This is a genomic window from Leclercia sp. 1548, assembly GCF_050435045.1.
Taxonomy (GTDB): domain Bacteria; phylum Pseudomonadota; class Gammaproteobacteria; order Enterobacterales; family Enterobacteriaceae; genus Enterobacter; species Enterobacter adecarboxylatus.
In genome coordinates, this window is sequence record NZ_JBNDJP010000004.1 from 228,191 (window position 1) to 343,533 (window position 115,343).

Annotated in this window: 99 protein-coding genes and 4 tRNA genes (1 of these 103 cut by a window edge); 37 read left to right on the forward strand and 66 right to left on the reverse strand. The window is 55.8% G+C overall.

Features of this window, described 5'->3' with window-relative positions; translation table 11 throughout:
- The first annotated feature begins 237 nt into the window (after positions 1-237).
- Positions 238-603 (forward strand): 6-carboxytetrahydropterin synthase QueD, encoded by a 366-nt coding sequence (gene queD, locus ABIE02_RS13735; protein ID WP_164530011.1) that lies wholly within the window; start codon positions 238-240, stop codon positions 601-603.
- 29 nt (positions 604-632) lie between these two features.
- On the opposite strand, the gene queE is transcribed toward queD, so the two are convergent.
- Complete coding sequence (queE, locus tag ABIE02_RS13740) at positions 633-1,304, reverse strand: 7-carboxy-7-deazaguanine synthase QueE (RefSeq protein WP_032613676.1); 672 nt, start codon at positions 1,302-1,304, stop codon at positions 633-635.
- 253 nt (positions 1,305-1,557) lie between these two features.
- Between queE and ABIE02_RS13745 the strand changes: the two genes are divergently transcribed.
- Positions 1,558-2,772, forward strand: coding sequence for a glycosyltransferase (locus ABIE02_RS13745; protein ID WP_336995075.1), 1,215 nt, complete (start codon positions 1,558-1,560; stop codon positions 2,770-2,772).
- A gap of 52 nt (positions 2,773-2,824) precedes the next feature.
- Here the strand turns inward: ABIE02_RS13745 and eno are convergent, their stop codons facing one another.
- From eno to rlmD, 5 genes are all read right to left on the reverse strand, one after another.
- Complete coding sequence (eno, locus tag ABIE02_RS13750; RefSeq protein ID WP_032613680.1) at positions 2,825-4,120, reverse strand: phosphopyruvate hydratase; 1,296 nt, start codon at positions 4,118-4,120, stop codon at positions 2,825-2,827.
- Between the two features lie 82 nt (positions 4,121-4,202).
- Complete coding sequence (gene pyrG / locus ABIE02_RS13755) at positions 4,203-5,840, reverse strand: glutamine hydrolyzing CTP synthase (RefSeq protein ID WP_032613682.1); 1,638 nt, start codon at positions 5,838-5,840, stop codon at positions 4,203-4,205.
- 224 nt (positions 5,841-6,064) lie between these two features.
- A complete protein-coding gene (mazG, locus tag ABIE02_RS13760; RefSeq protein WP_077227391.1) occupies positions 6,065-6,856 on the reverse strand; it encodes a nucleoside triphosphate pyrophosphohydrolase in 792 nt (263 codons plus the stop codon).
- A 69-nt stretch (positions 6,857-6,925) separates the two neighbouring features.
- Positions 6,926-9,163 (reverse strand): GTP diphosphokinase, encoded by a 2,238-nt coding sequence (gene relA, locus ABIE02_RS13765; protein WP_032613687.1) that lies wholly within the window; start codon positions 9,161-9,163, stop codon positions 6,926-6,928.
- Positions 9,164-9,215: 52 nt separating this feature from the next.
- Positions 9,216-10,514 (reverse strand): 23S rRNA (uracil(1939)-C(5))-methyltransferase RlmD, encoded by a 1,299-nt coding sequence (gene rlmD / locus ABIE02_RS13770; protein WP_059307285.1) that lies wholly within the window; start codon positions 10,512-10,514, stop codon positions 9,216-9,218.
- 57 nt (positions 10,515-10,571) lie between these two features.
- Here rlmD and barA point away from each other — a divergent pair, with 57 nt between their 5' ends.
- Positions 10,572-13,331, forward strand: a complete 2,760-nt coding sequence (gene barA, locus ABIE02_RS13775; RefSeq protein ID WP_032613690.1) for a two-component sensor histidine kinase BarA — start codon at positions 10,572-10,574, stop codon at positions 13,329-13,331.
- Between the two features lie 71 nt (positions 13,332-13,402).
- Here the strand turns inward: barA and ABIE02_RS13780 are convergent, their stop codons facing one another.
- From ABIE02_RS13780 to syd, 8 genes are all read right to left on the reverse strand, one after another.
- Complete coding sequence (locus tag ABIE02_RS13780; protein WP_336995076.1) at positions 13,403-14,542, reverse strand: glycerate kinase; 1,140 nt, start codon at positions 14,540-14,542, stop codon at positions 13,403-13,405.
- Between the two features lie 87 nt (positions 14,543-14,629).
- Complete coding sequence (gene gudD, locus ABIE02_RS13785; protein WP_032613694.1) at positions 14,630-15,970, reverse strand: glucarate dehydratase; 1,341 nt, start codon at positions 15,968-15,970, stop codon at positions 14,630-14,632.
- A gap of 12 nt (positions 15,971-15,982) precedes the next feature.
- Positions 15,983-17,323, reverse strand: a complete 1,341-nt coding sequence (locus ABIE02_RS13790) for an enolase C-terminal domain-like protein (RefSeq protein WP_032613771.1) — start codon at positions 17,321-17,323, stop codon at positions 15,983-15,985.
- A complete protein-coding gene (gene gudP, locus ABIE02_RS13795) occupies positions 17,323-18,678 on the reverse strand; it encodes a galactarate/glucarate/glycerate transporter GudP (RefSeq protein WP_032613696.1) in 1,356 nt (451 codons plus the stop codon). The genes ABIE02_RS13790 and gudP overlap by 1 nt, the downstream gene beginning before the upstream one ends.
- 487 nt (positions 18,679-19,165) lie before the next feature.
- Complete coding sequence (locus tag ABIE02_RS13800) at positions 19,166-19,615, reverse strand: flavodoxin (protein WP_336995077.1); 450 nt, start codon at positions 19,613-19,615, stop codon at positions 19,166-19,168.
- Between the two features lie 24 nt (positions 19,616-19,639).
- Complete coding sequence (truC, locus tag ABIE02_RS13805; protein ID WP_336995078.1) at positions 19,640-20,413, reverse strand: tRNA pseudouridine(65) synthase TruC; 774 nt, start codon at positions 20,411-20,413, stop codon at positions 19,640-19,642.
- Positions 20,410-20,736: a YqcC family protein gene (locus ABIE02_RS13810; protein WP_148569536.1), complete on the reverse strand. Its 327-nt coding sequence runs from the start codon at positions 20,734-20,736 to the stop codon at positions 20,410-20,412. Before ABIE02_RS13810 ends, truC begins: the two co-directional genes overlap by 4 nt.
- A gap of 632 nt (positions 20,737-21,368) precedes the next feature.
- Positions 21,369-21,914 carry a SecY-interacting protein gene (gene syd / locus ABIE02_RS13815; RefSeq protein WP_059307281.1) on the reverse strand — a complete coding sequence of 182 codons (546 nt, stop codon included), beginning with the start codon at positions 21,912-21,914 and terminating at the stop codon, positions 21,369-21,371.
- 69 nt (positions 21,915-21,983) lie between these two features.
- Between syd and queF the strand changes: the two genes are divergently transcribed.
- The 5 genes from queF (at position 21,984) to xni (ending at position 28,441) form a co-directional block, all read left to right on the forward strand.
- Complete coding sequence (queF, locus tag ABIE02_RS13820) at positions 21,984-22,826, forward strand: NADPH-dependent 7-cyano-7-deazaguanine reductase QueF (protein ID WP_130588265.1); 843 nt, start codon at positions 21,984-21,986, stop codon at positions 22,824-22,826.
- 116 nt (positions 22,827-22,942) lie between these two features.
- Positions 22,943-24,307 (forward strand): nucleotide 5'-monophosphate nucleosidase PpnN, encoded by a 1,365-nt coding sequence (gene ppnN / locus ABIE02_RS13825; protein WP_032613708.1) that lies wholly within the window; start codon positions 22,943-22,945, stop codon positions 24,305-24,307.
- A 542-nt stretch (positions 24,308-24,849) separates the two neighbouring features.
- The gene (locus tag ABIE02_RS13830) at positions 24,850-26,139 is read left to right on the forward strand and encodes an HAAAP family serine/threonine permease (protein WP_032613710.1); all 1,290 of its coding nucleotides are present in this window, start codon (positions 24,850-24,852) and stop codon (positions 26,137-26,139) included.
- 63 nt (positions 26,140-26,202) lie between these two features.
- Complete coding sequence (locus tag ABIE02_RS13835; RefSeq protein WP_032613712.1) at positions 26,203-27,570, forward strand: L-serine ammonia-lyase; 1,368 nt, start codon at positions 26,203-26,205, stop codon at positions 27,568-27,570.
- Between the two features lie 112 nt (positions 27,571-27,682).
- Complete coding sequence (gene xni, locus ABIE02_RS13840; protein WP_059307279.1) at positions 27,683-28,441, forward strand: flap endonuclease Xni; 759 nt, start codon at positions 27,683-27,685, stop codon at positions 28,439-28,441.
- An 87-nt stretch (positions 28,442-28,528) separates the two neighbouring features.
- Here the strand turns inward: xni and rlmM are convergent, their stop codons facing one another.
- The 4 genes from rlmM to ABIE02_RS13860 form a co-directional block, all read right to left on the reverse strand.
- The gene (gene rlmM, locus ABIE02_RS13845; RefSeq protein WP_032613716.1) at positions 28,529-29,629 is read right to left on the reverse strand and encodes a 23S rRNA (cytidine(2498)-2'-O)-methyltransferase RlmM; all 1,101 of its coding nucleotides are present in this window, start codon (positions 29,627-29,629) and stop codon (positions 28,529-28,531) included.
- Positions 29,622-30,017 (reverse strand): DUF423 domain-containing protein, encoded by a 396-nt coding sequence (locus tag ABIE02_RS13850; protein WP_032613718.1) that lies wholly within the window; start codon positions 30,015-30,017, stop codon positions 29,622-29,624. Before ABIE02_RS13850 ends, rlmM begins: the two co-directional genes overlap by 8 nt.
- 45 nt (positions 30,018-30,062) lie before the next feature.
- Entirely contained in the window at positions 30,063-30,977 is a 915-nt protein-coding gene (gene gcvA / locus ABIE02_RS13855) for a glycine cleavage system transcriptional regulator GcvA (protein WP_032613720.1), read from the reverse strand.
- A gap of 349 nt (positions 30,978-31,326) precedes the next feature.
- Positions 31,327-31,554 carry a YgdI/YgdR family lipoprotein gene (locus ABIE02_RS13860; RefSeq protein ID WP_032613722.1) on the reverse strand — a complete coding sequence of 76 codons (228 nt, stop codon included), beginning with the start codon at positions 31,552-31,554 and terminating at the stop codon, positions 31,327-31,329.
- Between the two features lie 192 nt (positions 31,555-31,746).
- Here ABIE02_RS13860 and csdA point away from each other — a divergent pair, with 192 nt between their 5' ends.
- Both csdA and csdE read left to right on the forward strand, forming a co-directional pair.
- Positions 31,747-32,955: a cysteine desulfurase CsdA gene (gene csdA / locus ABIE02_RS13865; RefSeq protein WP_059307278.1), complete on the forward strand. Its 1,209-nt coding sequence runs from the start codon at positions 31,747-31,749 to the stop codon at positions 32,953-32,955.
- Positions 32,952-33,392, forward strand: a complete 441-nt coding sequence (csdE, locus tag ABIE02_RS13870) for a cysteine desulfurase sulfur acceptor subunit CsdE (protein ID WP_059307277.1) — start codon at positions 32,952-32,954, stop codon at positions 33,390-33,392. Before csdA ends, csdE begins: the two co-directional genes overlap by 4 nt.
- Here the strand turns inward: csdE and tcdA are convergent.
- Complete coding sequence (tcdA, locus tag ABIE02_RS13875; RefSeq protein ID WP_059307276.1) at positions 33,383-34,189, reverse strand: tRNA cyclic N6-threonylcarbamoyladenosine(37) synthase TcdA; 807 nt, start codon at positions 34,187-34,189, stop codon at positions 33,383-33,385. The genes csdE and tcdA overlap by 10 nt on opposite strands.
- Before the next feature lie 70 nt (positions 34,190-34,259).
- Positions 34,260-35,357 (reverse strand): murein transglycosylase A, encoded by a 1,098-nt coding sequence (gene mltA / locus ABIE02_RS13880; protein WP_032613730.1) that lies wholly within the window; start codon positions 35,355-35,357, stop codon positions 34,260-34,262.
- Positions 35,358-35,564: 207 nt separating this feature from the next.
- Here mltA and ABIE02_RS13885 point away from each other — a divergent pair.
- The 3 genes from ABIE02_RS13885 (at position 35,565) to ABIE02_RS13895 (ending at position 36,009) form a co-directional block, all read left to right on the forward strand.
- Positions 35,565-35,641 (forward strand) — tRNA-Met (locus tag ABIE02_RS13885).
- 171 nt (positions 35,642-35,812) lie between these two features.
- Positions 35,813-35,889 (forward strand) — tRNA-Met (locus ABIE02_RS13890).
- Positions 35,890-35,932: 43 nt separating this feature from the next.
- Positions 35,933-36,009, forward strand: a tRNA-Met gene (locus ABIE02_RS13895).
- Positions 36,010-36,097: 88 nt separating this feature from the next.
- Here the strand turns inward: ABIE02_RS13895 and amiC are convergent.
- Complete coding sequence (gene amiC, locus ABIE02_RS13900) at positions 36,098-37,351, reverse strand: N-acetylmuramoyl-L-alanine amidase AmiC (RefSeq protein WP_032613732.1); 1,254 nt, start codon at positions 37,349-37,351, stop codon at positions 36,098-36,100.
- A 229-nt stretch (positions 37,352-37,580) separates the two neighbouring features.
- Between amiC and argA the strand changes: the two genes are divergently transcribed.
- The gene (gene argA, locus ABIE02_RS13905; RefSeq protein WP_059307275.1) at positions 37,581-38,912 is read left to right on the forward strand and encodes an amino-acid N-acetyltransferase; all 1,332 of its coding nucleotides are present in this window, start codon (positions 37,581-37,583) and stop codon (positions 38,910-38,912) included.
- Positions 38,913-38,965: 53 nt separating this feature from the next.
- Here argA and recD read toward each other — a convergent pair whose 3' ends face one another.
- The 12 genes from recD to rppH all read right to left on the reverse strand — a co-directional run bounded on the left by recD (position 38,966) and on the right by rppH (position 57,301).
- On the reverse strand, positions 38,966-40,786 hold the full coding sequence (recD, locus tag ABIE02_RS13910; protein WP_336995079.1) for an exodeoxyribonuclease V subunit alpha: 1,821 nt from the start codon (positions 40,784-40,786) through the stop codon (positions 38,966-38,968).
- Positions 40,783-44,328, reverse strand: a complete 3,546-nt coding sequence (recB, locus tag ABIE02_RS13915; protein WP_336995080.1) for an exodeoxyribonuclease V subunit beta — start codon at positions 44,326-44,328, stop codon at positions 40,783-40,785. The genes recD and recB overlap by 4 nt, the downstream gene beginning before the upstream one ends.
- On the reverse strand, positions 44,325-47,207 hold the full coding sequence (gene ptrA / locus ABIE02_RS13920; protein ID WP_032613742.1) for a pitrilysin: 2,883 nt from the start codon (positions 47,205-47,207) through the stop codon (positions 44,325-44,327). Before ptrA ends, recB begins: the two co-directional genes overlap by 4 nt.
- A 139-nt stretch (positions 47,208-47,346) precedes the next feature.
- Positions 47,347-50,721 (reverse strand): exodeoxyribonuclease V subunit gamma, encoded by a 3,375-nt coding sequence (gene recC, locus ABIE02_RS13925; RefSeq protein ID WP_336995081.1) that lies wholly within the window; start codon positions 50,719-50,721, stop codon positions 47,347-47,349.
- 12 nt (positions 50,722-50,733) lie between these two features.
- Positions 50,734-51,057 carry a prepilin-type N-terminal cleavage/methylation domain-containing protein gene (locus tag ABIE02_RS13930; RefSeq protein ID WP_117386695.1) on the reverse strand — a complete coding sequence of 108 codons (324 nt, stop codon included), beginning with the start codon at positions 51,055-51,057 and terminating at the stop codon, positions 50,734-50,736.
- Positions 51,042-51,446, reverse strand: coding sequence for a DUF2509 family protein (locus tag ABIE02_RS13935; RefSeq protein WP_059307270.1), 405 nt, complete (start codon positions 51,444-51,446; stop codon positions 51,042-51,044). Before ABIE02_RS13935 ends, ABIE02_RS13930 begins: the two co-directional genes overlap by 16 nt.
- Positions 51,443-52,006, reverse strand: coding sequence for a prepilin peptidase-dependent protein (locus tag ABIE02_RS13940; protein WP_336995082.1), 564 nt, complete (start codon positions 52,004-52,006; stop codon positions 51,443-51,445). The genes ABIE02_RS13935 and ABIE02_RS13940 overlap by 4 nt, the downstream gene beginning before the upstream one ends.
- Positions 51,997-52,461 (reverse strand): prepilin peptidase-dependent protein, encoded by a 465-nt coding sequence (locus ABIE02_RS13945; protein ID WP_336995083.1) that lies wholly within the window; start codon positions 52,459-52,461, stop codon positions 51,997-51,999. The genes ABIE02_RS13940 and ABIE02_RS13945 overlap by 10 nt, the downstream gene beginning before the upstream one ends.
- A 183-nt stretch (positions 52,462-52,644) precedes the next feature.
- A complete protein-coding gene (gene thyA, locus ABIE02_RS13950) occupies positions 52,645-53,439 on the reverse strand; it encodes a thymidylate synthase (protein WP_336995084.1) in 795 nt (264 codons plus the stop codon).
- Between the two features lie 6 nt (positions 53,440-53,445).
- The gene (gene lgt, locus ABIE02_RS13955) at positions 53,446-54,318 is read right to left on the reverse strand and encodes a prolipoprotein diacylglyceryl transferase (protein WP_032613758.1); all 873 of its coding nucleotides are present in this window, start codon (positions 54,316-54,318) and stop codon (positions 53,446-53,448) included.
- 193 nt (positions 54,319-54,511) lie between these two features.
- Complete coding sequence (gene ptsP / locus ABIE02_RS13960; protein ID WP_032613760.1) at positions 54,512-56,758, reverse strand: phosphoenolpyruvate--protein phosphotransferase; 2,247 nt, start codon at positions 56,756-56,758, stop codon at positions 54,512-54,514.
- A 12-nt stretch (positions 56,759-56,770) separates the two neighbouring features.
- The gene (gene rppH / locus ABIE02_RS13965; protein WP_032613763.1) at positions 56,771-57,301 is read right to left on the reverse strand and encodes an RNA pyrophosphohydrolase; all 531 of its coding nucleotides are present in this window, start codon (positions 57,299-57,301) and stop codon (positions 56,771-56,773) included.
- A 684-nt stretch (positions 57,302-57,985) separates the two neighbouring features.
- On the opposite strand from rppH, the gene mutH reads away from it, so the two are divergent.
- The 3 genes from mutH to ABIE02_RS13980 all read left to right on the forward strand — a co-directional run bounded on the left by mutH (position 57,986) and on the right by ABIE02_RS13980 (position 60,323).
- Positions 57,986-58,678 carry a DNA mismatch repair endonuclease MutH gene (gene mutH, locus ABIE02_RS13970; protein WP_032613765.1) on the forward strand — a complete coding sequence of 231 codons (693 nt, stop codon included), beginning with the start codon at positions 57,986-57,988 and terminating at the stop codon, positions 58,676-58,678.
- Positions 58,679-58,807: 129 nt separating this feature from the next.
- A complete protein-coding gene (gene ygdR / locus ABIE02_RS13975) occupies positions 58,808-59,026 on the forward strand; it encodes a lipoprotein YgdR (RefSeq protein ID WP_032613767.1) in 219 nt (72 codons plus the stop codon).
- Between the two features lie 256 nt (positions 59,027-59,282).
- A complete protein-coding gene (locus tag ABIE02_RS13980; protein ID WP_032613769.1) occupies positions 59,283-60,323 on the forward strand; it encodes an NADP(H)-dependent aldo-keto reductase in 1,041 nt (346 codons plus the stop codon).
- Between the two features lie 726 nt (positions 60,324-61,049).
- Here ABIE02_RS13980 and lplT read toward each other — a convergent pair.
- A complete protein-coding gene (lplT, locus tag ABIE02_RS13985; protein ID WP_040287807.1) occupies positions 61,050-62,243 on the reverse strand; it encodes a lysophospholipid transporter LplT in 1,194 nt (397 codons plus the stop codon).
- The gene (gene aas, locus ABIE02_RS13990) at positions 62,236-64,395 is read right to left on the reverse strand and encodes a bifunctional acyl-ACP--phospholipid O-acyltransferase/long-chain-fatty-acid--ACP ligase (RefSeq protein ID WP_336995085.1); all 2,160 of its coding nucleotides are present in this window, start codon (positions 64,393-64,395) and stop codon (positions 62,236-62,238) included. The genes lplT and aas overlap by 8 nt, the downstream gene beginning before the upstream one ends.
- Positions 64,396-65,016: 621 nt before the next feature.
- Here aas and galR point away from each other — a divergent pair.
- A complete protein-coding gene (gene galR / locus ABIE02_RS13995) occupies positions 65,017-66,033 on the forward strand; it encodes an HTH-type transcriptional regulator GalR (protein ID WP_032613777.1) in 1,017 nt (338 codons plus the stop codon).
- Here galR and ABIE02_RS14000 read toward each other — a convergent pair.
- From ABIE02_RS14000 to ABIE02_RS14015, 4 genes are all read right to left on the reverse strand, one after another.
- Entirely contained in the window at positions 65,994-66,470 is a 477-nt protein-coding gene (locus ABIE02_RS14000) for a GNAT family N-acetyltransferase (RefSeq protein ID WP_032613780.1), read from the reverse strand. The two genes, galR and ABIE02_RS14000, sit on opposite strands and share 40 nt — an antisense overlap.
- Positions 66,467-67,240, reverse strand: coding sequence for a GntR family transcriptional regulator (locus ABIE02_RS14005; protein ID WP_204231389.1), 774 nt, complete (start codon positions 67,238-67,240; stop codon positions 66,467-66,469). Before ABIE02_RS14005 ends, ABIE02_RS14000 begins: the two co-directional genes overlap by 4 nt.
- Before the next feature lie 90 nt (positions 67,241-67,330).
- The gene (locus tag ABIE02_RS14010; RefSeq protein ID WP_336995086.1) at positions 67,331-68,758 is read right to left on the reverse strand and encodes a glycoside hydrolase family 1 protein; all 1,428 of its coding nucleotides are present in this window, start codon (positions 68,756-68,758) and stop codon (positions 67,331-67,333) included.
- A complete protein-coding gene (locus ABIE02_RS14015; protein WP_336995087.1) occupies positions 68,755-70,092 on the reverse strand; it encodes a PTS sugar transporter subunit IIC in 1,338 nt (445 codons plus the stop codon). The genes ABIE02_RS14010 and ABIE02_RS14015 overlap by 4 nt, the downstream gene beginning before the upstream one ends.
- 291 nt (positions 70,093-70,383) lie before the next feature.
- On the opposite strand from ABIE02_RS14015, the gene ABIE02_RS14020 reads away from it, so the two are divergent.
- The gene (locus ABIE02_RS14020; protein ID WP_336995088.1) at positions 70,384-71,421 is read left to right on the forward strand and encodes a LacI family DNA-binding transcriptional regulator; all 1,038 of its coding nucleotides are present in this window, start codon (positions 70,384-70,386) and stop codon (positions 71,419-71,421) included.
- On the opposite strand, the gene lysA is transcribed toward ABIE02_RS14020, so the two are convergent.
- Positions 71,391-72,653 carry a diaminopimelate decarboxylase gene (lysA, locus tag ABIE02_RS14025; protein WP_336995089.1) on the reverse strand — a complete coding sequence of 421 codons (1,263 nt, stop codon included), beginning with the start codon at positions 72,651-72,653 and terminating at the stop codon, positions 71,391-71,393. The two genes, ABIE02_RS14020 and lysA, sit on opposite strands and share 31 nt — an antisense overlap.
- Before the next feature lie 121 nt (positions 72,654-72,774).
- Here lysA and ABIE02_RS14030 point away from each other — a divergent pair, with 121 nt between their 5' ends.
- Positions 72,775-73,713, forward strand: a complete 939-nt coding sequence (locus tag ABIE02_RS14030) for a LysR family transcriptional regulator (protein ID WP_032613792.1) — start codon at positions 72,775-72,777, stop codon at positions 73,711-73,713.
- Here the strand turns inward: ABIE02_RS14030 and ABIE02_RS14035 are convergent.
- On the reverse strand, positions 73,700-74,392 hold the full coding sequence (locus ABIE02_RS14035; protein WP_032613794.1) for an aspartate/glutamate racemase: 693 nt from the start codon (positions 74,390-74,392) through the stop codon (positions 73,700-73,702). The genes ABIE02_RS14030 and ABIE02_RS14035 overlap by 14 nt on opposite strands.
- Positions 74,393-74,529: 137 nt before the next feature.
- Here ABIE02_RS14035 and ABIE02_RS14040 point away from each other — a divergent pair, with 137 nt between their 5' ends.
- The 6 genes from ABIE02_RS14040 to ABIE02_RS14065 all read left to right on the forward strand — a co-directional run bounded on the left by ABIE02_RS14040 (position 74,530) and on the right by ABIE02_RS14065 (position 80,688).
- Positions 74,530-74,853, forward strand: a complete 324-nt coding sequence (locus tag ABIE02_RS14040) for a cupin domain-containing protein (protein ID WP_032613796.1) — start codon at positions 74,530-74,532, stop codon at positions 74,851-74,853.
- 412 nt (positions 74,854-75,265) lie between these two features.
- The gene (locus ABIE02_RS14045) at positions 75,266-76,156 is read left to right on the forward strand and encodes a carbohydrate ABC transporter permease (RefSeq protein ID WP_032613798.1); all 891 of its coding nucleotides are present in this window, start codon (positions 75,266-75,268) and stop codon (positions 76,154-76,156) included.
- Entirely contained in the window at positions 76,149-77,051 is a 903-nt protein-coding gene (locus tag ABIE02_RS14050; RefSeq protein WP_032613800.1) for a carbohydrate ABC transporter permease, read from the forward strand. The genes ABIE02_RS14045 and ABIE02_RS14050 overlap by 8 nt, the downstream gene beginning before the upstream one ends.
- 12 nt (positions 77,052-77,063) lie before the next feature.
- A complete protein-coding gene (locus ABIE02_RS14055; protein WP_032613802.1) occupies positions 77,064-78,191 on the forward strand; it encodes an ABC transporter ATP-binding protein in 1,128 nt (375 codons plus the stop codon).
- 13 nt (positions 78,192-78,204) lie between these two features.
- The gene (locus tag ABIE02_RS14060; RefSeq protein WP_032613804.1) at positions 78,205-79,494 is read left to right on the forward strand and encodes an ABC transporter substrate-binding protein; all 1,290 of its coding nucleotides are present in this window, start codon (positions 78,205-78,207) and stop codon (positions 79,492-79,494) included.
- A 66-nt stretch (positions 79,495-79,560) separates the two neighbouring features.
- Positions 79,561-80,688, forward strand: coding sequence for an oligogalacturonate lyase family protein (locus tag ABIE02_RS14065; protein WP_200142746.1), 1,128 nt, complete (start codon positions 79,561-79,563; stop codon positions 80,686-80,688).
- Positions 80,689-80,781: 93 nt separating this feature from the next.
- Here the strand turns inward: ABIE02_RS14065 and araE are convergent, their stop codons facing one another.
- The 3 genes from araE to kduI form a co-directional block, all read right to left on the reverse strand.
- Complete coding sequence (gene araE, locus ABIE02_RS14070; RefSeq protein ID WP_223263958.1) at positions 80,782-82,215, reverse strand: arabinose-proton symporter AraE; 1,434 nt, start codon at positions 82,213-82,215, stop codon at positions 80,782-80,784.
- A gap of 296 nt (positions 82,216-82,511) precedes the next feature.
- Positions 82,512-83,273: a 2-dehydro-3-deoxy-D-gluconate 5-dehydrogenase KduD gene (gene kduD / locus ABIE02_RS14075; protein WP_103792592.1), complete on the reverse strand. Its 762-nt coding sequence runs from the start codon at positions 83,271-83,273 to the stop codon at positions 82,512-82,514.
- 62 nt (positions 83,274-83,335) lie between these two features.
- Complete coding sequence (gene kduI / locus ABIE02_RS14080) at positions 83,336-84,172, reverse strand: 5-dehydro-4-deoxy-D-glucuronate isomerase (RefSeq protein ID WP_077227196.1); 837 nt, start codon at positions 84,170-84,172, stop codon at positions 83,336-83,338.
- A gap of 453 nt (positions 84,173-84,625) precedes the next feature.
- Between kduI and ABIE02_RS14085 the strand changes: the two genes are divergently transcribed.
- Complete coding sequence (locus tag ABIE02_RS14085) at positions 84,626-85,801, forward strand: oligogalacturonate lyase family protein (RefSeq protein ID WP_429211300.1); 1,176 nt, start codon at positions 84,626-84,628, stop codon at positions 85,799-85,801.
- 144 nt (positions 85,802-85,945) lie between these two features.
- On the opposite strand, the gene ABIE02_RS14090 is transcribed toward ABIE02_RS14085, so the two are convergent.
- Both ABIE02_RS14090 and ABIE02_RS14095 read right to left on the reverse strand, forming a co-directional pair.
- Positions 85,946-86,629 carry a porin gene (locus ABIE02_RS14090; protein ID WP_032613817.1) on the reverse strand — a complete coding sequence of 228 codons (684 nt, stop codon included), beginning with the start codon at positions 86,627-86,629 and terminating at the stop codon, positions 85,946-85,948.
- Positions 86,630-86,957: 328 nt separating this feature from the next.
- Complete coding sequence (locus ABIE02_RS14095; protein WP_032613822.1) at positions 86,958-88,136, reverse strand: acetyl-CoA C-acetyltransferase; 1,179 nt, start codon at positions 88,134-88,136, stop codon at positions 86,958-86,960.
- Positions 88,137-88,372: 236 nt separating this feature from the next.
- Here ABIE02_RS14095 and ABIE02_RS14100 point away from each other — a divergent pair, with 236 nt between their 5' ends.
- On the forward strand, positions 88,373-89,551 hold the full coding sequence (locus ABIE02_RS14100) for a M20 aminoacylase family protein (protein WP_032613824.1): 1,179 nt from the start codon (positions 88,373-88,375) through the stop codon (positions 89,549-89,551).
- Positions 89,552-89,565: 14 nt separating this feature from the next.
- Positions 89,566-90,342 carry an ABC transporter substrate-binding protein gene (locus ABIE02_RS14105; RefSeq protein ID WP_032613826.1) on the forward strand — a complete coding sequence of 259 codons (777 nt, stop codon included), beginning with the start codon at positions 89,566-89,568 and terminating at the stop codon, positions 90,340-90,342.
- Between the two features lie 14 nt (positions 90,343-90,356).
- Here ABIE02_RS14105 and ABIE02_RS14110 read toward each other — a convergent pair whose 3' ends face one another.
- Complete coding sequence (locus ABIE02_RS14110; RefSeq protein WP_112300308.1) at positions 90,357-90,884, reverse strand: cupin domain-containing protein; 528 nt, start codon at positions 90,882-90,884, stop codon at positions 90,357-90,359.
- Between the two features lie 81 nt (positions 90,885-90,965).
- The gene (locus ABIE02_RS14115) at positions 90,966-91,841 is read right to left on the reverse strand and encodes a LysR family transcriptional regulator (RefSeq protein WP_032613829.1); all 876 of its coding nucleotides are present in this window, start codon (positions 91,839-91,841) and stop codon (positions 90,966-90,968) included.
- Between the two features lie 106 nt (positions 91,842-91,947).
- Here ABIE02_RS14115 and ABIE02_RS14120 point away from each other — a divergent pair, with 106 nt between their 5' ends.
- Together ABIE02_RS14120 and ABIE02_RS14125 are read left to right on the forward strand one after the other, a co-directional pair.
- Positions 91,948-92,409, forward strand: a complete 462-nt coding sequence (locus tag ABIE02_RS14120; RefSeq protein WP_059307252.1) for a multidrug/biocide efflux PACE transporter — start codon at positions 91,948-91,950, stop codon at positions 92,407-92,409.
- 118 nt (positions 92,410-92,527) lie between these two features.
- Entirely contained in the window at positions 92,528-93,757 is a 1,230-nt protein-coding gene (locus ABIE02_RS14125) for an amino acid permease (RefSeq protein ID WP_130588244.1), read from the forward strand.
- Between the two features lie 43 nt (positions 93,758-93,800).
- Here ABIE02_RS14125 and ABIE02_RS14130 read toward each other — a convergent pair whose 3' ends face one another.
- Complete coding sequence (locus ABIE02_RS14130; protein ID WP_059307250.1) at positions 93,801-94,073, reverse strand: GNAT family N-acetyltransferase; 273 nt, start codon at positions 94,071-94,073, stop codon at positions 93,801-93,803.
- Between the two features lie 10 nt (positions 94,074-94,083).
- Positions 94,084-94,314: a 4Fe-4S mono-cluster protein YjdI gene (gene yjdI / locus ABIE02_RS14135; protein WP_032613838.1), complete on the reverse strand. Its 231-nt coding sequence runs from the start codon at positions 94,312-94,314 to the stop codon at positions 94,084-94,086.
- 210 nt (positions 94,315-94,524) lie between these two features.
- Here yjdI and ABIE02_RS14140 point away from each other — a divergent pair, with 210 nt between their 5' ends.
- Positions 94,525-94,752, forward strand: coding sequence for a hypothetical protein (locus tag ABIE02_RS14140; RefSeq protein ID WP_150872338.1), 228 nt, complete (start codon positions 94,525-94,527; stop codon positions 94,750-94,752).
- A gap of 35 nt (positions 94,753-94,787) precedes the next feature.
- Here the strand turns inward: ABIE02_RS14140 and ABIE02_RS14145 are convergent.
- Both ABIE02_RS14145 and actS read right to left on the reverse strand, forming a co-directional pair.
- Positions 94,788-94,861, reverse strand: a tRNA-Gly gene (locus tag ABIE02_RS14145).
- Positions 94,862-94,941: 80 nt separating this feature from the next.
- A complete protein-coding gene (actS, locus tag ABIE02_RS14150; RefSeq protein ID WP_373407781.1) occupies positions 94,942-95,703 on the reverse strand; it encodes an amidase activator ActS in 762 nt (253 codons plus the stop codon).
- Positions 95,704-95,864: 161 nt separating this feature from the next.
- Here actS and idi point away from each other — a divergent pair, with 161 nt between their 5' ends.
- Complete coding sequence (gene idi / locus ABIE02_RS14155) at positions 95,865-96,416, forward strand: isopentenyl-diphosphate Delta-isomerase (protein WP_200142750.1); 552 nt, start codon at positions 95,865-95,867, stop codon at positions 96,414-96,416.
- Between the two features lie 46 nt (positions 96,417-96,462).
- Here idi and lysS read toward each other — a convergent pair whose 3' ends face one another.
- The 5 genes from lysS to xerD all read right to left on the reverse strand — a co-directional run bounded on the left by lysS (position 96,463) and on the right by xerD (position 102,554).
- Positions 96,463-97,980: a lysine--tRNA ligase gene (gene lysS / locus ABIE02_RS14160; RefSeq protein WP_032613846.1), complete on the reverse strand. Its 1,518-nt coding sequence runs from the start codon at positions 97,978-97,980 to the stop codon at positions 96,463-96,465.
- Between the two features lie 9 nt (positions 97,981-97,989).
- Positions 97,990-99,088, reverse strand: a protein-coding gene (prfB, locus tag ABIE02_RS14165; RefSeq protein ID WP_103792602.1) for a peptide chain release factor 2 whose coding sequence is annotated in 2 segments (ribosomal slippage) — positions 97,990-99,012 and positions 99,014-99,088 — 1,098 coding nt in all. Because the reading frame shifts where the segments join, the coding sequence is not laid out codon by codon here.
- Positions 99,089-99,179: 91 nt separating this feature from the next.
- A complete protein-coding gene (recJ, locus tag ABIE02_RS14170) occupies positions 99,180-100,913 on the reverse strand; it encodes a single-stranded-DNA-specific exonuclease RecJ (RefSeq protein WP_130588241.1) in 1,734 nt (577 codons plus the stop codon).
- 5 nt (positions 100,914-100,918) lie between these two features.
- Positions 100,919-101,632 (reverse strand): bifunctional protein-disulfide isomerase/oxidoreductase DsbC, encoded by a 714-nt coding sequence (gene dsbC, locus ABIE02_RS14175; RefSeq protein ID WP_032613852.1) that lies wholly within the window; start codon positions 101,630-101,632, stop codon positions 100,919-100,921.
- A gap of 25 nt (positions 101,633-101,657) precedes the next feature.
- A complete protein-coding gene (gene xerD, locus ABIE02_RS14180) occupies positions 101,658-102,554 on the reverse strand; it encodes a site-specific tyrosine recombinase XerD (RefSeq protein ID WP_032613854.1) in 897 nt (298 codons plus the stop codon).
- A gap of 101 nt (positions 102,555-102,655) precedes the next feature.
- On the opposite strand from xerD, the gene fldB reads away from it, so the two are divergent.
- Entirely contained in the window at positions 102,656-103,177 is a 522-nt protein-coding gene (gene fldB, locus ABIE02_RS14185) for a flavodoxin FldB (RefSeq protein WP_164541027.1), read from the forward strand.
- Positions 103,178-103,181: 4 nt separating this feature from the next.
- On the opposite strand, the gene ABIE02_RS14190 is transcribed toward fldB, so the two are convergent.
- Both ABIE02_RS14190 and sdhE read right to left on the reverse strand, forming a co-directional pair.
- Complete coding sequence (locus tag ABIE02_RS14190; protein ID WP_032613858.1) at positions 103,182-103,595, reverse strand: protein YgfX; 414 nt, start codon at positions 103,593-103,595, stop codon at positions 103,182-103,184.
- The gene (sdhE, locus tag ABIE02_RS14195) at positions 103,576-103,842 is read right to left on the reverse strand and encodes an FAD assembly factor SdhE (RefSeq protein ID WP_032613860.1); all 267 of its coding nucleotides are present in this window, start codon (positions 103,840-103,842) and stop codon (positions 103,576-103,578) included. The genes ABIE02_RS14190 and sdhE overlap by 20 nt, the downstream gene beginning before the upstream one ends.
- Before the next feature lie 304 nt (positions 103,843-104,146).
- Between sdhE and ygfZ the strand changes: the two genes are divergently transcribed.
- On the forward strand, positions 104,147-105,127 hold the full coding sequence (gene ygfZ, locus ABIE02_RS14200; protein WP_032613862.1) for a tRNA-modifying protein YgfZ: 981 nt from the start codon (positions 104,147-104,149) through the stop codon (positions 105,125-105,127).
- Between the two features lie 129 nt (positions 105,128-105,256).
- Here the strand turns inward: ygfZ and trhA are convergent, their stop codons facing one another.
- Both trhA and yqfB read right to left on the reverse strand, forming a co-directional pair.
- The gene (trhA, locus tag ABIE02_RS14205) at positions 105,257-105,916 is read right to left on the reverse strand and encodes a PAQR family membrane homeostasis protein TrhA (protein WP_032613865.1); all 660 of its coding nucleotides are present in this window, start codon (positions 105,914-105,916) and stop codon (positions 105,257-105,259) included.
- 165 nt (positions 105,917-106,081) lie between these two features.
- Positions 106,082-106,393, reverse strand: coding sequence for a N(4)-acetylcytidine aminohydrolase (gene yqfB, locus ABIE02_RS14210; protein WP_032613867.1), 312 nt, complete (start codon positions 106,391-106,393; stop codon positions 106,082-106,084).
- Positions 106,394-106,445: 52 nt separating this feature from the next.
- Between yqfB and ABIE02_RS14215 the strand changes: the two genes are divergently transcribed.
- Positions 106,446-107,177, forward strand: coding sequence for a MurR/RpiR family transcriptional regulator (locus ABIE02_RS14215; RefSeq protein WP_032613869.1), 732 nt, complete (start codon positions 106,446-106,448; stop codon positions 107,175-107,177).
- Positions 107,178-107,289: 112 nt separating this feature from the next.
- Positions 107,290-108,723, forward strand: coding sequence for a 6-phospho-beta-glucosidase (locus ABIE02_RS14220; RefSeq protein ID WP_059307240.1), 1,434 nt, complete (start codon positions 107,290-107,292; stop codon positions 108,721-108,723).
- Positions 108,724-108,792: 69 nt separating this feature from the next.
- On the opposite strand, the gene ABIE02_RS14225 is transcribed toward ABIE02_RS14220, so the two are convergent.
- From ABIE02_RS14225 to ubiI, 5 genes are all read right to left on the reverse strand, one after another.
- The gene (locus ABIE02_RS14225) at positions 108,793-109,536 is read right to left on the reverse strand and encodes an SDR family oxidoreductase (protein WP_032613873.1); all 744 of its coding nucleotides are present in this window, start codon (positions 109,534-109,536) and stop codon (positions 108,793-108,795) included.
- A gap of 82 nt (positions 109,537-109,618) precedes the next feature.
- Complete coding sequence (gcvP, locus tag ABIE02_RS14230) at positions 109,619-112,492, reverse strand: aminomethyl-transferring glycine dehydrogenase (protein WP_077227206.1); 2,874 nt, start codon at positions 112,490-112,492, stop codon at positions 109,619-109,621.
- A gap of 125 nt (positions 112,493-112,617) precedes the next feature.
- Entirely contained in the window at positions 112,618-113,007 is a 390-nt protein-coding gene (gene gcvH, locus ABIE02_RS14235; RefSeq protein ID WP_032613877.1) for a glycine cleavage system protein GcvH, read from the reverse strand.
- A 23-nt stretch (positions 113,008-113,030) separates the two neighbouring features.
- A complete protein-coding gene (gcvT, locus tag ABIE02_RS14240; protein WP_032613879.1) occupies positions 113,031-114,125 on the reverse strand; it encodes a glycine cleavage system aminomethyltransferase GcvT in 1,095 nt (364 codons plus the stop codon).
- A 606-nt stretch (positions 114,126-114,731) separates the two neighbouring features.
- Positions 114,732-115,343, reverse strand: partial view of an FAD-dependent 2-octaprenylphenol hydroxylase gene (ubiI, locus tag ABIE02_RS14245; RefSeq protein ID WP_059307237.1) — the 3' portion only. It continues 591 nt past the right edge of the window; 612 of the gene's 1,203 nt are visible here — the last part of the coding sequence; its start codon lies off the right edge, out of view; it ends in the stop codon at positions 114,732-114,734.

The following is a 115,343-nucleotide window of genomic DNA, read 5'->3' on the forward strand; positions in this document are numbered from 1 at the left end:
GGCGCGGATCATAACAATTAAAGACAGGATGGAAATAATAAATAACCAAATGGACTAACCTGTTTTTGCTATCGTTCTTAACGATAAAAACGATTAATTAACCGTATGAAAATAAAAGATAAAAATGGGTTTGATAACCACGAAAAGCCAGCCGGGGGTGAATGGCCGTTTTAGGTAATGATAAAAAAGGTGCTTTCCGGTATTATGCGGCGGTTTTTTACGCATTTTTGAGAGTTCATGATGTCCACCACACTGTTTAAAGATTTCATCTTCGAAGCCGCCCACCATCTCCCTCACGTCCCGGAAGGCCATAAATGTGGTCGCCTGCACGGGCACTCCTTTATGGTGCGCCTGGAGATCACGGGTGAAGTCGATCCCCATACCGGTTGGATCATGGATTTTGCTGAGTTGAAGGCCGCGTTTAAACCGACCTATGACCGCCTCGATCACTACTATCTGAATGATATTCCGGGGCTTGAGAATCCAACCAGCGAAGTGCTGGCGAAGTGGATCTGGGATGAGATTAAGCCACTGGTGCCCCTGCTGAGCGCAGTGATGATCAAAGAGACTTGTACGGCTGGCTGCGTTTATCGCGGCGAGTAAAAAAAAGCCCGGTTTAACCGGGCTTTTTTTTAAGCAATATTCAGGTATTTATGCGTCTGCATCGACAGACGCCAGTTACGGGCAATACAGGTCTCAATGCACAGACGGGTGGCATCTTCTTTCTGGCTGATGGGTTGCAGCGCAATCACCCGCTGTTTGTCATCAGTCAGCGTTACCAGCAGTTCATCCAGCGCTTCGATATCACGCACACGGCCTACCGGGTGTTTAATCTCATCGGCACGCTCCAGCGCCTGAGAGAGCACGTCGTAACCGCCGCGCATATTCACTTTTGGCGATACCGTCACCCAGGTGGTGTGGGAGCAGCGTACTTCGTGCGTACCGCTGGTCTCAATCTGGCAGCTAAAGCCGTTGCTCTCCAGCAGGGTGGTTAGCGGCATGAGATCGTGAATGCAGGGTTCCCCGCCGGTGATCACCACGTGGCGCGCCGTCCAGCCCTGACGACCAATAATCGCCAGCAGATCGTCCGGGTTTGCTGCGCCCCATTTATCGCTCTCTTTCGTTTTGGCCAGAATGCTGAACAGTGACACTTCCCGATCCGCCAGCGTTTCCCAGGTATGTTTGGTATCACACCAGGCACAACCCACCGGGCATCCCTGCAGACGAATGAAGATAGCGGGAACGCCGGTGAAGTAACCCTCGCCTTGCAGGGTCTGGAACATTTCATTAATCGGGTACTGCATAGTTATCTCTGGTCAGATTTATGGGTGGGCATTATTGCAGATCGCACATAATCAGGCAAAACAACCCCGGCCACGATTTTATTCCTGTCAGTTCAAGGATAGCCAGGCTAACAGCCTTAAGGTAGAAGCCGTTGTCAGAAGGGAATGTTAAAAACATTAAAATTTACGCTACGCTTTTAAGATATCGCCCATCCGGCACGCGTCGACGTTAACCCCCTTGACTGAGTAGCCATCAGAATACTGGACAAGCAGAATGAGCCATTTTGCGGTAATAACGCTACCGTTATACAGCCATATGCACGCTATGGAAGCACTGGCAAAACACCTTATCGTGCGTGGCCATCGGGTCACTTTTTTTCAGCAGGAAGAGGCCCGCACCTTGCTCACGGAACCGCAGGCGCACTTTATCGCTGTGGGTGACCCGACGCCGTTTGCGATGCAAGAGCCGGGTTTTTTTCACCTGATATCAGGTATGGCAAGCGTTACCGATATGCTGTGCCGTGAACTGCCCCTCGCCTTCCGACAGCACAATATTGACGCCGTGATTGTCGATCAGATGGAGCCGGCAGGAGGGCTGGTTGCACAAGCGCTCAACCTGCCCTTTATCTCCGTCTGCTGCGCCCTGCCGGTAAACCGGGATAACACCATCCCCCTGCCAGTAATGCCTTTTCGCTATGGCACAAGCGAGCGCTACCGGAAATTATATGCCTCCAGCGCGGATGTTTATGACTGGCTGATGTCGAGACAAGGCCGGGTAATTGCCCGTCATGCCCGGGCGTTTGGTCTGCCTCCGCGCAGCAGACCAGATCAATGCCTGTCGCCGTTGGCGCAAATCAGCCAGACCATTCCAGGCTTTGATTTCCCACGTACCTTGCCCGCCTGCTTCCATGCGGTAGGCCCGCTACGCTACGAGCCACCAACGATTTCATCCGGCAAAAAGAAGCCGTTTGTTTTTGCGTCATTAGGCACGATCCAGGGCTACCGCTATGGACTGTTCCGCAAGATTGCCCGCGCCTGTCGACAGGCTGGTGTGCCCTTGCTTATTGCCCACTGCGACGGACTAAATGCAAGTCAAACCGCCCGGCTGGCGCGTGCGGGAACGCAAATTGTAGGATTTGCCGATCAGCTGGCGGTATTACGTGATGCCAGCGCCGTCATTACCCACGCAGGACTGAATACGGTTATGGATGCCATCGCCACCGCCACGCCTATCCTCGCCGTGCCGCTGGCATTTGATCAGCCAGGCGTCGCAGCCCGAGTGGTCTTCAGCGGCATTGGCCTTAAGGCCTGCCGTTTTTCGCCGAGCCGCACGCTCAGCCAGCATCTTCTCGACCTGCTGGAAAATAAGCAGTACACGCAGCGCATCACCGCCCTCCAGACTCAGCTGATAAACGCCGGAGGGGCACCACGGGCTGCAGAAATTATTGAACAGGCGGTATGCACAAGTCGTAGCGTACCGACGGTGTGATGATAAAAAAAAACCCGCCGAAGCGGGTTTTTCTAAAGATTAGGGTTCAGGATTACTGACCTTTGATCTCTTTACGGCCGTTGTATGGTGCTTTTTCGCCCAGCGCTTCTTCGATACGAATCAGCTGGTTGTATTTAGCAACACGGTCAGAACGGCTCATAGAACCGGTTTTGATCTGGCCAGCAGCGGTACCAACAGCCAGGTCAGCGATGGTAGCGTCTTCAGTTTCGCCTGAACGGTGAGAGATAACGGCAGTGTAGCCAGCGTCTTTCGCCATTTTGATCGCAGCCAGAGTTTCGGTCAGAGAACCGATCTGGTTGAATTTGATCAGGATGGAGTTAACGATGCCTTTCTCGATACCTTCTTTCAGGATCTTGGTGTTGGTTACGAACAGATCGTCACCAACCAGCTGGATTTTGTCGCCCAGTACTTTGGTCTGGTATGCGAAACCATCCCAGTCAGATTCGTCCAGACCGTCTTCGATAGAGACGATTGGGTACTGTTTGGTCAGGTCTTCCAGGAAGTGAGTGAATTCTTCGGAGGTGAACGCTTTGTTGCCTTCGCCAGCCAGAACGTATTTACCGTCTTTGTAGAATTCAGAAGCTGCACAGTCCATCGCCAGAGTGATGTCGGTGCCCAGTTCGTAGCCTGCTGCTTTAACCGCTTCAGCGATTACAGCCAGTGCTTCGGCGTTGGAACCCAGGTTAGGTGCATAACCACCTTCGTCACCAACTGCAGTGTTCATACCTTTAGCTTTCAGAACTTTAGCCAGGTTGTGGAACACTTCAGAACCCATACGTACCGCTTCTTTCAGGGTTTTCGCGCCAACTGGCTGAATCATGAATTCCTGAATATCAACGTTGTTGTCTGCGTGCTCACCGCCGTTGATGATGTTCATCATCGGAACTGGCATAGAGTATTTGCCTGGAGTGCCGTTCAGTTCAGCGATGTGTTCGAACAGTGGCTGACCTTTAGAAGCAGCTGCTGCTTTGGCGTTCGCCAGGGAAACAGCCAGGATTGCGTTCGCACCGAAGTTAGATTTGTTTTCAGTACCGTCCAGATCGATCATGATTTTATCGATGCCAGCCTGGTCTTTGGCGTCTTTGCCAAGGATTGCCTGTGCAATTGGACCGTTAACCGCACCAACAGCTTTGGTTACGCCTTTGCCCAGGAAACGGGATTTGTCGCCATCGCGCAGTTCCAGCGCTTCGCGGGAACCAGTAGAAGCACCTGACGGCGCAGCTGCCATACCGACGAAACCACCTTCCAGGTGTACTTCGGCTTCAACAGTCGGGTTACCACGGGAGTCGATGATTTCACGACCGATGACTTTAACGATTTTGGACATTAGATTTTCCTCAGTACAAGTTAAACTAAAACTCCAGACAAACAACGCGTACCTTTGGTACGCGTTGCCGTTCTAACTTTTCTTACTTCGCCTGACGCTTCTGGAACTCATTAGCGGCTTTCACAAAGCCAGCAAACAGCGGATGTCCATCACGCGGCGTAGAAGTAAATTCCGGGTGGAACTGACATGCGACGAACCATGGGTGGTTCGGCACTTCGATGATCTCGACCAACTGATCATCCCCGGAGCGGCCCGCAATACGCAGACCCGCAGCTTCAATTTGTTTCAACAGCAGGTTGTTGACTTCATAACGGTGACGGTGGCGCTCAGTAATTGTCGGCGCGCCGTACATCTGACGTACCAGGCTATCGTCGGAAAGCTGACAGGCCTGAGAACCCAGACGCATCGTGCCACCCAGATCGCTCTTCTCGGTACGGACTTCAACGTTACCTTCTTCGTCGCGCCATTCGGTGATAAGCGCCACAACAGGGTACTTACAGTCTGGCACAAATTCCGTAGAGTTCGCGTTTTCCATCCCCACCACGTTGCGAGCAAATTCAATCAGCGCAACCTGCATACCCAGGCAAATGCCGAGGTAAGGAATATTGTTTTCACGCGCATAGCGTGCGGTAGCGATCTTGCCTTCAACGCCACGGTAGCCGAAGCCGCCAGGGATCAGAATAGCATCCAGATCTTTCAGAATTTCGACACCGCGGGTTTCAACATCCTGCGAATCAATCAGCTTGATGTTGACGGTTACGCGGTTCTTCAGGCCACCGTGTTTCAGCGCTTCGATAACTGACTTATAGGCGTCCGGCAGTTCAATGTACTTGCCGACCATACCGATAGTCACTTCGCCTGCCGGGTTCGCTTCTTCATAAATAACCTGTTCCCATTCTGACAGGTTAGCTTCCGGACAGTTCAAGCTGAATCGTTTACAAATATAATCGTCCAGACCCTGTGATTTCAACAGGCCCGGGATTTTATAAATGGAATCGACATCTTTCATTGAAATAACGGCTTTTTCTGGCACGTTACAGAACAATGCAATTTTCGCACGTTCGTTGGCCGGTACCGCACGATCGGAGCGGCAAACCAGGATATCAGGCTGAATACCGATGGAGAGCAGCTCTTTAACGGAGTGCTGAGTCGGTTTAGTTTTCACTTCACCTGCGGCAGCCATATATGGCACCAGGGTCAGGTGCATGAACAGCGCGTGTTCACGACCGATATCCACCGCCAGCTGACGAATGGCTTCAAGGAACGGCAGGGATTCGATATCACCGACAGTACCGCCGATCTCAACCAGCACCACGTCGTGACCTTCACCACCGGCAATGATGCGCTCTTTGATGGCGTTGGTGATGTGCGGGATAACCTGTACGGTGGCGCCCAGATAGTCGCCACGGCGCTCTTTGCGCAGAACGTCGGAGTAGATACGGCCAGTCGTGAAGTTGTTACGACGGGTCATTTTGGTGCGAATGAAGCGCTCGTAGTGACCCAGGTCCAGATCGGTTTCGGCGCCGTCTTCAGTAACGAACACTTCCCCGTGCTGGATCGGGCTCATGGTACCTGGATCGACGTTGATGTACGGATCCAGCTTCATCATGGTCACATTGAGGCCACGGGCTTCAAGAATGGCTGCGAGGGAGGCTGCGGCAATGCCTTTACCCAGAGAGGATACAACCCCGCCGGTCACAAAAATATAGTTCGTTGTCATGCTGAACCTGAGAAGTTAGGGTGAAACGATGGAATAACCAGGACGGGAAAGTAGTATACCCGAACACGGCGAGCGCCACAAACTTTCATTCTCCGTCTCCTGTCTCAGGCTTTGACTCATATTGGGAGTGAGAAAATAGCCCCTTTTGGGTAAATGTTTTTGACGCAAATCAAGCGCTTGTCATTTAAAAAATCACACAAATTGCGCTTGATCGCAAAAACCCGTTAGAGATCAGATTCCTGGCGTTTTACTTCCTGCCACACTTCTTCCATCGCCTCGAGGTCCACACCGGTCATTTCCAGGCCACGGGCGGCGATAATGCGTTCCACTTCCCGGAAGCGACGTTCGAATTTGAGGTTAGCTTTTTGCAGCGCCACTTCGGCTTTGACCCCTAAATGACGTGAAAGATTGACGGTGGCAAACAGCAGATCGCCCATCTCCTCTTCCAGCTTATCCTGATCCACGACCGCCTGTTGCGCTTCGTGCATCACCTCGTCGATCTCTTCATGCACTTTGTCGAGCACCGGGCCTAAAGAAGTCCAGTCAAACCCGACCGTCGAGCAGCGTTTCTGGATCTTATGGGCACGCATAAGCGCAGGCAGGCTTAAAGGGATATCGTCCAGCGCCGAATGCTGAGATTTTTCAGCGCGTTCGGCGCTTTTGATCTGCTCCCAGCGGGCCAGCACTTCGGTGCTGTTTTCAGCGCTGGCATCGCCAAAGATGTGCGGGTGGCGGCGTTCCAGCTTATCGCTGATGGCGGCACAGATATCGTTGAAATCAAAGCGCCCTTCTTCCTGGGCCATTTGCGCGTAAAACACCACCTGGAACAGCAGGTCACCCAGTTCGCCGCGCAGATCGTCAAAATCTTCCCGGGAGATGGCGTCCAGCACTTCGTAGGTCTCTTCCAGGGTGTAGGGGGCGATGGTGGCAAAAGTCTGCTCTTTGTCCCACGGACAGCCGGTTTCCGGGTCGCGCAGGCGTTGCATAATGCCGAGCAGGCGGTCAATTTGATTCATAATTCGGTCCTGATAAAAAAAATGCCGGGTGGCGGCTGCGCCTTACCCGGCCTACAAAAGAAGGTGTGACTATCCGCCGTGCAGACGACGGGCGTCGATGACATCGGGTACCTGGTTCAGCTTGCCGAGCACCCGGCCCAGCACCTGCAGGTTATAGATTTCGATAGTCATATCGATGGTGGCGAGCTGCTGGCGGGTGTCGCTGCGGCTGGCAACACCCAGCACGTTGACCTTTTCGTTCGCCAGAATGGTGGTGATATCCCGCAGCAGGCCGCTGCGATCGTTGGCAGAAACCCGCACCACCAGCGAATAGCCCGCGGAGTAACTCTCGCCCCACACCGCATCGACGATACGTTCCGGCGCGTGGGACTGTAAATCATCCAGCTGATCGCAATCCGCGCGGTGGATAGAGATCCCGCGCCCCTGGGTGATAAAGCCGACGATCTCGTCACCCGGAATTGGCTGGCAGCAGCGGGCAATGTGGTGCATCAGGTTACCGACGCCTTCCACCACCACCCGACCGTTGTCTTTTTCTTTACTGCGGTGCTGCGGGGTGTAGCTCTTCTGCTGAAGCTGCTTCAGCGCCGCCGCATCCTGCTCAGCCGCGCTCGGTTTGTTGAACTGCGCCTGCAGGAAATTCACCATCTGGTTAAGACGAATATCCCCGCCGCCGATGGCGGCCAACAGCTCATCCAGCTCGTTGAAGTTGTAGCGCGGCAGCAGCTGCTTTTCTGCCTCTTTCAGGTGGATGCCCAGATGTTCCAGCTCGTCGTCGAGGATCTGACGGCCAGCCAGAATGTTTTTGTCACGATCCTGTTTGCGGAACCAGGCGTGAATTTTAGAGCGCCCGCGGCTGGTGGTGACGTAGCCCAGGTTCGGGTTAAGCCAGTCGCGGCTTGGGTTTGGCTGCTTCTGGGTGATGATTTCAATCTGGTCGCCCATCTGCAACTGGTAGGTAAAGGGCACAATACGACCGCCGATTTTAGCGCCGATGCAGCGATGCCCCACGTCACTGTGGATGTGGTACGCGAAGTCGAGCGGCGTTGAGCCTGCCGGCAGGTCAACCACATCGCCTTTCGGCGTAAAGACATAGACCCGGTCATCAAAGACCTGGCTGCGTACTTCATCAAGCATCTCGCCGGAGTCGGCCATCTCTTCCTGCCACGCAATCAGCTTTCGCAGCCAGGCGATGCGATCTTCGTGGCCGGAACGCGCCCCGCCTGAGGTGCCTTCTTTGTACTTCCAGTGGGCGGCAACCCCAAGCTCGGACTCTTCGTGCATCTGTTTGGTGCGGATCTGGATTTCGACCGGTTTACCGCCCGGCCCCAGAACCACGGTATGGATCGACTGATAGCCGTTCGGCTTCGGATTGGCGACGTAATCGTCAAACTCATCCGGCATGTGACGGTAATGGGTGTGAACAATCCCCAGTGCGGCGTAGCAGTCCTGCAAACGCTCGGCAACGATACGCACGGCGCGCACATCGAACAGCTCATCAAAGGCGAGATGCTTTTTCTGCATTTTGCGCCAGATGCTGTAGATATGCTTCGGACGACCATAAACTTCGGCCTTCACGCCCTCTTCTTTCATTGACTTACGTAAGCCGCCGACAAACTCCTCGATGTAGTGTTCCCGGTCGATACGGCGTTCGTGCAGCAGTTTAGCAATGCGTTTGTATTCTGCCGGGTGCAGGTAGCGGAAGCAGTAATCTTCCAGCTCCCATTTCAGCTGCCCGATACCCAGACGGTTTGCCAGAGGGGCATAGATATTGGTGCACTCTTTCGCCGCCAGCACGCGCTCGTCTTCCGGCGCGTCCTTCACTTCCCGCAGATGGGCAACACGTTCGGCAAGCTTTATGACCACGCAGCGGAAGTCATCCACCATGGCCAGCAGCATACGGCGAACGTTATCGACCTGTTCGGACGAGACGGAATCCGTGTGGGTAGCTTTAAGCTGGCGGATGGCCGCCATGTCGCGCACGCCGTGGATCAGCGACACGATCGAGTTACCGACGCTTTCGCGCAGCACCTCTTCGGAAACCACTTCAGCGTCGGCCAGCGGGAACAGCATGGCGGCAAGCAGAGTGTCGATATCCATGCTCAGCATGGAGAGGATTTCCACCATCTCCACGCCGCGCCACAGCAGCAGCTCGGCATCAGGATGCCCCGTGGTGGTGCGCAGACAATAAGCCCAGGTTTCGGTTAAGCGTTCACACGACTGCTGGCTGGCAATCCCCAGACTTGCGATCCATTTTTGTGGGTCAAACTCACCAGCTTTATTGAGATGTGCACTTCTTACCGCAACCATTGTCCTCTCCTTTAGGGACCCTTGCCTGTCGAATTCGACAAGCCGAAACTCATCAGTTGTGTTCAAACAACGCCATTGATTCCAGATGCCCAGTGTGCGGGAACATATCAAGCATTGCCAGACGCTGAATCTGGTAACCCGCCGCTAATAATGCTTCGCTGTCCCGGGCAAGCGTCGCCGGGTTACAGGAAACATAGACCACGCGTTTAGGGGCCAGTTTAATAATATGCTGCATTACGCCTGGCGCACCTGCACGTGCCGGATCCAGCAGAATTTTGTCGAAGCCGTGCGCGGCCCAGGGTTGCCGGGTGACATCTTCTTCCAGATTCTCGTGAAAAAATGTCACGTTTTGCAGCCCATTATTAACGGCATTGTCACGCCCTTTCTCCACCAGCGCCGCCACGCCTTCAACACCCACCACGCTGTGCGCCCGTTTTGCCAGCGGCAGGGTAAAGTTACCCATTCCGCAGAACAGATCGAGCACCCGGTCCTCAGGCTTAATATCCAGCCAGGCCAGTGCGGTGGCTACCATCTGCTGGTTAACACCATCATTGACCTGAATGAAATCGCGCGGGCTGAACGTTAAGCGTAGCCCGTCTGAATCGTACCAGGGCGTTTCACCGCTCAGTTGCTCAAGTATCTCGCTTTGCGGGGCGAGATAAAGGTCAAGCTCATGGGAATGCGAAAAGCGTTCCAGTTTTTCGCGATCTTTTGCCGAAAGCGGTGCAGTATGACGCAGGACCATCAGCGGGCCGCTGTTGGCCAGCACCAGTTCGACATGGCCCAGGTGGCGAACGCCCTGCAGCTCAGAGAGGCATTTGCGCACTTCTGGCAGCAATGCCTCAAGTTGGGGCACCAGAATGGGGCACTGTTTGACATCAACGATGTCGCTGGAATTAGCCTTGCGAAAGCCCATTTCCAGACGCGCAGTTTTGGGCTGATAGTTCAGGCTCAGGCGCGCCCGGCGGCGGTAGCCCCAGGGTTTATCGGCGATCACTTCGTTGACGTCGTGCTTCAGCAACCGCGCCAGAGCATTGCTTTTGCTGCGCTCCTGTAACGCGACGCTGGCATGCTGCTGCTGGCAGCCGCCGCAGACGCCAAAGTGCGGGCAGCGCGGCGTCTCGCGCTGGGGGCTGTCATTAAGGCGGCGTTTTACCTGCCCGCGCGCATACTGACGTTTCTCTTCCGTCAGGGTGATCTCTGCGCGCTCGTCGGGCAGCAGACCCGGAATAAAAAGGGCTTTACCATCATGGCGCGCCACCCCCTGACCGAAGGGATCGAGGTCTGTCACATCAACAGTTATGATCTGACGCGTCGTCACGCGCCGCTTTGCAGAGTAGAATTGCGCCATTACCAGGTATTTTCTCAAATGAATATATTGACTCTAATTGTCCCATAACGGAACTCCATGACCAACTACAGCCTGCGTGCGCGCATGATGATTTTGATCCTCGCCCCTACCGTACTCATTGGTTTGCTGCTGAGTACCTTCTTTGTGGTGCACCGTTATAACGATCTGCAGCGCCAGCTCGAAGATGCCGGAGCCAGTATTATTGAGCCTCTGGCGGTCTCCAGCGAATACGGCATGGCCCTGCAAAATCGCGAGTCTATCGGCCAGCTCATCAGCATCCTGCACCGCCGCCATTCGGATATTGTGCGGGTGATCTCTGTGTATGACCAACATAATCGCCTGTTTGTGACCTCTAATATCCAGCAGGACCCCGGCGTACTGAAGCTCCCGAGCGGCACGGCGTTCCCGAAGCGGTTGAGCGTGATCCGCCAGGACGAGAAGCTGATCCTGCGCACGCCGATCCTCTCGGAAAGCTATTCACAGGATGAATCTGCCGAATCGGATGCCAAGACCAATAACAACATGCTGGGATATGTGGCGCTGGAGCTGGATCTCAAGTCCGTGCGGTTGCAGCAGTACCGGGAAATTTTTATCTCCACGGTGATGATGCTGTTTTGTATCGGTATTGCGCTGATTTTCGGCTGGCGCCTGATGCGCGATGTGACCAGCCCGATCCGCAACATGGTTAATACCGTTGACCGTATCCGCCGGGGCCAGCTCGACAGCCGCGTCGAAGGCTTTATGCTCGGCGAACTGGATATGCTGAAAAACGGCATCAACTCGATGGCCATGTCGCTGGCGGCCTACCATGAAGAGATGCAGCATAACGTCGATCAGGCCACGTCAGACCTGCGTGAAACCCTGGAGCAGATGGAGATCCAGAACGTCGAGTTGGATCTGGCCAAAAAGCGCGCCCAGGAGGCGGCCCGTATTAAGTCGGAGTTCCTGGCGAACATGTCCCATGAGCTACGTACCCCCCTCAACGGCGTCATTGGCTTTACCCGCCTGACCCTGAAGACAGAGCTAAACCCGACCCAGCGCGACCATCTGCATACCATTGAACGTTCGGCCAACAACCTGCTGGCGATCATCAATGACGTGCTGGACTTCTCCAAGCTCGAGGCAGGCAAGCTGATCCTTGAGAGCATTCCGTTCCCGCTGCGCAACACGCTGGATGAAGTCGTCACCCTGCTGGCGCACTCCTCCCACGACAAAGGGCTGGAGTTGACGCTGAACATTAAAAATGATGTGCCGGATAACGTGATTGGCGATCCGCTGCGCCTGCAGCAAGTGATCACCAACCTGGTAGGGAACGCCATCAAGTTTACCGAGCGCGGTAACATTGATGTGCTGGTGGAAAAGCGCGCCATCAGCAATACCAAAGTGCAGATTGAAGTGCAGATCCGCGATACCGGGATTGGTATTCCTGAGCGCGATCAGTCCCGGCTGTTCCAGGCCTTCCGTCAGGCCGACGCCAGTATCTCACGGCGTCATGGCGGCACCGGCCTGGGGCTGGTGATCACCCAGAAACTGGTCAACGAGATGGGGGGGGATATCTCTTTCCACAGCCAGCCTAACCGCGGCTCGACCTTCTGGTTCCATATCAATCTCGACCTGAACCCGAATGTCCTGAGCGACCGACCGGTGATGGATTGTCTGCAGGGTAAACGGCTGGCGTATGTAGAGCCTAATACCGCCGCCGCGCAAAGTACCCTGGATGTCTTAAGTACCACCCCGCTGGAGGTGGTTTACAGCCCGGGATTCTCCTCGCTGCCGGTTGAGCATTACGACATTCTGCTGATGGGGATCCCGGTGACCTTTACCGGCGAGCTGACCATGCAGCAGGAGCGGCTGGCGAAAGCCGCTTCGATGACCGACTATTTGCTGTTGGCCCTGCCGTGCCATGCGCAGATCAACGCCGAAGAGCTTAAACATGACGGCGCGGCCGCCTGTCTGCTGAAGCCGCTCACCGCCACGCGCCTGCTGCCGACCCTGACTGAATATTGCCGCCTGAACTATCACGCCGCACCGATCGTCGCCGATGAGAGTAAGCTGCCGATGACCGTGATGGCGGTGGATGACAACCCGGCCAACCTGAAGCTGATCGGCGCCCTGCTGGAGGATCAGGTTCAGCACGTCGAACTGTGCGAGAGCGGCTTGCAGGCTGTTGAGCTGGCGAAGCAGATGCAGTTTGACCTGATCATGATGGACATTCAGATGCCCGGCATGGACGGGATCCGCGCCTGCGAGTTGATACGCCAGCTCCCCCACCAGCAGCAAACGCCGGTGGTCGCCGTAACCGCGCACGCGATGGCGGGCCAGAAAGAGAAGCTCTTAAGCGCCGGGATGAACGACTATCTGGCAAAACCCATCGAAGAAGAGAAGTTGCACACCCTGCTGCTGCGCTACAAGCCTGGTCCAGCCGCGGGCAACTGGGTCGCCCCTGCGGAAGCCGCCGAAATCACGGTCAATGAAAATGCCACCCTCGACTGGCAGCTGGCGCTGCGCCAGGCGGCGGGCAAAAACGACCTTGCTCGGGAGATGCTGCAGATGCTGGTGGCCTTCCTGCCGGAGATCCGCAATAAGGTGGAGGAACAGTTGGTGGGTGAGAACCCGGAAGACCTCGTCGACGCGATCCATAAGCTACACGGCAGCTGTGGGTACAGTGGTGTGCCGCGCCTGAAGAATCTTTGTCATTTGCTGGAACAACAGCTGCGTTCCGGGACGCCGGAAAGCGAACTGGAGCCGGAGTTCCTGGAGCTGCTTGATGAGATGGATAACGTCACGCGGGAAGCGATGAAGGTGCTGGGATCCTGAGTTCCCCCTTTACCCTCGACTCCCTCAAGATAAAGGGAGCCGGGGGTATAAATTTTCAGAAGATAATAACGCTACACGCCCATTCCGACCTTCAGCACTGCCGCAATATTCCTCGCCGCCATCCGCACGTTTTCTTCGGCATCTTCCAGCGCCTCCTCCAGCGTGCAGATGGTGTAGATCACGCTGAACACCGCGTCGATGCCATGATCGTGCACCACGCCGACATCCGCCGTCAGGCTGCCCGCCAGGCCGATCACCGGTTTATTGTGGCGTTTCGCGATCTTCGCTACCCCCACCGGCACTTTGCCATGAATGGTCTGGCTGTCGATCCGCCCTTCCCCGGTGATCACCAGATCGGCATCGGCCACCAGGCTGTCGAGGTTGAGCGCATCGGTCACAATCTCAATGCCCTGGCGTAGCTGCGCACCGCAAAAAGCGTATAGCGCCGCCCCCATGCCGCCTGCGGCACCGCCGCCAGCAAGGCCCAGCACATCAACATCGAGGTCGCGGGCGATTATCCGGGCATACTGTGTCAGCGCGCCATCGAGGCGCGTAATCATCTCCGGCGTTGCCCCTTTCTGTGGGCCAAACACGGCCGTTGCGCCGTTTTCACCGGTCAGGGGGTTGGTGACATCGCAGGCGACTTCAATCCGGCACGCCGCCAGCCGTTTATCCAGACCGCTGATGTCGATGCGCGCCAGCTTCTCCAGCTCGCCGCCGCCAGCACCTATGGCGTTCCCCTGCTCGTCTAACAGCTTTGCGCCCAGCGCCTGCACCATCCCTGCTCCGCCATCGTTGGTGGCGCTGCCGCCAATGCCAATGATGATATGTTTCACACCCGCATCCAGCGCGTGGCGGATCAGTTCGCCGGTTCCCCAGGAGGTGGTTTTTAGCGGATTACGCTGGGCCGCGGGGACCAGCTCCAGACCGCTGGCCGCCGCCATCTCGATAAACGCACTTTTGCCGTCACCGGAACGGCCATAAAAACCGTCAACATGCTCACCGAGCGGGCCTGTTACCCGCACCTGAATAATGTCTCCCTGAGTGGCGGCAACCATCGCTTCCACAGTGCCTTCACCGCCATCGGCGACCGGCAGTTTGACATACTCTGCCGTAGGAAAAATCTCGCAAAATCCCTGCTCTATCGCCGTCGCCACAGCCAGGGCACTCAGGCTCTCTTTATAAGAGTCCGGCGCGATAACTATTTTCATAAGCCGTCCTTACGCATGTTGACTACCATAAGCATATACCTGTCACGCAAGAGAAAATGCCGGCTCCCGCAGGAATCGGCACCGGACTTAACGCACCATGCAAGGGCGTTTGTTGTTGAAGGTCCACTCCGGGATCAGGTATTGCATCGCCATTGCGTCGTCGCGCGCGCCCAGACCGTGCTGCAGGTACAGTTCATGCGCCTTCATTACCTGATCCATATCCAGCTCAACGCCCAGACCTGGGGTGGTCGGCACCTGCACCATACCGCCTTTGATTTCGAACGGCTGTTTGGTCAGGCGCTGGTTGCCCTCTTGCCAGATCCAATGGGTGTCGATAGCGGTGATATCGCCCGGCGCGGCCGCGGCCACATGGGTGAACATCGCCAGTGAAATATCGAAGTGGTTGTTGGAGTGTGAACCCCAGGTGAGGCCGAACTCGTGACACATCTGGGCGACACGTACTGAGCCTTGCATGGTCCAGAAGTGCGGATCCGCCAGCGGAATATCGACGGACTGCAGAGAGAGGGTATGACCCATCTGACGCCAGTCGGTAGCGATCATGTTAGTAGCGGTTGGCAGACCGGTGGCGCGGCGGAACTCGGCCATCACTTCGCGCCCCGAGAACCCTTGCTCAGCGCCACACGGATCTTCCGCATACGCCAGCACGCCTTTCAGGCGTTTACCGATACGAATCGCCTCTTCGAGTGACCAGGCCCCGTTTGGATCGAGGGTAACGCGCGCCTCCGGGAAGCGTTTCGCCAGCGCGATAATAGATTCGGCTTCCTCTTCCCCGGCCAGCACGCCGCCTTTCAGTTTGAAATCGTTAAAGCCGTATTTCTCATAGGCCGCTTCCGCCAGACGGACAACCGCATCCGGAGTCATCGCCTCTTCATGACGCAGACGATACCAGTCGCACTGCTCATCCGGCTGGCTCTGGTACGGCAGTGGGGTAAGCTTACGGTTGCCGACGAAGAACAGGTAACCCAGCATCTCGACTTCGCTGCGTTGCTGCCCGTCGCCCAGCAGGGAGGCCACGTTGACGCCCAAGTGCTGGCCCAGCAGGTCGAGCATTGCCGCTTCAATACCGGTCACCACGTGAATGGTGGTGCGCAGGTCAAAGGTTTGCAGCCCGCGGCCGCTCGCATCACGGTCGGCAAACTCATTACGTACCGCATTCAGGATATTTTTGTACGCGCCCAGGGTTTTACCGACCACCAGCGGGATCGCGTCTTCCAGGGTTTTGCGGATCTTCTCGCCACCGGGGATCTCGCCCACGCCGGTATGGCCGGAGTTATCTTTGATAATTACGATATTACGGGTGAAGAACGGGGCATGGGCGCCGCTCAGGTTCATCAACATGCTGTCATGACCGGCAACCGGGATGATCTGCATGGAAGTGACAACAGGCGTAGTAAATGTGCTCATAATTCAATCCTTTAATCAGTGGCGACCAAACGCCGGGCGTTTACGGTCAAATGTCCAGCCGGGAATAAGGTACTGCATCGGGCCTGCGTCATTACGCGCGCCGCCGGGCAGTTTCTTATAGGCTTCGTGGGCTTTGTGGATCTGATCCCAGTCAAGCTCCACGCCAAGTCCCGGTGCATCCGGTACGGCAATTTTGCCGTGTTTAATTTCGAGTGGATTTTTGGTCAGGCGCGCTTCGCCTTCCTGCCAGATCCAGTGGGTGTCGATAGCTGTTGGCGTGCCGGGTGCAGCGGCACCAACATGGGTGAACATCGCCAGCGAGATATCGAAGTGATTGTTAGAGTGGCAACCCCAGGTTAAGCCCCAGTCGTCGCACAGTTGCGCCACGCGTACCGCCCCGGAGAGTGTCCAGAAGTGCGGATCGGCCAGCGGGATGTCCACTGAGTTCAGCATGACGGCATGACCCATCTCGCGCCAGTTGGTGGCAATCATGTTGGTCGCTACCGGCAGGCCGGTGGCGCGGCGGAACTCTGCCATCACCTCACGGCCAGAGAAGCCCTGTTCGGCACCGCACGGATCTTCGGCGTAGGTCAGGACATCGCCCAGGCCTTTGCACAGTGCGATGGCCTCGTCCAGCAACCAGGCGCCGTTGGGATCAACGGTAATGCGCGCATCCGGGAAACGTTTTTTCAGGGCGCGGGCGCTGTCAATCTCCTGTTCGCCCGGCAGAACGCCGCCTTTCAGTTTGAAATCTTTAAAGCCGTAGCGATCCTGCGCCGCCTCTGCCAGACGAACCACCGCCTCGCTGGAGAGCGCCTCCTGATGGCGCAGGTGATACCAGTCGTGGCTGCCTGGCGAACGTTCCAGATAAGGCAGATCGGTTTTGGTGCGATCGCCCAGGTAGAAGAGATAACCCAGCACGGTGACCGCATCACGCTGCTTGCCCGGCCCGAGCAGTTCGCACACCGGTACGTTCAGCGCTTTGCCCAGCAGATCCAGCAGTGCCGCTTCCAGCGCCGCCACGGCATTGACCCGCAGTTCAAATGTCCAGGCCCCTTTGCCGAAGGTATCGAAATCGGCAGACTGGTTGCCCTTGTGGACGCGCTGTACCACTTTGTTCAGCCGCGCCACCTCCTGACCCACCACCTGCGGAATGGCATCCACCAGGGTCTGATAGATCACCTCGCCGCCGGGGGCCTCCCCGACGCCGGTGTTCCCGGCGCTGTCGGTGAGCACCACGATATTGCGGGTAAACCAGGCGTTATGTGCGCCGCCGATATTCAGCAGCATGCTGTCCTGACCGGCAACCGGAATCACCTTCATTTCGGTGACAATTGGGCTTGATTGCGTACTCATCATGAACGCTCCGCGACAGGTTTCAGTTCGATACGTTTGATATCACCCACCAGCACCAGGTAGCTCAGTACCGCCACCAGAGCGTGAATTCCGACGTAGATCAGCGCTCCGTTAAACGAACCCGTCGTGCCGACGATATAACCGATAGCGATTGGCGTGACGATCCCGGAGATGTTACCGAACATATTGAACAGACCGCCGCTCAGGCCGCTGATCTCTTTCGGCGCGGTATCTGCCATCACCGCCCAGCCCAGGGCTCCGATACCTTTACCGAAGAAGGCCATCGCCATAAAGCCGATAATCATCCACTCGGCATCAACGTAGTTACAGACCACCATCGACATGGAGAGCAACATGCCCAGCACGATTGGCGTTTTACGGGCGATATTCAGTGAACCGGTACGACGCATCAGCCAGTCGGAAATTACTCCGCCCAGTACGCCGCCAACAAAGCCGCAGATTGCCGGAACCGAGGCCACAAACCCGGCTTTCAGAATCGACATGCCGCGTGCCTGTACCAGATAGACCGGGAACCAGGTGATAAAGAAGTAGGTTAAGGCGTTGATGCAGTACTGACCAAGGTAGATCCCCACCATCATGCGGGAGCCAACCAGCTGTTTGATCTGACCCCACTTGTGGCTGAACGGCACTTTCTCTTTGCTTTTCGCCTGATCCATGTTGATCAGCGCGCCGCCTGCGGCGATGTAATCCAGCTCTTTCTGGTTTACGCCCGGATGCTGGTTCGGCTCGTGGATCACTTTCAGCCAGACAAAGCTGATGACAATACCCAGACCGCCCATAAAGAAGAACACGTGTGACCAGCCCACCTCGTGGGTCAGCCAGCCCATGATAGGGGCGAAGATCACGGTAGCGAAGTATTGTGCGGAGTTAAAAATGGACACCGCCGTACCCCTCTCCTGTGCCGGGAACCAGGCTGCCACTATACGGCTGTTACCCGGGAAGGATGGCGCTTCTGCCAGCCCGACGAGGAAGCGCAGGGTGAAGAGCGCGACAATAATGCCAAAGCCGTTAAAGATATCGACAAAGCCCTGTAACAGGGTAAACATGGACCAGATAAAGATGGACCAGAAATAAACGCGTTTTGAGCCGAAGCGGTCAAGCAGCCAACCGCCAGGAATTTGGCCGATAACATAGGCCCATGAAAATGCGGAGAAAACATAACCCATTCCGACCGGATCCAGACCGATATCTTTTGCCATTTCGGAACCGGCAATCGACAGGGTGGCACGGTCGCCATAGTTAAAGGATGTGACGATAAACAGCATCACCACTATCCAATAGCGCGCGTTGGTGCGCTTTTCAGCGCTGCTCGCCGCCTGGCTTAATGAACTCATTCTTGCACTCCTGAATCATAGCTTTTATCGCTACGTTCATTCTGAACAGCACAACCGGTAGGGTAATCAGAATGACGTGTATGTGTTTTTGCAGTTTTGAACGTTGAGGTCTTATGCCTTACTGACTGCATTTTTATTAACTGGCGGAAAAAGTATAAGTAAGGATCCAGGCCCCCCTCACCGTGCAACAACACAACATTGGTACAGCCCTGTGCGGTTGTTTGTGGCAAAAGCCCAGGCTAATGGAAGAGACTTCACGGAAATGAAAACTGCTTACCGGTAAACGGCGAGCTGAAGAGAGGGATTGACGGGAGTGTGAAACAGGTCGCTTGACGCAGTGAAAATGCCTGCTAATAGCCGCACTTTACGCAGGGCCTTACAGGCAATTGCCCAGGGCTTAATCGATTCAATGGCCTTAAACTGGCTGTAAGGTCGCTTTGTTAACTGGCAACGAGTTTTTGCCCTCCGCTACAGGGAGGGCAGAAACTTATTTTAACAATGTGCCCCACTGTTCAACCCAGGGGTTAGATTCGCTTTCCGGCTCGGGGTGTTCAGAGGCATCGATCATCAGCATCTCACCCACGCGCTGAGCGCTTTGCTCCTGTAACAGGGCGTCGAACAGCTTGCCGCCACCGCAAAAATTGGCGTAGGTACTGTCCCCAAGCGCAATAATGCCGTAGCGCATCTCCGGCTGGTAACCCAGCTTATCTTTAATGCCCTGGAACAGCGGTACGATACTGTCCGGCAGATCGCCTTGCCCGGTTGTCGAGGTGACCACCAGCGCATACTGGCTCTGGTATTTTTCCCAGTCGGCCAGCTCGGGATCTTCATAGACCGTGGCTTTATGGCCCATTCCCGAGAGGATTGCTTCAGCTTCTTCGGCCACCAACAGCGAATTGCCGTACATCGTACCGACAAAAATTCCGACCACAGCCATGGTTTACTCCCTCAATGAATGCAATTAACGTTCATCCTGAACGTTGGCGGGATCAAACTCAACCCTTTCATTTTCGTGGAGTTGCCCGCGCCAGCCAAAGTGTGACAGCGCCTGCATCCACACTGGATCAAGCCCAGCCCGAATGGTCAGCGGCTCGCCGGTAAAAGGATGAACCAGGTCCAACTGGCTGGCGTGCAGCATCAGACGGTTACAGCCGAAGTGCTCGTCGGCGCTGCGGTTCTGGCGCAGATCGCCGTGCTTACTGTCACCGATGATGGGATGGCGCAGATGCGAAAGATGGCGTCGTAGCTGGTGCTTACGCCCGGTTTTCGGCTCCAGCTCGACCAGGCTGTAGCGCGTGGTGGGGAACTTGCTGGTGGCAACAGGCATTTCGGTGGTCGCCAGGCCGCGATAATCCGTTATCGCAGGCTGCGGCTCTTTGTCATCGCGGGCATATTTGTCGGCGATTTTATCCAGCTCTTCGATCAGCGGATAATCGAGCGTCGCGGCCTCGGTCAGCCAGCCCCGGACAATCGCATGATAACGTTTCTGGATCTGATGCTGCTCAAACTGCTGCGACAGACGTCGTCCGGCTTCGCTGGATAATCCCATCAGCAGTACGCCGGAAGTGGGCCTGTCGAGACGGTGAGCGGTAAAGACATGCTGACCAATCTGGTCGCGCACCGTCTGCATCACCACCACTTTTTCATCGCGATCCAGCCAACTGCGGTGTACCAGCCAGCCGGAGGGTTTATTGACCGCAACCAGCCACTCATCCTGATAAAGGATCTCAATCATGCTTCGTCGCCAAAGAGCGTATCCAGCGCCAGCAATGCCGCCAGCACCGCCTCACGGGAGGGATGGGCCGCATCCAGCGCCATTTCATAGTAGGGCGCGACGGCAAAGCTTTGTGGCAGCGGATGCCCGCCCTCAATCAGGGCATGCATGCGGGGGATGAGCACCCATTGCAGCCATTCAAACGGCTCCAGGGTATCCATGAAGAAAGGTTGCGTACTCTCAAACGCCTCAGGCTGCGGCGCCGTCTCCTGCCACAGTTGATGATCGCGCAATAAAGCTTCGATAGCGTGCAGCTGCGCACGCACGTGGTCATGTTGCGTCATGAAAACCTCAAGGGAAAATCTGAACGGCGGGCAGCATAGCAAAGACCACGCAGAAATAAAAAAAGGGAGCACTGTAAAAACAGTGCTCCCGGTTCGTTTCGCAGCAATCCAGCTACTTTTAGTGCTCCCTGCTCATCCATGACAACTTTTCCTCTGACCCGAAGGTCTGGTCTTCCTTTGACCGCTGCATCCTGCGCACATCATCCTGATGTGACTGTTTCATCCTGAAACGTCCGGGTCTCCCTGCCCCACCGGACATCCGTACCGGCTCTCATTCTCCTTCCTGGAGGTGTCCTTCAACGCATCCTGCGTTATCCTCTTGCTTCGTCCTGAAGCCTTCCTTGTAACGCCTTCCTGACGTGTCCTGAGTAAGAAACGCCATCATCCTAATGTTCGTTTCTCGTGTCGGCGTCCTGTCGACGGACATAGAATCCTCTATTCCGCTTCGTCTTACAAGGTACTCCGTAAAGCAAATTAAACAGATGTTTCATCTTATTTCTGGCTTATAAGCAGTCAACACACTGATAAACAATGGCTTCTTTGCCAGCATAATATATTGGGTTAAGCAGTAATAACGCCGATCTCTTACAAGCTTTGTAAGAGATCTCTCACACGCGCAGTGGTATTCAGGATTACACGACGGGATGTAGTAGGTTGAGAAAATCCGTAAGAGAGTCAGAGAGGACCTGGCGTTTCTGGGTACCCAGCGTCTCTTTTACCACGTTCCCTGTCAGGTTGCAGACAGAGAGGATGTCCATTTCGCTGTCGAGCGTGGCGATAAAGAGCGTTGGCGATAACTTCAGGCGCTTCTGGGTCACGAGGTGCCCAATCAGGTTCTCCTGCACGCGCAGCAAATCATCTTCACTCCAGGTCTGCAGCAGGGTCAGCATCTCGTTATTAAAGCGAGCGTACATATCCCCGGCGAACTGTGTGGTGTAGAACGCGTGGATCGCAGGTTGTACCACAATGTCCATTGCGCGTTCAATCGCCTTTACACTCTGCTCCGCGGTAAAAGGCTGGGGTTGCCAGAGTACCGTATCCCCGGAAGAGGTGATAATACAAGGTGATGGGATGCCATACAGCGCCTCGCTTTGAGGCCATGTGCCTTTCTGTTCATGCCAGGCGTCACAGTATCGCGCCGTAAACGCGGTTAAGGCAGCAGCAGTCTCTTTATCCACCGGTTTCTCTCTTCATATAAGTCAGGATACACTCAGCGCCATAGTTTACCTTTAAAGTGACAACGAAACATGTCTTACGAAAATCATGATGCCTTATCGGGTTTAACCCTGGGCAAAAGCACCGCCTACCGCGACACCTACGATGCCAGTCTGTTACAGGGCGTGCCGCGTAGTCTCAACCGCGATCCGCTGAGCCTGAAAGCAGACGCCCTGCCCTTTCATGGCGGCGATATCTGGACGCTGTACGAGCTTTCCTGGCTTAACGCTCGCGGTTTACCGCAGGTGGCGGTGGGTCACGTTGAACTGGATTACACCAGCGTGAATCTGGTGGAGTCTAAAAGCTTCAAGCTCTATCTCAACAGCTTCAACCAGACCCGCTTTGACAGCTGGGAAGCGGTGCAACGCACGCTGGAACGCGACTTAAGCGCCTGTGCGCAGGGAAAAGTGACCGTTGCCCTCTACCGCATTGACGAGCTGGAAGGTCAGCCCATCGCCCACTTCCACGGCACCTGCATTGATGAGCAGGACATAGAAATCGACAACTATCAGTTTGATACCGCCTGGCTGGAAAATGCCGCCAGCGGCAAAGTGGTAGAGGAAACGCTGGTCAGCCACCTGCTGAAATCCAACTGCCTCATCACCCACCAGCCTGACTGGGGTTCGGTACAGATCCAGTATCGCGGCGCTAAAATCGATCGTGAAAAGCTGCTGCGCTATCTGGTCTCCTTCCGTAACCACAATGAGTTTCATGAACAGTGCGTGGAGCGCATCTTTAACGACATTCTGCAGTTCTGCCAGCCAGAGACGCTGAGCGTCTACGCCCGCTATACCCGCCGCGGTGGGCTGGATATTAATCCGTGGCGCAGCAACAGCGATTTTGTCCCGGCGATCGGTCGTTTAGTCCGCCAGTAAGAGAAATAAATTCACAATATGCGCGGTTCGTTCCGCGCTTTGGGTTGTTAAAGGTCATAAGCCAGGGCTATTGTAATCAACAGGGAAAGACGATAAACGTCCCGTAAGGAGCTCACTTGATTACACATATAAGCCCGCTTGGCTCAATGGACATGTTATCGCAGCTGGAAGTGGACATGCTCAAGAGCACGGCCAGCAGCGATCTTTATCAACTGTTTCGCAACTGTTCACTTGCCGTTCTGAACTCCGGTAGTCTCACTGACAACAGCAAAGAGTTGCTGTCCCGCTTTGAAAGCTTTGATATTAACGTCTTGCGCCGTGAACGTGGCGTGAAGCTGGAGCTGATTAACCCGCCGGAAGATGCCTTTGTTGACGGGCGCATTATTCGTGCGTTGCAGGCCAACCTGTTTGCCGTGCTGCGCGACATTCTGTTTGTGAATGGCCAGATCAGTAACGCCGGTCGTTTCCAGCATCTGAACCTGGAAAGCTCGGCCCATATTACCAACCTGGTCTTCTCCATTCTGCGTAACGCCCGCGCCCTGCACGTAGGCGAAGCTCCAAGCATGGTCGTGTGCTGGGGTGGTCACTCCATTAATGAAACCGAATACCTCTATGCCCGTCGCGTGGGTACCCAGCTGGGTCTGCGCGAGCTAAACATCTGCACCGGCTGCGGTCCAGGCGCGATGGAAGCGCCGATGAAGGGCGCAGCGGTGGGTCATGCCCAACAGCGCTACAAAGATGGCCGCTTCATCGGGATGACCGAGCCGTCGATCATTGCCGCTGAGCCGCCGAACCCGCTGGTCAACGAACTGATCATTATGCCGGACATCGAGAAGCGTCTTGAGGCGTTTGTCCGTATCGCGCACGGGATTATCATCTTCCCGGGCGGCGTAGGGACGGCTGAAGAGCTGCTCTATCTGCTGGGTATACTGATGCATCCGGCCAACCAGGATCAGGTGCTACCGCTGATCCTGACCGGCCCGAAAGAGAGCGCAGATTACTTCCGCGTACTGGATGAATTCATCGTGCATACTCTGGGCGAGGCGGCGCGCCGACACTATCGCATCATTATTGATGATGCTGCAGAAGTCGCCCGCCTGATGAAAAAGGCCATGCCGCTGGTGAAAGAGAACCGCCGCGATACCGGGGATGCCTACAGCTTTAACTGGTCGATCCGCATTTCACCGGACCTGCAGATCCCGTTTGAGCCGTCGCACGAAAACATGGCCAACCTGAAACTCTATCCCGATCAGCCAGTGGAAGTACTGGCTGCCGATCTGCGTCGCGCCTTCTCAGGCATCGTTGCGGGTAACGTGAAAGAGGTGGGTATACAGGCCATTGAAGAGTTTGGCCCGTATAAAATTCATGGTGACCGCGACATGATGCGCCGCATGGACGATCTGCTGCAGGGCTTTGTCGCCCAGCACCGTATGAAGCTTCCAGGCTCTGCCTATATCCCCTGTTACGAGATTTCTGCGTAACCCCCTGCCCGGCACCTATGCCGGGTGCCTGCTCCAGCCGGGAATGGCCCTTTGCCTCCCGGCTTTTTTATTGCCTTCAGTCACATGGCCTCGCTTTTGATATCACCACAACTTATCTTTTGACGATTACCCGCCTTAACGCAAACGATTACTCAGTTTTCTAAAGCGCGATTTATCAGCCCTAACAGCCCTAAAGCATGAAAAAATTCTCTAAACCACCGCTTTTACAGCGTATGCCTCCTATCTTTCAATGGGATCTATCTCGCTCCATATCGTTAATGGTAGCCTTCGCGCCCAGAAATTCGTCATGACGTTTTCTTAGCAGATAAATGGTCTAAAGATACCCACTTCATAAGTAGATTATCGCATTTGAGATCGGGATCACTGATAGATCCATTACTAAAATGTATCTTTCCGCCCGCCGATAGTTACGGAGAAAAATTATATAAAAACCGTCGCTGAGCGAATTTCATATTACGATTAGCCCTTTTTGCACCAAATTTGACCAGAAACCTGACATTAGCTACTTCCTGGAGACACAGATGGAAACCACTCAAACCAGCACCGTTGCTTCGATTGAAACCCGAAGTGGATGGCGTAAAACAGATACCATGTGGATGCTTGGCCTGTACGGCACAGCAATCGGCGCTGGTGTTCTTTTCCTTCCTATTAACGCAGGTGTGGGCGGCTTAATTCCGCTGATCATCATGGCAATCATCGCCTTCCCGATGACCTACTTTGCACACCGCGGCCTGACCCGTTTTGTGCTCTCTGGTAAGAATCCGGGCGAAGACATCACCGAAGTTGTTGAAGAACATTTCGGTGTGGGTGCCGGTAAACTGATTACCCTGCTCTACTTCTTTGCTATCTACCCAATCCTGTTGGTTTATAGCGTGGCGATTACCAACACCGTTGACAGCTTCATGACTCACCAGCTGGGCATGACCCCGCCACCACGCGCCATTCTGTCGCTGATCCTGATCGTCGGCATGATGACCATCGTGCGCTTCGGTGAGCAGATGATTGTGAAGGCGATGAGCGTGCTGGTGTTCCCGTTCGTTATCGCTCTGATGGTGCTGGCCTGCTACCTGATCCCACAGTGGAACGGCGCAGCGCTGGAAACCCTGTCCCTGAGCAGCGCATCTGCTAGCGGCAACGGCCTGTGGATGACCCTGTGGCTGGCTATTCCGGTGATGGTGTTCTCCTTCAACCACTCCCCGATCATCTCCTCCTTCGCCGTGGCGAAGCGTGAAGAGTACGGTCAGGGCGCCGAGAAGAAGTGTTCCAGCATCCTGGCTCGCGCTCACGTGATGATGGTTATCACCGTAATGTTCTTCGTTTTCAGCTGCGTACTGAGCCTCTCCCCGGCGGATCTGGTAGAAGCCAAAGCACAGAACATCTCGATTCTCTCTTACCTGGCAAACCACTTTAATGCACCGGTTATTGCCTGGATGGCACCTATCATCGCCATTATCGCGATTACTAAATCCTTCCTCGGCCACTACCTGGGCGCACGTGAAGGCTTTAACGGCATGGTGATTAAATCTCTGCGCGGTAAAGGCAAGAGCATTGAAATCAACAAACTGAACAAAATCACTGCGCTGTTCATGCTGCTGACCACCTGGGCGGTTGCGACCATGAACCCGAGCATTCTCGGCATGATCGAAACCCTGGGCGGCCCGGTTATCGCGATGATCCTGTTCCTGATGCCGATGTACGCGATTCAGAAAGTGCCAGCAATGCGTAAATACAGCGGCCAGATCAGCAACGTCTTCGTTGTGGTTATGGGTCTGATTGCTATTTCCGCTATCTTCTTCTCGCTGTTCGCTTAATTCCTCCCGCGCCGTCTTCGGACGGCGCACTCTTCTCCCAATACGTAAAACAACGGACGCATCATGATTAGCGTTTTCGATATTTTCAAAATTGGTATTGGCCCTTCCAGCTCGCACACCGTCGGGCCAATGAAAGCTGGTAAACAGTTTACGGACGATCTTATTGCGCGCGGTATGCTGCACGACACGACCCGTGTGGTGGTGGATGTTTACGGCTCCCTGTCGCTGACCGGCAAAGGTCACCACACCGATATCGCCATTATTATGGGTCTGGCGGGTAACCTGCCGGATAGCGTCGATATTGACGCCATTCCTGGGTTTATCCAGGACGTTAATACCCATAGCCGGTTGATGCTGGCGAAAGGTGAACACGAAGTTGAGTTCCCGGTTGATCGCTGCATGAATTTCCATGCCGACAACCTGTCGCTGCACGAAAACGGCATGCGCATCACCGCGCTGGCAGGCGATAAGGTAATTTACAGCCAAACCTATTACTCCATCGGCGGCGGTTTTATCGTCGACGAAGATCATTTTGGACAGAGCGACGACGCGCCTGTGGCAGTGCCTTATCCATATAAATCGGCGGCCGATCTCCAGCGCCATTGCCAGGAAAGCGGTCTGTCACTCTCCGGCCTGATGATGCAAAACGAACTGGCGTTGCACAGCAAAGAAGAGCTGGAACAGCACTTTGCCAGCGTCTGGGAGGTCATGCGCGGCGGTATTGAACGCGGTATCACCACCGAGGGCGTTCTGCCAGGCAAACTGCGCGTTCCACGTCGTGCTGCAGCCCTGCGCCGTATGCTGGTCAGCAGTGATAAAACCACCAGCGATCCGATGGCGGTCGTGGACTGGATCAACATGTTCGCGCTGGCAGTGAACGAAGAGAACGCCGCGGGTGGCCGCGTGGTCACTGCGCCGACTAACGGTGCCTGCGGTATCGTTCCGGCGGTGCTGGCCTATTACGACAAGTTCATCCGTGAAGTGAATGCTAACTCACTGGCTCGCTATCTGCTGGTGACCAGCGCCATTGGCTCGCTGTACAAGATGAATGCCTCCATCTCCGGCGCGGAAGTGGGCTGCCAGGGTGAAGTGGGCGTAGCCTGCTCTATGGCGGCTGCGGGTCTTGCCGAGTTGCTGGGCGGAAGCCCGGCGCAGGTCTGCATTGCAGCAGAGATCGGGATGGAGCATAACCTCGGTCTGACCTGCGATCCGGTGGCCGGCCAGGTGCAGGTGCCGTGTATCGAGCGTAACGCGATTGCCTCTGTGAAGGCGGTCAACGCCGCACGTATGGCGCTGCGCCGTACCAGTGAACCGCGTGTCTGCCTCGATAAAGTGATCGAAACCATGTATGAAACCGGGAAAGACATGAACGCCAAATACCGCGAAACCTCCCGCGGTGGTCTGGCGATGAAGATTGTCACCTGCGATTAAGCCTAAAAAGGAGCCTTGTTTTGCGAGGCTCCTTCCCGAATGCCCCGCCACACGTAGTTTCCCCCTGCCGACAGTGTTACCCTTATTTGACTGAACAGAAGGGAGAAAATCTGTGGCCGTTCATTTGCTTATTGTCGACGCGCTGAATCTTATCCGGCGCATCCACGCGGTTCAGGGTACGCCCTGCAAGGATACCTGCCTGCATGCGCTGGAGCAGCTTATTCGCCACAGTCAGCCCAGCCACGTGGTCGCCGTATTTGACGATGAAGCGCGTAACAGCGGCTGGCGACATCAGCGTCTGCCGGATTACAAAGCCGGACGCGCACCTATGCCGGACGATCTGCACGCCGAAATGCCCACCATCCGCGCCGCCTTTGAGCAGCGCGGGGTTCCCTGCTGGGGTGCCCAGGGCAACGAAGCCGACGATCTGGCCGCCACGCTGGCGGTAAAAGTGGCCAGCGCCGGGCATCAGGCCACCATTGTCTCGACGGACAAGGGTTACTGTCAGTTGCTTTCCCCTACCATTCGCATCCGCGATTATTTCCAGAAACGCTGGCTCGATGCCCCTTTCATTGCCGGTGAGTTTGGCGTCTCACCGCAGCAGCTACCGGACTACTGGGGGCTGGCGGGGATCAGTAGCTCAAAGGTGCCGGGTGTGGCAGGCATTGGCCCGAAAAGCGCGGCCCAGCTACTCACCGACTTTCAGGATCTGGAAGGAATTTACGCCCACCTGAATGAGGTGCCGGAGAAGTGGCGCAAAAAGCTGGAAGTGCATAAAGAGATGGCATTTATCTGCCGGGATGTGGCGCGGTTGCAGACGGATTTACAGCTGGACGGGAATTTGCAGCAGCTCAGGTTAGATCGCGTTTGAGTTCATGCCCGGTGGCGCTACGCTTACCGGGCATGGAGTCACGATCCCCTCTCCAGATGGGAGAGGTGTGGTGTAAGGGAACCTGTATTACCTCTCGTCGCGACGCCCACCGACGGCAGCCCACCAGCGGCGGATATGCACGGTGACTTCTTCGCGATCGTGGTACAGCTGGCGCGCCTGAATAACCACGTTAATACCGTGCTCATCCATCTGCTCCTGAATGTAGGCCAGATTCTGCGAAACTTCCTCATAGCGCTTTTTCATTGGCAGCTTGAGGTTAAAAATGGTCTCACGACACCAGCCGTTCACCAGCCAGGAGGCCATCAGGGCCGCCACTTTGGCCGGTTTCTCTACCATATCGCACACCATCCACGAGATGTTGTTGCGGGTTGGACGATAGCGGAAACCATCTTCACGCAGCCAGGTGACCTGCCCGGTATCCATCAGGCTTTGCGCCATCGGGCCGTTATCGACGGAGGAAACCCACATGTTGCGTTTCACCAGTTGATAGGTCCAGCCGCCCGGACAGGCACCGAGATCGACCGCATACATACCGTTTGCCAGGCGTTCGTCCCACTCATCAGCAGGAATAAAGACGTGAAACGCCTCTTCAAGTTTCAGCGTTGAACGGCTGGGTGCATCCGCCGGGAATCGCAGACGTGGAATGCCCATAAAGAACGGTGAGTTATTGGTCGTGTACGAATAACCGGTATAACAGCAGCCAGGGGCGATAAAGAAGATATGCACCACCGGACGTTTTGGTGTCTCGTAGTTGGTCAATACGCCCGCGTCACGTAATGCCGCGCGCAGCGGCACGGTGAACTTACGGCAAAACTTCATCAGCTCTTTGCTTTCGTTGGTATCTGCAACTTCAACGCGCAGATCGCCACCCTTCTCCACCACGCCCTGCAACATGCCAACAATTGGCGTAATGCGATCTTCAGGTGGAAGGTCTTTCAGAAGCTCACCCGCGACAAACATCTGGCGGGCAAAAATCAGCGAGGTGAACGGCAAGTCGCGAACCAGTTTTTCTGCATCATCTGCCTGGTAGCATTCAAAAACGACATAGCCCGAATTCTCTTTCACACGGGCAAAACCAAACACTTCGCGCTTCGCGGCTTTATCAGTGATCTCCGCGGCACACTCTTTTTCAAAGCCCGGGCGACAATATAAGACAACTTTATTCATGAACAACGCCCTTGCGTTTCAGACGGAACGAACCGATTAACATTAAAACCCACCCGACCAGGAAGCTGACGCCGCCGACCGGGGTAACAAACGCCCACAGGCGTAAATGCGACAGCGCAAGGCAGTACAGGCTACCGCTGAAAAGCACGGTACCCAGCGCCATAAATACGCTGCTCCAGTAAAACCAGATACTGATACGACGCTGCATCGCCACGGCTAACCCGAAGATCGCCAGAGTATGAAACGCCTGATATTCCAGACCGGTGTGGATCCAGTCCATCTCCACCACACCCAATGATTTGCGTAAGACATGTGCGCCAAAAGCGCCCAGGGCAACAAAAATAAAGCCACTCACCGCGGCAAAAATCAGCATAAAACGGCTGGTCATGTTTCTGTCCTGAAGTTATGCGCGTCCTGCGCGCAAAAGAAAGTGTTACTCGTACCGAAAGCGGAATTTTTCTTGCTCATTGGCCGCCTTTGCCAGGATCCACTGGCGAAACGCGGCTATTTTACCCAGTTCTGCCTGACTGTCATGACAAACCAGATAAAAAGCGTTCTTGCTGACCAGAACATCATTAAAGGGGCAGACCAGGCGGCCGGCCTCAATTTCGGACTGCGCCATGACGTTGTTTGCCAACGCTACGCCCTGTCCGTGAATGGCAGCCTGTAACACCATTGCACTGTGGCTAAAGATGGGGCCTTGCTGCACGTTTATATGGTTTAGACCGAGCTGGCGGGTATAAGTTTGCCAGTCGCGGCGAGAAGCATCATGTAAAAGCGTGTGCTGCGCCAGGTTGGCGGGTGCTTTTAACGCTTTTTCGCCTGTTAAGAGTAGAGGCGAGCAGACCGGCAGCAAATATTCTGCGTACAATTTTTCGACACGCAGGCCTGGCCAGTTGCCGCGACCATAGAAAATCGCCACGTCAACGTCGTCTGCCAACTTGTCTTCCTGACGGTCGACGGCCTGGATTCGGACGTCGATTCCCGGATAAGCTGAGTTAAAGCTTGAGAGCCTCGGCACCAGCCACTGAATGGCAAAACTGGGCAATAAACTTACTGTTAGTGCGCCTTTAGCACTGCGCGCCTGCAACTTACGGGTAGCCTCCGTCAGTTGGGAAAAGATCTCTTTAATATCCTGAAAATAGCTCTGCCCCTCTTCGGTCAAAAGCAGGGAACGATTGCGGCGGCGGAACAGCTTGAGGCCCAGAAAATCCTCAAGAGACTTGATTTGATGACTTACTGCGGCTTGCGTCACAAAAAGCTCATCGGCCGCGCGCGTGAAACTTAAATGGCGGGCGGCTGCATCAAATACACGTAATGCATTCAGTGGTGGTAATCGCTTGGACATGGTTATCTGGCTTAGATGTTAACGGCTTTTAACAAACAGGAAACAACGTTTAACCTATTAGTTTTTTTTATCTGAGCCATTATAAATTGTCCGTTGAGGAACTACCAGCAAATACCTATAGTGGCGGCACTTCCTGAGCCGGAACGAAAAGCTTTTTTTGGAATGCGTGTTCTGAAGGGCTTTTGGCTTACGGTTGTGATGTTGTGTTGTTGTGTTTGCAATTGGTCTGCGATTCAGACCTCGGTAGCTACGCTACCAATTTTTCACTTCCTGTACATTTACCCTGTCTGTCCATAGTGATTAATGTAGCACCGCCCAATTGCGGTGCTTTTTTTTGTCTGCAATTCTGTTAGTGATCCAGCTCAACCATCTCTTTCACATCACTACGGTTGATTTGCTGTTTGTTCCCGTTTGCGTCCTTATACGAGATCATGCCGGTATCATTATCGGTTTGTGGCTTACCTTCCGACACGATTGAACGGCCATCATTGGTATGCATCACGTAGTTGTTACCGGAACAGGCGCTCAGGGCAAAAGTAAGCATACAAGCAGAGGCAATTGCGATAGTCTTTTTCATCTTTATCTCCTTTAGCAATTAATGCTATTAAAAGCATGTTTCATAACAGGCTAAAACATTCTCCTGACTCTATTTCAGCATAACCTGCTTCGTCTGTTACGCCAGGATAAACAGACAAATCCGATAGAGATCAACCTTCTTGCCCTTCCACTGAATTTGCGCGACGATCTATTCACGATGAAGAGGAATTCAATGAACGCATTCAGCCCTGCCCATTTCCGCGCACAGTTCCCGGCGCTGGCCGATGCCGGTGTCTATCTTGATAGCGCTGCGACAGCCCTCAAGCCACAAGCGGTGATCGATGCCACGCACCAATTTTACAGCCTGAGCGCAGGCAATGTGCATCGCAGCCAGTTTGCCGAGGCGCAACGCTTAACCGCGCGCTATGAAGCGGCCCGCGATCAGGTCGCACAACTTCTTAATGCCGAAAGCGGTAAAAACATTGTCTGGACGCGGGGCACCACCGAAGCCATCAACATGGTAGCGCAGTGTTATGCCCGACCACGCCTGCAACCGGGCGATGAGATTATCGTCAGCGAGGCAGAACATCATGCCAATCTGGTGCCATGGTTGATGGTGGCTGAACAGACCGGTGCGCGGGTGGTGAAGTTACCCCTCGGCGCAGATTTCTTAGCCGATGTTACCCGCCTCCCCGAATTGATCACCCCGCGCAGCCGCATTCTTGCCCTGGGGCAGATGTCCAACGTCACCGGCGGCTGCCCGGATCTGGCCCGCGCCATCCAGCTTGCCCATGCCAGCGGCATGGTGGTGATGGTCGATGGCGCACAGGGCGTCGTGCACTTCCCGGCAGACGTGCAGCAGCTGGACATCGATTTCTATGCCTTCTCCGGGCATAAACTGTATGGCCCAACCGGCATCGGCGCGCTGTACGGCAAAGCGGAGTTGCTGGAGCAAATGACGCCGTGGCTAGGCGGCGGCAAGATGATCACCGAAGTGACCTTCGACGGCTTTAAAACCCAGGCGGTACCGTATCGCCTGGAAGCCGGGACGCCAAACGTCGCCGGGGTGATTGGCCTGAGCGCAGCGCTGGAGTGGCTGGCGGATATCGATCTGCAGCAGGCCGAGAGCTGGAGCCGCGGGCTGGCGACGCTGGCGGAAGAAGCGCTGAAAAAGCGCCCCGGTTTTCGCTCTTTCCGCGTCCAGGACTCGAGCCTGCTGGCATTCGATTTTGCCGGGGTGCATCACAGCGACATGGTGACCCTGCTGGCGGGTTATGGCATTGCCCTGCGCGCCGGACAGCACTGCGCCCAGCCGCTGCTGGCGGCGCTTGGTGTCAACGGTACGCTGCGCGTCTCGTTTGCTCCCTATAACACCCAAAGCGATGTCGAGGCATTGGTTGCCGCCGTCGATCGCGCCCTTGCTTTACTGGTGGATGAATGACAAGCCCAATCCTCGCCGGACACCCGTTCGGCACCGTTATCACGAAAGAGACGTTAAAACAGACCTTCGCCCCGCTGAGCCAGTGGGAAGACAAATATCGCCAGCTGATCCTGCTGGGCAAACAGCTGCCTGCGCTGTCCGATGAGCTAAAAGCACAGGCAAAAGAGATCCCCGGCTGTGAGAACCGCGTCTGGCTTGGGGTAACGCCCGTTGGGGAGAAGCTGCACTTTTATGGCGACAGTGAAGGCCGCATAGTGCGTGGCTTACTGGCCGTGCTGCTGACGGCAATAGAGGGAAAAAGCGCTGCGCAGATCCTTGGCGAAAGCCCGTTGGCGCTGTTTGATGAACTGGGTTTACGCGGACAACTGAGCGCCTCGCGCAGCCAGGGACTGAATGCGCTGAGCGAGGCGGTGCTGGAGGCGGCGCGTCAGGCCTGACGGTCCGCCTTCGCCATCATTTTTTTCAGGACGTGAGACACGGCGATAAAACCAAAGGTCGCGGTCACCATGGTGGCCGCGCCAAACCCGGAGGCACAGTCCATTCGTTTTGGCCCTTCGGCGGTGCTCTTCATGGCACACACCGAACCGTCTGCCTGCGGATAGACCAGGGCTTCCGTTGAGAAGACGCAGTCTATGCCCAGCTTCCCTTTGCTGTTCTTCACTACCCCAAAATCGCTTTTCAGACGTTCGCGCAACTTGGCCGCCAGAGGATCCTGGATAGTTTTCGCCAGATCGGTGACCTGAATCTGTGTCGGGTCGATCTGCCCGCCCGCTCCGCCGGTAGTGACCAGCGGCACTTTATTACGACGACACCAGGCGATCAGCGCCGCTTTCGGGCGCACGCTGTCGATGGCGTCAATGACGTAGCTGTAACCCGCCCCCATGTACTGAGCGACGTTATCGGCCGTCACAAAATCATCAATCACCGTGACGCGGCACTCCGGGTTTATCTGGCGAATGCGATCCGCCATCACCTCGGATTTTGCCAGCCCGACGCTGTCGCGCAGGGCGTGGATCTGCCGGTTGGTGTTGGTAACGCAGACATCATCCATGTCGATAAGCGTAATGGCGCCGATCCCGGTTCGTGCCAGCGCTTCCGCCGCCCATGAGCCAACGCCGCCAATCCCGACCACGCAGACGTGCGCATCGGCAAACAGTTGCAGGGCTTTTTCACCATATAAACGCGCGGTGCCACCAAAACGCTGGCGCCAGGCTTCGCTCATTACCACAGACATAAGACCTCAGATGTAAAAAGGGTGAGAGTTACCCCTCACCCCGGAAAACATGGCGTCAATATTACCACACTCAGCCGCTAAACACGTTGCCCGCGCCTGCTGCGCTTTTCAGAACCCATACGCGCCCGTAGTGGTTATACCAGCCTGCGCGGTGACCGGCATCAGGTCCAATCCCCTGATAGATGTCGAAGTGCTGGCCTTTGATGGCCCCACCCACATCCAGCGCGACCATCAGACGCAGTTCATACTGGCCGGAGAATTTACCGTTGTTATCCAGCGTCGGCACTTCTGCTAACAGCGTCGTACCCGGCGGGATCACTGTCTTGTCAGAGGCCACCGATGCACGGCCAATCAGCGGGACCGCGCTCGCCCCTTTCACCGGAGCAAAGTTTTGCGGTTTAAAGAATACAAATGAAGGGTTTTGCTCAAGCAGTTCACGCACTTCGTATTCGCTGTGCTTCTCGCCCCACTCGCGGATCGCCTGCATCGACATATCTTCGCGTTTCACTTCCCCACGATCGATCAGCACCTTGCCGATGCTGCGGTAAGCATGGCCGTTCTTGCCGGAGTAGCTGAAGAAGTTAAGCGGGCTGCCGTCGCCAAAATCAATGTAGCCGCTGCCCTGCACATCCATGATGAAGTTATCCATCAGCGAGTTGCTGTAGGCCAGGATGTAGTTGTCGCTTAACGCCCCGGAATAGATCTCGGCGCGGGACGGCAGGCGGCCACGTTTTGGCGGCATGCGGTAAATCGGGTATTTGAACTCACCCTGGGCGGTATGGCGCGCCTGCACTACCGGGGTGTAGTAGCCAGTAAACTGGACGTTACCGTAGTTATCGGTGCCTTCCATCTGCCAGGCATCGATACCGTACTGACGCATGGTGCGCGTATCGCCCCCGGCGCGTAGCCAATCCTGTACGGCGTTATACACGGCATTCTGGGAACCATACAGCCGCGGCGATGCGGTACGGATTTGGCTTACCTGTTCTGCGAAGTCACCGCCGTTGATGGGCGCGCCCACGGCATCCGGCTGATTCACTAAAGAGAAAGGCTGGGTCAGTTTCCCGTCTTTATATTGCTGACCGCGGTCGGTCGGTTTGGAGGAGCAGGCAGCCAGAATGGCTACCATCGCGCCCGTCATCAGATACTTCGCCCAACGTCCTTTCATTATATCCCGTCTTTAAGTTGCCCGATTCTGCGTAATGAAGATAACAAACCGGCAGGGGTAATGAAATGCGATTACCGCCCCTTACGCAAATTTTGCATAAAAAACAGTCAAATTGTCGCCAGAGCGTACAATCAACACCTAATTTGGTGATTTTTACGAAAAAGGGTTGCAACAAAAAGTCAGCAGAGTATAGTGCGCTTCCACGGACGCGGGGTGGAGCAGCCTGGTAGCTCGTCGGGCTCATAACCCGAAGGTCGTCGGTTCAAATCCGGCCCCCGCAACCAATTAAAATTTGATGAAGTACCTTCTACGACAGTAGAAATTTTTGCGAAGTAGTTCGAAACGCAGCAAGGCGGCGACGCAGTGAATCCTTAGAAACTTAATCAAGTAAGTGACTGAGGTGAACGAGGAAAGCCAACGCAGATGTGGTTTGAAATACGAAGCGAAAAGACGGACGCGGGGTGGAGCAGCCTGGTAGCTCGTCGGGCTCATAACCCGAAGGTCGTCGGTTCAAATCCGGCCCCCGCAACCAATCAAATTTAAAGAAGTAAGATTCTACAGAGTAGAATGACGGACGCGGGGTGGAGCAGCCTGGTAGCTCGTCGGGCTCATAACCCGAAGGTCGTCGGTTCAAATCCGGCCCCCGCAACCAACACTTCTAAAAACAATAAACACCCTTCCGGGTGTTTTTTTGTATCTGAAGTTTGTCATTTTGCCGGGCGTCAACCCGGCCTGGCTGATTAGCCTCGTCTGGCGAGTGTCGCCCCATCTGAGAAATAAGCTTTAATCCCTGCCAGTATCGACTCCGCCACTTCCTGCTGGAAGGCGGCCGTCTTGAGCTTGCGCTCCTCTTCCACGTTACTGATAAAGGCGGTTTCGACCAGTATCGACGGGATATCCGGCGCTTTTAGTACCGCAAACCCGGCCTGCTCGACACTGTTTTTGTGCAGTTTATTAACCCTACCCAGTCTACCCAGCACGGCTTTACCAAACTTCAGGCTATCGGTGATGGTCAGCGACTGCACCATATCAAACAGCGTGTGGTCGACATAGCGATCGCCGCTCTTGCTGACGCCACCGATAAGGTCAGAGGCGTTTTGCGAATCTGCCAGCAGTTTTGCCGCCGTACTGGTTGCCCCTTTGGTTGATAGCGCAAACACCGATGACCCGCTGGGCTGGCGGCTGGTAAAAGCATCCGCATGAATAGAGATGAACAGATCCGCGCGCTGCTTTTGCGCTTTCGCCACGCGCACTTTTAGCGGAATAAAGACATCTTCGTTGCGCGTCATATAGGCGCGCATGTTGCCTTCTCTGTCGATCAACGCCTTCAGGCGACGGGCGATCTGTAGCACTACGTCTTTTTCCCGGGTGCGGTATTTGCCCACCGCGCCGGAGTCTTCCCCGCCATGACCCGGATCGAGCATGATCACAATCGGACGATCCCGTCCGGCTTTGCCCGGTTGCGGACCACTTTGCGCAGGCGGAACCTGCTTTTCAAGATCGCCTTTGTTGTAATCTTCCAACAGCGCCAGCAAAGGATCCTGAATATCCGTCGCGTTGGCAGGATAGAGATCCATTACCAGACGCTCTTTAAAACCCGCCACGGGCGCCAGGGCAAACAGCTGCGGCTTAACGTTCTGCTTCAGTTCAAAGACCATGCGCACGGTGTTCGGATCAAACTGCCCGACCCGCGCTGACTTGATGTAGGGATCGTCGCCCCGGATCTGGGCGCTCATCCCTTTGAGGACAGAATTGAGGTTCACTCCTTCGATATCCACCACCACCCTCTCCGGGTTACTCAGGGCGAATTGCTTATATTTCAATATCCGGTTGGACTCTACCGTCACGCGTGTATAGGTTGAAGACGGCCAGACACGCACCGCGACGACCTGACTGACGGCGGCAAGCCCTACCTGACTTACGCTAAGCAACCACATTGCCCCGGCCCCTTGTAGCAGGCGGCGACGACTTAATGCTTTACTGGATCCCGACATGCTTCTCCCGAGCAAAGATATCGAATAACTTCTCATAACGTCCAAATTGACCGAAAACTTTAACGAATGATGCATAAACTGTCATCCCTAAAAGGGTAAACAATCATGCGTTAACGATTACTTCACTGAGGATTTTATTTGCCTCGCAGAAAAGTTTGGCTTGCACGCAGGTGCATATTCGAATAAAAATACAAAAATTACGAATAAACATTCATTGAGGGGTTGTGCCGTGGTGAAGGAACGTAGAATCGAACTGGTCCAGGGATTCCGCCATTCTGTTCCCTATATCAACACCCACAGGGGGAAGACGTTCGTCATTATGCTGGGTGGCGAAGCCATTGAGCATGAGAACTTCTCCAGCATTGTCAATGACATCGGCCTGCTGCACAGCCTTGGAATTCGCCTTGTCGTCGTTTATGGCGCTCGCCCGCAGATCGAAGCCAATCTGGCCGCACATCACCATGAGCCGATTTACCATAAACACACCCGCGTCACCGACGCCAAAACGCTGGAACTGGTTAAGCAGGCTGCCGGCCAGCTGCAGCTGGACATTACCGCGCGGCTGTCGATGAGTCTCAACAATACCCCGCTGCAAGGGGCACACATTAACGTGGTGAGCGGCAATTTCATTATCGCTCAGCCGCTGGGGGTGGACGACGGGGTGGATTATTGCCACAGCGGTCGAATCCGTCGTATCGATGAAGAGGCGATCCACCGCCAGCTCGACGGCGGCGCGATTGTGCTGACCGGCCCGGTTGCCGTCTCGGTGACCGGCGAAAGCTTCAACCTCACCTCGGAAGAGATTGCCACTCAGCTGGCGATTAAGCTGAAAGCAGAAAAAATGATCGGCTTCTGCTCCTCGCAGGGTGTCACTAACGAGCTGGGGAATATCGTCTCCGAGCTGTTCCCGAACGAAGCCCAGGCGCGCGTCGAGGCGCTTGAGGAGCAAGGCGACTACTACTCTGGTACCGTGCGTTTCCTGCGCGGCGCCATCAAAGCCTGCCGCAGCGGCGTGCGCCGCAGCCACCTGATCAGCTATCAGGAAGATGGCGCCCTTCTGCAGGAGTTGTTCTCCCGCGACGGGATCGGAACGCAGATCGTGATGGAAAGCGCCGAACAGATCCGCCGCGCCACGATCAACGACATCGGCGGCATTCTGGAACTGATTCGCCCGCTGGAGCAGCAGGGGATCCTGGTGCGTCGCTCCCGCGAACAGCTGGAGATGGAGATCGACAAGTTCACCATTATTCAGCGCGACAACCTCACCATCGCCTGTGCGGCACTCTACCCCTTCCCGGAAGAGAAGATTGGCGAGATGGCTTGCGTGGCGGTACACCCTGACTACCGCAGTTCGTCGCGCGGCGAAGTGTTGCTGGAGCGTATCGCGCTCCAGGCGCGGCAGCTAGGGTTGAGTAAGCTGTTTGTGCTGACTACCCGCAGCATTCACTGGTTCCAGGAGCGCGGCTTCACGCCGGTGGACATTGATTCCCTGCCGGAAACCAAGAAAGAGATGTACAACTATCAGCGTCGTTCGAAGGTGTTGATGGCGGATCTGGGATAAGGGTCAGGATGCCAGGCCGGGCGAGCACAAGCGCTGCCCGGCTTTTCACAGGCTTATAAGGCTTCGAAAATCGCACTCAGGCCGCTGCGTCGCTCCGTTCGGGTGGTAACCGCCTGTACCAGCACACCGTCATCCGCATACAGTGATAGCCGCCGCCGTGCGCGGGTAATGGCGGTATAGACCAGCTCGCGGGTGACCACCGGGGACATCTGAGTAGGCAAAATCAGCGCCGCATGATCGAACTCAGAACCCTGGGATTTATGCACCGTCATCGCCCATGCGGTTTCATGCTCCGGCAGGCGGCTCGGCTGCACGGACTTCAGGCTGCCATCCGGCATCTGGAACCAGACGCGCAGCCCCTGCCCCCGATCCAGCGCAATGCCGATATCACCGTTAAACAACCCCAGCGCACTGTCGTTACGCGAGATCATCACCGGGCGTCCTTCATACCAGCGTGAATGTGGCTGACGGCTGATGCGGCGTTTTTGCACCAGCACGTGCTCCAGCCTTTCGTTGAGTCCGGCCACGCCAAAAGGCCCGTCACGTAAGGCGCACAGCAGCTGGTAGCTGCCAAATGCCGCCAGAATTTCTTCTTCGGAGGCCTGATGTTGCACCCGGTCAAGGAAATGGTGATAACCCTGCAGGGCATCCTCCAGCATCACCAGATACTCTTCCCCGCTCTGGAGCTGCTTTTTCTCGATATCACTGAACGTGCCGTCAAATACTGAGCGAATAGCGTGACGATCGCCGCGGTTGACCGCGGCCGCAAGCTGCCCGATGCCGGAGTCGCTGCCGAATCGGTAGCTTTTTTGCAGCAGGCAAAGGCTGTCGCGCAGCGCACCCGCGACCGGACTGATGTTGCCTTCCATCTGGCATCCTGTCATCCCGGCCAGCTCCTGGGCACGCTGCACGGTAAAACCGGCGCTGGCCCAGGTACAAATATCGCCCAGCACCGCACCCGCTTCGACAGAGGCCAGCTGATCGCGATCGCCGAGGAAGATGACCCTGGCATGAGGCGGCAAGGCGTCAATCAGACGAGACATCATGGTCAGGTCGATCATCGAGGCCTCATCCACCACCAGCACATCCAGATGTAACGGATTCCCGGCATGGTAGCGCAGACGCTGGCTGCCCGGCTGAGCGCCAAGCAAACGGTGCAGGGTACTCGCTTCGGTCGGGAAACGCTGACGCTGGAGATCGGACAGCGGGAGCTGTTGCAGCGCACCACCCAGAGACTCGGTGAGGCGCGCGGCGGCTTTACCGGTTGGGGCGGCCAGCCGGATACGGCACTTCTCCTCTCCCGCCATCTGGATCAGCGCCGCCAGCAGGCGGGCGACGGTGGTGGTTTTACCGGTGCCCGGTCCGCCGGAAATCACCGAAATGCGCCGCGTTAACGCCACGGCCGCCGCCACCTTTTGCCAGTTAACGGCTTCGTCAGAGGTGAACAGCGCGTTCAGGGTACGCTGAACGTCAGCACTGTCATGAGGCAACGGCTGGTTGGCTTCGCTAAAGAAACTGGCCACAGCCCGCTCATAGCGCCACATGCGGTTGAGGTAGAGCCGGTCCCCTGTCAGCACCAGCGGCGTTGGCTCGTCCCCTGCGCTCACAGCCCGGGAACGCATCAGCGTTGTGGGCCAGTCCAGCGTTTCATCATGCAGGGCAAAACAGGCCTGCAGGGCGGCGGTTTTCGCCTCCGCCTGCAGGCGTGACAGCGGCAGGCAGACATGCCCCTCGCCGGTATCCCGGCTCAAGATGGCTGTCGCCAGCATCACGGAGGGTTCATCATTCCCCGCCACCATCATCGCAAACTGCACATCCAGACGACGCAACACGCGCTGTTCTACGGCCTCCAGCAATAATTCCTGCATCGTCATGACACAAGCTCCTCTCGGCTTGCAGAAAACAAGCTATCCATTTGATTTATTAACATTTCATCCGGGCGGGTGGTAAAGCAACCGGCCCCCGGCGAGCTGCCGTCCATCCCGCGTAAAAACAGGTAGATCACCCCGCCGAAATGCCGCTGATAGTCATAATCAGCGATACGGTGGCGCAGATAACGGTGTAGCGCCAGCGTGTAGAGCTGATATTGCAGATCGTAGCGGTGGGACTGCATCGCGCGCGCCATCGCCTCCGGGGTATAGGCCTCGCCATTTTCTCCCAGCCAGTTGGACTTATAGTCCAGCAGGTAGTAGCGGCCATTATGGCGAAACACCAGGTCGATAAAGCCTTTCAGCATACCGCGCACCTGGCGGAAATCGAGCGGCGGGCAGTCGCGTGACAGCGGATCGTACTCGCGGATCAATGCATCCAGCGCATCGGCGGTAAGCGGCCCGGCAACCGGCAGGTAAAACTCCATCTCAACCTGTTTATCGGTGGCTGATAGCTGGCTCAGCGAGACCCCCTCCTCATTGAGCGGTGTCTGCAGAACCTGGGTGATCCACTGGGTTAACACCGGCTGCCAGCGGGCGTCATAGCCGCCTTTCTGCAACATCTCCAGTACCCACTCCGGCGAGACGGGTTGGGTAAAATCGAGCGCTTCAAACAGACTGTGTAAAAAGGTGCCCGGCGAGGCGCCGCGCGGGAACTGATGTGGCGTCAGCTCCGGCTCTTGTACGACCTCGCCAGTGCCTGCGGCATCGATGTCGAGGCGCGGCATCAAATCCTGGGCGATACTGTGCCCGCGCTGTTGCAGCCCGGAATAACTGGTCACCCGCCAGTCATCGAACAGTACGCGAGCCACCTGCCGCGCCTGCAGATCCGGCATTGTTGACTCCGGCATGTTCCAGCGGGCGTTATCGGCCACCCCGGCAATCTGCAGCGCAAGAGGGCCAGTGCACAGGGTTTCCAGACACTGACGCAGCCCGACGGCATCTTTCGGCTCACCGCGCTGGATCAGGCGACCCAGCGCACTGAGGTGGAAATCGCTGTCACCAGACTTGTCGCCACGACGACGAAACAGCGGCGCGACGCCCAGACTGCAATGCCAGACCGAGCGGGTTAATGCCACATACAGCAGGCGCAAATCTTCCGCCAGCCGCTCGGCTTCGGCCAGCTCAACGCTGTCCTCCGCCTTGCTGAGATCGAGCACGGCTTCAAAGGTTTTGCGATCGTGGTAAAAGGCCTGATCCTGCACCCGATAGTTGGCAATGAAGGGCAGCCAGACCAGCGGGTACTCCAGACCTTTCGATTTGTGAATGGTGACAATTTTTACCAGATGTTTATCGCTTTCGAGGCGCATCTGCTGGCTGGAGGCATTGCTGTTAGGTTCGGCGATATGCTGCGCCAGCCAACGCACCAGTGCGTGCTCGCTTTCCAGCTGCGTTCCCGCTTCCTGAAGCAACTCGCTGATGTGCAAAATATCAGTCAGACGGCGTTCGCCGCCGGCGGTGGCCAGCATATTTTCCGCAATATTGCGCTGCGTCATGATGTCGCGCAGCATCGCCATCACGCCCCGCTTCTGCCAGCGTTCGCGGTAGTGGGTAAACTCTTCTACCGCCTCATCCCAGAGGGTTTCACTGTTATTCAGCATGTCGATGTCGCGAGCGGTAAGCCCGAGCATGGAACTTGCCAGCGCGCTGCGCAGGATGCTTTCACGCTCGGGTGCCAGCACCGCCTGCAGCAGCCAGAGCATCTCCTGGGCTTCGAGCGTTTCAAACACGCTGTCGCGGTTGGAGAGGTAGACCGAAGGGATGGTCAGCAGCGTCAGCGCATCGCGAACCAGCGCCGCTTCCTGACGACTGCGCACCAGCACCGTGATGTCCGAGGCTCTTACCGGCCGGGCCTCGTCACCCCGATGCAGGATGGCTTCACCGCGAACACCCGCACTCAGCCAGTCGCGGATTTGTGCCGCGCAGTGCTGGGCCATAAAGGCCTGATAATCTCCGACGCCACATCCCTCGCCCTCCATCAGCCAGACGTTCATCGCTGGCTGAAAATCACCCCGCAGCTCAAAGCGCAGCCCGGCATTTTTCGGGGCCGATTTGACCGGCAGGAACGGGATTTCACGGAACATGAAGGCGTCGTTCATTTGTGAAAAGAGGGTATTCACGCTTTCTACCATTCCGGGCGCTGAGCGCCAGTTGGTATCCAGCGTATAGTGCGCAGCGACTTCTCCACGCGCTTTCATATAGGTAAAGATATCTGCCCCACGGAACGCATAGATCGCCTGTTTCGGGTCACCAATCAGTAGCAGGGCAGTGTCTGGCTGCTGACGCCAGATCCGGCGGAAAATCCGGTACTGCTGGGGGTCGGTATCCTGAAATTCATCGATCATCGCCACCGGGAAACGGCCACGAATAGCCGCAGCCAGCGCATCACCATTATCACTGTTCAGGGCCTCATCGAGACGACTGAGCATATCGTCAAAGCCCAGCTCGCCACGGCGGCGCTTTTCCCGCGCCACTGCGGCGCGGATCTCTGCCAGCGCGCGGGTGATCATCAGATCGTTCAGGGTCAGCGGCTCAGCCAACAGAATGTCGATGGCGGCAAACAGAGGGTGCTGCGGCACTTCGCCGCCCGCTTTTGTCCGCTCCGCAAGAAACGTTTGCGAGAACTTTTCCAGCGCGTCAGGCAGTTGATAGCTGTGCTTCTCCTCCTGAGCCCAGGCCGTCACACGCTCGATGTATTTTGCCTGGTTGCCGCGGTTGAACTTACGCCGGTCGATACCGGAACGTTCAATAACCGCGTCGATTTCCGCCACGCTGCTGCACCACTGCTGCTTCATGGTGGCAATTAAGCCGACAATCTTCTCATGGCGGGAGGCCAGCGTTTCGTCCGCAGGCGGTGGGGATTTAATGACCGGGGCTTCGCCCTGCAGATAACGATCGATGGAGCGGAGTAACTCTTCCGGCCCTTTCCATAAACCATGAACCGCTTCGGCAATATCACGTGGCAAGGGGTAGCAGTGACGACGCCAGAAATCGGCGCACGCCTGGTAGCGCAACAGGGATTCATCTTCGATCAGTTGTTGCTCAAAGAGCATGCCGGATTCAAAGGCGTTCAGGCTGAGCATCCGCTGACAGAAGCCGTGGATGGTGAACACGGCGGCCTCGTCCATCTGGCGTTCCGCCAGTAGCAGCCACTGCGCCGCCTGCTGGGTATCTTCGATCTCGTCCAGCAGGCTGGCATATAGCGGGTTATCTGTGCTCTGTCTGAGGCAGGCAATCCGCAATTCGTGAATGTTAGCGCGGATACGGCCGCGTAGCTCTTCCGTTGCGGCTTCGGTGAAGGTCACCACCAAAAGCTCTTCTACGCTGAGCGGGCGGCTGAAGGCTGCGCTGCCGCCCAGTCCGAGCAGCAGACGCAGATAGAGTGCCGCAATGGTGAAGGTTTTTCCGGTTCCCGCTGAGGCCTCTATCAGTCGCTCCCCCTGTAACGGTAAACGTAGGGGATCAAGGGACTCGGCGGTATCGGTCATTCGTTCTTACTCCTGGGCAAAGATTGCTGCAATGCGCTCACGCTCTTCCAGACTGTCCAGCCTGCAGGCGGGGTGACGTCGGCTTTTTTACTCTGACTACCCGAGACCTGGGACAGGATCGCCATCCCCTGCGGGGCAACCACCGCCTGGTGGAAGAAGTCAGCCACTTTCTGCGGCGTGAGCTGTTTTATCTGGGCCACTACTTTATCATGCGAATCGAAGCGCATATTACCCCGATCGAAATCTTTGCTGATCTTTGATGCCTCTTCGGCCAGGGTTTGCGGCGGCTGCGTAATCTGGGCGATCACCGCCTGCTGGATCTGAGCAAACTCTTCTGGCTTCATGGCCCGCAACTTCGCTTCTGCCTGCGGGAAGAATGCCTGGAAACGCTGCCAGAGATAATCTGGCTGTTTATCACTGCTTTGCAGCAGGAAGCCCATTCCCCACTGGCGGCCCACGTTCATCGAGAAGGCAAACACGGCATAGCCCAGCTGCTCTTCGGTACGTAACTGGGTATAGAACCACGGCTGCACGATCTGTCCGAGCACGGCGCTGTAGGCCGAGCTGGCATATTCGTCATAGCCGGTCGGGACAAAGACCGCCGCCAGCGCAGAGTCTGTGCTGCTGCCGGGTTTCTCGAATATCACGTTCTGCTGTTTATCCACCAGCACATCCTGGTTGCGGCACCATTCAGTGCCCTTAGCCCCCAGCTGGGTGCGGACGTCCTGCGCCAGCGTTTTCGCCTGATCTTCGCTCATATTGCCCACCACAAGGAACTCTGGTCTGGCGTTGGTTTTCAGCGCCGCGCGGTAGGCCATCACCTCGTCCAGCGTAATTGACGGCAGCAGCGCCCGCCGATCTTCGCGCTGGAAGTAAGGCACCTGGGACAGCATTTGCACTGGCATAATGGCCTGATCGAACGCTTTGCCCTTCTCAGCGGAGTCCATCATTTGTGCATACCAGGATTTGGCCTGCGCCAGTTGCTCCTCGGTGGCGGTGTAGCTGAAATAGCCTTCCAGCAATGCCTTAAACAGCTGTGGCAGACGCTGGGTATAACCGTTGGCGTTGAGCATCAGGCCGTTGTTGGCGTTGGTCGAGAAACCGATCCCGCCCACGGCAGCCTGATTGCTGAGCTGATCCAGGGCGATACCGGCCAGATAATCATTCAGGGCAAACATTACCTGGTTTTTAGCGCTGTCCATCGCCGCAGGATTACGCAGCACCATGCTGACATTGGCTTTTGGCTCGCTGGCGAAATAGCGGCTCGGGGTATAGACCACACGCAGGTCAGACTCATCCACAATCAGCTGCGGTTTAGGGTACGCTTTAGCGGGCTTGATCAGCGTGAAGTCGTCCGGGATATAGGGGTTTACTTCCGGCAACTTGAGCGCGATGGCGGCAGATTTCTTCTGCCAGTCAGCAAAAGTTTGCTCGCTGATTTTATCCACCTGGTACTCAGCATTCACAAAATAGGCCGTTTTGTTATGCGGTTCGTCCGGGCTGATATACCAGATACGGGCGTTCTGCGGTGTCATCATCGCCAGACGGGCTTTGACGGCATCCGCATCATACTTATCCGCGATATTGACGGCATCCAGCGTATGCTCAACCGGCACACGGATCATGGTGTCCGCCAGCCACTCAACGTAGTCCATATCGCGGGTGATGGAGGGATAACGGAAGTCGAGATCCAGCACGTGCGCCAATTCATCGAAATAGCGTTTATCGACACCTTTATCACGCAGCAGCGACAGGTAGCTGAAAATCGCGGCGACCACCTCATCACGATGGGCCAGCCCTTTATCGGTTAAGGTCGCGGAGATAGCCAGCACACCACTGTTGCCGTTAACGATGGGATCAGAATCTGCGCGAATACCTTCCACCAGCCCCTGCTTTTGCAGCCAGTCGGACAGGGTATCCGGGCTGCGGTTGCCTATCAGATAGTTAACCAGTTCATCGGTTTTGCTGCGAAACTGCGCCGTGTTGTTATCAATGCGGAATTCAACGCGCAACACCTTTCGCGGCATCGCGGGAACATAGTGAATGATCAAGCCTTTCTGCGCATCGGTGACTACCGGTACGGTGGTTTCAGGGCGGGTAATGTCTTTATTCGGTACGCGGCCGTAAGTCTCGGCGGCGAGTTTCGCCAGCTCCGGCAGAGGTTTGTTGCTGTACACCACCGCTTTCATCAGATTGGCGGAGTAGTATTTGTCGCGGAACGCGTGCAGCGCATCGAGCACCGGGCTGCCTGGCTTATCGCTCAGGGTTTCAAGATTACCGCCGGAGAAACGGGAGCCAGGGTGCGCGGGGTTGATGGTTTCGGCGCTGACCTGCGCCATACGCATACCGTCCCGGGTACGGGCCAGCGTCAGCTCGGCATTAACGGCGTTGCGTTCGCGATCGGCATATTTTTTATCCAGCAATGGGGCGGCAATGGCATCCGCAAGGCGATCGACCGCGCCGTCCAGCGCATCGTTTTCGACTTCCAGATAAAAGGCCGTACGGTAGGGCGCGGTGCTGGCGTTATGGCTGCCACCGTGCATTTTTAAAAATTCGGCCAGGCTGTCAGGCTGCGGGTACTTTTTTGAACCCATCAGGGTCATATGTTCAAGATAGTGCGCAAGCCCAGGATGGGATTCAGGATCTTCCAGCGAGCCAACAGGCACCACCAGCGCCGACAATGACTTGACGGCCTGGGGATCGGAAACCAGCAATACGACCATCCCGTTATCAAGGCGGATCGCCTGATATTCGCGGGTATCTTTATCGCTTTTGCGGATCGTTTCCTGAATAGGTTGCCAACCGGTATTTGCTTGACTGAGGGGTGCCCAAAGAGCGACGAACAAAACTAAGGTTTTCAACAAGGTGCTGCCTGGCATTCACTACCTCTTCATCACGGACATCATCATTAACACGCTTCGTGCCGGACAGGCCAGCATCTCTTTGTGGTGTACATCAGTCCATGACAAGATGGGCATCATAAATGAATGCCCAAACCTGCGCAATTTTTATACAAGGTCAGGACTGATTAAATTTATACAGCGGCAACAGGTAGCGACGGGCCTCGTCTGTAATGGTCTGGAAGTACTCTGGCTCAAGGGTTCGCCACAGGCGTTGATACCAGACGTCGTCCCCTTCCCCACGCACGATCATGTTGCCTTCGTAGGCCTGCAAAAATTTGCTGCGCGCTTTTTGCAGGGTCGCGTCATCCGTTAACATCGCATCATTTGTGGCGTCATAACAGGTTTTAATCCACGCCCCCCCACTTTCTGGCAGCAACAGCAGCGGTGTATTCATCCCCTGCCGGTAACCCTCAACCAGCTGCGACAGATACTCCATTGCCTGTGCAGCAGGCAGCGCCGGGAAGCGCCATTCACCGTCTTTGCGCACAAACAACCGGCTCTCGCCTTCGCCACCGCTTGCACAATAGACAAGGTGTTCCAGCCAAAGTTGCAAACCTTGCGAAACGCTGAGCATCGACGGACGCCAGCGCAGCAAGCCATCTGGCTGCACATGTTGCAGCCACCCCGTCAGATTCACGCCGTTACAGTTGAGATCGATCTCCATGCTTGTACCGGGCTGGCGGCACTCTATCACCCGGTCTGCAAGCACCTGCATCTCCTCACACTGGGCATCCCAGGTGATTTCCCCGAAGGCGCCATATGGCAGCTGGCCCGCCGCGCGATAGCGGCGGAACAGCTTCTGCGCATCCTCCTGTTCCACCAGCGCGTTAAGCAACTGTTGGTTTAACTGGTAGCGGCTTAACCCATCCAGGGTAAACGGCTCCGCATCCGGGATCTCGCTCTCTTCGGAACGGAAATGAACCTGCAACCGCAACTGGAAAAAGGCCCGCACCGGGTGCGCCCAAAAGCGCTGGAGCTGTTCAAACGCCACCGTATCCAGCGGCAACGGATCCAGCGTCTGGATAAAGTCACCATGGGCCACCCCTTCCCGCTTCGCCGCGGGCAGCCATTCCCGGGCGTAGCTCTGCTGTTCGTTGTTCTCATAGTTGACGGCATCGAACGGCATACGGCTGTGACAGCAGGTAATATGCGCTTTCACGCGCTGTTCGCTTTCATCACAATTAAGTTGCTCATCGCCCGGCAGGTAATGGCTTTGCCCGATGTAGTCCACCAGCTCCTGAACCAGCACCGACGGGAACCGTTCACTGTTGTCCTGGATGGAGCGGCCGATGTAGCTGATATAGAGCTGCTGCTGCGCGGAGATCAGCGCCTCAAGGAACAGATAGCGGTCATCGTCGCGGCGGCTACGGTCGCCACGCTGGGACTGTTGGCTCATTAAATCAAACCCCAGCGGCGCCAGCGCGCGCGGGTAGACGCCGTCGTTCATGCCCAGCAGACAGACCACCTTAAACGGAATGGAGCGCATCGGCATCAGGGTGCAGATGTTCACCGGCCCGGCGAGGAAGCGCTGGCTGATACGCTCCTGGTCGAGACGCAGTGTTAATTCATCGCGTAACAGTGACAGCGGGATAGCTTCGCCATAGTGCGAAGAGATGCCCTCATCAATAATGGCCTGCCACTGTTGCTCGATTAACGCCATCGCCGCTTCTGTTTCCTGATCCGGCAGGAAGAAATCATTGAGCATTTCCCGGCATACCGGCATCCACTCCTCGAGCGAACGTGCTTTCACCAGCTCCCGCCGCCAGCGGTTAAGCTGCATCAGCAGCGAAGCCAGATGGCCGACCAGTTCGGCGATTAAGCCGCTGGATTCGTCATACGGCAGAACGGCATTCCACTCCCCCTGGCTGCTCTCCATGGCATAGCCGAGCAGCATGCGCGTCAGGCCAAACTGCCAGGTATGCTGGCCGGTGACCGGCAGTTCAAACTCCTGCACGTTGTCATCATCCATTCCCCAGCGTACGCCCGACTCGTTGACCCACTGGCGCAGATAACGCAGCGCGTCCTCGTCGATATCAAAACGGGCCGCCAGTACCGGAACATCGAGCAAGGCCAGTACATCTTCAGGTACGAAGCGGCTGTCCGGCAGGGAAAGCAGGCTGACAAACGCCTGCAGGGCCGGGTGGGACTGGCGCGCACGGCGGTCCGATATCGCAAACGGCACATAGCGATCGCCCGTCGCGCTGCCAAACACCGCCTGAATATAGGGACTGTAGGTGTCGATATCGGCCACCATGACCACGATATCGCGCGGCGTTAGCTGTGGATCGTCCTCCAGCATCGCCAACAGTTTGTCATGCAGCACCTCGACTTCTCGCTGCGGGCTATGGCACAGGTGGATAGATACGCTGCGATCGTCGGGATCGAGCCGACGCTTGTTAGCGCTACTGGCAAACTCGGCGGCGGTAACACCGGCCACCGCGCGGTTTTCCAGATCCAGAATATCCCGCTGCACGTTATGCAGCAGGCTGTCCGGGGTGATATCCGCAAAGGCATCGACATCCCCTTCGCCGGAAGCGGTCAGCTCCGAGAGCATATAGATATAGTCGCGTCCCAGTTTTCCCCAGGAGGCCAACAGCGGATTCGGTAAGTCCTGGATACCTTGTTCATCAAAGAGCTGCGCCGCCGTCTCGCTGTCTTTAAAGAGCGGCACCGCGTGTTCGTCGAACAGGCGACGACGCTGGCGCGTAACGAGGCGGGCCAGCCAACGGGCATCCTGAATATCCCCCCAGTAATGCCGACACGGGTTGGTAAACAGGATATGAATATCGATGTGTTTACCCAGCGCATTAAGCGCTTTCAGGTAAACCGGTGGTAAGGCGGAGATCCCGCAGATAAAGACCCGGGACGGCAGTCCGGCTGGTGGCACAGAGGCCGAATCCAGCATCGAGATAAAACGTTCATAAAGGTTGGCACGGTGCCACTGCGGCTGGCCCAGCTTTTCAGTATGTTCTACCAGCGCTTTCCACAGCGGTGCCTGCCAGGCTTGCGCCTGGTCGAGACCGTCAATCAGCTCGCCCGCTTCCCAGCGCGTTAACCATTCCGGGCGGTAGACCAGATACTGGTCATAGAGATCCGCAGTACGCGACGCCAGCTGAAACAGTTTTCGTTTGTCGGTATCGTCGTTCAGGTAGTGGCGCAGCATGGCGAATTCGTCATGCGTCAGCATCTCTGGCAGGAGCGCCATTAACTTCCAGCTCATGCTCTGTTTGTTGAACGCGCTCTGTTTTGGGATGTCCGGCAGCACGCGAACAAACATATCCCAGATAAAGCTGGCGGGCAGCGGGAAATCAATATTGGCGGCAATGCCAAACTTTTGTGACAGGGACATTTGCAGCCACTGGGCCATACCGGTGCTTTGAACCAGGATCATCTCCGGTTCAAAGGGATCGTCGAGCCGCTGCTGCTCGACGATAAATTCCATCAGTGCTTCCAGCACATCAAGACGGTTTGAGTGGTAGACCCTTAACATTGCTGCTCCCAACTACTGGCTAACCGGGCAGTGCAGGCGCGTTATTTGACCCTGCCGACCCAATGGAGAAATAAGTGAGACCGAGATGCTGACACATCCGGCCGGTGTTGTCTGCACCCTGTTTACCTGCCAGCCCGAAGGCATCTCCCCGGCGGCCAGCTGTGACTGCGACCAGACATGACGCCAGAGCTGGCGATACTGCTCAAGGGCGACAAAGCGGCTGGCTAAAACACGATGGTAACCTGCCAGCCCGGTAACGACCATGACCATCAGCATCATGGCCAGCAAGACCTCGACGATGCTGAACCCTTTCTGTTTCGCTACGGTTGCTGACATAACGCCGTCTCCTTCAGGGGACAAAAATCGCTCCAGCCCTGCGGCGAGAAAGAGACTCCGTCATTCTTTACTTCGCCCAACCGCCACATCGTCACGCTGCCGCTGCTGGCAATAAGTAACGCGCGCCCTTCAAGGATGCGTAAGCAGACGCGCCACGGTTGCTGCGGATGCTGTCGGCATGTGGGCTCAGTCTGAGTTGGCCAGGAGAGCATTCTGCCCCACTCCAGCGCTGACTGGGCTATCGCCTGATGCTGTATCGCCTGATGTTCCGTACTGACGATTCGCGTCAGCGCAGCAAGCTGCTGGTTAAGCCCGGCCAGCATCAGGCTGCCGAGAATCAACAGCAGGAGCACCAGCGCCAGCGACGACATTCCCTGCTGACGGTTCACAGATTAAACCCGGTCACGGTGTGGCGCGCCTCGAACTGGCGCTGATGCTCTCCGTCGAGAGAAGCCGCCAGCGTCAGGCTCAGCTCCGGCGCAAAGCCCGCACGTGAAATCCGCTGCACCTGAAAACGCTGAACCCTGATCCTGTCAGGGTCGGTTATTCTCTCCCAACCCTTACCGCCGCACTGCGTCGCACCTCGCAAAGTTTCCAGTGCGCCGTCGCTCAGGCGAAAACCAGTCTGCTCTGCGGCGGCTGATGGCAAGGTTTCCCAGCGGCCATTACTGTTTTCGTCCCACTGAACAATGACGCATTCGCCCCGCTGACCAATCGTCAACGGCTGTCCCTCGCACTTGCCCGCGCAATATCCCGCCCGTTGCAGGTGTTTACCTATGCCGTTTATGCGCAGCCATAGCTCCTCTTCCAGCTCCTGCTGCTTCGTGAGCAGCACTACTGACCGCTGTAGCGCGGGCAAGAATCGCGCCGCACTCATCAGCAGTACGCTGCTTATCGCCATCGCGACCAGCACTTCGGTCAGTGAAAATCCCTGCTGCTTTAGCGGCATGCGAACTCTCCCTTTCCGTTGCACATACGGATACGCCCCCACGAGGATACGAGAATTAGCCACTCCCCGGCCTGGCTTTGCAGGCGTATGCGGCCAGCCCAGGCGGTATCCCGTAAACCGTAAAATCCCAGCCCAGGCGTTAACTCGGTGAGCTGAATGCCAGGCCACTGTGGCGTAATCACAAACGCATTGTCTGCCTGACAGGCCGGAATGCCAGTTTTTAACAGACACCACCGTTTGCCGTCCTGTTTCAGGGTCACGGTATTGTCCAGGTTATTTCGCCAGGCATCATTTCGCAGCACCACCAGATAATCACGCACCTGGCGCGCCGTCTGCCACAGCTGCTGTTGCTGCTGCCAGCGCCGCCAGCCATAGAGACCTGCCGCACTGAGCGTCAGGATCAGCGAGATGGCGATCAGCATTTCCATGAGGGTAAAGCCCTTTTCCTTTTTCATGGCAGCAGTGTGCCCGGAGGAAAAAAACGGTTCGAGCGGCAGAAAGGCAGATTACGAGGCGGTTTCAGCACTTTTAGCGGAATTGCAGCGCGTTGCAATCCTCACGGATGCAGCCTCGCAAAACCATCACGCGGGCATAAAAAAACCGGCGCGAAGAGCGCCGGTTATGTCACGATTGTGGCATCAGATTGCCACAGGCGCTTTGATACCCGGATGCGGGTCGTAACCTTCAATTTCGAAATCTTCGAAGCGATAGTCGAAAATGGAGTCCGGTTTACGTTTGATAACCAGCTTCGGCAGCGCACGCGGCTCACGGGTCAGCTGCAGGTGGGTCTGCTCCATATGGTTGCTGTACAGGTGGGTATCTCCACCGGTCCAGACAAAATCACCCACTTCCAGGTCACACTGCTGCGCCATCATATGCACCAGCAGTGCATAGCTGGCGATGTTGAACGGCAGTCCGAGGAACACATCGCAGGAGCGTTGGTAGAGCTGGCAAGAGAGCTTGCCATCCGCTACGTAGAACTGGAAAAACGCGTGGCACGGGGCCAGCGCCATCTTATCCAGCTCGCCCACGTTCCAGGCAGACACGATGATACGGCGCGAGTCTGGATCGTTTTTCAGCTGATTCATCACGGTGGTGATCTGGTCGATATGGCGGCCATCCGGCGTTGGCCAGGCGCGCCATTGCTTGCCATAGACCGGGCCAAGATCGCCGTTTTCATCCGCCCATTCGTCCCAGATGGAGACATTGTTCTCACGCAGATAGGCAATGTTGGTATCGCCCTGCAGGAACCAGAGCAGTTCATGAATGATGGAGCGTAAATGGCAGCGCTTGGTCGTGACCAGCGGAAAGCCTTCCTGCAGATTGAAGCGCATCTGGTGGCCAAAAATGGAGACCGTCCCGGTGCCGGTGCGATCGTTCTTTGGCTTGCCCTCATCGAGCACTTTTTGCATCAGTTCAAGATACTGTTTCATGATTCCTCAGGAGACCTGTTGCTGTGGACGACGGAACGCCCAGACCATCATTGCAATGCCCGCGATAATCATCGGAATGGAGAGGATCTGCCCCATGCTGATGTACTGAACCCACGTCCCGGTAAACTGCGCATCCGGCTGACGGAAGAACTCAACGATGATGCGGAACGCGCCATAACCGATCAGGAACAGGCCCGATACGGAGCCGGTCGGACGCGGCTTGCGAATAAACAGGTTCAGAATGATAAACAGCACCACACCTTCCAGCGCCATTTCATACAGCTGGGACATATGGCGCGGCAGAACGCCGTAGGTATCGAAAATGGACTGCCACTCCGGGTGCGATGGCAGCAGCGCCATATCTTCGGCACGCGACTGCGGGAAGAGCATGGTAAACGACACGCTCGGATCGACGCGGCCCCACAGTTCACCGTTGATGAAGTTACCGAGACGACCCGCACCCAGACCAAACGGGATTAATGGCGCAATAAAATCAGCCACCTGGAAGAAGCTGCGTTTGGTGCGTTTAGCGAAGATGACCATCACCAGGATGACACCAATCAGGCCACCGTGGAAGGACATGCCGCCATCCCAGACGCGGAACAGGTAGAGCGGATCGGCCAGGAAGACCGGGAAGTTATAGAACAGCACATAGCCGATACGTCCACCGAGGAAAACGCCGAGGAAACCGGCATACAGCAGGTTTTCCACTTCGTCTTTGGTCCAGCCACTGCCAGGGCGTTTGGCGCGACGGCCAGCCAGCCACATGGCAAAGACGAAACCGACCAGATACATCAGGCCGTACCAGTGAAGCGCGACGGGTCCAATTGAGAAAATGACCGGATCAAACTCCGGAAAATGCAGATAGCCACTGTTCATCTGTCACCACAAGATGTTGTTATTCCGCTGAAAGTGGACAGCGGTAGAGATGCGCGCAAAGGCGTACCCTGCGCTCCAAAGGTGCGAATCATAGCACAAGCGAGCGAGGAGGTTGCGCCCGAGATGTAAAAGATGTGTATAGAGACTTCGCGTAGTTTGTGTCCCTCCCCCGGGGAGGAGGGATACCCGGCGTTTAACGTCCGCCGCGGATCAGGCCACCCATACCGCGACGCTCCATAAAGGCCGCCACCTGATGACGTACTTCCGTCGCCAGCTGCGCTTCAAGGCTGCGTTTTGCCAGCAGCTGCGCCTCTTCAAAATCGATATGCCGCAGCAGATATTTCACACGGGCGACAGAGCGTCCGTTCATGGATAAGTGACGGAAACCGAGGCCGATCAGGATCGCGACACACATCGAGTCACCGGCCATCTCGCCGCACAAACGCAGATCGATGCCCTGCTCTTGTGCCTCGCGGGCGATCATCGCCAGCGCACGGAGCATCGCCGGATGCAGGCTATCGTAAATACTCGCCACCCGGGTGTTGTTACGATCCACCGCCAGCATGTACTGGGTCAGGTCGTTAGTGCCCACCGAGATGAAATCGACGCGGCTCGCCAGCTGCGGCAGCATAAAGACCATCGAGGGGACTTCGAGCATCACCCCAATCCGCGGTTTCGGAATTTCGTAGCCGATCATCTCTTCGACTTCGCGCCCGGCACGTTCAATAAGACGGCGGGCTTCGTCGATCTCGTCGATGCTGGTCACCATCGGCAACAAAATGCTGAGGTTACCGGTCGCGGCATTGGCGCGCAGCATGGCGCGCACCTGGATCAAGAAGATCTCCGGCTGATCGAGGGTAATGCGGATCCCGCGCCAGCCCAGGCAGGGGTTCTCTTCGCTGATCGGCATGTACGGCAGTTGCTTATCCGCACCGACATCCAGGGTGCGTAGCGTCACCGGTTTGTCGTTGAACATCTGCAACATGCCCTGATACTGCGCCACCTGCTCCTCTTCGGAGGGGAAGCCGCTTTGCAGCATAAACGGAATTTCTGTGCGGTAGAGGCCGATGCCATCAATACGGCTGCCGAGCTTCTCTTCATGCTCGGGGCTTAACCCGGCATTGAGCATGACTTTGATCCGCTCGCCGCTTTTCAGCGCGGCAGGCTGATTAACGTCATCTTCGGCAAGACGGCTCAGCTCGTTCTCTTCGCTGATGAGCTTTTGATATTCTTGCAACAACACCGGTTCAGGATCGACCAGCAGCTCGCCGCGATAGCCATCGACCACCAGCGTGCGACGATGCAGCGCCGATGGCTGAATATCGGCCCCCATTACGGTCGGGATCCCTAGCGCACGCACCATAATGGCGGCGTGAGAGTTAGCGGCGCCATCGCGCACCACGATCCCGGCCAGTCGGTCCTGCGGCAGCTCTGCGAGGGTGGTTGCCGAGAGCTCATCCGCCACCAGCACAAAGCGCGGCGGCCAGGTATTAGCGCCCTGAATGGTGTCATCCAGATGGAACAGCAGACGCTGGCCTAAGGTGCGCAGATCCCCGGCACGCTCTTTCAGATAGCCGTCAGTTAAGGAGGCGAACTGTTCGGCGAATTTTTCGATGATCTTTTTAACCGCCCACTCGGCGACCGCGCCGTTGTCGACCTCGTTAAACAGCTCCCGGCGCAGGCGGGCATCGGACAACAGGTGAGAGTAAAGATCGAAGATCGCCGCCGTCTCTTTCTGCGCCCCGGCAGCAAAACGCTTGCTGTAACGGCGAAACTCGTTCGCGGCCTCTTCCAGCGCGCCGGTGAGACGTTCGCGCTCAAGAGCGGTGTCCAGCGTCGAGGCTTCGTAAACCTGCTCCATTAACGGCAGCGTGGCGTCCATCCAGCCTTCTGCAATCGCAACACCCGGTGAGGCCGGTAAAGCGCGAATGCGCGTCTGCCGGTACTGACCAAACAGTGCCGTCAGCTGAGACTGGGAAAGAATGGCGGCCATTTGCGTGGCCAGCGTAACGAGGAACGACTCTTCGCTTTCATCATACTGGCGCAGCTCACGCTGCTGTACCACCAGCACGCCAAGTAGCTGACGGCGCTGGATAATCGGCACGCCGAGGAAGGCGCGGAAGCGCTCCTCTTTGACGGAGGGGATATATTTAAAGCTGGGGTGTTTCTGCGCATCGGCAAGGTTGATGGGTTCCGCCAGACGCCCGACCAGACCTACAACGCCTTCATCAAATGCCAGCGCAACGGTACGACCACGCGGTTTTTTTAATCCGCGCGTGGCCATAAGGTAGTAACACCTGCGGTCGTGATCGGCCAGATAGACCGAACACACCTCGGTTTCCATCGCAAGGCAGATATCCGTGACCAGAATATCCAGCGCCTCGTTGAGCCGTGGGGCACTGGCCACCTTCTCGACTATTTCGCGCAGGCGGGTGAGCATAATGTGCGTAGCTTAACCTCTTTTACGTCGCCAGGCAGGTGCGCTCTGCGGCTTAGGAGGGGCCTCCTGAAGCATCATCACGGCACTTGCGAACTCTTTCATCACCCTACGGTAAACGTCGCGCTTAAAGGACACGACCTGACGAACGGGATACCAGTAGCTGACCCAGCGCCAGCCATCAAATTCGGGCGTGCTGCTGGTTTGCATATTGATATCCGCATCGCTGCTCACCAATTGCAGAAGAAACCATTTCTGTTTCTGGCCGATACATACCGGCTTTGTGTCCCAACGCACCAAACGCTTCGGTAACTTGTAACGCAACCAGTTGCGGGTCGAAGCCAGAATGCGGACATCCTTGCGGCTTAAGCCAACTTCTTCGAACAGCTCCCGATACATCGCTTGCTCTGCTGACTCTCCTGGATTAATCCCACCTTGGGGAAATTGCCAGGAGTGCTGACCATATCGCCGGGCCCACATAACCTGACCCTGGCGATTACAAATTACGATACCTACATTCGGGCGGTAGCCATCGTCATCAATCACCGGACTACCCCAAACTAAACCTTATATATAAATGATTGTTTCACACTCCAGTGAGGCGGTAAACCACTCTCTTTCTGGCCTGGAGCCGAATAACATTTGAATAACTCACAATTATCATCAGAGTTATAAACAGATGACCGGTCAGAAGGGCAATTTTATTCACTTTTTCTGTGGATAGAGTTGTGAAGAAGTGTGGAATTACCGATGGACAACCCAGATCACTCTGAATATTGCAGATAAGACTGATTTTTACAAAGGACTATATTTCATAGAGTTAAACTGTGGATTACCTGAATTACAGGCCTTAGTGTGATGCAGGTCACTTTAAAGATCGTCGTACTGATGAAAGATCGAACAACGTCGGTTTTATCCACAGATTGTGCCAATAAGTTAGGCACATTTTGTCTGATTTTTCGATTTTCATCCCACGTCAAGGCTGTAAATGGAAACAGTAGTGGGGGTTATGCCCAGTTATCCCATTTTTCTGTGGATAACAGGGTGTAAGATCCTGTTTATTGTCAGTGACCAGATTTGAACAACTGGGATATATCTCGTACCTAAACGGGTTAGCAGTTGATAAAAATTCTGATAAATCATCCACCTGGCACAGGCAAAAAGAAAAAGTTAAACTCTGTTTGTGCAGTGGAAAACTGCTGTTCATTTTTTAACCAAAAGGCAATCACCATGCTTCCCCTCGCTCCACTGACCTCCCCCCCCGCAACGGAAGCGGCACTATTGCAACAAGCGCAGCGCCTGGCGGGATATTCGCTGGGAGAGCTCGCCGCTCTGGCCGGTCTGCCTGTTCCGCCCGATCTGAAGCGTGATAAAGGGTGGACGGGCGTTCTGCTGGAGCTGTGGCTGGGGGCCAGCGCGGGCAGCAAACCAGAACAGGATTTTGCCGCCCTGGGGGTGGAACTGAAGACTATCCCAATCGACAGCCTCGGTCGCCCACTGGAGACGACCTTTGTCTGCGTGGCACCCTTAACCAGCAATACCGGGATCACCTGGGAGAGCAGCCACGTGCGGCATAAGCTGAAGCGGGTGCTGTGGATCCCGGTAGAGGGGGATCGTGCGATCCCATTGGCGGCACGGCGCGTCGGCGCGCCTTTGATCTGGAGCCCGGATGAAGATGAAGATCGTCAGCTGCGGCTGGACTGGGAAGAGTTAATGGACATGATCGTGCTGGGTCAGGTTGAGCGTATCACCGCCCGTCACGGCGAAGTGCTCCAGCTGCGACCCAAAGCGGCAAACAGTAAAGCCCTCACCGAGGCCATCGGCGCGCGCGGCGAACCGATCCTGACGCTGCCCCGTGGCTTTTATTTGAAAAAGAACTTCACAGGTGCTCTGTTAGCCCGTCACTTTCTGCTGAACACGTGACTTTTTAGCCAGAATTATGTCTTTTATCACATAATTGCCCGTTTTTTCAGATTTCACCGCTTTGTTAAAACCTAAGCCCGAGTTATTACTACACTAAGATGTGATACGAGCCAGGTGGAGGTAATAAAAATGAAGAAATGGGCAGTAATAATCTCGGCTGTTGGTTTAGCGTTTGCCGTTTCAGGTTGTAGCAGCGATTACGTCATGGCGACGAAAGATGGCCGCATGATCCTGACCGACGGCAAACCCGAAGTCGACGATGATACCGGTCTGGTCAGCTACCGGGATCAGCAGGGTAATAATATGCAGATTAACCGCGACGACGTTTCACAGATTATTGAAAGATAGTCGTAAAGGTCAGCAGCTTGCTGGCCTTTTGATTTTTCTCTTCCCCTTTCGCTTCCCCTCTGCCATGTTTGTATACCCGTCATACTTCAGGTTACAGACGCGTTGGCTGCGCTTGCTCGCTCCAGTCACATAGTTATCTATGCTCCTGGGGATTCGCTCTCCTGCCGCCTTCCTGCAACTCGAATTTTGTAGGGTATGTTCTTTGTCGGGAAGTTCCTTCCTGATGCGCTTAACATGTCAAATAAGGAAGCCGGCTATGCATTATCACCGTATCCCCCATAGCGCTCTTGAGATAAGCCAACTGGGGTTGGGCACGATGACATTTGGTGAACAAAATAGCGAAGCCGATGCCCATGCCCAACTCGATTACGCCGTCAGCCAGGGCATTAACCTGATTGATGTCGCAGAGATGTACCCGGTGCCACCCCGCCCGGAAACCCAGGGCTTAACCGAAACTTATGTCGGCAACTGGCTGGCAAAACGCGGCAACCGCGAAAAGCTGATTGTCGCCTCCAAAGTCAGCGGCCCGTCGCGCAATAATGACAGCGGCATTCGCCCGAATCAGATGCTCGATCGGAAAAACATCCGCGCCGCGCTGGATGCCAGCCTGACGCGTTTACAGACCGATTATCTCGACCTTTATCAGGTCCACTGGCCTCAGCGCCCGACCAACTGCTTCGGCAAGCTTGGATATAGCTGGAGCGATAGCGCGCCGGTCGTCACCCTGCTGGAAACGCTGGAAGCCTTAACCGAATGCCAGCGCGCGGGGAAAATCCGCTACATCGGCGTCTCTAACGAAACGGCCTTCGGCGTCATGCGCTATCTGCACCTGGCGGATAAGCACGACCTGCCGCGCATCGTGACCATTCAAAACCCGTACAGCCTGGTGAACCGCAGCTATGAAGTGGGTCTGGCGGAAGTGAGCCAGTATGAAGGCGTTGAACTGCTGGCCTACTCTTGCCTGGCCTTCGGGACGCTGACCGGTAAGTATCTCAACGGTGCCAAACCGGCGGGAGCACGTAATACGCTGTTTAGCCGCTTTACCCGTTACAGCGGTGAGCAGACGCAGAAAGCGGTGGCAGCCTACGTCGATATCGCTAAACGTCACGGGCTGGATCCGGCGCAGATGGCACTGGCCTTTGTGCGCCGTCAGCCGTTTGTTGCCAGCACCCTGCTGGGCGCGACCACCCTGGAGCAGCTGAAAACGAACATTGAAAGCTTCCATCTGGATCTGAGCGAAGAGGTGTTAGCGGAGATTGAAGCGGTGCATCAGGTGTATACCTACCCGGCGCCGTAATAAAAGCAAAAAGGCAACCTGAGTTGTAATGCCAGTCAGTTAAGCCCGGCGGATTGTTCCGTTCACCTCATGTTCAGCAGAACATGGCATTACACAACCCGTGAACGTGACAAGGGGGGCCGCCGGGTCCCCCTTGTCAATCCCCGCGGCCCCGCAATGAAACCGGTGCTCCGCACTGCGCTCACCTCCCGACCGGCTGCCTGCGGTCGGCTCAACTCGACATCCTGTCTCGATTCGCCTCTGGCCACCATCCCTGGCGTCCAGTCCTTGTCATCCGGTCTCCGGTTCGCCGGTTTCAGCGGGGACTCAACACCCGAGCCCCTTTCAGACGAATGCGAAGCGTGAGGGAGCGTGAATCCGGCTGAAAATCGACGAAGCGTTTCCGTAAGGCCGGGAGGGCATAGCCTGCAGGGATGCAGGCTGGTGCCCGACCCGAAAGCCTGAAGGAATAAGCTGAGTGCACCGCGAAGCGGCGATTTTCCTGGCCGGGAGCCGGGGTAGCCAGGAGGGGGAGGCGGCGAGCCCCCTGGCACGTTCACCGCAGCGGAGGGGGCATAAAGCAGAGGTGCTTTAGTGAACGGAACCTGTCCACTTCAGTCACTTATAAATACCGAATCGTTTAACTGACTGGCATTACAACCTGAGTTGCCTTATTTAATATTTGCGCCCTCTCTCAAGGAGAATGGTTCAGGATGAGGGCATCAGACCGGACAGCCCGGCGCGGTATTAACGCCGACGCTGCCACACCCACAGCGCCGCAATCGCCAGCGCAAACAGGCCACCAAATCCAACGCCAATGCCCACCACCGGCACCCCCACCTTCACGGCCAGCGAGTAAAGCCCGAGCATCAGCAGCATGGCGGCGTTTTCACCGAGGTTTTGCACCGCAATGGCATTGCCTGCGCCAACGGTATGTTTCCCGCGCTCCTGCAGCAGCGCATTGAGCGGTACCACGAAGAAGCCCCCGCAGATCCCCATCAGGAACAGCAGCGCATAGGCCGGTAACAGCGCATGTTGCAGGGCGAAGATCAGCACCACCACGCCAATCAGGATCCCGGCAGGCATACAGCGGGCCACCGTTTGCAGCGTCACCAGCTTCGCCGCGGCACCCGCGCCGAGAACGATCCCCACCGCTACCATTGCGTTGAGATAGGTTGGCGTGGCGTTATCGGTAATGCCCAGCGCTGTGGGCACCCACAGCACCAGCAGGAAGCGCAGCGTGACCCCTGCGCCCCAGAACATGCTGGTCCCCATCAGCGAGAAGCGGGTTTCACCGTTTTGCCACAGTACGCGGCAGGCGTTAAAGAAGCTGGCGGTCATCGGCGTAAAACGCCAGGACTGCCCCGGACGCGCCGCCGGCAGTTTCGGGATGAAGACGTTGGCGATCACCGCCCCGCCATACACCACGGCACAAACGCCCAGCGCCGCCAGCACATGCCAGTCTGCCAGCACCCCACCCGCCATGGAACCCAACAGGATCGCCGCAATGGTTGACGCTTCCATCAGCCCGTTAGCTTTGACCAGCTTATCCCCGGTCGTCAGCTCGCCGAGGATGCCGTATTTAGCCGGTGAGTAGGCTGCCGCCCCAATCCCTACCAGCGTATAGCCAATAAACGGGTTCACGCCAAAACAGATGCTGGCAGCACCCAGCAGTTTCAGGCTATTGGCGAACATCATCACTCGCCCTTTCGCGAAGCTATCCGCGACCTGACCCACAAAGGGGGCGAAAACGATGTAAGCGCCCACAAACACCATCTGCAGGATCGGTTGACTCCAGTCCGGGTAAAACTGGGATTTGAGCAGCGCCAAGGTGGCAAACAGCAGTGCGTTATCGCCAAAGGCAGAGAGGAACTGGGCGGCGGTGACCGCCATCATTCCTTTCGACCAGATTGAGGTGTTAGTGTGTACTGACTCACTCATTATGCGGCTCCGCCTGGTCAACCATGCCTTTGAGGGTGACAAAATCCGGCTTGCCGCTGCCCAGCACCGGAAGCTGTTTTAAGTAGCGAATATCGCGCGGTACCGCCAGCTCAGGAATGCCATGCTCTCGCGCCTTCTGAAGCAACTGCTCGCGCTTCAGCTCGCTATCGGTGGTAAAGAGCACCAGCGCCTCGCCTTTACTGGCATCGGTTTTCACTGCAGTGGCGTGCATTTTGTCCGCCGAAACGGCCAGCGCCAGCTGTTCAACCATCTCCAGCGACACCATTTCCCCGGCGATTTTGGCAAAGCGTTTTGCGCGGCCCTGGATCTGCACATAGCCCTGCTCGTCAAAGCGTACGATATCGCCGGTGTCGTACCAGCCGGTTTCGACCTCGCCGTTGATATTTTCTGCCGTTGGCGCTTCCAGCACGCCCGGGTTTTCTACCCGCAGGTAGCCGTTCATGACGTTCGGCCCTTTCAGCTGCAGGCGTCCGCCCTCTTCAATGCCCGGAACGGCGAGCAGACGCGCGTCCATCCCCGGTAGAATGCGCCCGACGGTGCCGGGCTTCGCCGCCATCGGCACGTTAATAGAGACCACCGGCGCGCACTCGGTCACGCCGTAGCCTTCCAGGATGCGCAGGCCAAACTTGTCCTGCCACAGCTGGCGGGTGCTCTCCTGTAATTTCTCCGCCCCGGCCACCACGTAACGCACGCGGTGAAAATCATACGGATTGGCGAAACGGGCGTAGTTGCCGAGGAAGGTCGAGGTGCCAAAGATCACCGTACAGTTACGGTCATAGGTCAGCTCAGGCACAATGCGATAGTGCAGCGGGCTAGGATAGAGGAACACTTCGGCACCGGTAAGCAGCGGCGTGAACAGCCCCACCGTCAGTCCAAAGGAGTGGAACAGCGGCAGCGCCGACATAAAGCGATCCCGGGCGGTGAAGTCAGCGATAGTTTTAATCTGCTCGACGTTGGCCAGCAGGCTTTTATGGCTGTGGACCACCCCTTTCGGGTTCCCCTCCGAGCCGGAGGTAAAGAGGATCACGGCGGCATCTTCCGGCTGCTGTTTCACCTGCGCCAGGTACGGCATCAGCAGGTGAGCAAAAATCCAAAGCTTATCGCCCGCGGTGACCTCTGCTTTCAGATCTTCGAGGAAGACCCAGCGCACCTGGGTGAGCTGCTCAGGCAGATGCCAGAGTTTGCCTTTATCGAGAAACGTGCGTGAGGTAAACACAGTATTGATTTGCGCGGCGGTGAAGGCGCTGCTCAGTCCTTTCACCCCTGCGGTGTAGTTCAGCATCGCCGGAATACGCCCGCGGGAGACGGCACCAAAGATCACCGCGGCGCTGATCCCGGCATTCGGCAGCAGCAGGCCGATCTTTTCCCCTTGCTTGCTGTATTTTTCAAGGATACGGCCAACAAACAGGGTTTTGGTCAGCAGCTTGTGATAGCTGTCAGGAGCAAAATTGATATCGTCGATGCAGTGTTTCTTTGCGCCATAGCGGTACATCGCCGACAACAACGACTCGTACAGGGTTTCGCGAGGGCGCACCGCCATCCGGGCTTCCATCATGACCTGATGCAGCATCTCCCCGGCGATTTTACGTCGATCGCGGGCGCGAGGTGCATCGGGCATCGGCAAAGTGGTCGGCGGCAGCAGATGCAGGGTAATGCGGGGGAACAAGCGCTGTTTCACCAGCCCTTTCAGACGGCTGAAAAAGGTCAGCTCCGCGCCTTCAATGCGCACCGGCACCACGGTGGCACCGGATTTCGCCGCCACAAAACCCGCGCCGTCATAGATTTTCATCAGCGAGCCGGTGATAGAGATGCGCCCTTCCGGGAAGATCACCACCGGACGCCCCTGCTCAATCAGACGCACCAGGTTTTTGATCATCATCGGTTTGGTCGGGTCGAGCGGAACAAAATCAATCAGTGATGTCAGCCAGCGCATGTACCACTGCTTGCTGACAGAGGTATAGACCGCGAACACCGGCCGCACGGGTAAAAACAGCGCCAGCAGAATGCCGTCAATAAAGGAGACATGATTGGGGGTGATAAGAACGCGCCCGGCGTGCAATGCCTGGGTGTCGCCCGTCAGACGGACACGAAAAAGAATACGGAACAGCGTGCGGAAGAACCCAAATAACATCTCAACTCCCTTTGCCTTTCAATTTGTCGGGTTACGGTAAATTGTGGCAGATTACACGAGAAGTGCAGCAGGAGCGACAGCCGGATAGAGACAAAAAAAAACCTGCGCATCTGCGCAGGTTGGTGCAAGAGATGAGTACGCAGTACGTACTAAGAATTCTCACCAATCAATACCTCTGGGATCTTGATTGTGGCGTCTGGCACCCGACTTCTCCAGTGCTAAAAAGCAAGCGAATGAGCCGAAGTGCAACCAGGTGTGAATTTTATCTGCGGCTGTTACATGTTGAACAACAAGCAAAAAAAACCTGCGTAAGAACGCAGGCTGGTGTAAAGCTTGGCAGTTAACCGCGGGTTAACGTCACCTATCAATACCTCTGGGATCTCAAATGTAGCAATGGCGACTCTTTCCCTGCCAGCAGACAATCGCAACAGCCTGAGGCAAAGTGTAACCAAAGATTCAAATTCACCCGCCTTTGTCACGCTTCGCTGTGTAACGATTACACAATTTCCGCAGCCCTGTATCACCTTTGTGAAATGCCTCACCGCCCTGCGCTTGAATACACCTGACTTTTCCGCAACACTAATTAGTGTGTAAACGCTTACCCCAATGAGAAGGTAGAGAATGGCGACAATTAAGGATGTGGCCCGACTGGCGGGTGTTTCTGTTGCCACGGTTTCACGCGTCATCAACAATTCACCCAAAGCCAGCGAAACCTCCCGTCAGGCGGTGCTGGCTGCGATGGAATCACTGAACTATCACCCTAATGCCAACGCCCGGGCACTGGCCCAGCAGTCTACCGATACCGTCGGGCTGGTGGTGGGCGATGTGTCAGATCCCTTTTTCGGCGCGATGGTGAAAGCCGTGGAGCAGGTCGCCTACCACACCGGCAATTTTCTGCTGATCGGCAATGGTTACCACAACGAACAGAAAGAGCGTCAGGCGATTGAGCAGTTGATTCGTCACCGCTGCGCGGCGCTGGTGGTGCATGCGAAGAAGCTGCCGGATGATGAGCTCGTCCATCTGATGAAGCAGATCCCCGGCATGGTCATTGTGAACCGCATTATTCCCGGCTATGAACAGCGCTGCGTGGCTCTGGACGATCGCTATGGCGCCTGGCTTGCCACTCGCCACTTGATCCAGCAGGGTCATACCCGCATCGGCTACCTCTGCTCTAACCACCCCATCTCTGATGCCGAAGACCGACTACAGGGTTATTACGATGCGCTGCGCGAAAACGACCTGCCCTGCAACGATCGTCTGGTCACCTATGGCGAACCCGATGAGCGCGGCGGCGAGCAGGCCATGACGGAGTTGCTGGGACGCGGGCGTAACTTTACGGCGATTGCCTGCTATAACGACTCAATGGCGGCCGGGGCGATGGGCGTATTAAACGATAACGGGATTGACGTGCCGGGGGATATTTCGCTAATCGGCTTCGATGACATTCTTATCTCCCGCTATGTTCGCCCGCGGCTGACCACGGTGCGCTACCCGATTGTCACAATGGCGACCCAGGCGGCGGAGCTGGCGCTGTCACTGGCGGATAAACGCCAGCCGCCGGAGATCACCCACGTGTTCAGCCCGACGCTGGTGCGCCGTCACTCGGTCACGCCGCCGGCAGAGTCCACCAGCGAATAGCGGTACAGGTGCACGGTTTTGTCCGGGTACTCCAGGCCGTCACCGATGTAGTGCCAGCCGTAGCGTTCATAGAAATCGCGGCAGGCTGACCAGAGATGCAGCTCGCGATGCCCGTTCTCTGCGGCATACCTCTGCACATGATGCTGTAATTTGCCCGCCAGCCCCTGCCCGCGCGCCGCTTCATCCACATAGAGCGCCGCCAGCCAGGGGTAGAGATCCTGGCGGGTGATCAGATCGCAGCGCCATAACCCCACCGTGCCAAGTAACTGCTCGCCCTCGGTGGCAATAAAGGTGAGCGGCAGCGCGCCCGGAGTCTGACTGTAGGTCACGACGCTGGCGAAAAAATCGCGCGACAGGCCGTCGCCAAAGGCCTGCCACAGCCAGTCGATCACCTGCTCTGCATGCTGCGGGGCGGCGTACAGCGGTTGGATCTTCACACCAGTTTCCCCTGGAAAAGGGGCACCGACTCAAACAGATAACCGTCAAAGTCCGGGGCGTCTTCATCGGAGAACTCCAGCAGGCTCTTTTTGACATTTTCCAGATGCTGGAACATGGCCTGCCAGGCTCCCATTACGTCGCGGCGGCGGAGGGCGGCGAGAATAGTTTGTCTGTCGCCCAGCCACTTCAGGCGATATGCCCGGCTGGCAATATGGACGTTGAACTGCTGCCACAGCGGACTGCTGTCCATGTGGTGCCAGACGCTTTCAACCGTCGCCAGCAGCATCTGATTCTGCGTGGCGGCTGCCAGCACCAGATGAAACATCTTGCTGTTGTCCTGGCTGTTGTCATTGGCGGCGATCGCCCGCTGCTCCTGCTCGATGATGCGACGCAGGTTGTCGATATCGGCGCGGGTTGCCATTTTGGCAGCAAAAGCGGCGATGTTGCTTTCGAGAAGCTGGCGCGCCTGTAAGATTTCAAACGGGCCAACGTCGCTTTTTAACAGACGCTCTTCCTCGTTTTCATGCTCGTCGGGGATGCGCATCACGTAGACGCCGGACCCCTGACGGATATCCACGGTGCCCTGCAGCTCCAGCATCAGCAGCGCTTCCCGCACGATGGTGCGGCTGACGCCGTAGGTTTCCGCAATATTGCGCTCCGGCGGCAGACGCGAGCCTACGGGATAGTGCCCCTGGATGATCTGGGCGCGTAAATCTTCGCCAATCTCCTGGTACTGCTTCTTTTCCGCCGGGACGACAGCCTTATCCACGTTATCACCTGTACTGTGAGTTAATGCGCGGGCCGGGCATCCTCCCGGCCAGTTTGCGCACTATGTTACCAGAAGCGTCGCGATCTGCGGCTACTTCCATTCGTCATCAATGGTCAGAGTTAGCACACGCTCATCACGCAGTTGCCGGAACCAGCTGGCCGACTTTTTGGGGTGTCGGGCGCGGTTATCCGCCAGATCGATCTCAATCAGGCCGTAGCGGTTTTTAAAGGCGTTCATTGGCGAGACGTTATCGGTGAAGGCCCACAGCATGAAGCCGTGGCAGTTTGCCCCCTCCTCCCGCGCCAGCAGCGTGTAATAGAGATGCTCGCTGATGAAGTTAATGCGGTAGCTGTCCTCAATGATCCCGTCGCGGTTGCGGTACTGGCCTTCGTTTTCCACTCCCATCCCGCTTTCGGCGACAAACCAGTCGATGTTGCGGTAGTCGTTTTTGATCCGCATCGCCATGTCGTAAATAATCCGCGGGGCGATCTCCCAGCCACGGGAGGGGTTCATCCGCCGCCCCGGCAGTTCAAAGGGGTCGTAGTACCAGGCCGGATGGAAAGGTGTGTCAGGATGCCATGCCCGGGACGGGGCCTTAACCCGATGCGGGTAATAGAGGTTGATCCCCAGCTCATCGACGGTGTTGTCCGCTATCAGCGCCAGCTCTTCGGCGCTGTATTCCCACTGCACCTGATGTTTCTCCAGCAGGGTAAACAGTTCTTGCGGGTAGTGGCCGTGTACCAGTGGATCGAGGAATACCCGGTTGTAGAACAGGTCGTAGATCTCAGCGGCCTTCACGTCATGGGCCGCGCGCGACCGCGGATAGGTCACCTCCGGGTTAAGAATACAGCCCACGCTGCCGCGATAACCTTTTTCGCGGAACAGCTTCACCACCTTCGCCGTCGCCAGCACCTTATGGTGATTCCACTGCATCCAGGTGCTGGTGTTCTGTTCATACGGCCAGCGCAGCGCGTCGAGATAGACCCGGGTCTGGACCACAATCGGCTCGTTGAAGCTGAACCAGCGCTTCACCTGATGGTGATAGCGGGCAAACACTTTTTCGGCATAGCGCACGAACAGTTCCACCACATGCTTTGACGCCCAGCCGCCGTAGGTTTCCAGCAAGACGCCCGGCAGCTCGTAGTGCTCAAGGCAGATCATCGGCTCAATGCCCTGGCGGTGCATCTCCGCAAACAGCGCGTCGTAATAGGCGGCGTACTCCTCATCCACGGTGGCGTTTTCGTAATCGGTAAGAAAACGCGACCAGTTGATCGAGGTGCGGTAGTGGGTCAGGCCGGCCTGCTTCATCAGCGCCACGTCTTCACGGAACCGGTTGATGAAATCGGTCGCGACCGCCGGGCCGTAGCCGTTATGCCACACCTGACGATCGTTTTTGTACCAGAGATCGATCCACGAATCCTGCCCGGCTTTCTTGCCGCTCCAGCCCTCGGTTTGCCAGGCGGAGGCCGCCGCCCCAAGGATAAAATCCTCGGGGATAGTCATCTGTTTTATGCTCATGCGTTATTTGTCGCCTCCTTGTTGGCGGCCTGAATCGCAGCCTGCTCAGCGCGGCGTGAAGCAATTTTCACAAACGGCAGGTAGATCAGGACGGCAGTAATGATGCAGATACCCTGCGTGACCACCGCACCCATCGAACCGGCGGTGGAGAGCCAGGCGTTGATCAGCGGCGGTGTGGTCCAGGGCACCATCACCACGGCTTTACCGGCAAAACCGGTGACGGTGGCGAAGTAACCGATGGAGCCGGTCACCAGCGGGGTGATGATGAATGGGATCGCCAGAATCGGGTTGAGCATGATTGGCATACCGAAGATCACCGGCTCATTGATGTTAAAGATCCCCGGGCCGATGGAGAGCTTGGCGATCTCCTTCATCTCTTTGCGTTTGGTACCGATCATCACGGCGATCAGCAGGCCGATGGTCAGGCCCGAGCCGCCGATGCTCATGTAAACATCCCAGAACGGCATGGTGATGATGTTCGGGATCTCTTTGCCCTGCTCAAAGGCGCTCATGTTGACGGTGATCGCCCCCAGCAGCAGCGGCTCGCGGATCGGTTTGATCATCTGGTTACCGTGGATACCAATCACCCAGAACAACTGAGCGACGAACATCAGCAGCAGGATCCCCGGCAGGCTTTGTACCACCCGCTCCAGCGGCTGCTGCACCACCTGGTAGACCGCATCGTACAGGTACATGCCGGTCACCTGATGGAACACAAAACCAAAGGTGGCGATGAGGGTAGTAGTAATGATCGCCGGGATCAGCGCCGAAAACGAGGCCGACACGTTCGGCGGCACGGTGTCAGGCATTCTGATTTTCAGCCCCGGGCGTCCCTCCAGCCAGCAGTAAATCTCCACCGACAGGATGGCGATAAACATGCCGAGGAACAGGCTGCGGGTATCGGAGAACTGGCGCAGCAGCACATCTTTTACGATGTGTATTTCGCCATCGACCATCATCTCAACGGTGGTGGGGGTGACGCAGATAAAGCAGATCACCGCCAGCAGCCCCGGGAACAGGGACTTAATGCCGTTGATGCGCCCCAGCTCGATGCCGATTAAGAACACGGCTCCGATATTAAGGAAGTTCAGCGTGGCGTAGTTCAGGGCGCTGGTGATCGGTTTTAGCGTGGCAAGAAACGAGAGCGACTGAAAGCTGGCTAAGCCGTTTTTCGGATCCAGCACCATGTTGGAGATCAGCACCGAAAACGCGCCCACGATGATGACCGGCATTAAGGTGATGAAGGCGGACTTTATCGCCATGATGTAGCGATAACTGTTGAACTTAGTGGCGAAACTGCCCAGAGAGTTGATCAGTTTTTCCTGTAATGCCATGGGGTAATACCTCAGTAAAAGGGCCTTTATTGGGATAAGGTGTACAGCCGGCTTCTATTGGCATACCAAAAATAGCTTCCAGTCACGATTTGTTCTGTGATTAAGCTCCCAACGCGGGAAGAGGTATCCCAGAGAGTAATTTATAATCACTTTGGTATGCCACTTTTACGTTGTCCGCGACTCGTTACCAGAAAGCGTGATCCTGATGGGGGTTTTGCCCCTCCCGCCCGGCTTATGCCCCTGAACGTCTGTGATAAACTTGCGAGCATAACGTGGAAGCAGGAAGAACAAATGGCAACAATGCTGGATGTCTCACTGCGCGCGGGCGTGTCGAAAGCCACGGTGTCGCGCGTACTGAACGGCACAGGTCAGGTCAAAGAGAGTACCCGTCAGCAGGTGTTTAACGCGATGGAAGAGCTGGGCTATCGCCCCAATTTTCTGGCGCGATCGCTGGCGAACCGGACCAGCAACAGCATTGGTCTGGTGGTCTCGACCTTTGACGGTTTTTACTTTGGCCGCCTGCTGCAGCAGGCCTCGCGTCAGACCGAAACGCACGGCAAACAGTTGATTGTCACCGACGGTCACGATACCCCGGAGCGGGAAGAGGAAGCGGTGCAGATGCTGGCCGATCGCCAGTGCGATGCCATCGTGCTTTATACCCGCTACATGAGCGAAAAAGCGATCATGAAGCTCATCAACAGCGTGCAGATGCCGCTTATCGCGATCAACCGCGACGTCAGCCAGGCCCGGGAACGCTGCGTGTTCTTCGAGCAGCAGTCGGCGGCCTTCAGTGCCGTGGAGTACCTGATAAGCCAGGGGCACCGGGAGATCGCCTGTATGACGGTGCCGATCCACACCCCCACCGGCAAGGCGCGACTGGCCGGCTATCGCAAGGCGCTGGAAAAGCACGGCATTCCCTGGGATGAGAGCCGGGTAAAATATGGCGATTCGGGGATGACCCGCGGCTATGAGCTGTGTCAGGAGTTACTGAACGACAAGGTGCCGTTCAGCGCCCTGTTTACCTGTAATGATGATATGGCTCTGGGAGCCTCGAAGGCGCTGCACCAGGCCGGGCTGCGCATTCCGCAGGACGTGTCGTTATTCGGGTTTGATGACGCGCCCTGCGCGAAGTGGCTGGAACCGGCGCTGTCTACCGTCTATCTGCCGATCGACAACATGATCACCACCGCTATCGATCAGGCGATCCGGCTGACCAAGAACGAGCCGATCGAAGCGATCCCGCCGTTTACCGGCACGCTGGTACTGCGCGATTCGGTGGCGACGGGACCCTGGTTCGATCAGAACAGTTCGAGCGCGAGCAGTTCCTGAATGGTCTGGCGACGGCGGATCAGCCGCGCCTCGCCCTTATCAAACAGCACTTCCGGCAGCAGCGGACGGCTGTTGTAGTTTGAGGACATCGACGCACCGTACGCGCCGGTATCGTGCAGCACCAGATAATCCCCCGGCACCACCTGCGGCAGTGCGCGGGTTTCCACTTTCCCGCCCTCCTGCTGGGTAAAGACATCCCCGGATTCGCACAGCGGCCCGGCCACCACCGTCTCCACCACCGGTGCCTGGGTTAAATCCCGGCCGTCCGCCGCCAGGGCGGTAATGTGGTGATAGCTGCCGTACATGGACGGACGCATCAGATCGTTAAAGCCCGCGTCGATCAGCACGAAGTGACGGCTCCCCATCGCTTTCACGCTGCGCACCTGGGCCACCAGCACACCTGATTCCGCCACCAGGAAACGCCCCGGCTCGATCTCCAGCTTCACAGGGTGACCCAGATGGGCGGCAATTTTGTCTCGCGCGCCGTTCCATAAACCGAAGTAGTGATCGGTATCGATCGCCTCTTCCCCTTCGCGATACGGAATGGATAACCCACCGCCCGCGGAGATCGCCTCCAGATCCTGACCAAACTCAATCACCTGGCGCACCATCGCGCCGCACACCTGCTCAAGGTGACCGTAATCCACGCCGGAGCCAATGTGCATGTGGATACCCACCAGCTTCAGGTTATAACGCTGCAATACTTCCAGTGCCGCGGGCAGATCGCTGTACCAGATACCGTGTTTGCTGTTTTCGCCGCCGGTGTTGGTCTTCTGGCTATGACCGTGACCAAAGCCCGGATTGACGCGCAGCCAGACGCGATGGCCCGGCGATACCTGCCCCAGTTGCTCCAGCATATCCACCGAACCGGCGTTGACCGGGATCTGCAGCTCATGCACCCGGGCAAGGGTGGCGCTGTCGATCAGATCGGCGGTAAAGACGATGGAATCCTGGTCGGCCTGCGGATCGTAGCCTGCCGCCAGCGCACGCTCGATTTCACCGAGCGACACGGAGTCGACCCTGACGCCCTGCTCACGCATCAGGCGCAGAATGTGGATGTTGGAGCAGGCTTTCTGGGCAAAGCGCACCATGTCAAACTGATGCAGTGCCGCAATTTTGTCGCGGATAATCTGCGCGTCATAGACCCAGACCGGGCAGCCAAACTCCGCAGGCAGGCGCAGCAAATTGTTGGCGTTCAGATCGGTATCGGTGTTGTTCAGCGGGCGTGGCATGGTGCTCTCCGGGAAATCAATTTTTTATGATTACGCCACAGCCCGAAGAGAATAAAAAATATCGTTTTATCGGCAGTCTATGCAAAAATGATATGGATTACGCGCAACCAGGTCGCCTTCCATGCCCGCAGTAAACTTACGCCATATTGAAATTTTCCACGCCGTGATGACCGCCGGAAACCTCACCGAAGCCGCGCGCCTGCTGCACACCTCGCAGCCGACGGTGAGCCGCGAGCTGGCGCGCTTCGAGAAGGTGATCGGCCTGACGCTGTTTGAGCGCACACGCGGGCGGCTGCATCCCACCGTGCAGGGGTTACGGCTGTTCGAGGAGGTGCAGCGCTCCTGGTACGGGCTGGATCGCATCGTCAGTGCCGCCGACAGCCTGCGCGAATTTCGCCAGGGCGAGCTGTCTGTCGTTTGCCTGCCGGTCTTTTCCCAGTCGTTTTTGCCCGCCCTGCTGCAGCCGTTTCTCGCCCGCTACCCGGACGTGAACCTGACGATCGTCCCGCAGGAGTCGCCCCTGCTGGAGGAGTGGCTCTCGGCCCAGCGCCACGATCTGGGCCTGACCGAAACTCTCGCGACCCCGGCGGGCACCGCGCGCCACGAGCTGCTGTCATTAGATGAAGTGTGCGTTTTGCCCGCCGGGCATCCGCTTGCTGCCAGAGCGGTGCTGACGCCGGCAGACTTTCAGGGCGAGAACTACATCAGCCTGTCGCGCACCGACAGTTACCGGCAGCTGCTGGATACCCTGTTTGCCGAACATCAGGTGAAACGACGCATGGTGGTGGAGACGCACAGCGCCGCCTCGATCTGCGCGATGGTGCGCGCGGGAGTAGGGATATCAGTGGTGAATCCGCTGACGGCGCTGGATTATGCCGACAGCGGAATTGCGATCCGCCGGTTCAGTATTTCGGTGCCCTTTACGGTGAGCCTGATCCGCCCCCTGCACCGCCCGGCCTCGGCACTGGTGGATGCCTTTAGCGCCCATTTGCAACAGGGCTTGAGCACCCTCGTTGATCCGCTGGAGCGGCTTTTAACTTCGCACGCTACGAAAGCATAAACGTCACTGCATCGGCGGCGTGGATCGCAGCGGTATCGAACACCGGGATCGGGCTTTCATCCGCCGGGATCAGCAGGCCGATCTCGGTGCAGCCAAAGATCACCCCCTGCGCCCCGCGATCGGCCAGCTTCTGGATAACGCTCAGGTAGTAGTGCCGCGATGCGTCGCTGAAGGTGCCGAGGCACAGCTCCTCAAAGATAATCTGATTGATACGCGCCCGATCTGCCTCGTCCGGGATCAGGCTCTCGATGCCGTACTGGTCCGTCAGCCTTCCGCGGTAGAAATCCTGTTCCATGGTGTAGCGGGTGCCGAGCAGCGCCACACGGTTCATGCCCGCTGCGGTAATGGCCCGCCCGGTGGCGTCGGCGATATGCAGGAACGGCAGCGAGCAGCGCGCTTCAATCTGCCCGGCGACTTTGTGCATGGTATTGGTACAAAGCAGAATGGCCTCCGCCCCTGCTCCCTGCAACCCCAGCGCTGCCTCCGCCAGGATCGCGCCAGCCTTCTCCCAGTCACCGCTGGACTGGCAGGCTTCTATCTCATGAAAATCGACGCTGTGCAGCAGCAGGCTGGCCGAGTGTAATCCCCCCAGGCGCTGCTTCACCCCCTCGTTAATCAGACGGTAATACGGAATGGTGGATTCCCAACTCATTCCTCCCAACAGGCCAATCGTTTTCATTGCGCTCTCCTTTCCGGTTTTACCCAGTGAAGCAAACTTGTGATCGAGTTTCCAGTTCTCTGGTTTCACATTTCCTTTTACCCGGCACTGGGATAAATTAAATGAAACGGTGTTTCACTATATAACAGGATATGAGCATGTTTATTTTCCACAAAGAGACCACGCTTCAGGATTTGGGTAATGGCGTTTCACGTCGCATTCTGGCCCATGACGGCAAAATGATGGCGGTGGAAGTCAATTTCGAAGAGGGTGCCGTTGGCCCGATGCATAACCACCCGCACGAGCAGCTGACCTACGTATTATCCGGTGAATTCGAATTTACCATTGGTGAAGAGAAACATGTCGTCACTGCCGGAGACACGCTATATAAAGAGCCTCATGTCATGCACGGCTGCGTTTGCCTGAAGCCGGGCACTCTGCTGGATACCTTTACCCCGGTTCGTGAAGACTTCCTGAAATAATGAAAAGGCGATGCTTCGGCATCGCTTTTTTGGTCCGCGCCTTATGCCCCAATCATTCAACAAGTAAATTATATCCTCGCTACCTTATTTGTAGCCCCCCACTTGCTACAAATGTTAGTAGTTTGTAACTGCCGCCGATAGTTTCCAGAATACGGGCGTAAAGTCCCTGTTTAACTGGTTTTTTCTCATCGCCTTTCTTCGCAAGCCGATAAAAATGCCACCCATCTCACCTTATTGAAACGCTGTTTCGACCGCGATCACATTTCCACTATTTATCGAATGACGTGGATTTAAATCGCAATAAAATAAATTAAAACGATGTTTTACAAATTGAAAACACCGGTTCATATGTTTTAAAAATGGCTCACCGCACAGATTCCGTTTTAAACCATTAATTACCAGGTAGGTATGTATGAATGAAAACAAGATGCTGGGGCTGGCGTGGATATCACCCTACATAATTGGGCTGATACTCTTCACCGCCTTCCCCTTCGTTTCATCGTTCTTCCTCAGTTTTACTGAGTACGATTTGATGAGCCCGCCGGTATTTAACGGCATTGAAAACTATCGCTACATGTTTACGGAAGATACCCTCTTCTGGAAATCCATGGGCGTGACCTTTGCCTACGTCTTTTTAACCATCCCATTGAAGCTGGCCTTTGCGCTGGGAATTGCGTTTGTTCTGAACTTTAAACTGCGCGGCATCGGCTTTTTCCGTACGGCGTATTATATTCCGTCGATCCTTGGCAGCTCCGTCGCCATTGCCGTGCTGTGGCGCGCCCTCTTTGCCATTGATGGCCTGCTTAACAGCTTTATTGGCGTGTTCGGTTTTGACGCAGTGAACTGGCTTGGCGAACCCTCTCTGGCGCTGATGTCCGTGACCCTGCTGCGTGTCTGGCAGTTCGGCTCCGCGATGGTGATCTTCCTCGCCGCCCTGCAGAACGTTCCGCAGTCGCAGTATGAAGCCGCGATGATCGACGGCGCGTCCAAATGGCAGATGTTCATGAAAGTCACCGTGCCGCTGATTACCCCGGTGATCTTCTTCAACTTCATCATGCAGACCACTCAGGCGTTCCAGGAATTTACCGGGCCGTATGTTATTACCGGCGGTGGACCAACCTATTCCACCTACCTGTTCTCACTGTACATCTACGACACCGCATTCAAGTACTTTGACATGGGTTACGGCGCTGCACTGGCCTGGGTCCTGTTCCTGGTAGTTGCTGTCTTCGCCGCTATCGCCTTTAAGTCTTCGAAATACTGGGTGTTCTACTCCGCCGATAAGGGAGGCAAAAATGGCTGATATTCAACAACTCTCCACGGCGAGAAGCATCGCAGAACGTGAAGTGGCCCGGACGCTGCGTCGTGAAAAAATAAGCGCCAGCATTCGCTATGTGATCCTGCTGTTTGTCGGCCTGCTGATGCTCTATCCGCTGGTGTGGATGTTCTCGGCGTCGTTCAAACCGAACCACGAGATCTTCACCACCCTGAGCCTGTGGCCAGCCCATGCCACCTGGGACGGCTTTATCAATGGCTGGAAGACCGGGACCGAGTACAACTTCGGTCATTACATGCTGAACACCTTTAAGTATGTGATCCCGAAAGTGATCCTGACCATTATCTCCTCCACCATCGTGGCGTACGGCTTTGCCCGCTTCGAGATCCCGTGGAAGAAATTCTGGTTCGCGACGCTCATCACCACCATGTTGCTGCCAAGCACTGTGCTGCTGATCCCTCAGTACCTGATGTTCCGTGAAATGGGCATGCTCAACAGCTACATGCCGCTGTACCTGCCGCTGGCCTTCGCCACGCAAGGGTTCTTCGTCTTCATGCTGATCCAGTTCCTGCGCGGCGTACCGCGTGACATGGAAGAAGCCGCACAGATCGACGGCTGTAACTCCATCCAGGTGTTGTGGTACGTGGTAGTGCCGATCCTGAAACCGGCCATCATTTCTGTCGCACTGTTCCAGTTTATGTGGTCAATGAACGACTTTATCGGGCCGCTGATTTACGTCTACAGCGTGGATAAATACCCGATTGCACTGGCTCTGAAAATGTCCATCGACGTCACCGAAGGTGCGCCGTGGAACGAAATTCTGGCAATGGCGAGCATCTCCATTCTGCCATCCATCATTGTCTTCTTCCTGGCACAGCGCTACTTCGTACAGGGCGTAACCAGCAGCGGAATTAAAGGTTAAGAGGGAAATATCATGGCTGAAGTTATTTTCAACAAACTGGAAAAGGTTTACTCCAACGGCTTCAAAGCGGTACATGCTATCGACCTGAAAATCGCTGAAGGTGAGTTCATGGTGATCGTCGGCCCATCCGGCTGCGCGAAGTCCACCACCCTGCGTATGCTGGCCGGCCTTGAGACCATCAGCGGCGGCGAAGTGCGTATCGGCGACAAGATCGTCAATAACCTCGCGCCGAAAGAGCGTGGGATTGCGATGGTATTCCAGAACTATGCGCTCTACCCACACATGACCGTGCGTGAAAACCTGGCCTTTGGCCTGAAGCTGAGCAAGCTGCCGAAAGCGCAGATTGAGGCTCAGGTTAACGAAGCGGCCAAGATCCTGGAACTGGATGAACTGCTGGATCGTCTGCCGCGCCAGCTCTCCGGTGGTCAGGCCCAGCGTGTGGCCGTAGGCCGTGCGATTGTGAAAAAGCCGGACGTGTTCCTGTTCGACGAACCGCTGTCTAACCTTGATGCCAAACTGCGTGCTTCGATGCGTATCCGTATCTCTGACCTGCACAAGCAGCTAAAGGCCTCCGGCAAACCGGCAACCACGGTCTACGTGACGCACGATCAGACCGAAGCGATGACCATGGGCGACCGCATCTGCGTGATGAAGCTCGGCCACATCATGCAGGTGGATACCCCGGATAACCTGTACCACAAACCGAAAAACATGTTCGTTGCTGGTTTTATCGGCTCGCCGGAGATGAACATCCGCGCCAGCAAGCTGGTGGAACAGGATGGCCAGCTCTCCCTGACCATCGGCAACCAGACCATGCCGTTAAGCCCGGAGCTGAAAGAGAAAGTCGCCAGCTACGTCAACCAGGATATTTTCTACGGTATTCGTCCTGACTTCGTCTCGATCTCCGATGAGCCTTTCGCGCAGGGCTGCTGCAGCGGCGAGATGGTTCGCGCCGAAAACATGGGACATGAATTCTTCGTTTACCTGAAAGTTGGCGAGTATGAACTGACTGCCCGAATTCCTTCCGATGAAGCTAAACCTATGATCAACAAGGGCCTTCACCGTCAGGTGTACTTTAAGTTTGATATGAATAAGTGTCATATTTTTGACGCGAAAACTGAACAGAACATCTCTCTCTAATGGAGTTATAAAAATGAAAAAAGTGCTTTTAAGCGCCGTTATCTCCGCTACTTTTGGAATGAGTGCCCTACCCACTTTTGCTGCGGATAGCACAGATTTGCGTATGTCCTGGTGGGGCGGCAATGGCCGTCACCAGGTCACACTGAAGGCTCTGGAAGAGTTCCACAAACAGAACCCGGATATTAACGTTAAGGCGGAATACACCGGCTGGGACGGTCACCTGTCACGCCTGACCACGCAGATTGCGGGCGGCACCGAGCCGGACGTAATGCAGACCAACTGGAACTGGCTGCCGATCTTCTCCAAAACCGGCGACGGCTTCTACGACCTGAACAAAATGAAGGACGTGATCGATCTGACGCAGTTCGATCCGAAAGAGCTGCAGTCCACCACCGTGAACGGCAAGCTGAACGGGATCCCGATCTCCGTGACCGCGCGCGTGTTCTACTTCAATGATGAAGCCTGGAAAAAAGCGGGCGTTGAATACCCGAAAACCTGGGATGAGCTGAAAGCGGCCGGTAAAGCCTTCGAGAGCAAACTGGGCAAACAGTATTATCCGGTGGTCCTGGAGCACCAGGATACCCTGGCGCTGCTGAACTCCTACATGATCCAGAAGTACAACATCCCAGCGGTAGACGAGAAAACGAAGAAATTCTCCTACAGCAAAGAGCAGTGGGTTGAGTTCTTCCAGACCTATAAAAATCTGGTGGATAGCCACGTAATGCCGGACACCAAGTACTATGCGTCGTTCGGTAAGAGCAACATGTACGAGATGAAGCCGTGGATCGAGGGTGAATGGGGCGGAACCTACATGTGGAACTCCACCATCAAGAAATACTCCGACAACCTGAAGCCACCTGCGAAGCTGGAGCTGGGTAGCTACCCAATGCTGCCGGGTGCAACGGATGCCGGTCTGTTCTTCAAACCAGCCCAGATGCTCTCTATCGGTAAATCCACCAAGAACCCGGAAGCGGCAGCGAAAGTCATCAACTTCCTGCTGAACAGCAAAGAAGGCGTTGAGACGCTGGGTCTGGAGCGTGGCGTGCCGCTGAGTAAAGTGGCGGTGAAATACCTGACCGAAAACGGCACCATCAAAGAGGACGATCCGGCGGTTTCCGGCCTGCGTCTGGCGCAGTCCCTGCCTGCCAAACTCTCCGTATCGCCATACTTTGACGATCCGCAGATCGTGGCTCAGTTCGGCACCTCCCTGCAGTACATCGACTACGGCCAGAAAACCGTGGAAGAGACTGCCGCTGACTTCCAGCGTCAGGCTGAACGTATCCTGAAACGCGCAATGCGCTAATTAGCTTAGGTTATCAATACCCTACCGTTCCGCGGTGGGGTATTTTTTTATCTGAAGGAACATACAATGAAAGGAAAAATCATCCCCCTGAACTTCCGTACCCGTCAGGACAGCCAGACCGGCCACACCGTGATACGGATGACGCCCCCACACATTATTTGTCATCGTAATTACTTCTATCAGAAATGCTTTACCCGTGAGGGTAGCAAGATCCTTTTTGGTGGCGCCTTTGAGGGGCACTGGAACTACTATCTGTTAGATATCGACCAACAGCAGGCGACCCAACTGACCGACGGCGCCGGGGATAACACCTTTGGCGGTTTTCTCTCTGAGGATGACCAGTCCCTGTGGTACGTGAAAAACAGCCGCGAACTGCGCCGCGTGGATCTCCATAGCCTGGAAGAGTATGTGGTGTATGAGGTCGATGAGGAGTGGGTGGCCTACGGTACCTGGGTGGCTAACTCGGACTGCACGAAGCTGGTGGGTATCGAAATCAAGAAAAGCGACTGGCAGCCGCTCACCGACTGGAGCAAGTTCCGCGCGTTTTACTTCACTAACCCGGAATGCCGCCTGATCAACATCGATCTGCACACCGGCGAACGGCAGGTGATTTTGCAGGAAAAACGCTGGCTCGGGCATCCGATTTACCGGCCATTCGACGACAATACCGTGGCGTTTTGCCATGAAGGCCCGCGCGATGCTATCGATGCCCGTATGTGGCTGATTAATCAGGACGGCAGCAACCTGCGCAAGGTGCGCCAGCATGACGCGGGCGAGAGTTTTACCCACGAATTCTGGGTGCCAGATGGCTCGGCACTCTATTACGTGGCGCACAAAGAGAACGATCCGCAGCGCTATCTGTTCAGCGCCGATCCCGCGACGCTGGAAAACCGCCAGCTGATGGCGATCCCACCCTGTTCCCACCTGATGAGCAACCACGACGGCTCGCTGATTGTGGGCGATGGTGCCCCGCACAATACCGGCGATATTAGCCTCAACGATCCCTTTATCTGGGTGTTCGAGATTAAAAACGGGACGCAAAAAGCCATCTGCCAGCACAATACCAGCTGGAAAGTGCTGGATGGCGATCGCCAGGTGACGCATCCGCATCCATCGTTTTCACCGGATAATAAGTGGGTGCTGTATACCTCCGACGAAGAAGGGATGCCAGCCCTGTATCTCGCGCAGGTGTAAAAAAAGCCGGGTGGCGGCTACGCCCTCCCGGCCTACGAATAAAGGCTTTTGACCTTCCAGGCCCGGCGAGCGACGCGCCGCCGGGCATTATCCTCACACGCCAATGTTTCTTAACTTCTCCCCGGCCATCAGCTTGCGCTCGATGTGCTCCAGGGTGACGCCTTTGGTTTCTGGAATCAACCAGAAGGTGATGCCAACAAATGCCACGTTCAGCACCGTATAGAGCCAGAAAGTTCCCGCAGCACCGATAGAATCCAGCAAGGTCAGGAAGGTGGCGCCAATGATCATGTTCGACACCCAGTTGGTGGTGGTGGAACAGGTGATCCCGAAGTCGCGGCATTTCAGGGGCTGAATTTCAGAGCACAGGATCCACACTACCGGAGCAGCACTCATCGCGTAACCCGCAATGCACATCATGGTCATCCCCACTGACAGCCAGGATAAGCTGCTGGACGCCGTACCGTTATCAAACTGCATCAGGCAATAGCCGAGGATCAGCGTCCCCAGCGCCATTACGCTAAAACCAATCTTGAGGGCTGGTTTACGGCCTGCTTTATCGACGGTAAAGACCGCAATGAAGGTGGCAAACATAAATGTCAGCCCAACCACCAGCGTGGCGATCATCTGTTGTTCGGTCGTTGTGAACCCGGCCATTTTGAAAATACGGGGGGCGTAATACATGATGATGTTCATGCCGGTAAACTGTTGCATCGCCTGCAACAGCATGCCGAGAAATACCGCGCGACGAACGTTGCGGTTTATTTTGAATAAGGACCAGCCCCCCTGTTTCAGCTTGAGGCTTTCACGGATCTCATTCAGCTCTTCACGCGCTTTTTCAGAGGTATCGCGCAGCATCCGCAGCACTTCTTCCGCCTCGACGTGACGCCCTTTCTGCGCCAGCCAGCGTGGGCTGTTGGGCAAAAAGATCACCAGCACAATCAGCAGTACCGCCGGTAATGCCAGTACCCCCAGCATTGCACGCCAGTTGCCGCTGTAGCTGAAATAGGTATCAGACAAAAAGGCCAGCACGATACCCAGCGTCACCATCAGCTGGTACATGCTGATCATTTTTCCGCGCACGTTTTCGCTCGCCATTTCCGAGAGATAAAGCGGCGCGGTGTAGGACGCAATCCCCACGGCCACGCCCAGCAGCACGCGAGAAAGCAGTAAAGCTTCAACCCCTGTGGCAAACGCGGAGCCTAATGACCCCGCCACAAACAGAATGGCACCCACCATCAGGCTGTATTTTCGGCCCAGGCGGAACGAGAGCCAGCCATTGAACAAGGCACCCACTGCTGCGCCCAGCATCATGCTGCTCACCACCCACTCCTGCAGGCGATTACTCAGCGTAAAGTGGTCGGTGATAAAAGGTAACGCACCGGCAATAACGCCGATGTCCAGCCCAAACAGTAAACCGGCTACCGCCGCGGAAACAGAAACAAACATGTTCATCCTTCGGGTATCACGAAGGGCGCGGGGCATAAAGGTAGAGTCGTTAATAGATGTCATATTTTCCTGCCTGAACAGCGTAAGACGTTAAATGAAATTACGAGAAACCCTGAAAAAGTGTCAGGTCGTATAACGTGAAAATATGGATTTATTGGCTGGTAGAGGGCGATCTGTGATGGACATTACACTTTAAAACAAAGATGAAGATTCACCACTTTTAGTTAACAAGATGATTTATATGAATTAAAAATGTGATACACGTCCTTTTCGTAAAAAGACTATGGATTTTTCTCTTTTATTAATATGGACAATGACTAATTCAGGGCAAAAAAAACCTCCGCCCGGGGGCAGAGGTCTTTTGGCAGGGGCGAGAATTAACGCGCCAGCCAACCACCGTCAACGGCAACGGTGTAGCCGTTGATGTAATCAGATGCGCTGGAAGCCAGGAACACAACCGGCCCCATCAGATCGCTTGGCAGACCCCAACGACCCGCCGGGATACGCTCGAGGATCGCTGCGCTACGCTCTTCGTCTGCACGCAGCTGCTGGGTATTGTTGGTCGCCATGTAACCCGGTGCGATGGCGTTCACGTTGATGTTGTGCTGCGCCCATTCGTTCGCCAGCAGACGGGTAACGCCCATTACGCCACTTTTTGACGCGGTGTAAGAAGGCACACGGATGCCGCCCTGGAAGGAGAGCATAGAGGCGATGTTGATGATTTTGCCGCCGTTGCCCTGCGCGATAAAGTGTTTCGCTGCTGCCTGAGACATGAAGAACACGCTCTTGATGTTCAGGTTCATGACGTCATCCCAGTCCTGCTCGCTGAAGTTGATCGCGTCTTCACGACGGATCAGACCTGCGTTGTTAACCAGAATGTCGATTTTACCGAACTCAGCAACCGCACGCTCCAGCAGCTCAGGGATGGCGTCGATTTTACGCAGGTCAGCGGTCAGGCTCAGGAAACGACGGCCCAGCGCGGTCACACGCTCAATGGTCTCCTGCGGCTCAACGATGTTGATCCCGACGATATCACAGCCCGCTTCCGCCAGACCCACTGCCATGCCCTGGCCCAGACCGGTATCACAACCGGTGACGACCGCAACTTTACCTTGCAGAGAAAATGCATCCAGAATCATTTTTTATCCTTTATCTTTCAGCGCCTGAACGAACAGGCAAGTTTATGCTTAACTGTCCGCGACTAGCGCAGATCCTTAACGGCAACATGGTCCATATCATCGAAGACCTGGTTTTCACCCACCATGCCCCAGATGAAGGTGTAGGCACGCGTACCCACGCCAGAGTGAATAGACCAGCTTGGCGAGATCACCGCCTGCTCGTTATGCATGACGATATGGCGAGTTTCCTGCGGCTGTCCCATCATGTGGAATACACAGGCGTCCTCTTCCATATTGAAGTAGAAGTACACTTCCATGCGGCGCTCGTGGGTATGGCACGGCATGGTGTTCCACAGGTTGCCCGGCTCCAGCTCGGTCAGGCCCATGCTGAGCTGGCAGGTTTCCAGCACATCAGGAACGAAGTATTTGTTGATGGTGCGACGGTTGCTGGTGAGGTTGTCACCCAGGGTGACCGGAGAGACCTCTGCCGGGGTCACTTTTTTGGTTGGATAGGTGGTGTGTGCCGGGGCGCAGTTGTAGTAGAACTTCGCCGGTTTGCCGCTATCGACGCTGGCGAAGACCACTTCCTGCGCGCCTTTACCGACGTACAGGGCATCGCGATGGCCGATCTCATAGCATTGACCGTCAACGGTGATGGTGCCCGGGCCGCCAATGTTAATCACGCCCAGCTCACGACGCTCCAGGAAGAAGCTGACGCCAAGCTGCTTGCCCACTTCACCCCCAACAGAGACCGTTTTTGCCACCGGCATGATGCCGCCAACAATGATGCGGTCAATGTGGCTGTACACCATGGTGTACTCATCCGCGACAAACACTTTCTCGACTAAAAACTCATCGCGCAGTCCCTGGGTATCCAGCGTTTTTGCATGCGCGCTGTGGATGCTTTGTCTGACTTCCACATTAACCTCCAGAATTTATCGGCCCCGAAGGCCTGGATAATTAACAAAACGGTGTTCCGTTTTCATGATGGGCACATATTATCTGCTGTGAAATGGGTTTTCAATTACATTTAAAACGATGTTTCACTTTTTCTGTCAGTTAATCTCAAAATTGCAGTTGCGATCACGATTGTCAGGGAGTTGACATCGCGTTGTTTAAACGATTTTTTAACCGCACATTTTTAATTTTCAAATTTAACAACAAGTTAATATAGAAAAAAAAGCGATACCGATATGATACAAATCTGAACAGATATAAAGAGGATGATGATTTTGCGGGCTTTTTCTTCAGAAGTGCGCCACCAGTCACACACACTGAAACGATGTTTTGATAATTTAACACCCAGTTTTTAAACTCATATTATACCGAGTGAACCGCAGGGAAATCCTGCCGTCGAATTCAAGGAGCGCATTATGGCAAAAGGCATGCGGGTCAAACTGAACTATGATGTCAGTCGCGACCCGAATACAGGTGTGGAAGTAACCCGCCTGACACCACCTGAAGTTACTTGTCATCGTAACTACTTCTATCAAAAATGCTTTTTCAACGACGGTAGCCATCTGCTGTTTGCCGGTGAATTCGATGGCCACTGGAACTACTATCTGCTGGATCTGGAAAAGGCCGAAGCGGTGCAGTTAACCGAAGGCGCGGGCGATAATACCTTTGGCGGTTTCCTGTCACCGGATGATAAATCGCTTTACTACGTTAAGAATGATCGCACTCTGCGGGAAGTCAATCTGACCACCTTCGAGGAACGCGAAGTCTATCGCGTCAGCGATGACTGGGTCGGCTACGGTACATGGGTTGCCAACTCAGACTGCACTAAACTGGTCGGCATCGAAATTGCGAAAAGTGACTGGACGCCGCTGAACGACTGGCAAATCTTCCATGATTTCTTCTATAAAGGCCCACACTGCCGCCTGCTGCGCGTCGATCTGCAGACCGGCGAAAGCAGCGTGATCCACGAAGAGAAAAACTGGCTCGGCCACCCTATCTACCGTCCGTTTGACGACAACACCGTCGCGTTCTGCCATGAAGGCCCACACGATCTGGTAGATGCCCGTATGTGGATGGTCAACGAAGACGGCAGCAACGTGCGCAAGGTAAAAGAGCATGCGGAAGGTGAAAGCTGCACCCATGAGTTCTGGGTACCGAACGGCTCGGCGCTGGTGTATGTCTCTTACCTGAAAGGTGAGCAAGGCCGTACCGTGTATAGCTTTAACCCGGACACTGGCGAAAACAGCGCCGTAATGAAAATGCCGGCCTGTTCGCACCTGATGAGTAACTTTGACGGCACCCTCCTGGTCGGCGATGGTTCCGGTACGCCGGTAGATGTGAAGGACACCAGCGGTTACACCATCGACAACGATCCTTATCTCTATGCATTCGACGTGGCGAAGAAGGCTTACTTCCGTATCGCCCGCCACGATACCTCCTGGGCAACCGTGGCGAACAGCCGCCAGGTTACCCATCCGCATCCATCCTTTACCCCGGATGATAAAGCGGTACTGTTTAGCTCCGATAAAGACGGTAAACCGGCTCTTTATATTGCGAAGCTTCCTGAGCAACCTGAACTGTTGCGTGAATAAATGTTTGTGTTTGTGTTCCTGTAACTGGCCTTGCCCTCCTTTATGGAGGGCTTTTTTTTATCTGCGTATGGCTTCAGCAATAAATCGCAGACATAAAAAAACCGGCTCTTTCGAGCCGGTTAATCCCGGAGATACTGTTTATTATTAGAAGGAATAAGCTACACCGACACGGAGACGGGTCTGACGCTCATCGGTCTCTTTCACACCAATGTTGCCCACTTCACCATACGGGGCCCAGTTTTTGTCGATTTTATACGCCAGCTTGACGTTATATTCCTGGGAATAATCTTTGTTGTTATTACGGACAGTGCCTTCGGTGCTTTTCGCGTATACGTAGTTAAGCTCGGTACGCCAGTCGCCCATCACCCAGCCAACCCATGCATCGCCACGGTTAACTTTATCGTCGTCCTTATCGGCACTTGACGGATAACGGGTATAGTCATAACGATAACGCGCGGCGACGTAGAAGCCATTATCAAAGCTATATTGCGCATGCAGATACGGTTTATAAATGGTGAAACTGTCTTTACTTTCAACCGTAAAGCCTGGGGTTAAGGCAATATTCGGGGTTGCTTTCCAGCGCCAGCTGATCTGATCTTCGTGACCATTACCGACCACATCCGAAAAGGGTTGGTCAGCCTTATCGCCACCGGATTTCCATTTTGCTTCTACTGAAAAACCAAAACCATTTTCAAAACGGTGCGAAACCGACGCGCGGTCTGCGTTCGTGCCGGTATCAATATATTCGTGACGCAGATCCACGGTGACAGCCTGAGCTGCGAAAGAAGCGCCAATAAGTGAAGCAAGGACCAGAGATTTCTTAAACATGGAATAACCCTCGTTTAAAATGATGTTTCGTTTTTATGGAATTGCATTTTATTTTTTTAAATACGTAATTTTAGTGATCGCGATCGTAATTATTTGTTTCATTTTTTTTGGCAAAGTCAGGCGTGAGCAATATCAACAAAAGAGGGGTTTTAAGCGGAATTTAACGGATCGGGATCACACTAAAATCTTATTTTTGATTCAGCGAATGCAATAATTATTTCGAGGGTGTTTGAGAATTTACTTACAAGGGGAAAAATATGACACGGCTCACAAACAAATAAGCCTCCGCGACGGGAGGCTTATTGGGGTTGATATATATCAAAACATATTATCGTTCTATGGCTAAGGCCACGCCCTGCCCGCCGCCAATGCACAGCGTCGCCAGCCCTTTACGGGCATCGCGTTTCACCATCTCATGCACCAGCGAGACCAGAATACGGCAGCCTGACGCGCCGATGGGGTGTCCCAGCGCAATCGCCCCGCCATTGACATTGACCCGGCGCTCATCCCACTCCAGCATTTTGCCCACCGACAGCGCCTGAGCAGCAAAGGCTTCGTTCACTTCGATCAGATCGACATCCGCCAGCTGCCACCCTGCCCGCTCCAGACAGCGACGCGTGGCATGCACCGGCGCGATTCCCATTAAAGCAGGATCCACGCCAACGCTGGCAAAGGCTTTAATGCGCGCCAGCACCGGCAGGTTCAGCGCTTCAGCTTTACTCTCGCTCATCATCATCACCGCGGCGGCGCCGTCGTTGATGGAAGAAGCATTCCCGGCGGTGACCGAACCGGTGATATCAAAGGCAGGATTGAGTAACGCCAGCCCTTCGGCGCTGGTGTCGGTGCGCGGCTGTTCATCGGTATCGACCAACAGAGGCTCACCGTTCTGCTTCTGCGCGTTAACCGGGACAATCTCATCCCGGAAGCGGCCTGCGTCGATGGCGGCCCGGGCCTTCTGCTGCGAGCTAAGCGCATAGGCGTCCTGCCGTTCACGGGAGATACCATATTCTCGTGCCAGGTTTTCAGCCGTGACGCCCATATGGTAATCGTTGAACGCATCCCATAGCCCGTCATGCACCAGGCTGTCGATAAGCTGGCTGTTGCCCAGTTGAGCACCCGTGCGGCTATCGGTCAGGACGTGCGGCGCACGGCTCATGTTCTCCTGACCGCCGGCGATCACCACATCCGCTTCACCGCACTGGATCGCCTGGGTTGCCAGGTGCAGCGCCTTCAGCCCGGAGCCGCACACGTCGTTGATGGTAATCGCAGAGACAGTGTTGGGTAAGCCACCTTTCAGCGCGGCCTGACGGGCCGGGTTTTGCCCGGCTCCGGCGGTCAGCACCTGACCGAGGATCACCTCGTCGATCTCGTGGGCCTCAACGCCACTGCGCTCCACCAGCGCGCGAACCACCACGCTGCCCAGATCTACCGCCGAGTGGCGTGAGAGCGCTCCCTGGAAACAGCCAATTGCTGTGCGCAACGCACCCACTATCACGACGTCTTTCATCTCAACCTCTGCGCAAAATGACACCGCACATAGTAGAGGATTGTTATCAACTAATGATGTAATTGTTTAAAAATAGTGAGTTTTATCACAAAGCATCGCGTGGGTGTGGGCCGGGGCTGCCGTATGCATTCACGCCAATTATGATTTTCACGGTAATTATTAGATAACTCATTGGCATTGGGACGGCGCGGCGATAAGTTAGGAGATGCAAACACGCGTTAACACTGGAGTAACAAATGTCCGACTGTATCATTCCAGAAATAAAAGAATCAGAAGACGAAATCATCGCCATCCGCCGTCATTTACATGCCAATCCTGAATTAAGCCTTGAAGAGTTTAATACCAGTAACCTGGTTGCCCGCCAGCTGGAAGGCTGGGGTTATCAGGTGACCCGGGAGATCGGGAAAACCGGCGTTGTCGGCTCGCTCAGCAAAGGCCAGGGCAGCAAATCCATTGGCCTGCGCGCCGATATGGACGCCTTACCCATCTTTGAAGCCACCAATTTACCCTGGGCCAGTACCGTGCCGGGTAAAATGCACGCCTGCGGTCACGATGGCCACACGGCGATTTTACTGGCTGCGGCGAAATATATCGCCTCTGATGCCTGCCAGTTTAATGGCACCGTACACCTTATTTTTCAGCCTGCCGAAGAAGCAATTGGCGGCGCTGATTTAATGATTAAAGACGGGCTGTTTGACCGCTTCCCCTGCGATCGTATTTTTGCCCTGCACAATATGCCTTATCTGCCGACCGGTAAGTTTGGCTTCTATGAAGGCAACTTTATGGCCTCTGCCGATACCGTGAAAATTACCCTGCAAGGGTACGGTGGGCATGGCGCACACCCGGAACGCACCGTGGATCCGATTGTCACCGGGGCCGCCCTGATCATGTCCCTGCAGAGCATTGTGGCGCGTAACGTGCCGCCGGGTGAAACCGCCGTGGTGACCGTAGGGACTTTCCAGGCGGGCATTGCCTCCAACGTGATCCCGGACAGCGCGGTAATGGAGCTGACGGTGCGTTCAATGAAACCGGAGATCCGCGACCTGCTGATCCGCCGCATTCAGGAGCTTACCGATTTTACCGCCCGCAGCTACGGTGCCACCAGCGAAGTGGAGATCTATGACTCCTACCCGGTACTGGTGAACGATGCCGAGCAGACTGCCTTCGCCCGCCAGCTGGCCGTCGAATTTTTTGGCGAAGATGCGGTACTCGACAGCGTCTCGCCGTCCAACGGCAGTGAAGATTTTGCCTTTATGCTTCAGCAACGTCCGGGCAGCTATTTCCTGCTCGGCAACGGCGAGAAAGGGGAAAAAGGCGGCTGCATGGTGCATAACCCCGGCTACGACTTCAATGATGAGATCATCACAACCGGGGCCTCCTTCTTTGCTCGTCTGGTTGAAAACTACTGCCGTTAAAACAGGGACCTGAAATGAAAAAATACCTTTTACCGCTGGTCGCGTTACTGGCAGCGTCGTCTGCTTTTGCAGCCGAGACGAAAGAGCTGCGCTTTGGCGTGGATCCCACCTTTGCACCCTTCGAGTCAAAAAACCCGCAGGGCGAGGTGGTCGGTTTTGATATTGATTTGGGCAATGCCATTTGTCAGCAGCTACAGGCCAAATGCGTCTGGGTTGAAAGCAACTTCGACGGCATTATTCCGTCCCTGAAGGCGCGTAAATTTGATGCCATCCTCTCAGGGATGTACATCACTGAGAAACGTAAAGAGCAGATTGCCTTCAGCGATAAAATTTACAGCGGCCCGGCCTTCCTGGTGGCGCGTAAAAACAGCCTTACCAGCGCCAGCGTGGATCAGCTGAAAGGGAAAACCATCGGCGTGGAGCAAGGTTCCGCTCAGGAAACCTATGCTAATGAACAGTGGCGCGGCAAGGGTGTCAACGTCGTGGCCTATCAGGGCGCTGACCAGGTGATCCGCGACCTCGAATCCGGGCGTATTGACGGCGCGGTGCTCTCCGGGGTGATGGCAGAATACAGCTTCCTCAACAAACCGCAGGGGAAAGATTTCGCCTTTGTTGGCGGCGCGCTGCAGGACGATGCGCTGTTTGGTGCCGGGGCAGCCATTGGTCTGCGCAAAGAGGATGATCAGCTGCGCCAGGAGCTGAACGGGGCGATCGCGGCGATCCTGGCCGACGGAACCTACAAAAAGCTTGCTGCCAAATACTTTAGTTTTGATATTTATACCGGCAAGTAATGCTATCCCGCCCTTCACGGGCTGAAGGGCGGGGTTTTCCAGTACTGGGTTAAGGGGAGCGAGTTGCCATTCACCGGATCCTGCTCAGGAAACGGCAGCGAGACGATACGCGACAGGACTGCGGGCGTCGCTGCCTGCTTACACAGATCGAACTCCATGCCCGGCGGATAAGCGCCCACTACCTGAAAATCGAGCGTCGCCGATAAGCGGCAGTGTCCGGTTCCCGCAGGCAATAAAAGGGCGTCCCCGGCTTCGACCTCCACCTCTTCTCCCCCTGGACCGCCGATGACCAGGCGCGCCGCACCGCGGGAAACCCCCAGGACTTCATGCGCAGTGGAGTGGTAATGGTGATAATCAAAAATCCCATCGCGCCACTGAGGCGGCCAGCCGTTGTCGGCAAAGCGCTGTTCAAACTGACTGGCAAAATCGCCATCCGTAACTGCCCCTTTATAAATCAGTACCGGCAGATGGGGATTATTCGGCACCCAGTCTTTTGACGAGAGCATCAACACCCGGGGCGTTATCTGGTTGTTAGCGGCCATGTCTCTTCTCAGTCGGTTAATTTACCCCATTCAGTGTAGACCTTTTAGATTTTGCTACCGATCAGGAAAATGTCGTATTCGTCACACGGGATCCGCCTTGTGCTGCAGATAGTGCCGCAGCCAGTTTCCCGCCGTGCCTGGCGGGGAGCGTTTATTCCATACCAGATCGATCGCCACCGAACGCGGCCAGCCCGACACGTTGAGCTGCACCAGCGTTTTCGCAGGCGCAAACTCCTCCACCAGCGCAGAGGGCAGCGCGCACCAGCCGAAGCCCTGCACCGCCATGCTGAGCAATAGCAGGTAGTTGGGTGCCGACCACACCGGCCCTTGCGCCAGCACCGGTTCGCGCTCCAGATAGGTATTCAGGCGCAGCTCCCGCCAGCCGTGTAGCTCGTCGGCTTCGATGCGGCTTTGCGCGGCGAGGGGATGCGTGGCGGAGGTATAGATCGCCATGTGGGTCTGCATCGGCAGGCGGATAGCGGCAATGTCGGTAGGATAACTTTCCCGCGCCTCGGTGAGGCCGATATGCGCCCGCCCCTTTTGTAGCAGGTCGATGACATCTTCCTCCTCACCAATCAGGCATTCGAACTCGGTATGGGGAAATCGCGCGTCAAAACGAAACAGCATCTCCTCCAGCACGTCCGGGTGCAGGGTGTCCGAGAGAACAAAGGTCAGGCGCGCTTCGGTCTCTTCGCTGAGGGAGACCGCCAGTTCGTCGAGCCTTGCGCTGGCCGCGAGGATCGACTGGACGTAGCCCAGCACTTGCTTGCCCTGGGGGGTGAGTACCGGCTGGCGGGCGCTGCGATCGAACAGCGCAAAGCCGAGGTCATCTTCCAGATGGGCGATGGCAGTACTGATGGTGGACTGGCTTTTACGCAGGCGGCGGGCGGCGGCGGAGAACGAGCCTGCGGAAACCGTCTCGACAAATGCCGTTAAGGCTTCGGGTGAGTAGCGCATGATGTATCTACTTTATCGATGGAATCTAACTTTAATATATCAGTTTTAGCGATAAAAATAGCGCCCTGGCTCTGCCCATCCTGGCAGGTTAATGAGGTATCAGGTTATGCAGCACAACGATATTCAGCGCAGAAAACTGCCGGAACGCATCTTCCACGCCGTCTTATTCGAAGGGATTGCCACGGCGATCCTGGCCCCCACCACCGCCTGGCTGATGCAACGTCCGGTGCTCGAGATGGGCGGGTTAACCATTCTTCTCGCCACGACGGCGATGATCTGGAACATCATCTATAACGCCGGTTTTGACAGACTGTGGCCGCGGCATATCGTTACCCGCACCGCCAAAGTTCGTGCCCTGCACGCCCTTGGCTTCGAAGTCGGGTTTATTTTTATCGGCGTCGGCATTGTTTCGCTGGTGCTGGGCGTGAGCCTGTTGCAGGCGTTAACCTTAGAGATTGGCTTCTTTATCTTCTTCCTGCCGTACACCATGGTCTATAACTGGGCGTACGACACCCTGCGCGATCGCATCATGAAGCGCCGCCAGCAGCAGCACGCTGCCACGTCTTAATCCCTCCGGCCGGAAATGCTTTCCGGCCCGCTCCCTTCAGCGCCAACTGCGACCCCTACGGGTAATTATGGTAAAATAGTCTCCTTTTTGTTGGTTTCATAGTTGATACGTTTCTCTCATGTCGAAAATCTGGTCTAAAGAAGAGACCCTCTGGAGCTTTGCCCTGTACGGCACAGCCGTGGGCGCAGGAACCCTGTTTCTGCCCATCCAGTTAGGATCTGCGGGCGCTGTCGTCCTGTTCATCACCGCCCTTGTGGCGTATCCATTCACCTACTGGCCCCACAAAGCGTTATGTCAGTTTATCCTCTCAGCGAAAACGAAAGGCAGCGAAGGGATCACCGGTGCGGTGACGCACTACTACGGGAAAAAGATCGGCAATCTGATCACCACGCTCTACTTTGTCGCCTTTTTTGTGGTGGTGCAGATCTATGCCGTGGCGATCACTAACTCTCTGACTGAGCAACTGGCGAAGCATATCCCGGTAGACATGACCGTGCGGGTGCTGGTCAGTCTGGGCGTCGTGCTGACGTTGAATCTGACCTTTCTGATGGGGCGTCATGTCACCATCCGGGTGATGGGTTTTCTGGTCTTTCCGCTGATCGCCTACTTCCTGCTGGTGTCGCTGTATCTCACCCAGAGCTGGCAGCCCTCGCTGCTCACCAGTCAGATGAGCGTTGATCAGCACACCCTGCACCAGGTGTGGATCTCCATTCCGGTAATGGTGTTCGCCTTCAGCCATACCCCGATTATTTCGACCTTTGCCGTTGACCGACGTGAGAAATATGGCGACGCCGCGATGGGCAAATGTACCCGCATCATGAAGGTGGCGTACCTGATTATCTGCCTGAGCGTGCTGTTCTTTGTCTTCAGCTGCCTGCTGTCGATCCCTCCGTCTTACATCGTGGCCGCTAAAGAGCAAGGGGTTACCATTCTCTCTGCCCTCTCGATGATGCCCTCTTCCCCTTCGTGGCTTGGGATCTCCGGCATTGTGGTGGCCATCATCGCGATGTCGAAGTCGTTTCTCGGCACCTATTTTGGGGTGATTGAGGGGGCTACGGAGATAGTGAAATCGGGGTTAAATCAGGTTGGCGTCAAGAAAAGCCGGGCCTTCAATCGAGCCGTGTCGGTGATGGGTGTTTCGCTGATCACCTTTGCGGTGTGCTGCATTAACCCGAATGCTATCTCGATGATCTATGCCATCAGCGGACCGCTTATCGCCATGATCCTGTTTATCATGCCGACCCTGTCCACCTTCCTTATTCCGGCCCTGAAACCTTACCGCTCCGTTGGCAATGTGCTGACGCTGATCGTTGGGGTGCTATGCGTGTCGGTGATGTTTATCGCCTGACCAGGAGGCAGCACGCTGGTTTGCGGCAGCGTGCTGTTCAACATTAAGCGCGGATACTGTCATACTCGCGGTTGTTATCAAATTCGTGTTTCGCGAACGGGCACAGCGGGATGATTTTGCGATTTTCTGCGCGCATTTTTTCCACCACCTTCGCGACCAGTTGTTTGCCCACGCCCTGCCCTTTCAGGCTGGGATCGACATCGGTGTGCTCAATAATGCTGAGGTGTTCGCCGGTGGGAACAAAAACGATCTCCGCGACCTGGTTACCGTCGGCATCATTCACATAAAACTTGTTATGACCTTCCTGAATTTCCATGTTTTCTCGCTTATTTATGGCGGTATTTAAGTGCGCCGCTTGGGCAGGTGTCAATCACACGCACGACCGTATCAACATCCACTTCATCAGGGATGATCCACGGTTTACGTTTCAGGTTGAAGAGTTTGGCGCTGCCGCGCACGCAGTTTCCCGCGTGCTGACAGATACCGGTGTTGAAGTAGACATCAATTTTCTCACCGGTATAGGCCCGGTACCCGGCTTGCAGGAGATCGTTATCCATGACATTGCCTCTGTCGTTATTATGCTTTCGGGAATAGGGATGATGCTGGCTGTGAGAACCAAAAAGTTAACATTTATTTAATAGAATGATCCAGTGCCTTAAGCGGGGCAGAATTCTGACTGAGAAATCATGCTATTAATCAACGTTAAGGTGGTGTCTTTCAGGTAGTCTGTTTTTTATCAGCAGACTACCCGGAGCGTCTGAATCACCATGGATAACCCGCTATTTTTAAAAGGATTAGTTGTTTTACTGCTCGCCTTATGGGCGTGGGATATCATTAGAGCAAAACGCAAAAAGCAGCCTGCGGATCCCGCCATTGCACACGCTGATGCCCGGGAACGCCAGGCATGGCGCTATGTCAGATGGGGTTTTCGGGTAATACAGATCGCCTGTGCGCTCTATTTCGTACAAATGCTGATTCAGATCTTACTGGTGTAAATTGGCAGGAAATAAGGGAACGTAAGAAGAGATGCTGGAGCGGGCGAAGGGAATCGAACCCTCGTATAGAGCTTGGGAAGCTCTCGTTCTACCATTGAACTACGCCCGCTTTGAGGTGCGTAAAGCATTATAGACCTTACGCCCCTTCTGACAAGACTCCCCTGCGCTAACCGGCGATTAAATAACCACTTAGCACTTCGGTTTGCCGCCCGGCGCCGGTAAATAGCGTACCGGGTCGATGGCGGTTGCCTTATAACGAATCTGGAAATGAAGCGCCACGGTGTTGGAGCCGGTGCTGCCCATGGTGGCGATCTTCTGCCCGGCCTTCACGTTTTGTCCGTTATTCACCAGCAGGGTGTCATTATGTGCATAGGCGGTGATGTAATCCTCGCCATGCTTAATCATGATCAGGTTGCCATAGCCGCGCAGCTGGTTGCCGACATAGACCACCTTGCCCGCATCGGAGGCGTAGACCGGCGATCCGCGGGTGCCCGCGATATCAATCCCTTTGTTGCCCCCTTCCGAGGTGGAGTACGGTATCACCACTTTGCCGCTGGCGGGCCAGATCCAGCAGCGCTGTCCGACGGGTGGCCAGGAGGACTTAGGCACGACGTAAGAAGGAGTGACTGCGGCGGTTTTACCTTTGCTACGTGAAGAGGATTTTTTAGCTGTGGCGCTGCTGCCGTTAACCTTCAGCTTTTGCCCCACTTCAATGGTGTAAGGCGGCGAAATATTGTTCAGGCGCGCCAAGTCCTTCACGCTGGTGCCAGTCGCACGCGAGATGCGGTACAGCGTATCGCCGCGTTTAACGGTATACACAGCACCAGAATCCGATGACTGATTGCCTGCGCATCCCGCCAGCAACAGGGCCAGGATCAGGCAAAACAGAGCAGAAACAGGGTTTTTCGTCGGGCTTCCTGCAAACAAAACAGTTCCTCGGTCAACGTGAATGGCCGCGCTATCATAGCAGCCCCACCGCGGATGCCCAAGAGCACCCTATGCGACAAACAGTTTAATGCCGATTGCGATATAATCGCCCGGGTCAGGCCGCGCTGAACTTAGTGGAACACTAACAAGTCAGTATCGCCTGACGATTTCAGCACGGAGTTACAATGGACACACACGAACACGTCATTTTGGTCAACGACCTGGGAAAGATAATCGGCACTCAGGAAAAGTACGCTGCACACACCTCTCACACCCCACTACATCTGGCCTTCTCTTGCTGGCTTTTCAACGACAAGGGTGAGTGTCTGGTCACCCGTCGCGCCATGAGCAAAAAAGCCTGGCCCGGTGTCTGGACCAACTCCGTTTGCGGCCATCCGCAACAGGGTGAAACGTCAGAACAGGCCATAATCCGCCGCTGCCGCTACGAAGTGGGCGTCGAGATTGCCGGGATTATTCCGGTCGCACCCGCATTCCGCTACTGCGAAACCGATCCCTCCGGGATTGTTGAAAACGAAATATGCCCGGTCTTCGCGGCACATGCTGTCAACGACGTAAACATCAATCGCGACGAAGTGATGGAGTATCAGTGGGTAACGCTTGAAGCACTGTTACGCGCGCTGGAAGCCACCCCTTGGGCCTTTAGCCCGTGGATGGTGATGGAAGCGAGAGCGGCAGAAGAGGGTTTGGTCCGCTTCGCAGCAGACGCGAAGCAATAAAAAAGCCCCGACGCGATTAACGCCGGGGCTTTCTGGTAGCTGTGGCTTACTTAACCGGACGCATCGCCGGGAACAGGATCACATCACGGATGGTGTGGCTGTTGGTAAACAGCATCACCATACGGTCGATACCAATGCCCAGGCCCGCTGTTGGCGGCAGGCCGTGTTCCAGCGCGGTCACGTAGTCTTCATCGAAGAACATGGCTTCGTCGTCACCCGCCGCTTTCGCATCAACCTGATCCTGGAAGCGCTGCGCCTGATCTTCTGCATCGTTCAGCTCGCTAAAGCCGTTGCCGATTTCGCGGCCACCGATGAAGAATTCAAAGCGGTCAGTGATCTCCGGGTTCTCGTCGTTACGACGCGCCAGCGGAGAAACTTCTGCCGGGTATTCGGTGATGAAGGTAGGCTGAATCAGGTGCGCTTCCGCCACTTCTTCGAAGATCTCGGTCACGATACGGCCCAGACCCCAGCTCTTCTCAACCTTGATACCGATGCTTTCAGCGATCGCTTTCGCAGAGTCGAAGTTATCCAGGTCAGCCATCTCGGTTTCAGGACGGTATTTCTTGATCGCTTCGCGCATGGTCAGCTTAACGAACGGCTTGCCGAAGTCGAAGACTTCTTCGCCGTAAGGCACTTCAGTGGTACCCAGAATATCCTGCGCCAGCGTACGGAACAGGGATTCGGTCAGCTCGATCAGATCTTTGTAATCCGCGTAAGCCATATAGAGTTCCATCATGGTGAACTCTGGGTTATGACGTACGGAGATGCCTTCGTTACGGAAGTTACGGTTGATCTCGAATACGCGATCGAAACCGCCCACCACCAGACGCTTCAGGTACAGTTCCGGCGCGATACGCAGGTACATGTCCAGGTCCAGGGCGTTGTGATGCGTGATAAATGGACGCGCAGACGCACCGCCCGGGATCACCTGCATCATTGGGGTTTCCACTTCCATAAAGTCGCGGCCCACCATGAACTGACGGATGCCAGCCATAATCTGGGAGCGAATTTTGAAGGTCTTGCGGGATTCATCGTTAGAGATGAGATCCAGGTAACGCTGACGATAACGCGCTTCCTGATCCTGCAGACCGTGGAACTTGTCCGGCAGCGGGCGCAGGGCTTTGGTCAGCAGGCGCAGCTCGGTGCAGTGGATGGACAGCTCGCCGGTCTTGGTTTTGAACAGCTTGCCTTTAGCGCCCAGGATATCGCCCAGGTCCCACTTCTTGAACTGCTCGTTGTAGATCCCTTCCGGCAGATCGTCGCGGGAGACGTACAGCTGAATGCGGCCGCCAACGTCCTGCAGGGTGATGAAAGACGCTTTACCCATGATACGACGGGTCATCATGCGGCCTGCAACGGCCACTTCGATGTTCAGCGCTTCCAGCTCTTCGTTCTCTTTAGCGTCGAAGTCAGCGTGCAGTTGGTCTGAGGTATGATCGCGACGAAAATCGTTCGGGAACGGCACACCCTGCTCGCGCAGTGCAGCCAGCTTCTCGCGGCGGGTTTTCAGTTCATTGTTAAGATCGACGACCGCGTCAGCGCCCTGTGCTTGTTGTTCAGACATGTTGGTTCCTCATAACCCTGCTTTCAGACTTGCTTCGATAAATTGGTCCAGGCTGCCGTCCAGCACCGCCTGCGTGTTACGGGTTTCGACACCGGTACGCAGGTCTTTGATGCGGGAGTCATCAAGGACGTAAGAACGGATCTGGCTGCCCCAGCCGATGTCGGATTTGTTATCTTCCATCGCCTGCTTCTCAGCATTTTTCTTTTGCATCTCCAGTTCATAAAGCTTCGCTTTCATCTGCTTCATGGCCTGGTCTTTGTTTTTATGCTGGGAACGGTCGTTCTGGCACTGTGTTACCAGCCCGGTCGGAATGTGGGTAATACGCACCGCGGATTCCGTACGGTTAACGTGCTGACCACCCGCACCGGAGGCGCGATAAACGTCGATACGCAGATCCGCTGGGTTGATTTCGATGTCGATATCGTCCTTCACTTCCGGGTAGACAAACGCGGAACTGAAAGAGGTGTGACGGCGACCGCCGGAGTCGAACGGGCTTTTACGCACCAGGCGGTGAACGCCGGTTTCCGTACGCAGCCAGCCGTAGGCGTAATCGCCAATGATTTTGACGGTGACAGATTTCAGGCCTGCCACTTCACCTTCAGACTCTTCGATGATCTCGGTCTTGAAGCCGCGGGCTTCAGCCCAACGCAGGTACATACGGGTCAGCATGCTGGCCCAGTCCTGTGCTTCTGTACCGCCGGAACCTGCCTGAATATCCAGGTAGCAGTCGGCGCTGTCGTATTCACCGGAGAACATACGACGGAATTCCAGCTGTGCCAGCTTCTCTTCCAGACCGTCGAGTTCTGCTACGGCTTCGTTGAAGGTCTCTTCGTCGTCGGCCTCAACGGCCAGTTCCAGCAGCCCGGAAACGTCATCCAGACCCTGTGCCATCTGATCCAGCGTATCAACGATAGCTTCCAGAGAGGAACGCTCTTTACCCAGCGCCTGTGCGCGTTCAGGTTCGTTCCAGACGTCCGGCTGTTCCAGCTCGGCGTTTACTTCTTCGAGACGCTCTTTCTTGGCATCGTAGTCAAAGATACCCCCTAAGAACGTCGGAGCGCTCCGTGAGGTCCTGAATGCGGTTTTTTACCGGATTAATTTCAAACATGGTCTGTTTTCTTTTATGGACGAGTCAAAATGCGGTTATAAGGGCGGAATTGTACCGGATTCACGCCCTTTTTTATAGCGGAATAGTGATGCTAAAGTGGCCAGATATGGTCGATGATGATTTGCAGCGTGCGGTTGCCGCGAAACTCGTTGATATCCAGTTTGTAGGCCAGTTCGACTTCGCGCACGCCGTTGTCCGGCCAGATGGTGGTATCGACGTTAAAGGCGATACCGTCCAGCAGCGGGCCGCCGCCTACCGGTTCTACCATCACTTTCAGGTGGCGTTCACCCACCAGCCGCTGTTGCAGCAGACGGAAGCGGCCATCGAACAGCGGCTCCGGGAACATCTGCCCCCACGGACCGGCATCGCGCAGCATCTGTGCCACTTCCATGGTCATTTCGGCTGGCGTTAACGGGCCGTCGGAGACCACTTCGCCCTGCAACAGGGCCGGATCCAGCCAGTCGGTGACCAGCTCGCTGAACAGGCGCTGGAACTGATCGAACTTCGCCTCCTCCAGTGACAGACCCGCCGCCATCGCGTGACCGCCAAATTTGATCATCAGCCCCGGATGTAGCGTGTCCAGCCGCTCCAGCGCATCGCGCATATGCAGCCCCTGAATGGATCGGCCCGATCCTTTCAGCGTGCCGTCGCCTGCGGGAGCAAAGGCAATCACCGGGCGGTGAAAACGCTCTTTGATACGCGAGGCCAAAATCCCGACCACGCCCTGATGCCACTCAGGATGATACATCGCCAGCCCGCCGGGCAGCGTTTCGCCGCTGCGCTCCAGCTTTTCGCACAGGGTCAGCGCTTCGGCCTGCATTCCCTGCTCGATCTCTTTACGGGTCTGGTTCAGCGCGTCCAGTTCGTTGGCCAGCACGCGCGCTTCCGCGATGTTATCGCACAACAACAGCGCCACTCCGACTGACATATCATCCAGACGCCCGGCGGCGTTAAGACGCGGGCCAAGGGCAAAACCTAAGTCGCTGGCCGCCAGCCGCTGTTGATCCCGGTTGGAGATCTCCAGCAGCGCCTTAATGCCCGGACGGCATTTGCCCGCCCGAATGCGGTTTAAACCCTGCCAGGTGAGAATGCGGTTATTGGCATCCAGCGGCACGACGTCCGCCACAGTGCCCAGCGCCACCAGATCGAGGAATTCCGCCAGATTCGGCGGCGCAATGCCCTGCGCCTCGAACCAGCCTTTATCCCGCAGCTTCGTGCGCAGCGCCAGCATCAGGTAAAACGCCACCCCCACGCCTGCCAGGGATTTCGACGGGAAGGCGCAGTCTCGCAGGTTAGGGTTGATGATCGCTTCCGCCGCCGGCAGCGTGTCGCCGGGCAGATGGTGATCGGTGACCAGCACCGGGATCCCCAGCGAGTGTGCACGATCGACACCGTTGTGGGATGAGATCCCATTGTCGACCGTCAGGATCATTTGAGCGCCACGGGCATGCGCTTGATCAACCACTTCAGGACTGAGGCCATAGCCATCCTCAAAGCGGTTCGGCACCAGGTAAGAGACGTTATCGCACCCCATCGCTCGCAGGCTGAGCACGCTCAGCGCGGTACTGGTGGCACCATCGGCGTCGAAATCCCCCACCACGATGATGCGCGTCCCTTCGCGAAAGGCGTTATACAGCAGCTCCGTGGCCGTATCGACGCCACTCAGTTGCTGCCAGGGCAACATGCCTTTTACGCTTCGCTCAAGGTCGTCTGCCGTTTGCACGCCACGGCTGGCATACAGTCGACGCAACAGGGGCGACAGATCCGCGGGTAACGCGGCGCTGTCGTTCACTTCACGACGACGGAGTTGTATCGAAGATTTCACGCGAATTATTTACCGCCAAACTGTTTCTGGTGCTCGTCGAGGAAGGCTTTCATCTCTTTCGGCCCCTGGTAACCTGGCACCACGTAACCGTTGCTGAGTACGATAGCTGGCGTACCGGTCACGCCAAACTGCACGCCCAGCGCGTAGTGGTTGGCAATGTCGATATCGCAGGAGGCTGGCTGAATGCCTTTGCCGCTCATGGCATCATCAAAGGCTTTGTTGCGATCTTTCGCACACCAGATGGCCTTCATGTCCTGCTCAGGCTGGCTCTGCACGCCCGCACGCGGGAAAGCGAGGTAACGCACGGTGATCCCCAGCGCGTTGTAGTCTTTCATCTCTTCGTGCAGCTTGTGGCAGTAGCCGCAGGTGATGTCGGTAAACACGGTGATGACATGTTTTTCCTGCGCCGCTTTGTAGACAATCATCTCTTTTTCCAGCGCGTTCAGGTTTTTCATCAGCATCTGGTTCGTCACGTTAACCGGCTGGGCGCCGCTTACGTCATACAGCGGCCCTTGCAGAAAATGTTTACCGTCTTCGGTAACGTACAACACACCGCCGCTGGTCATCACGGTTTTCATCCCAGGAATTGGCGCAGGCTGAATATCGCTGCTGGTGACGCCAAGCTTCGCCAGAGATTGTTTGATGGCTGCATCGTCTGCATGCGCCAGGCCGGATAATGAGGCTGCCAGCAGAGAGAACAGCACTAAAGTCTTTTTCATATTGATTCCTGTTACACGTCACCACTCACGCGCGTGGGTGATGCTGTTGGTGGAGCTGTCGCAGGCGTTCCGTGGCGACATGCGTGTAGATTTGCGTCGTTGAAAGGTCACTGTGCCCAAGCAGCATCTGGACCACGCGCAGGTCGGCGCCATGGTTCAGAAGATGGGTCGCAAAAGCGTGACGCAGAACGTGCGGCGAAAGTTTTTCACTGTCGATACCCGCCAGTGTGGCGTAATGTTTGATGCGATGCCAGAAGGTTTGGCGCGTCATTTGTTGCGCACGCTGGCTCGGAAACAGCACATCGATGGAGACACCGTTAAGCAACCACGGACGCCCATGCTGAAGATAGTTCTCCAGCCAGTAAACCGCCTCTTCCCCCAGCGGCACCAGACGTTCTTTGTTGCCTTTACCGATCACCCGTACCACGCCCTGACGCAGGCTGATATCGCTCATCGTCAGCCCAACCAGTTCAGAGACACGCAGTCCCGTCGCGTACAACACTTCAAGCATCGCTTTATCGCGTAACTCCAGCGGTTGGTCAACCACCGGCGCCTGTAATAATCTCTCAACTTGTGCTTCGCTGAGATCCTTCGGCAGACGCTGCGGCAGTTTTGGCGACGCCAGTACGGCGCTGGGATCGTCGGGACGTAATTTCTCACGATACAGATGCTGAAACAGACGCCGCATGGCGCTTAGCAGTCGCGCGGAACTGGTAGCTTTATAGCCTCCCTCCATACGCTCGGCAAGCAGCGCCTGCAGATCGTCGCTTTGGGCCGTCGCAAGAGAGAGTTGATGGTGATGCAACCAGGCCACCAGCATGCCCAGATCGCGTCGGTAGGCGCTGAGGGTATTTTCGGCAAGATTCTTCTCAAGCCACAGCGCATCGAGAAACTGCTCGATGAGTGCGAGATCCTTTTCCACGTCAGCCTCTTTCGTTCTGCAATGGGTGCATTATGCCTGAATGCGGGTTGTTTCTGGTACACTACACGCAAAGTCATAGCAAGTATTGAGACATTTTAGCGATGAATATTGGTCTGTTTTATGGTTCCAGCACCTGCTACACCGAGATGGCGGCAGAGAAAATTCGCGACATTATCGGTCCGGAACTGATCACCCTCCATAATCTCAAAGACGACGCCCCGACGATGATGGAACAGTACGACGTACTGATTCTGGGCATCCCAACCTGGGATTTTGGTGAACTGCAGGAAGACTGGGAAGCCATCTGGGATCAGCTTGATTCCCTGAAGCTGGAAGGCAAAATTATCGCGCTGTACGGCATGGGCGACCAGTTAGGCTACGGCGAGTGGTTCCTTGATGCGCTGGGGATGCTGCACGATAAGCTGGCGCCGAAAGGCGTGACCTTCATCGGTTACTGGCCGACCGAGGGCTATGAGTTTACCAGTAAGAAACCGATCATTGCCGACGGCCAGCTGTTTGTCGGGCTGGCCCTTGATGAGACGAATCAATACGATCTGAGCGAAGAGCGCCTGCAGAGCTGGTGCGAGCAGATCCTTGGCGAAATGGCGGAGCAGTTCAGCTAATCCCCTACCGCCCGTGCGTCGGTTGCTGCGAAAGCATCCGGCGCAGATCCCGCCACTCCCCTTCATCCATGCTGTCTGCCGACAACCACAAATGCTGGTAGCGTTTCCCGTCGCCCTTGCGTAAGCGGAGCATCATGCCGGAATTGAGCATCCACGGCGTACCGATAATCTCCCACTCGCTACCCTGCCACTGCAGGCGGGAATCCATGAACAGCTTGATTTCGCCCTGACGGGAATTGATGCGCCGTTGGCTGCGTACGCTGTCAAACACCACCAGCGACAGTAAAATTAACCATAACGGGGTGTAGCTTAGCGGCCATGGTATCAACAGGATGCAAGCCGCAACCAGGCCGTGGAGCAAAAGAGACATCCACTGGGCGCGCCACGAGACGCGTAAATCAGATTGCCACAGGACCACGTTCCCGATTCCGTGTTTGAATTAAAAGCACCATCCGTTGCAGTTCGGCGTCGGCGGGTTCGCCGTGATTCATTAACCAGTTAAATAAATCAGGATCGTCGTTCTCCAGCAGGCGGATAAACAGCTTTTTATCCTCATCGCTCAGGGTGTCGTATTCGTATTCGAAGAACGGCATGATGGAGATATCGAGTTCGCGCATACCGCGACGGCATGCCCAATGAATGCGGGCTTTGTTAGTAATGTCCATGTGTATTTTCCTGCATAACGTTGAGTTCAGGCAGTGTTCCGTTCGTATCGGCTGAGAAAGAGAGTCCACCGGGAAGAAACGGCTCTTAGTGTAACGTGTTTTTTGCTGTTTCATTACTGGAATATTATGTTCCTGGCGCACTCTTCCAGAAAAAACCACAACAAATACGGGTATTCATCCGTTTTGCGTAGCGTTATGCAGAATGGCGCAAGGGCACGAATAGCCTGTTGAAACCGCTTGCAATGGCTACAGTCTCTTTTACCATTAGGCATCAACAAAGCGTTATGCAATTCAGGACCTCACTATGGCATTTACACCGTTTTCTCCGCGCCAGCCTGTCGCCTCTGCGCGTCTGCCGCTGACGCTTATGACTCTTGATGACTGGGCGCTGGCAACCGTTGTCGGCGTGGACAGCGAAAAGTACCTGCAGGGCCAGGTGACCGCTGATGTCAGTCAAATGACCGAACACCAACATCTGCTGGCCGCGCACTGCGATCCGAAAGGCAAGATGTGGAGCAACCTGCGCATTTTCCGCCGTCAGGACGGCTTTGCCCTGATCGAGCGCCGCAGCCTGCGTGACGCGCAGCTTACCGAGCTGAAAAAGTATGCGGTGTTCTCCAAGGTCACCATCGCTGCCGATGACGAACTGGTGCTGCTGGGCGTGGCCGGATTCCAGGCGCGCGCAGCCTTGAAAAACCTGTTCAGCGACCTTCCTGATGCTGACAACCAGGTCACTCACGACGGTGTTACTTCGCTGCTGTGGTTTGAACACCCGGCGGAACGCTTCCTGCTGGTGACCGATGTCGCCACCGCAGAGCGCGTAACCCAGGCCCTGCGTGGCGAAGCACAGCTGAATAATAGCCAGCAGTGGCTGTCACTGAACATTGAAGCGGGCATTCCAGTTATCGATGCCGCCAACAGCGGGCAGTTTATTCCGCAGGCCACTAACCTGCAGGCGCTCGGTGGGATCAGCTTTAAAAAAGGCTGTTACACCGGCCAGGAGATGGTGGCTCGCGCGAAGTTCCGCGGCGCCAACAAACGTGCGCTGTGGTACCTGGCGGGCCAGGCCAGCCGCGTACCGGAAGCCGGCGAAGATCTGGAGCTGAAAATGGGTGACAACTGGCGCCGTACCGGCACCGTGCTTGCCGCCGTTCAGCTTGATGATGGCCGTCTGCTTGTACAGGCCGTCATGAACAATGATATGGAGCCAGACAGCGTTTTCCGCGTGCGTGAAGATGTCAATACCCTGAGCATTGAGCCGCTGCCATATTCCCTGGAAGAGTGATGTTGTGAGTACCGGGTGGCAAAGGTAAAAGCAAAACGGTAACCCCAGGGTTACCGTTTTTAATGTTTGCGCCGCTATCCGCAGGAGAGGGTTGGCGTGAGGACATCAGGCCGCACCCAACAATCTTAATTAAACCTGTCCAACGTACAGATAAATCGCCAGGAAGTGACACACGCTGCCGCCCAGCACAAACCCGTGCCAGATCGCGTGGTTATAGGGTATGCGCTTACAGACGTAAAAAATTACCCCCAGCGAATAGACAATTCCGCCCACCGCCAGCAGCGTCACCCCACCCGCCGCGAGTTTTACCGCCAGCTCATAGATGACAATCAGCGACAGCCAGCCCATGGTCAGATAGGTCACCAGCGACAGCACCTTGAAACGGTGCGCGATGGTCAGCTTAAACAGGATCCCCAGTAGCGCCAGGCTCCAGATAACAATCATTAATCCGCGCGCCAGCGGTGAATCCAACCCCACCAGCAAAAACGGTGTGTAAGTCCCGGCAATCAGCAGATAGATGGCGCAGTGGTCGAATTTTTTCAGCCAGATCTTGGCCCGCTGATACGGAATGGCATGATAAAGAGTGGACGCCAGGAACAGCAGAATCATGCTTCCGCCATACAGGCTATAACTGGTGATCGCCAGCGCGCTGGCGTTCGTGTCGACGGCCTGAACCAGGAGTAATACCAGCCCGACGATGCCAAACACCAGACCTACCCCGTGACTAATACTGTTGGCTATTTCCTCAGCCAGCGAATATCCCTGTGTGGTTAATGGTTTGCTAACCATAGATAACTCCGGGAAAACATAAGTGAATACTGCATCGCTGACTATGCTAACTGAGAATGATTCCAGTGAACACCTGTTAGCTAAAATAAATATCCTCCAGATATTTATTTAATTTAATCATATAGTTGAATGATATTTTCAGCTAACAGATGTTCACGATAAACATTAAACGCATTTAAAATCAATAACATAAAACTGACGCTGATTCGGGTAGATCTCTGCGATCACCCGCTTAAGTTCACCGAGGGTCATGTTTTCCTGCTGGGCATGTTTTTCGGTCAGCGTGTCCAGCGTCACGGTTGAAGTGCCTGTTACCTCAATGGTGCAAAAGTAGCCGTCATCTTCATAACGCCCCACCCGCAAAACATCGCCCGCTTTGAAGTGCGCCTCGCTCTCATCACGGATGGTGATGGTCTTACGTCCGGCCAGAATGTCATCCTGAAAGCGCTGAAAAAAAGTAATGTCGTTTGGCTGCATGTTATTATTCCCTGAAGATGAAGTCTGATGAGTGAGTTTAGCCACTGTGAGCATGTTCTCCCATTCCGCCATTGCCAGTCTCAATAATCTGGAGATGATGGTCTACAACACCGTCATTAAAAACCGTGACCAGGTGATGTACATGACCATTCGCGAACTGGCTGATGCGGCGGGGGTTTCCACCACCACCGTGCTGCGTTTTTGCCGCAAGCTGAAATGCGATGGCTATTCTGAATTCCGTGTCCGTTTTAAATTATATCTTGAACAAAACGAACCGCAGCAGGCCAATTTTGGTGCCAGTGAGATTATCAGTTTTTTCAAAAGCGTAAACAACGACGAGTTTGATACGCTTTTAAATAACGCCGTAGATATTATTTTATCCTCGGAGCGTATTATATTTGTCGGCGCAGGTACATCAGGCTCGCTGGCAAAATATGGTGCACGTTTCTTTTCCAATATTGGTAAATTCAGCAACCATATCGACGATCCTTATTTCCCGGTGACCAACGATATGGCGAAAAACGCCCTGGCGATTGTGCTCTCCGTCTCTGGCGAAACCGAAGAGATCCTGCGCTTCGCCAGCCAGTTCAGCCTGCATCACTGCAAGGTGCTCTCCATCACCAGCCACGAACATTCACGGCTGGCAAAACTGGCAGACTTTAATCTCTCGTGGCATGTGCCGCAAACGCGTATCGCGGGCGTCTATGATATTACCACGCAAATCCCGGTGATTTATATTCTTGAATCTCTGGGGCGCAAACTGGCGAAGAAATTAACGGAATAAAACACCCTGTTTTTTTGCCGTAACAAATCACAATGTCTGCAAATTGTTATATCGTGACTTTTTATTCCCCTTTGTTAGACTCCAAATAAGACAATAAATGAGATTAGCAAAGATGAAAAAACTCACCTTACCAAAAGATTTTTTATGGGGCGGCGCAGTGGCGGCGCACCAGGTAGAGGGCGGCTGGAACAAGGGCGGTAAAGGCCCGAGCATTTGTGACGTGCTGACCGGCGGCGCTCACGGCGTGCCGCGTGAAATCACCCAGGAAGTGGTTGAGGGTAAATACTACCCGAACCATGAAGCCATCGACTTCCACGGCCACTATAAAGAAGACATCAAGCTGTTTGCCGAGATGGGCTTCAAATGCTTCCGTACCTCCATCGCCTGGACCCGTATCTTCCCGAAAGGTGATGAAACCCAGCCGAACGAAGAGGGGCTGAAATTCTACGACGACATGTTCGATGAGCTGCTGAAGTACAACATCGAGCCGGTGATCACCCTCTCCCACTTCGAAATGCCGCTGCATCTGGTGCAGGAGTACGGCGGCTGGACCAACCGTAAGGTGGTCGATTTCTTCGTTAATTTCGCTGAAGTGGTGTTTGAGCGCTACAAGAGCAAGGTCAAATACTGGATGACCTTCAACGAGATCAACAACCAGCGTAACTGGCGCGCCCCGCTGTTCGGCTACTGCTGCTCCGGCGTGGTCTATACCGAGCATCAAAACCCGGAAGAGACCATGTACCAGGTGCTGCATCACCAGTTCGTGGCCAGCGCCCTGGCGGTAAAAGCCGCGCGTCGCATCAACCCGGAAATGAAAGTCGGCTGCATGCTGGCAATGGTGGCGCTCTATCCGTTCTCCTGCAAACCTGAAGACGTGATGTTCGCCCAGGAGTCAATGCGTGAGCGCTATGTCTTTACCGACGTACAACTGCGTGGTTACTACCCATCCTACGTGCTGAACGAATGGGCGCGTCGCGGTTTCACCATCAATATGGAAGCGGGCGATGAGCAGATCCTGCGTGAAGGCACCTGTGATTATCTGGGCTTCAGCTACTACATGACCAACGCGGTGAAAGCGGAAGGCGGTACGGGCGATGCGATCTCCGGCTTCGAAGGCAGCGTTCCGAACCCGCACGTCAAAGCTTCTGACTGGGGCTGGCAGATTGACCCGGTGGGCCTGCGCTACGCCCTGTGCGAGCTGTATGAACGTTACCAGAAGCCGCTGTTTATCGTCGAAAACGGATTTGGCGCGTATGACAAAGTGGAAGAGGACGGCAGCATCAACGATGACTATCGTATCGACTACCTGCGTGCCCACGTGGAAGAGATGATCAAAGCGGTGACGTATGATGGCGTGGATCTGATGGGCTACACCCCGTGGGGCTGCATCGACTGCGTGTCCTTCACCACCGGTCAGTACAGCAAACGCTACGGCTTTATCTACGTGAACAAGCACGACGACGGTACGGGCGATATGTCTCGTTCCCGTAAGAAGAGCTTCGAATGGTATAAAGGCGTGATTGCCAGCAACGGCGAGACATTGTAATTTTTTGCCCGGTGGCGCTGCGCTTACCGGGCCTACGATTGATCCCCTCTCCCCTTTGGGGTGAGAGGGTTATTTCCCGCCCGCTAACTCAATAAAACTGCCCGTCACGTACGACGCCTTCTCGCTCAACAGCCAGACAATCGCCTGCGCCACCTCTTCAGGTTGGCCGCCGCGCTGCATCGGCAGCATCGACTTCACCCGATCCACACGGCCCGGCTCACCCCCAGAAGCATGAATTTCCGTGTAGATCAGCCCAGGACGAACACAGTTAACCCGAATGCCCTGCGCGGCTACTTCCAGCGCTAACCCGGTAGTGAGAGAATCCACAGCACCTTTCGATGCCGCGTAATCGACATATTCCCCCGGCGCACCAAGCCGCGAGGCGGCAGACGAGACATTCACAATCGCCCCGCCCTTTCCGCCATGTTTCAGCGCCATGCGTTTTACCGCTTCACGACAGCAGAGGAAATACCCGGTCACGTTGGTGCCGAGCACCCGGTTGATACGCTCGGCAGAAAGATTTTCGATAGTGCTCTGCTCGAACAGGATCCCGGCGTTGTTAACCAGCGCCGTGAGGGGTTCGCCTTCACGATCGAGGCTGTCGAACATTGCCATGACCTGCGCTTCGTCACTGATGTCGGCGCGCAAGGCAAAGGCCTTGCCGCCCTCTTCCACAATCTGTGCGATGACGTCGGTTGCAGCTTTGATGTTGTGGTGATAATTCACCGCCACGGTGTAGCCTTCCCTCGCCAGTTGCAGCGCAGTTGCTTTGCCAATTCCGCGGCTGGCACCGGTTACAAGTGCAATTGCCATTACACACCTCCAGAAAGAAAAAAAGCCGGGTGGCGGCTTCGCCTTACCCGGCCTACATCAATACCTTACTCTAGCTGAGCGATTACTGATATTCGCTCATAGGTACGCAGGAGCAGAACAGGTTGCGGTCGCCATAGACGTCATCAAGACGTTTCACGGTTGGCCAGTATTTGTTCGCTACGCCTGCCGGGAAGACCGCCAGCTCGCGGCTGTAAGCGTGGTTCCACTCTGCCACCATTTCGTGCTGCGTGTGTGGCGCATTGACCAGCGGGTTATCTTCCAGCGTCCATTCGCCGTCCAGCACGCGATCGATCTCCATGCGGATCGCCAGCATTGCATCAATAAAGCGGTCCAGCTCGGCTTTGCTCTCAGACTCGGTTGGCTCCACCATCAGCGTACCTGCAACCGGGAACGACATGGTTGGCGCGTGGAAGCCGTAGTCGATGAGGCGCTTGGCGATATCCAGTTCGCTAATGCCACTCTGCTCTTTCAGCGGGCGAATATCGAGAATACATTCGTGCGCCACGCGGCCATCGCGACCAGTGTAGAGCACCGGGAAGGCAGATTTCAGGCGAGTCGCGATGTAGTTAGCATTCAGGATCGCCACCTGGCTTGCCTGCTTCAGCCCTTCTGCGCCCATCATGCGGATGTACATCCAGCTGATTGGCAGAATAGAGGCGCTACCAAACGGAGCCGCGGAAACCGCGCCCTGACGGGTGAGCATGCCTTCGATCTGCACGACGCTGTGACCCGGTACGAACGGTGCCAGGTGCGCTTTGACGCCAATCGGCCCCATGCCCGGGCCGCCACCGCCGTGCGGAATGCAGAAGGTTTTGTGCAGGTTCAGGTGAGATACGTCTGCGCCGATAAAGCCTGGTGTGGTGATCCCCACCTGGGCGTTCATGTTGGCACCATCGAGGTAAACCTGGCCGCCATGCTGGTGCACAATTTCGCACACTTCGCGGATAGTCTCTTCGTACACCCCGTGGGTAGACGGATAGGTCACCATGATGCAGGAGAGTTTATCGCTGGTCTGTTCTGCTTTAGCGCGCAGGTCGGCCAGATCGATGTTGCCGTTTTTATCACAGGCCACGACCACCACTTCCATCCCTGCCATCTGTGCAGAAGCCGGGTTGGTGCCGTGGGCAGAGCTTGGGATCAGGCAGATATCACGATGGCCTTCGTTGCGGCTCTCGTGGTAGTGACGGATCGCCAGCAGACCCGCGTATTCACCCTGTGCGCCTGAGTTCGGCTGCATGCAGAGCGCATCGTAACCGGTCAGTTTCACCAGCCAGTCGGAGAGCTGGTTGATCATCTGATGATAGCCTTCCGCCTGATCTGCCGGGCAGAACGGGTGCAGCTCAGCAAACTCCGGCCAGGTGATCGGAATCATCTCGGCGGCGGCGTTGAGCTTCATGGTGCAGGAGCCCAGCGGGATCATCGCCTGGTTCAGCGCCAGATCCTTGCGCTCCAGAGAGTGCATATAGCGCATCATCTCGGTTTCGCTGTGGTAGCGGTTGAATACCGGATGGGCCAGGATCGCGTCGTCGCGCAGCATGGTCTCCTGGATTGAGCGGCTGTCATGCGCCACCTCTTTGTCCAGGGTATCAATGTTCAGACCGTGGTCATCACCCAGCAGGACGTTGAACAGCACCTGAACATCTTCACGGGTGGTGGTCTCATCCAGCGTGATGCTGACGGCATTCAGAATGTCGCTACGCAGGTTAATCTCTGCTGCCTCAGCGCGTGCCAGCACCGCCGCTTTGTCGGCCACTTCGACACACAAGGTATCGAAGAAGTGCGCGTGGCGCAGTTTTTGTCCTTTCTGCTGCAGACCGCAGGCCAGGATATCGGCCAGACGGTGAATACGGCTGGCGATACGTTTCAGGCCAACCGGGCCGTGGAAGACGGCGTACAGGCTGGCGATGTTAGCCAGCAGCACCTGTGAGGTACAGATGTTGGAGTTCGCCTTCTCACGACGAATATGCTGCTCGCGCGTCTGCATCGCCATGCGCAGGGCGGTGTTACCTGCGGCATCTTTCGACACACCGATAATACGGCCTGGCATGGAGCGTTTGAATTCATCTTTAGCGGCGAAGAAGGCCGCGTGTGGACCGCCGTAGCCCATCGGTACGCCGAAGCGCTGTGCGGAGCCGAAGACAATGTCTGCGCCTTGTTTGCCCGGGGCAGTTAACAGCACCAGCGCCATAAAATCAGCCGCCACGCTGACGACAACTTTGCGCGCTTTCAGCTCGGCAATCAGAGTCGTGTAATCGTGAACTTCACCGGTAGTGCCCACCTGCTGCAACAGCACGCCAAACACATCCTGGTGATCCAGCACTTTCTCTGCGTCATCCACAATCACTTCAAAACCAAAGGTTTCGGCACGCGTACGTACCACGTCGAGGGTTTGTGGGTGAATATCGGCGGCAACGAAGAAGCGGTTCGCCCCCTTCAGTTTGCTGACGCGTTTTGCCATCGCCATTGCTTCGGCGGCGGCGGTGGCTTCATCCAGCAGCGAGGCGGAGGCGATGTCCAGACCGGTCAGATCCAGCGTCACCTGCTGGAAGTTCAACAGTGCTTCCAGACGGCCCTGCGACACTTCCGGCTGATACGGGGTGTACGCGGTGTACCAGCCCGGGTTTTCCAGCATGTTGCGCAGAATAACCGGCGGCAACTGCACGTTGGTGTAGCCCATGCCAATGTAAGACTTAAAGCGCTTGTTCAGGCCGGCAATGGCCTTCAGTTCTGCCAGCGCGGCAAATTCAGTCGTGGCTTCACCCACCTGCGGTGGGGTGGCGAGCTGAATATCCTTTGGCACGATCTGCGAAATCAGTGCGTTTAACGAATCCGCGCCAACCGTCTTCAGCATCTCCTGCTGTTGCTGAGCATCCGGCCCAATGTGACGTTCAATGAAGGCGCCACGGTTTTCAAGCTGGCTTAAAGTCTGTGTCATGAGCGATGGTTCCTGAAACGTGCAGTGAATGTGTTTTCTCCCTCTCCCTAAGGGAGAGGGCTGGGGTGAAGGTGTCGTCTGTTCCCTTCACCCTACCCTCTCCCCACAGGGGAGAGGGAAAAGGCTTATTCGTCTTCCAGTAATGCTTCGTACGCGGTCGCATCCAGCAGCGCGGCAACCTGCGCTTCGTCGCTGGCTTTGATCTTAAAGATCCAGCCGCCTTCATACGGTTCGCTGTTAACCAGTTCCGGGGAGTCGCTCAGCGCGTCGTTTACCGCAACGATTTCACCGCTCACCGGGGCATAGATATCAGAAGCGGCTTTTACCGACTCGGCCACTGCGCAGTCATCGCCCGCGCTTACGGTCGCGCCAACGTCGGGCAGATCTACAAACACCATGTCACCCAACAGCTCCTGGGCGTGTTCGGTGATGCCCACGGTATAAGTACCGTCGGCTTCTTTGCGCAGCCACTCGTGTTCTTTGCTGTATTTCAGTTCTGCTGGCACATTGCTCATTGAATTTCTCCTGATAAAAATGATTAGGCGACCGGCTTACCGGCGCGAACAAAAATCGGTTTGGTCACGCGGACCGGCATTTCGCGGTTGCGGATCTGCACCACGGCAGTCTCGCCAATACCCGCCGGCACACGTGCCAGAGCAATACTGTAACCCAGCGTCGGTGAGAAGGTGCCGCTGGTGATAATGCCTTCGCAGTGGTTGCCATTGGCATCGGTGAAACGCACCGGCAGCTCGCCGCGCAGCACGCCTTTCTCGGTCATCACCAGGCCAACAAGCTGTTCGGTGCCCTTCTCACGCTGCTGCTCCAGCACCTCACGACCGATAAAGTCGCGATCGGCCGGTTCCCACGCGATGGTCCAGCCCATATTGGCCGCCAGCGGGGAGACGCCTTCGTCCATCTCCTGGCCGTACAAATTCATGCCCGCTTCCAGACGCAGCGTGTCGCGCGCGCCCAGACCGGCTGGCTTAACGCCCGCTTCCACCAGGGCACGCCAGAAGTCGGCCGCTTTTTCGTTCGGCATCGCAATTTCATAGCCCGCTTCACCGGTGTAACCGGTGGTAGCCACAAACAGATCGCCCGTCTGCACGCCAAAGAACGGCTTCATGCCGTCGGTGGCCTGGCGCTGTTCATCGCTGAACAGTGACGCGGCTTTCGCCTGCGCGTTCGGCCCTTGCACCGCAATCAGCGACAGGTCATCACGCACGGTGATGTCGATGGCATAAGGTTCAGCGTGTTGGGTGATCCAGGCGAGGTCTTTTTCACGGGTGGCAGAGTTAACAACGAGGCGGAAGAAATCATCGGAGAGGTAATAGACGATCAGGTCGTCAATCACGCCGCCGGAGGCATTCAGCATGCCGGAATAGAGCGCTTTGCCCGGCTTCGTGAGCTTCGCCACGTCGTTCGCCAGCAGATAACGCAGAAAATCCCGGGTGCGGCTGCCGTGCAGATCGACAATGGTCATATGCGAGACGTCGAACATACCGGCATCGGTGCGCACCGCATGATGCTCATCAATCTGCGAACCGTAATGCAGCGGCATCATCCAGCCATGGAAATCGACCATGCGAGCACCGCATAAGGTGTGTTGTTCGTACAAAGGCGTCTGTTGAGCCATCTTATCCTCGTTGAATGAGCAGGGCTGTCATGCGTTTTATGCTGAAAAATTCACCATAAAACCCGGCATCGGCATCACTCCCGGACACCGACGCAAACGTTCTCTTTTACCTGAACTTACCACTGAAAACGGTGGTTAACCATAAGGAAAAACGGGCCATCACATTAGCTTATGGTCAAAAATGCCAACAAAGCGTACAGAGTTATTCACTACAAAAATGCGAAACATTCCGCACAAACGCAAAGCCGGGAAGATGGGATTCAGCACAGGGTGATATTTAGTGCGGAAAAATGCGCGAAATTTCCGCAACATAAAAATCGAGAGATTAGATTATCTAATGCGAAAAAGTCGGTGAAATTAGATTATTTCAAACGAAGGAATTCTCCCGGCCCACAGGCCGGGAGAATAAAGTGTGACGGGGGTCAAATAGACAACGTCATTCAGATTGCAGCACAAAAACCATTACAACGTTTTTGAACAACGCTGGCACGGGCCTTAAAGGGGCGAGGCCGGGTAACGTGGCAAGCCTCAGCATCCCCAGACGCTCACTCTGGTCAGTAAGCAGACGCAGCCAACGCAGAGGCAACCTGAAGGATGCAGTATGTTTTAGCGCAGCCAGTCCGGTAGATCGTTAAGACCCATCGCCTGACGCAGGAGCTGTGGTTTAACACCCGGGAGGGTATCAGCCAGCTTCAGGCCGAGGTCGCGCAGCAGTTTTTTCGCCGGGTTGGCACCCGCAAACAGCTCACGGAAGCCCTGCATGCCAGCCAGCATCATGGCCGCACTGTGTTTACGGCTGCGCTCGTACCGGCGCAGATAAAGATGCTGGCCGATATCCTTGCCGTCACGCTGTAAGCGGCGAAGTTCGCTCACCAGCTCGGCAGCATCCATAAAGCCCAGGTTTACTCCCTGTCCGGCCAGCGGATGAATGGTGTGTGCCGCGTCACCCACCAGCGCCAGACGATGCGCCGCGAACTGGCGCGCATAGCGACCGGTTAACGGGAACACCTGCCGCTCGCTTTCGACGGCGCAAAGTCCCAGTCGGTTATCGAAGGCCATGCACAGCGCCTGATTGAACTCGTCGGCTGATGCCTCCTGCATCTGCTGCGCCTTCTCGGGTGAAAGCGACCAGACGATCGAGCAAAGGTGCGGATCGCTGAGAGGCAGGAAAGCGAGAATGCCATCATTGTGGAAAATCTGCCGGGCCACGGCCTGATG

Coding starts and splice junctions, on each gene's coding strand:
- queD (WP_164530011.1), top strand. CDS start 238: ATGATGTCCACCACACTGTTTAAAGATTTCATCTTCGAAGCCGCCCAC.
- queE (WP_032613676.1), bottom strand. CDS start 1,304: ATGCAGTACCCGATTAATGAAATGTTCCAGACCCTGCAAGGCGAGGGT.
- ABIE02_RS13745 (WP_336995075.1), top strand. CDS start 1,558: ATGAGCCATTTTGCGGTAATAACGCTACCGTTATACAGCCATATGCAC.
- eno (WP_032613680.1), bottom strand. CDS start 4,120: ATGTCCAAAATCGTTAAAGTCATCGGTCGTGAAATCATCGACTCCCGT.
- pyrG (WP_032613682.1), bottom strand. CDS start 5,840: ATGACAACGAACTATATTTTTGTGACCGGCGGGGTTGTATCCTCTCTG.
- mazG (WP_077227391.1), bottom strand. CDS start 6,856: ATGAATCAAATTGACCGCCTGCTCGGCATTATGCAACGCCTGCGCGAC.
- relA (WP_032613687.1), bottom strand. CDS start 9,163: ATGGTTGCGGTAAGAAGTGCACATCTCAATAAAGCTGGTGAGTTTGAC.
- rlmD (WP_059307285.1), bottom strand. CDS start 10,514: ATGGCGCAATTCTACTCTGCAAAGCGGCGCGTGACGACGCGTCAGATC.
- barA (WP_032613690.1), top strand. CDS start 10,572: ATGACCAACTACAGCCTGCGTGCGCGCATGATGATTTTGATCCTCGCC.
- ABIE02_RS13780 (WP_336995076.1), bottom strand. CDS start 14,542: ATGAAAATAGTTATCGCGCCGGACTCTTATAAAGAGAGCCTGAGTGCC.
- ABIE02_RS13790 (WP_032613771.1), bottom strand. CDS start 17,323: ATGAGTACGCAATCAAGCCCAATTGTCACCGAAATGAAGGTGATTCCG.
- gudP (WP_032613696.1), bottom strand. CDS start 18,678: ATGAGTTCATTAAGCCAGGCGGCGAGCAGCGCTGAAAAGCGCACCAAC.
- ABIE02_RS13800 (WP_336995077.1), bottom strand. CDS start 19,615: ATGGCTGTGGTCGGAATTTTTGTCGGTACGATGTACGGCAATTCGCTG.
- truC (WP_336995078.1), bottom strand. CDS start 20,413: ATGATTGAGATCCTTTATCAGGATGAGTGGCTGGTTGCGGTCAATAAA.
- ABIE02_RS13810 (WP_148569536.1), bottom strand. CDS start 20,736: ATGACGCAACATGACCACGTGCGTGCGCAGCTGCACGCTATCGAAGCT.
- queF (WP_130588265.1), top strand. CDS start 21,984: ATGTCTTACGAAAATCATGATGCCTTATCGGGTTTAACCCTGGGCAAA.
- ABIE02_RS13830 (WP_032613710.1), top strand. CDS start 24,850: ATGGAAACCACTCAAACCAGCACCGTTGCTTCGATTGAAACCCGAAGT.
- ABIE02_RS13835 (WP_032613712.1), top strand. CDS start 26,203: ATGATTAGCGTTTTCGATATTTTCAAAATTGGTATTGGCCCTTCCAGC.
- rlmM (WP_032613716.1), bottom strand. CDS start 29,629: ATGAATAAAGTTGTCTTATATTGTCGCCCGGGCTTTGAAAAAGAGTGT.
- ABIE02_RS13850 (WP_032613718.1), bottom strand. CDS start 30,017: ATGACCAGCCGTTTTATGCTGATTTTTGCCGCGGTGAGTGGCTTTATT.
- gcvA (WP_032613720.1), bottom strand. CDS start 30,977: ATGTCCAAGCGATTACCACCACTGAATGCATTACGTGTATTTGATGCA.
- ABIE02_RS13860 (WP_032613722.1), bottom strand. CDS start 31,554: ATGAAAAAGACTATCGCAATTGCCTCTGCTTGTATGCTTACTTTTGCC.
- csdA (WP_059307278.1), top strand. CDS start 31,747: ATGAACGCATTCAGCCCTGCCCATTTCCGCGCACAGTTCCCGGCGCTG.
- csdE (WP_059307277.1), top strand. CDS start 32,952: ATGACAAGCCCAATCCTCGCCGGACACCCGTTCGGCACCGTTATCACG.
- tcdA (WP_059307276.1), bottom strand. CDS start 34,189: ATGTCTGTGGTAATGAGCGAAGCCTGGCGCCAGCGTTTTGGTGGCACC.
- mltA (WP_032613730.1), bottom strand. CDS start 35,357: ATGAAAGGACGTTGGGCGAAGTATCTGATGACGGGCGCGATGGTAGCC.
- amiC (WP_032613732.1), bottom strand. CDS start 37,351: ATGTCGGGATCCAGTAAAGCATTAAGTCGTCGCCGCCTGCTACAAGGG.
- recD (WP_336995079.1), bottom strand. CDS start 40,786: ATGACGATGCAGGAATTATTGCTGGAGGCCGTAGAACAGCGCGTGTTG.
- recB (WP_336995080.1), bottom strand. CDS start 44,328: ATGACCGATACCGCCGAGTCCCTTGATCCCCTACGTTTACCGTTACAG.
- ptrA (WP_032613742.1), bottom strand. CDS start 47,207: ATGCCAGGCAGCACCTTGTTGAAAACCTTAGTTTTGTTCGTCGCTCTT.
- recC (WP_336995081.1), bottom strand. CDS start 50,721: ATGTTAAGGGTCTACCACTCAAACCGTCTTGATGTGCTGGAAGCACTG.
- ABIE02_RS13930 (WP_117386695.1), bottom strand. CDS start 51,057: ATGTCAGCAACCGTAGCGAAACAGAAAGGGTTCAGCATCGTCGAGGTC.
- ABIE02_RS13940 (WP_336995082.1), bottom strand. CDS start 52,006: ATGCCGCTAAAGCAGCAGGGATTTTCACTGACCGAAGTGCTGGTCGCG.
- ABIE02_RS13945 (WP_336995083.1), bottom strand. CDS start 52,461: ATGAAAAAGGAAAAGGGCTTTACCCTCATGGAAATGCTGATCGCCATC.
- thyA (WP_336995084.1), bottom strand. CDS start 53,439: ATGAAACAGTATCTTGAACTGATGCAAAAAGTGCTCGATGAGGGCAAG.
- lgt (WP_032613758.1), bottom strand. CDS start 54,318: ATGAACAGTGGCTATCTGCATTTTCCGGAGTTTGATCCGGTCATTTTC.
- ptsP (WP_032613760.1), bottom strand. CDS start 56,758: ATGCTCACCCGCCTGCGCGAAATAGTCGAGAAGGTGGCCAGTGCCCCA.
- mutH (WP_032613765.1), top strand. CDS start 57,986: ATGCTTCCCCTCGCTCCACTGACCTCCCCCCCCGCAACGGAAGCGGCA.
- ygdR (WP_032613767.1), top strand. CDS start 58,808: ATGAAGAAATGGGCAGTAATAATCTCGGCTGTTGGTTTAGCGTTTGCC.
- ABIE02_RS13980 (WP_032613769.1), top strand. CDS start 59,283: ATGCATTATCACCGTATCCCCCATAGCGCTCTTGAGATAAGCCAACTG.
- lplT (WP_040287807.1), bottom strand. CDS start 62,243: ATGAGTGAGTCAGTACACACTAACACCTCAATCTGGTCGAAAGGAATG.
- aas (WP_336995085.1), bottom strand. CDS start 64,395: ATGTTATTTGGGTTCTTCCGCACGCTGTTCCGTATTCTTTTTCGTGTC.
- galR (WP_032613777.1), top strand. CDS start 65,017: ATGGCGACAATTAAGGATGTGGCCCGACTGGCGGGTGTTTCTGTTGCC.
- ABIE02_RS14010 (WP_336995086.1), bottom strand. CDS start 68,758: ATGAGCATAAAACAGATGACTATCCCCGAGGATTTTATCCTTGGGGCG.
- ABIE02_RS14015 (WP_336995087.1), bottom strand. CDS start 70,092: ATGGCATTACAGGAAAAACTGATCAACTCTCTGGGCAGTTTCGCCACT.
- ABIE02_RS14020 (WP_336995088.1), top strand. CDS start 70,384: ATGGCAACAATGCTGGATGTCTCACTGCGCGCGGGCGTGTCGAAAGCC.
- lysA (WP_336995089.1), bottom strand. CDS start 72,653: ATGCCACGCCCGCTGAACAACACCGATACCGATCTGAACGCCAACAAT.
- ABIE02_RS14030 (WP_032613792.1), top strand. CDS start 72,775: ATGCCCGCAGTAAACTTACGCCATATTGAAATTTTCCACGCCGTGATG.
- ABIE02_RS14035 (WP_032613794.1), bottom strand. CDS start 74,392: ATGAAAACGATTGGCCTGTTGGGAGGAATGAGTTGGGAATCCACCATT.
- ABIE02_RS14040 (WP_032613796.1), top strand. CDS start 74,530: ATGTTTATTTTCCACAAAGAGACCACGCTTCAGGATTTGGGTAATGGC.
- ABIE02_RS14045 (WP_032613798.1), top strand. CDS start 75,266: ATGAATGAAAACAAGATGCTGGGGCTGGCGTGGATATCACCCTACATA.
- ABIE02_RS14050 (WP_032613800.1), top strand. CDS start 76,149: ATGGCTGATATTCAACAACTCTCCACGGCGAGAAGCATCGCAGAACGT.
- ABIE02_RS14055 (WP_032613802.1), top strand. CDS start 77,064: ATGGCTGAAGTTATTTTCAACAAACTGGAAAAGGTTTACTCCAACGGC.
- ABIE02_RS14060 (WP_032613804.1), top strand. CDS start 78,205: ATGAAAAAAGTGCTTTTAAGCGCCGTTATCTCCGCTACTTTTGGAATG.
- ABIE02_RS14065 (WP_200142746.1), top strand. CDS start 79,561: ATGAAAGGAAAAATCATCCCCCTGAACTTCCGTACCCGTCAGGACAGC.
- kduD (WP_103792592.1), bottom strand. CDS start 83,273: ATGATTCTGGATGCATTTTCTCTGCAAGGTAAAGTTGCGGTCGTCACC.
- ABIE02_RS14085 (WP_429211300.1), top strand. CDS start 84,626: ATGGCAAAAGGCATGCGGGTCAAACTGAACTATGATGTCAGTCGCGAC.
- ABIE02_RS14090 (WP_032613817.1), bottom strand. CDS start 86,629: ATGTTTAAGAAATCTCTGGTCCTTGCTTCACTTATTGGCGCTTCTTTC.
- ABIE02_RS14095 (WP_032613822.1), bottom strand. CDS start 88,136: ATGAAAGACGTCGTGATAGTGGGTGCGTTGCGCACAGCAATTGGCTGT.
- ABIE02_RS14100 (WP_032613824.1), top strand. CDS start 88,373: ATGTCCGACTGTATCATTCCAGAAATAAAAGAATCAGAAGACGAAATC.
- ABIE02_RS14105 (WP_032613826.1), top strand. CDS start 89,566: ATGAAAAAATACCTTTTACCGCTGGTCGCGTTACTGGCAGCGTCGTCT.
- ABIE02_RS14110 (WP_112300308.1), bottom strand. CDS start 90,884: ATGGCCGCTAACAACCAGATAACGCCCCGGGTGTTGATGCTCTCGTCA.
- ABIE02_RS14115 (WP_032613829.1), bottom strand. CDS start 91,841: ATGCGCTACTCACCCGAAGCCTTAACGGCATTTGTCGAGACGGTTTCC.
- ABIE02_RS14120 (WP_059307252.1), top strand. CDS start 91,948: ATGCAGCACAACGATATTCAGCGCAGAAAACTGCCGGAACGCATCTTC.
- ABIE02_RS14125 (WP_130588244.1), top strand. CDS start 92,528: ATGTCGAAAATCTGGTCTAAAGAAGAGACCCTCTGGAGCTTTGCCCTG.
- ABIE02_RS14130 (WP_059307250.1), bottom strand. CDS start 94,073: ATGGAAATTCAGGAAGGTCATAACAAGTTTTATGTGAATGATGCCGAC.
- yjdI (WP_032613838.1), bottom strand. CDS start 94,314: ATGGATAACGATCTCCTGCAAGCCGGGTACCGGGCCTATACCGGTGAG.
- ABIE02_RS14140 (WP_150872338.1), top strand. CDS start 94,525: ATGGATAACCCGCTATTTTTAAAAGGATTAGTTGTTTTACTGCTCGCC.
- idi (WP_200142750.1), top strand. CDS start 95,865: ATGGACACACACGAACACGTCATTTTGGTCAACGACCTGGGAAAGATA.
- lysS (WP_032613846.1), bottom strand. CDS start 97,980: ATGTCTGAACAACAAGCACAGGGCGCTGACGCGGTCGTCGATCTTAAC.
- dsbC (WP_032613852.1), bottom strand. CDS start 101,632: ATGAAAAAGACTTTAGTGCTGTTCTCTCTGCTGGCAGCCTCATTATCC.
- fldB (WP_164541027.1), top strand. CDS start 102,656: ATGAATATTGGTCTGTTTTATGGTTCCAGCACCTGCTACACCGAGATG.
- sdhE (WP_032613860.1), bottom strand. CDS start 103,842: ATGGACATTACTAACAAAGCCCGCATTCATTGGGCATGCCGTCGCGGT.
- ygfZ (WP_032613862.1), top strand. CDS start 104,147: ATGGCATTTACACCGTTTTCTCCGCGCCAGCCTGTCGCCTCTGCGCGT.
- trhA (WP_032613865.1), bottom strand. CDS start 105,916: ATGGTTAGCAAACCATTAACCACACAGGGATATTCGCTGGCTGAGGAA.
- yqfB (WP_032613867.1), bottom strand. CDS start 106,393: ATGCAGCCAAACGACATTACTTTTTTTCAGCGCTTTCAGGATGACATT.
- ABIE02_RS14215 (WP_032613869.1), top strand. CDS start 106,446: ATGTTCTCCCATTCCGCCATTGCCAGTCTCAATAATCTGGAGATGATG.
- ABIE02_RS14220 (WP_059307240.1), top strand. CDS start 107,290: ATGAAAAAACTCACCTTACCAAAAGATTTTTTATGGGGCGGCGCAGTG.
- ABIE02_RS14225 (WP_032613873.1), bottom strand. CDS start 109,536: ATGGCAATTGCACTTGTAACCGGTGCCAGCCGCGGAATTGGCAAAGCA.
- gcvP (WP_077227206.1), bottom strand. CDS start 112,492: ATGACACAGACTTTAAGCCAGCTTGAAAACCGTGGCGCCTTCATTGAA.
- gcvH (WP_032613877.1), bottom strand. CDS start 113,007: ATGAGCAATGTGCCAGCAGAACTGAAATACAGCAAAGAACACGAGTGG.
- gcvT (WP_032613879.1), bottom strand. CDS start 114,125: ATGGCTCAACAGACGCCTTTGTACGAACAACACACCTTATGCGGTGCT.